The organism is Pontibacter pamirensis (assembly GCF_010015475.1).
Taxonomy (GTDB): domain Bacteria; phylum Bacteroidota; class Bacteroidia; order Cytophagales; family Hymenobacteraceae; genus Pontibacter; species Pontibacter pamirensis.
On sequence record NZ_SSNI01000013.1, the window covers coordinates 1 to 115,343 of the forward strand.

98 protein-coding genes and 1 tRNA gene (1 of these 99 running past the window's edge) are annotated in these 115,343 nt (G+C 48.3%); 35 read left to right on the top strand and 64 right to left on the bottom strand.

Annotated elements, in window-relative coordinates; all coding sequences use genetic code 11:
- Positions 1-318: 318 nt before the first annotated feature.
- Positions 319-1,686, top strand: a complete 1,368-nt coding sequence (locus E1919_RS12290; RefSeq protein ID WP_162053703.1) for a M28 family peptidase — start codon at positions 319-321, stop codon at positions 1,684-1,686.
- 37 nt (positions 1,687-1,723) lie between these two features.
- Here E1919_RS12290 and E1919_RS12295 read toward each other — a convergent pair whose 3' ends face one another.
- The 10 genes from E1919_RS12295 to E1919_RS12340 all read right to left on the bottom strand — a co-directional run bounded on the left by E1919_RS12295 (position 1,724) and on the right by E1919_RS12340 (position 11,406).
- Positions 1,724-3,094 carry an HTTM domain-containing protein gene (locus E1919_RS12295; protein WP_162053704.1) on the bottom strand — a complete coding sequence of 457 codons (1,371 nt, stop codon included), beginning with the start codon at positions 3,092-3,094 and terminating at the stop codon, positions 1,724-1,726.
- Positions 3,095-3,341: 247 nt separating this feature from the next.
- A complete protein-coding gene (locus tag E1919_RS12300; protein ID WP_162053705.1) occupies positions 3,342-4,154 on the bottom strand; it encodes an enoyl-ACP reductase FabI in 813 nt (270 codons plus the stop codon).
- Between the two features lie 62 nt (positions 4,155-4,216).
- Positions 4,217-5,914, bottom strand: a complete 1,698-nt coding sequence (gene recN, locus E1919_RS12305) for a DNA repair protein RecN (protein ID WP_162053706.1) — start codon at positions 5,912-5,914, stop codon at positions 4,217-4,219.
- Positions 5,915-6,112: 198 nt separating this feature from the next.
- Positions 6,113-6,343: a hypothetical protein gene (locus E1919_RS12310; RefSeq protein ID WP_162053707.1), complete on the bottom strand. Its 231-nt coding sequence runs from the start codon at positions 6,341-6,343 to the stop codon at positions 6,113-6,115.
- Positions 6,344-6,418: 75 nt separating this feature from the next.
- The gene (gene porD / locus E1919_RS12315; protein WP_162053708.1) at positions 6,419-7,324 is read right to left on the bottom strand and encodes a type IX secretion system protein PorD; all 906 of its coding nucleotides are present in this window, start codon (positions 7,322-7,324) and stop codon (positions 6,419-6,421) included.
- Positions 7,317-7,979 (bottom strand): bifunctional phosphopantothenoylcysteine decarboxylase/phosphopantothenate--cysteine ligase CoaBC, encoded by a 663-nt coding sequence (gene coaBC / locus E1919_RS28045; RefSeq protein ID WP_162053709.1) that lies wholly within the window; start codon positions 7,977-7,979, stop codon positions 7,317-7,319. Before coaBC ends, porD begins: the two co-directional genes overlap by 8 nt.
- On the bottom strand, positions 7,960-8,520 hold the full coding sequence (locus E1919_RS28050) for a flavoprotein (protein ID WP_162053710.1): 561 nt from the start codon (positions 8,518-8,520) through the stop codon (positions 7,960-7,962). Before E1919_RS28050 ends, coaBC begins: the two co-directional genes overlap by 20 nt.
- 9 nt (positions 8,521-8,529) lie before the next feature.
- Positions 8,530-8,862, bottom strand: coding sequence for a DNA-directed RNA polymerase subunit omega (locus E1919_RS12330; protein ID WP_162053711.1), 333 nt, complete (start codon positions 8,860-8,862; stop codon positions 8,530-8,532).
- Between the two features lie 11 nt (positions 8,863-8,873).
- The gene (locus E1919_RS12335; RefSeq protein WP_162053712.1) at positions 8,874-9,704 is read right to left on the bottom strand and encodes an outer membrane protein assembly factor BamD; all 831 of its coding nucleotides are present in this window, start codon (positions 9,702-9,704) and stop codon (positions 8,874-8,876) included.
- A 76-nt stretch (positions 9,705-9,780) separates the two neighbouring features.
- Positions 9,781-11,406, bottom strand: coding sequence for an OstA-like protein (locus E1919_RS12340; protein ID WP_162053713.1), 1,626 nt, complete (start codon positions 11,404-11,406; stop codon positions 9,781-9,783).
- A gap of 133 nt (positions 11,407-11,539) precedes the next feature.
- Here E1919_RS12340 and tilS point away from each other — a divergent pair, with 133 nt between their 5' ends.
- A complete protein-coding gene (gene tilS, locus E1919_RS12345; RefSeq protein ID WP_162053714.1) occupies positions 11,540-12,871 on the top strand; it encodes a tRNA lysidine(34) synthetase TilS in 1,332 nt (443 codons plus the stop codon).
- 259 nt (positions 12,872-13,130) lie between these two features.
- Positions 13,131-14,069 carry a malate dehydrogenase gene (mdh, locus tag E1919_RS12350; protein ID WP_162053715.1) on the top strand — a complete coding sequence of 313 codons (939 nt, stop codon included), beginning with the start codon at positions 13,131-13,133 and terminating at the stop codon, positions 14,067-14,069.
- A 96-nt stretch (positions 14,070-14,165) separates the two neighbouring features.
- Here the strand turns inward: mdh and E1919_RS12355 are convergent, their stop codons facing one another.
- The 4 genes from E1919_RS12355 to mutL all read right to left on the bottom strand — a co-directional run bounded on the left by E1919_RS12355 (position 14,166) and on the right by mutL (position 18,476).
- Positions 14,166-14,663 (bottom strand): barstar family protein, encoded by a 498-nt coding sequence (locus E1919_RS12355; protein ID WP_162053716.1) that lies wholly within the window; start codon positions 14,661-14,663, stop codon positions 14,166-14,168.
- Between the two features lie 36 nt (positions 14,664-14,699).
- Positions 14,700-15,623: a rhomboid family intramembrane serine protease gene (locus E1919_RS12360; RefSeq protein WP_162053717.1), complete on the bottom strand. Its 924-nt coding sequence runs from the start codon at positions 15,621-15,623 to the stop codon at positions 14,700-14,702.
- Between the two features lie 5 nt (positions 15,624-15,628).
- Entirely contained in the window at positions 15,629-16,411 is a 783-nt protein-coding gene (locus E1919_RS12365; RefSeq protein ID WP_162053718.1) for a rhomboid family intramembrane serine protease, read from the bottom strand.
- Between the two features lie 211 nt (positions 16,412-16,622).
- Positions 16,623-18,476: a DNA mismatch repair endonuclease MutL gene (gene mutL, locus E1919_RS12370; RefSeq protein WP_162053719.1), complete on the bottom strand. Its 1,854-nt coding sequence runs from the start codon at positions 18,474-18,476 to the stop codon at positions 16,623-16,625.
- A gap of 424 nt (positions 18,477-18,900) precedes the next feature.
- Between mutL and E1919_RS12375 the strand changes: the two genes are divergently transcribed.
- From E1919_RS12375 to E1919_RS12390, 4 genes are all read left to right on the top strand, one after another.
- Positions 18,901-21,852: a glycoside hydrolase family 3 N-terminal domain-containing protein gene (locus E1919_RS12375; RefSeq protein ID WP_237144315.1), complete on the top strand. Its 2,952-nt coding sequence runs from the start codon at positions 18,901-18,903 to the stop codon at positions 21,850-21,852.
- A 71-nt stretch (positions 21,853-21,923) separates the two neighbouring features.
- On the top strand, positions 21,924-23,060 hold the full coding sequence (gene bshA, locus E1919_RS12380; protein WP_162053720.1) for an N-acetyl-alpha-D-glucosaminyl L-malate synthase BshA: 1,137 nt from the start codon (positions 21,924-21,926) through the stop codon (positions 23,058-23,060).
- Between the two features lie 142 nt (positions 23,061-23,202).
- The gene (gene serA, locus E1919_RS12385; protein WP_162053721.1) at positions 23,203-25,095 is read left to right on the top strand and encodes a phosphoglycerate dehydrogenase; all 1,893 of its coding nucleotides are present in this window, start codon (positions 23,203-23,205) and stop codon (positions 25,093-25,095) included.
- 34 nt (positions 25,096-25,129) lie between these two features.
- A complete protein-coding gene (locus tag E1919_RS12390) occupies positions 25,130-26,218 on the top strand; it encodes an aminotransferase class V-fold PLP-dependent enzyme (protein WP_162053722.1) in 1,089 nt (362 codons plus the stop codon).
- A gap of 104 nt (positions 26,219-26,322) precedes the next feature.
- Here E1919_RS12390 and E1919_RS12395 read toward each other — a convergent pair whose 3' ends face one another.
- Entirely contained in the window at positions 26,323-26,856 is a 534-nt protein-coding gene (locus tag E1919_RS12395; RefSeq protein WP_162053723.1) for a DUF7935 family protein, read from the bottom strand.
- A 159-nt stretch (positions 26,857-27,015) separates the two neighbouring features.
- On the opposite strand from E1919_RS12395, the gene E1919_RS12400 reads away from it, so the two are divergent.
- Complete coding sequence (locus E1919_RS12400; protein WP_115563786.1) at positions 27,016-27,363, top strand: HesB/IscA family protein; 348 nt, start codon at positions 27,016-27,018, stop codon at positions 27,361-27,363.
- Positions 27,364-27,496: 133 nt separating this feature from the next.
- On the opposite strand, the gene E1919_RS12405 is transcribed toward E1919_RS12400, so the two are convergent.
- The 3 genes from E1919_RS12405 to E1919_RS12415 form a co-directional block, all read right to left on the bottom strand.
- Positions 27,497-28,381: a ChaN family lipoprotein gene (locus E1919_RS12405; RefSeq protein WP_162053724.1), complete on the bottom strand. Its 885-nt coding sequence runs from the start codon at positions 28,379-28,381 to the stop codon at positions 27,497-27,499.
- Positions 28,382-28,476: 95 nt separating this feature from the next.
- Entirely contained in the window at positions 28,477-29,832 is a 1,356-nt protein-coding gene (locus E1919_RS12410) for an ABC transporter permease (protein ID WP_162053725.1), read from the bottom strand.
- A complete protein-coding gene (locus tag E1919_RS12415) occupies positions 29,825-30,736 on the bottom strand; it encodes an ABC transporter ATP-binding protein (RefSeq protein ID WP_162053726.1) in 912 nt (303 codons plus the stop codon). Before E1919_RS12415 ends, E1919_RS12410 begins: the two co-directional genes overlap by 8 nt.
- A 332-nt stretch (positions 30,737-31,068) precedes the next feature.
- Here E1919_RS12415 and E1919_RS12420 point away from each other — a divergent pair, with 332 nt between their 5' ends.
- Positions 31,069-31,671, top strand: a complete 603-nt coding sequence (locus E1919_RS12420; protein WP_162053727.1) for a DUF5025 domain-containing protein — start codon at positions 31,069-31,071, stop codon at positions 31,669-31,671.
- Between the two features lie 257 nt (positions 31,672-31,928).
- Here E1919_RS12420 and dnaJ read toward each other — a convergent pair whose 3' ends face one another.
- The 8 genes from dnaJ to E1919_RS12460 all read right to left on the bottom strand — a co-directional run bounded on the left by dnaJ (position 31,929) and on the right by E1919_RS12460 (position 40,399).
- Entirely contained in the window at positions 31,929-33,080 is a 1,152-nt protein-coding gene (dnaJ, locus tag E1919_RS12425) for a molecular chaperone DnaJ (protein WP_162053728.1), read from the bottom strand.
- Positions 33,081-33,083: 3 nt separating this feature from the next.
- A complete protein-coding gene (locus E1919_RS12430) occupies positions 33,084-33,665 on the bottom strand; it encodes a nucleotide exchange factor GrpE (protein WP_162053729.1) in 582 nt (193 codons plus the stop codon).
- A 422-nt stretch (positions 33,666-34,087) separates the two neighbouring features.
- Positions 34,088-35,080 (bottom strand): GTPase ObgE, encoded by a 993-nt coding sequence (gene obgE / locus E1919_RS12435; protein ID WP_162053730.1) that lies wholly within the window; start codon positions 35,078-35,080, stop codon positions 34,088-34,090.
- 21 nt (positions 35,081-35,101) lie between these two features.
- Positions 35,102-35,692 (bottom strand): adenylate kinase, encoded by a 591-nt coding sequence (locus tag E1919_RS12440; RefSeq protein WP_162053731.1) that lies wholly within the window; start codon positions 35,690-35,692, stop codon positions 35,102-35,104.
- Between the two features lie 129 nt (positions 35,693-35,821).
- Positions 35,822-36,364 (bottom strand): hypoxanthine phosphoribosyltransferase, encoded by a 543-nt coding sequence (hpt, locus tag E1919_RS12445; RefSeq protein ID WP_162053732.1) that lies wholly within the window; start codon positions 36,362-36,364, stop codon positions 35,822-35,824.
- 93 nt (positions 36,365-36,457) lie between these two features.
- On the bottom strand, positions 36,458-38,722 hold the full coding sequence (locus E1919_RS12450; protein ID WP_162053733.1) for a sodium-translocating pyrophosphatase: 2,265 nt from the start codon (positions 38,720-38,722) through the stop codon (positions 36,458-36,460).
- 273 nt (positions 38,723-38,995) lie between these two features.
- Positions 38,996-39,427: a hypothetical protein gene (locus E1919_RS12455; protein ID WP_162053734.1), complete on the bottom strand. Its 432-nt coding sequence runs from the start codon at positions 39,425-39,427 to the stop codon at positions 38,996-38,998.
- Positions 39,428-39,484: 57 nt separating this feature from the next.
- The gene (locus tag E1919_RS12460) at positions 39,485-40,399 is read right to left on the bottom strand and encodes an aminopeptidase (protein WP_162053735.1); all 915 of its coding nucleotides are present in this window, start codon (positions 40,397-40,399) and stop codon (positions 39,485-39,487) included.
- Between the two features lie 112 nt (positions 40,400-40,511).
- Here E1919_RS12460 and E1919_RS12465 point away from each other — a divergent pair, with 112 nt between their 5' ends.
- A complete protein-coding gene (locus E1919_RS12465; protein WP_162053736.1) occupies positions 40,512-41,783 on the top strand; it encodes a tetratricopeptide repeat protein in 1,272 nt (423 codons plus the stop codon).
- Here E1919_RS12465 and E1919_RS12470 read toward each other — a convergent pair.
- From E1919_RS12470 to E1919_RS12480, 3 genes are read right to left on the bottom strand one after another with little or no spacing between them, the layout of a single operon-like run.
- Complete coding sequence (locus E1919_RS12470) at positions 41,764-42,831, bottom strand: glycosyltransferase family 4 protein (protein ID WP_162053737.1); 1,068 nt, start codon at positions 42,829-42,831, stop codon at positions 41,764-41,766. The genes E1919_RS12465 and E1919_RS12470 overlap by 20 nt on opposite strands.
- Positions 42,828-44,003, bottom strand: coding sequence for a glycosyltransferase (locus E1919_RS12475; RefSeq protein ID WP_162053738.1), 1,176 nt, complete (start codon positions 44,001-44,003; stop codon positions 42,828-42,830). Before E1919_RS12475 ends, E1919_RS12470 begins: the two co-directional genes overlap by 4 nt.
- Before the next feature lie 37 nt (positions 44,004-44,040).
- Positions 44,041-45,297: a glycosyltransferase family 4 protein gene (locus E1919_RS12480; RefSeq protein WP_162053739.1), complete on the bottom strand. Its 1,257-nt coding sequence runs from the start codon at positions 45,295-45,297 to the stop codon at positions 44,041-44,043.
- Between E1919_RS12480 and E1919_RS12485 the strand changes: the two genes are divergently transcribed.
- Complete coding sequence (locus tag E1919_RS12485) at positions 45,296-46,540, top strand: polysialyltransferase family glycosyltransferase (protein ID WP_162053740.1); 1,245 nt, start codon at positions 45,296-45,298, stop codon at positions 46,538-46,540. The genes E1919_RS12480 and E1919_RS12485 overlap by 2 nt on opposite strands.
- 47 nt (positions 46,541-46,587) lie before the next feature.
- On the opposite strand, the gene E1919_RS12490 is transcribed toward E1919_RS12485, so the two are convergent.
- From E1919_RS12490 to asnB, 3 genes are all read right to left on the bottom strand, one after another.
- A complete protein-coding gene (locus tag E1919_RS12490) occupies positions 46,588-47,550 on the bottom strand; it encodes a UDP-glucuronic acid decarboxylase family protein (protein ID WP_162053741.1) in 963 nt (320 codons plus the stop codon).
- Between the two features lie 6 nt (positions 47,551-47,556).
- Positions 47,557-48,906 (bottom strand): UDP-glucose dehydrogenase family protein, encoded by a 1,350-nt coding sequence (locus E1919_RS12495; protein ID WP_162053742.1) that lies wholly within the window; start codon positions 48,904-48,906, stop codon positions 47,557-47,559.
- A gap of 116 nt (positions 48,907-49,022) precedes the next feature.
- Positions 49,023-50,927 carry an asparagine synthase (glutamine-hydrolyzing) gene (asnB, locus tag E1919_RS12500; protein WP_162053743.1) on the bottom strand — a complete coding sequence of 635 codons (1,905 nt, stop codon included), beginning with the start codon at positions 50,925-50,927 and terminating at the stop codon, positions 49,023-49,025.
- Positions 50,928-51,080: 153 nt separating this feature from the next.
- Here asnB and E1919_RS12505 point away from each other — a divergent pair, with 153 nt between their 5' ends.
- From E1919_RS12505 to E1919_RS12535, 6 genes are all read left to right on the top strand, one after another.
- A complete protein-coding gene (locus tag E1919_RS12505) occupies positions 51,081-51,974 on the top strand; it encodes an alpha/beta fold hydrolase (RefSeq protein ID WP_162053744.1) in 894 nt (297 codons plus the stop codon).
- Between the two features lie 33 nt (positions 51,975-52,007).
- Complete coding sequence (locus E1919_RS12510; protein WP_162053745.1) at positions 52,008-52,259, top strand: hypothetical protein; 252 nt, start codon at positions 52,008-52,010, stop codon at positions 52,257-52,259.
- A 733-nt stretch (positions 52,260-52,992) separates the two neighbouring features.
- Positions 52,993-53,613, top strand: a complete 621-nt coding sequence (locus E1919_RS12520; protein WP_237144317.1) for a C40 family peptidase — start codon at positions 52,993-52,995, stop codon at positions 53,611-53,613.
- A gap of 141 nt (positions 53,614-53,754) precedes the next feature.
- Positions 53,755-56,895 carry a TonB-dependent receptor gene (locus tag E1919_RS12525; protein WP_162053747.1) on the top strand — a complete coding sequence of 1,047 codons (3,141 nt, stop codon included), beginning with the start codon at positions 53,755-53,757 and terminating at the stop codon, positions 56,893-56,895.
- Between the two features lie 211 nt (positions 56,896-57,106).
- On the top strand, positions 57,107-60,403 hold the full coding sequence (locus E1919_RS12530) for a TonB-dependent receptor (protein WP_162053748.1): 3,297 nt from the start codon (positions 57,107-57,109) through the stop codon (positions 60,401-60,403).
- A 115-nt stretch (positions 60,404-60,518) separates the two neighbouring features.
- Positions 60,519-60,592, top strand: a tRNA-Ala gene (locus E1919_RS12535).
- A gap of 285 nt (positions 60,593-60,877) precedes the next feature.
- On the opposite strand, the gene E1919_RS12540 is transcribed toward E1919_RS12535, so the two are convergent.
- Positions 60,878-62,422 carry a hypothetical protein gene (locus E1919_RS12540; RefSeq protein WP_162053749.1) on the bottom strand — a complete coding sequence of 515 codons (1,545 nt, stop codon included), beginning with the start codon at positions 62,420-62,422 and terminating at the stop codon, positions 60,878-60,880.
- 424 nt (positions 62,423-62,846) lie between these two features.
- On the opposite strand from E1919_RS12540, the gene E1919_RS12545 reads away from it, so the two are divergent.
- Both E1919_RS12545 and E1919_RS12550 read left to right on the top strand, forming a co-directional pair.
- A complete protein-coding gene (locus tag E1919_RS12545) occupies positions 62,847-63,104 on the top strand; it encodes a hypothetical protein (protein ID WP_162053750.1) in 258 nt (85 codons plus the stop codon).
- A gap of 163 nt (positions 63,105-63,267) precedes the next feature.
- Positions 63,268-63,537: a hypothetical protein gene (locus E1919_RS12550; RefSeq protein WP_162053751.1), complete on the top strand. Its 270-nt coding sequence runs from the start codon at positions 63,268-63,270 to the stop codon at positions 63,535-63,537.
- Positions 63,538-63,866: 329 nt separating this feature from the next.
- Here E1919_RS12550 and cysK read toward each other — a convergent pair whose 3' ends face one another.
- The 3 genes from cysK to E1919_RS12565 all read right to left on the bottom strand — a co-directional run bounded on the left by cysK (position 63,867) and on the right by E1919_RS12565 (position 67,105).
- Complete coding sequence (gene cysK / locus E1919_RS12555; protein ID WP_162053752.1) at positions 63,867-64,784, bottom strand: cysteine synthase A; 918 nt, start codon at positions 64,782-64,784, stop codon at positions 63,867-63,869.
- 138 nt (positions 64,785-64,922) lie between these two features.
- The gene (gene epsC, locus E1919_RS12560; protein ID WP_162053753.1) at positions 64,923-65,756 is read right to left on the bottom strand and encodes a serine O-acetyltransferase EpsC; all 834 of its coding nucleotides are present in this window, start codon (positions 65,754-65,756) and stop codon (positions 64,923-64,925) included.
- A 185-nt stretch (positions 65,757-65,941) separates the two neighbouring features.
- Positions 65,942-67,105 (bottom strand): MFS transporter, encoded by a 1,164-nt coding sequence (locus tag E1919_RS12565; RefSeq protein ID WP_162053754.1) that lies wholly within the window; start codon positions 67,103-67,105, stop codon positions 65,942-65,944.
- 112 nt (positions 67,106-67,217) lie between these two features.
- Between E1919_RS12565 and E1919_RS12570 the strand changes: the two genes are divergently transcribed.
- Positions 67,218-67,355 (top strand): hypothetical protein, encoded by a 138-nt coding sequence (locus tag E1919_RS12570; protein ID WP_162053755.1) that lies wholly within the window; start codon positions 67,218-67,220, stop codon positions 67,353-67,355.
- Positions 67,356-67,388: 33 nt separating this feature from the next.
- Here E1919_RS12570 and E1919_RS12575 read toward each other — a convergent pair whose 3' ends face one another.
- Entirely contained in the window at positions 67,389-67,907 is a 519-nt protein-coding gene (locus E1919_RS12575) for a hypothetical protein (RefSeq protein ID WP_162053756.1), read from the bottom strand.
- A gap of 85 nt (positions 67,908-67,992) precedes the next feature.
- Between E1919_RS12575 and E1919_RS12580 the strand changes: the two genes are divergently transcribed.
- Positions 67,993-69,969: a peptidylprolyl isomerase gene (locus E1919_RS12580; RefSeq protein WP_162053757.1), complete on the top strand. Its 1,977-nt coding sequence runs from the start codon at positions 67,993-67,995 to the stop codon at positions 69,967-69,969.
- 152 nt (positions 69,970-70,121) lie between these two features.
- Here the strand turns inward: E1919_RS12580 and E1919_RS12585 are convergent, their stop codons facing one another.
- Positions 70,122-70,784: a thioredoxin family protein gene (locus E1919_RS12585; RefSeq protein WP_237144319.1), complete on the bottom strand. Its 663-nt coding sequence runs from the start codon at positions 70,782-70,784 to the stop codon at positions 70,122-70,124.
- A gap of 229 nt (positions 70,785-71,013) precedes the next feature.
- On the opposite strand from E1919_RS12585, the gene E1919_RS12590 reads away from it, so the two are divergent.
- Entirely contained in the window at positions 71,014-71,982 is a 969-nt protein-coding gene (locus E1919_RS12590) for an NAD-dependent epimerase/dehydratase family protein (RefSeq protein WP_162053758.1), read from the top strand.
- Positions 71,983-72,096: 114 nt separating this feature from the next.
- Here the strand turns inward: E1919_RS12590 and E1919_RS12595 are convergent, their stop codons facing one another.
- Positions 72,097-73,119, bottom strand: a complete 1,023-nt coding sequence (locus E1919_RS12595) for an AraC family transcriptional regulator (RefSeq protein WP_162053759.1) — start codon at positions 73,117-73,119, stop codon at positions 72,097-72,099.
- A gap of 91 nt (positions 73,120-73,210) precedes the next feature.
- Here E1919_RS12595 and E1919_RS12600 point away from each other — a divergent pair, with 91 nt between their 5' ends.
- The gene (locus E1919_RS12600) at positions 73,211-73,594 is read left to right on the top strand and encodes a DUF6334 family protein (protein WP_162053760.1); all 384 of its coding nucleotides are present in this window, start codon (positions 73,211-73,213) and stop codon (positions 73,592-73,594) included.
- A 167-nt stretch (positions 73,595-73,761) separates the two neighbouring features.
- Here the strand turns inward: E1919_RS12600 and E1919_RS12605 are convergent, their stop codons facing one another.
- From E1919_RS12605 to yidD, 3 genes are all read right to left on the bottom strand, one after another.
- Positions 73,762-74,457, bottom strand: a complete 696-nt coding sequence (locus E1919_RS12605; RefSeq protein ID WP_162053761.1) for an ABC transporter ATP-binding protein — start codon at positions 74,455-74,457, stop codon at positions 73,762-73,764.
- Between the two features lie 65 nt (positions 74,458-74,522).
- The gene (locus tag E1919_RS12610) at positions 74,523-75,998 is read right to left on the bottom strand and encodes a DUF5687 family protein (protein ID WP_162053762.1); all 1,476 of its coding nucleotides are present in this window, start codon (positions 75,996-75,998) and stop codon (positions 74,523-74,525) included.
- Between the two features lie 210 nt (positions 75,999-76,208).
- Positions 76,209-76,406 carry a membrane protein insertion efficiency factor YidD gene (gene yidD, locus E1919_RS12615; RefSeq protein ID WP_394351773.1) on the bottom strand — a complete coding sequence of 66 codons (198 nt, stop codon included), beginning with the start codon at positions 76,404-76,406 and terminating at the stop codon, positions 76,209-76,211.
- A gap of 121 nt (positions 76,407-76,527) precedes the next feature.
- Here yidD and E1919_RS12620 point away from each other — a divergent pair, with 121 nt between their 5' ends.
- Complete coding sequence (locus E1919_RS12620; RefSeq protein WP_237144320.1) at positions 76,528-78,858, top strand: S46 family peptidase; 2,331 nt, start codon at positions 76,528-76,530, stop codon at positions 78,856-78,858.
- Between the two features lie 90 nt (positions 78,859-78,948).
- On the opposite strand, the gene E1919_RS12625 is transcribed toward E1919_RS12620, so the two are convergent.
- The 3 genes from E1919_RS12625 to E1919_RS12635 form a co-directional block, all read right to left on the bottom strand.
- Positions 78,949-79,752 (bottom strand): SDR family NAD(P)-dependent oxidoreductase, encoded by an 804-nt coding sequence (locus E1919_RS12625; protein WP_162053764.1) that lies wholly within the window; start codon positions 79,750-79,752, stop codon positions 78,949-78,951.
- Between the two features lie 143 nt (positions 79,753-79,895).
- Positions 79,896-81,356, bottom strand: a complete 1,461-nt coding sequence (locus tag E1919_RS12630) for a SusD/RagB family nutrient-binding outer membrane lipoprotein (RefSeq protein ID WP_162053765.1) — start codon at positions 81,354-81,356, stop codon at positions 79,896-79,898.
- 18 nt (positions 81,357-81,374) lie between these two features.
- Complete coding sequence (locus tag E1919_RS12635; protein WP_162053766.1) at positions 81,375-84,566, bottom strand: SusC/RagA family TonB-linked outer membrane protein; 3,192 nt, start codon at positions 84,564-84,566, stop codon at positions 81,375-81,377.
- Positions 84,567-84,877: 311 nt separating this feature from the next.
- Between E1919_RS12635 and E1919_RS12640 the strand changes: the two genes are divergently transcribed.
- From E1919_RS12640 to E1919_RS12650, 3 genes are all read left to right on the top strand, one after another.
- Positions 84,878-85,711, top strand: a complete 834-nt coding sequence (locus E1919_RS12640; RefSeq protein WP_162053767.1) for a PorV/PorQ family protein — start codon at positions 84,878-84,880, stop codon at positions 85,709-85,711.
- 178 nt (positions 85,712-85,889) lie between these two features.
- On the top strand, positions 85,890-87,980 hold the full coding sequence (locus E1919_RS12645) for a ComEA family DNA-binding protein (RefSeq protein WP_162053768.1): 2,091 nt from the start codon (positions 85,890-85,892) through the stop codon (positions 87,978-87,980).
- A gap of 215 nt (positions 87,981-88,195) precedes the next feature.
- Positions 88,196-89,467, top strand: coding sequence for an IPT/TIG domain-containing protein (locus E1919_RS12650; RefSeq protein WP_162053769.1), 1,272 nt, complete (start codon positions 88,196-88,198; stop codon positions 89,465-89,467).
- Between the two features lie 34 nt (positions 89,468-89,501).
- Here the strand turns inward: E1919_RS12650 and sigZ are convergent, their stop codons facing one another.
- The 9 genes from sigZ to E1919_RS12695 all read right to left on the bottom strand — a co-directional run bounded on the left by sigZ (position 89,502) and on the right by E1919_RS12695 (position 98,645).
- Complete coding sequence (gene sigZ, locus E1919_RS12655; RefSeq protein ID WP_162053770.1) at positions 89,502-90,119, bottom strand: RNA polymerase sigma factor SigZ; 618 nt, start codon at positions 90,117-90,119, stop codon at positions 89,502-89,504.
- Between the two features lie 8 nt (positions 90,120-90,127).
- The gene (locus E1919_RS12660) at positions 90,128-90,640 is read right to left on the bottom strand and encodes a GNAT family N-acetyltransferase (RefSeq protein WP_162053771.1); all 513 of its coding nucleotides are present in this window, start codon (positions 90,638-90,640) and stop codon (positions 90,128-90,130) included.
- A 107-nt stretch (positions 90,641-90,747) separates the two neighbouring features.
- Positions 90,748-91,164 (bottom strand): ArsI/CadI family heavy metal resistance metalloenzyme, encoded by a 417-nt coding sequence (locus E1919_RS12665; protein WP_162053772.1) that lies wholly within the window; start codon positions 91,162-91,164, stop codon positions 90,748-90,750.
- Positions 91,165-91,344: 180 nt separating this feature from the next.
- Positions 91,345-93,252, bottom strand: a complete 1,908-nt coding sequence (locus tag E1919_RS12670; RefSeq protein ID WP_162053773.1) for a DUF3857 domain-containing protein — start codon at positions 93,250-93,252, stop codon at positions 91,345-91,347.
- Positions 93,253-93,302: 50 nt separating this feature from the next.
- Positions 93,303-95,270, bottom strand: coding sequence for a DUF3857 domain-containing protein (locus E1919_RS12675; protein ID WP_162053774.1), 1,968 nt, complete (start codon positions 95,268-95,270; stop codon positions 93,303-93,305).
- A 468-nt stretch (positions 95,271-95,738) separates the two neighbouring features.
- On the bottom strand, positions 95,739-96,107 hold the full coding sequence (locus E1919_RS12680) for a hypothetical protein (RefSeq protein WP_237144322.1): 369 nt from the start codon (positions 96,105-96,107) through the stop codon (positions 95,739-95,741).
- Between the two features lie 187 nt (positions 96,108-96,294).
- Positions 96,295-97,068 carry a TIGR03915 family putative DNA repair protein gene (locus E1919_RS12685; protein ID WP_162053775.1) on the bottom strand — a complete coding sequence of 258 codons (774 nt, stop codon included), beginning with the start codon at positions 97,066-97,068 and terminating at the stop codon, positions 96,295-96,297.
- A 16-nt stretch (positions 97,069-97,084) separates the two neighbouring features.
- The gene (locus tag E1919_RS12690) at positions 97,085-97,225 is read right to left on the bottom strand and encodes a hypothetical protein (protein ID WP_162053776.1); all 141 of its coding nucleotides are present in this window, start codon (positions 97,223-97,225) and stop codon (positions 97,085-97,087) included.
- 154 nt (positions 97,226-97,379) lie between these two features.
- Positions 97,380-98,645, bottom strand: a complete 1,266-nt coding sequence (locus E1919_RS12695) for a putative DNA modification/repair radical SAM protein (RefSeq protein ID WP_162053777.1) — start codon at positions 98,643-98,645, stop codon at positions 97,380-97,382.
- 266 nt (positions 98,646-98,911) lie between these two features.
- On the opposite strand from E1919_RS12695, the gene E1919_RS12700 reads away from it, so the two are divergent.
- The 6 genes from E1919_RS12700 (at position 98,912) to E1919_RS12725 (ending at position 104,926) form a co-directional block, all read left to right on the top strand.
- Entirely contained in the window at positions 98,912-100,807 is a 1,896-nt protein-coding gene (locus E1919_RS12700) for a BamA/TamA family outer membrane protein (protein ID WP_162053778.1), read from the top strand.
- Between the two features lie 74 nt (positions 100,808-100,881).
- Entirely contained in the window at positions 100,882-101,508 is a 627-nt protein-coding gene (locus E1919_RS12705; protein ID WP_162053779.1) for a Dps family protein, read from the top strand.
- Positions 101,509-101,749: 241 nt separating this feature from the next.
- Positions 101,750-102,586 carry a CvfB family protein gene (locus tag E1919_RS12710; RefSeq protein WP_162053780.1) on the top strand — a complete coding sequence of 279 codons (837 nt, stop codon included), beginning with the start codon at positions 101,750-101,752 and terminating at the stop codon, positions 102,584-102,586.
- A 232-nt stretch (positions 102,587-102,818) separates the two neighbouring features.
- Positions 102,819-103,490, top strand: a complete 672-nt coding sequence (locus tag E1919_RS12715; protein ID WP_162053781.1) for an oxidoreductase — start codon at positions 102,819-102,821, stop codon at positions 103,488-103,490.
- Positions 103,491-103,535: 45 nt separating this feature from the next.
- A complete protein-coding gene (locus E1919_RS12720; protein WP_162053782.1) occupies positions 103,536-104,321 on the top strand; it encodes an SAM-dependent methyltransferase in 786 nt (261 codons plus the stop codon).
- A gap of 113 nt (positions 104,322-104,434) precedes the next feature.
- Positions 104,435-104,926: a hypothetical protein gene (locus tag E1919_RS12725; protein WP_162053783.1), complete on the top strand. Its 492-nt coding sequence runs from the start codon at positions 104,435-104,437 to the stop codon at positions 104,924-104,926.
- A gap of 115 nt (positions 104,927-105,041) precedes the next feature.
- Here E1919_RS12725 and E1919_RS12730 read toward each other — a convergent pair whose 3' ends face one another.
- The 9 genes from E1919_RS12730 to E1919_RS12770 form a co-directional block, all read right to left on the bottom strand.
- Positions 105,042-105,983, bottom strand: coding sequence for a succinylglutamate desuccinylase/aspartoacylase family protein (locus tag E1919_RS12730; RefSeq protein WP_162053784.1), 942 nt, complete (start codon positions 105,981-105,983; stop codon positions 105,042-105,044).
- A complete protein-coding gene (gene rimK / locus E1919_RS12735) occupies positions 105,984-106,886 on the bottom strand; it encodes a 30S ribosomal protein S6--L-glutamate ligase (RefSeq protein ID WP_115563564.1) in 903 nt (300 codons plus the stop codon).
- Between the two features lie 7 nt (positions 106,887-106,893).
- Entirely contained in the window at positions 106,894-107,376 is a 483-nt protein-coding gene (locus tag E1919_RS12740) for an ATP-dependent zinc protease family protein (RefSeq protein WP_162053785.1), read from the bottom strand.
- Between the two features lie 154 nt (positions 107,377-107,530).
- Positions 107,531-108,736: a PQQ-dependent sugar dehydrogenase gene (locus tag E1919_RS12745; RefSeq protein WP_162053786.1), complete on the bottom strand. Its 1,206-nt coding sequence runs from the start codon at positions 108,734-108,736 to the stop codon at positions 107,531-107,533.
- A gap of 188 nt (positions 108,737-108,924) precedes the next feature.
- A complete protein-coding gene (locus E1919_RS12750) occupies positions 108,925-109,737 on the bottom strand; it encodes an alpha/beta fold hydrolase (protein WP_162053787.1) in 813 nt (270 codons plus the stop codon).
- Positions 109,738-109,861: 124 nt separating this feature from the next.
- Positions 109,862-110,440 carry a DUF502 domain-containing protein gene (locus tag E1919_RS12755; protein WP_237144324.1) on the bottom strand — a complete coding sequence of 193 codons (579 nt, stop codon included), beginning with the start codon at positions 110,438-110,440 and terminating at the stop codon, positions 109,862-109,864.
- A gap of 75 nt (positions 110,441-110,515) precedes the next feature.
- A complete protein-coding gene (locus E1919_RS12760; protein WP_162053788.1) occupies positions 110,516-111,406 on the bottom strand; it encodes a 4-hydroxy-3-methylbut-2-enyl diphosphate reductase in 891 nt (296 codons plus the stop codon).
- A gap of 16 nt (positions 111,407-111,422) precedes the next feature.
- Positions 111,423-112,121 (bottom strand): (d)CMP kinase, encoded by a 699-nt coding sequence (cmk, locus tag E1919_RS12765; protein WP_162053789.1) that lies wholly within the window; start codon positions 112,119-112,121, stop codon positions 111,423-111,425.
- Positions 112,122-112,145: 24 nt separating this feature from the next.
- On the bottom strand, positions 112,146-112,406 hold the full coding sequence (locus E1919_RS12770; protein ID WP_162053790.1) for a hypothetical protein: 261 nt from the start codon (positions 112,404-112,406) through the stop codon (positions 112,146-112,148).
- Between E1919_RS12770 and ade the strand changes: the two genes are divergently transcribed.
- Positions 112,387-114,027 (top strand): adenine deaminase, encoded by a 1,641-nt coding sequence (gene ade / locus E1919_RS12775; RefSeq protein WP_162053791.1) that lies wholly within the window; start codon positions 112,387-112,389, stop codon positions 114,025-114,027. The genes E1919_RS12770 and ade overlap by 20 nt on opposite strands.
- 37 nt (positions 114,028-114,064) lie before the next feature.
- Positions 114,065-114,907 carry a sulfite exporter TauE/SafE family protein gene (locus E1919_RS12780; RefSeq protein WP_162053792.1) on the top strand — a complete coding sequence of 281 codons (843 nt, stop codon included), beginning with the start codon at positions 114,065-114,067 and terminating at the stop codon, positions 114,905-114,907.
- A gap of 173 nt (positions 114,908-115,080) precedes the next feature.
- Here the strand turns inward: E1919_RS12780 and E1919_RS12785 are convergent, their stop codons facing one another.
- Positions 115,081-115,343 carry the 3' portion of a response regulator gene (locus tag E1919_RS12785; RefSeq protein ID WP_162053793.1) on the bottom strand. 172 nt of this gene lie beyond the right edge of the window, so only the last 263 of its 435 coding nucleotides appear in the window; the start codon falls outside the window, past its right edge — the gene reads right to left on this strand; the stop codon is at positions 115,081-115,083.

The window sequence follows — 115,343 nt, forward strand, 5'->3', positions numbered from 1 at the left end:
CTGGCTCGGAAGGCTTTGTGCCTGTCAAGTGGCGATGGGTCAGCGAGAGGACCTTCGGCCTGTTCAACTTCTCTAGAAGGCTCGACAAAGACCATGAAAAGACCACTAAAAGCGCAGAAGCATGGGTACTATGGCAGAATTGTCAGCTCATTCTTAACCGGATTGACTAAAAATCAGAACGTTACAAATTTAAACATGCTCTAATACCTGTTTGCTGCTGCGGTAGCCGCCACAGCCTGTACCCAAACCCCATCAGGTTCTGCCACCAGCACTGTTGCGCCAGGTCAGCCAGCCCTTTCAGCTATCAGCACAGCAGAATTGCGCGAAGACCTTTTTACCTTAGCCAGCGATGACATGCGCGGGAAAAGAGCCGGAACAGTAGATGAACTCAGAGCAGCTGCCTGGGTAGCAGAGCAGGCACGCGCAGCCGGTTTAGAACCTGCTGGAGACGACGGCACCTATTTCCAGTTTTTCCCCATCAGCCGGACGCGCGTAGCGGATAACAGCACCATGGCTATCAGCGGGAAACCCGCTGCCCTGTGGCAGCAAGTGTGGCTTACATCACCCACAGAAGCACGCATTGAAGCACCTGTTGTATGGCTTAATGCCTTGGCAGATACTGCCCGGCAAAATTTGGAAGGAAAAGTAGTGGCCATGACGCTTCAGCCACCAACACGCATGCCTGCAGCGGGAATGAGCCTGTGGAACTACCGCTATGTTGCCTCGGCGCTACGCCAGCAAACAAACGCCCTGAAAAACCAAAAGGCTGCCGCCATACTGTTGGTGACGGACTCTACAGCGGAAGCGGACTTTGGTTTTATAGCCCATGTTTTTGAGGAGGGCACCTACCTGCTGGAAGGCGATGCCAACCGGCAAAATAATGCTGCGCCTGTCATGCTTGTGCATGCTGCTTTAGCGCCCGCACTTAAGAAGTCAGGCGCAAACCTGACAGCTAACATCAAAGTAGACAACTATACTTACCCGTCGATGAACGTGGTGGCCAAGGCTCCCGGTTCAGACCCTGAACTGCGGAAGGAGCATGTGCTATTCAGCGGCCATCACGACCACGATGGCATAGGGGCAACTGTAGACGGAGACTCTATTTATAACGGTGCCGACGACAATGCCTCTGTTACGGTGGCGCTCCTGGCCATTGGCAGAGCCTGGGTTCAAAACCCCGGGAAGCGCTCCGCCCTGTTTGTGTGGCATGGCGCAGAAGAACGTGGTTTGCTTGGCTCCCGTTATTATGTAGAGCACCCTACGGTGGAGAAAGAATCGATAGTGGCCGTGCTGAACGGAGACATGATTGGGCGAAATGCACCTGATTCTGCCGCCTTGCTGGGTGCCATACCACCACACCGCAACTCCACCGCTTTAGTAGAGATGGCCATGCAGGCGAATCAGCAGTTCACAAACTTCACCGTCGATACTTCCTGGGATGAGGCGAGCCATCCGGAGGGATGGTATTTCCGCAGCGATCACCTGCCTTATGCCCGCGCCGGCATTCCCGCTATCTTCTTCACAACGCTCCTCCACCCGGACTACCATACCCCACGGGATGAAGCAGAACGCATTGATCTGGAGAAACTAACGAAGATGACGCGCTGGATGTATGCCACCGGCTGGGCTGTTTCAGAAGCTCCGCAACGCCCAACCACAGACCCGGACGCGAAGTTGGAGCGGTAAGCTAGTTACAGCGAAAAGAGTACGATAGCACGTTGATTTACCTTTCCTCCGCCTCAGAAACAGCCTGTTTTGCCCAGGGCCAGCCATCGGCAACAGGTCGTGGCGTTACCCATTCTTTTGCGCCCCATGTATAAGGCACTGAAGCCAAATCAACATTAGGATCCACGATAGGGTGCAGCGGATAACCGTTGAGGCTGAGCCTGGAGATAGCGTATACCTCTGGGTTTTTCATTCCCTGCTTCTTATACTCTTCTTTTATAATCTGTGCAACCTGCCATATTATATCGGGGTGCTTCGGGAGCTCCTTTAGCTGCTCCTTTGCCAGGTATGTGGAAGGGCTTACAGTTTCTGTTCTTTGCGTGGCTGCATCACGCACGGTGTAGTACACGGCTCCACTTTTGGTGCGCAGCATCATCCGCCACGAGAAACGGTGCCCTTCTTCGGTCCAATTTACGTCGCCGGGAATGAAGAAGTGCCGCAGCGGGAACACCAACTGCCAGCTCAGGTAAACAATAAAGAACTGAATGCCCAGGCGCTGCTGCCATTCCGGCTGTTTCAGGGGCATTCGCTGCAAGGCTGCGGGAGAGACTTCTTTCCTGAAAAACCAACGGGCAATCTGCTCCGGGCTAAAGAAAAGCACATTGGCTGCAATCATGAAATACGGAAACACGCCTACATGAAATACTGCTGAGTTGAAGATATGGAATACAAAGGCCACCCAGAAAGCAGCCATGCGGGTGCGGGGCCACAGCAGGGCAAAGCCTATCAGAAAGTCAAAAATCACACCTCCCCAGGCAACAAGCCAAATCATGGCAGGCGTATTCAGGTAAGGGCCGATGATGTAAAAATGGGTTTTGTACGACATCCAGATGCTCACCGACTTAGCTGCCAGCCAGTCAGGCTGTATTTTAGCAACGCCAGCATAAAAGTAAACGAACAGCAACTGAATCCTGAAGAGCCACAGCGTCCACTGTGGTGCCACATCGGCTTCCAGTTCTGGCTGCCGCCGCACATCCAGCGATAATTTCCGGTGTGCAGGCAACAGCACCATCAGCCCGCTCATCAGAAAAATAAGGTAGTGGTGGTTCAGGTAGTGTGTCTTTTCGCTGAAGAAACTATAGCCAAACAGCAGAAAGAACAGAAAGGAGGTGACTTTGTAGCGCCAGCCTAACATTATTAGGAAGCCTAGCAGCGCCATCAGCAGGTAAACGTACACCATGCCATACCCTGGCAGTGGCTTTATCCACTCCAGGCCAATATAGCCAATATGGTAAGTAGGCTCCACATAATGCTCCTGCACCCAGTTGATCAGCACAGCGCCAATTCCTTCGCAGAACATCAATAACCCAAACAGGATCCTAAAATAAACAAGCGGATAAATGGATATCGGCTTGAGAAGCTGTTGCATGACTCCTAAATTGAAGTAATCAGACCTTCTACTTATAAAGGCTGCTCTTTTAGAAAGTAATATCACAAAAAAGCAGCGAAGAACCTTACTATTTGAAAATTACGAGACAAGAAAAAATCTGCAGCGGGCACATATACATCCGTCATCTCCAGGATTCTGAAAACAGAAAGGCCTCTGGTGCAGTTGCACCAAAGGCCTTTCTGTTTTATTAAAGGAGAATCATCTCAAAATCTTCAAATCTTCAGATTTACTTCTGAATCATGTTCACGATATCTTCCGAGATACCCATGTTGCTGAAGCCACCGTCGTGCATCAGGTTCTGCATGGTAACCATTTTCGTCAGGTCTGAGAACAGGGTGATGGTGTAGTCTGCGCAGGCTTCGGCAGAGGCGTTGCCAAGCGGCGACATTTTATCAGCATATTCGAAGAACGCATCGAAGCCGCCTACGCCTGTACCGGCAGTAGTTTTAGTTGGTGACTGCGAGATAGTGTTTACGCGCACATTTTTCTGCTTGCCTAAGCGGTAGCCGTAGTTGCGGGCAATGGACTCCAGCACCGCCTTCGCCTGCGACATATCGGTATAGTCAGGGAACACACGCTGCGCCGCAACATACGATAAAGCCACAATAGAAGCCCATTCGTTTAAAGCATCCTGCTTTTCTGCCACATGCATTACCTTGTGGAAAGACAAGCCAGAGATGTCCAGCGTTTTAAGAAACCAGTCGTAGTTCAGGTCTCCGTAGGTTTTGCCTTTGCGGATGTTCGGGCTCATGCCGATTGAGTGCAGCACGAAGTCCAGTTTGCCACCCAGAATTTCCTGTGATTTGGTGAACAGGTTCTCCAGGTCTTCTACAGAAGTAGCATCAGCCGGCACAATCTCGGCGTTGCACTCTTCAGCCAGTTTCTTTATTTCTCCCATGCGCATGGCAAGCGGCGCGTTCGTCAGCACGAACTCGGCACCTTCTTCATGGGCACGCTTTGCTACCTTCCAAGCAATAGACTTCTCGTCCAGGGCTCCGAAAATAATTCCTTTCTTTCCTTTTAGCAGATTATAGGACATGTCTTTTTTATGTTGTTGTTTGTTTATGACGGCATTTAAGGCAGCAATATAAGCATATCTCTCTAGAGTGAAAGCAACTCTTTCGCACTTTGATAGGCATTGGCGCTTGGGTTGGCCCCTGCAATCATGTGTGCGATTTCATTCACGCGCTCCTCCTCATCCAGTTTCCGCACGCGGCTGATGGTTCGCTCTTCAGTGTCTTCTTTATACACAAAGTAATGAGAGTTGCCCTGAGCCGCAATCTGAGGTAGGTGCGAAATAGCAATAATCTGGTGCTTCTGCGCCATCTGCTGCATCATCTTGCCCACTTTCACAGCCACCTCACCGGATATACCGGTGTCAATTTCGTCGAAAACTATCGTTGGCAATGCCGTTTTATCTGCGAGCATATACTTAATACTGAGCATCAGGCGCGAGAATTCACCACCAGAGGCAGCCTTAATTAGCGTCTGCGGCTGTGCCCCTTTGTTGGCGCTGAACAGGATGCTAATATCATCGGTACCTGTGGCTGTTGGCGCAACTTCGTTGTGCTGAATAACGATGCGAGCGTTTGGCATACCAAGGTCAGCAACGAGAGTATACAGTTCCTGCTCAAAAGTATCGAAAGACGCCCTGCGGCGCTCCGACAGGATAGCTGCTTTTTCGTGCACCTCCTTCTCTGCCTGCTTCATAGCCTTTTCGGTGCTGGCGATGGCATTGTCCAGGTTTAGAACGCTGCCCACTTTATCCTCCAACTCACGCTGTATTCCCAGCAGTTCAACTATGGTAAGCACCTGGTGCTTGCGCTGTAGGGTATAAATCAAGTTCAGGCGCTCCTGTACCTCCTCTGTCCGCTCCGGGTCGGCTTCGGTGTTACGCTCAGCGTCCTCCAGTTCCCCGGCGATGTCGTTCAGTTCTATCATGCAGCTTTCGGTGCGGGTACGCAGCTCCTCATACTTAGAAGAGAATTGCGCCAGTTGCCCGATAAGGTAGGCTGTGTCTTTGAGAGACGAGGTGATATTAAACTCCGACTCCGTGAGGCTCTGCACTGCCTGTGTCAGCTTCAGCTTGATGTCTTCGGCATTCTCCAACTGCTTCAACTCTTCCTCCAGCTCCTCCTGCTCTTTTTCCTGCAGGTTCGCCTCTGCCAGCTCGTTCAGCAGGAAAGCGTGGTAATCATGCTCCTTCTGGGCCTGCGCCAGCTGGTCGGTCAGCTTTTTGTAGTCGCTCTCCAGCTTTTTAAACTGGCGGTAGCGCTCGTTGTACTTGCGCAGGTACGACAGGTTGCCTGCATATATATCAAACGTAGTGTTGCCCATGGCTGCCGTGTTACCGGCATATATATCCAGAATGTTCAGCTGATAGCTGGTGTCGCCGAGCTGCAGCGTGTCGTGCTGCGAGTGGACGTCCATCAGGTTCTCACCTATCTTCCTGATTACGTCCAGCGTTACGGGCGTGTCGTTCACAAAAGCACGGCTCTTCCCACTCGGGCTAATCTCGCGGCGCAGAATGCACTGGTTGTCAAAATCCAGGTCCTCTTTTGTGAAAAGCTCCTGCAGGTTGTAGCTCGATATATCGAACACTCCCTCTATCACGCACTTTTCATCCTGCTTAAAGAGCAGTTTTGTATCGGCGCGGTTACCCAGCAGCAGTCCAATGGCCCCTAGCATAATGGATTTACCCGCACCGGTTTCACCCGTGATGATATTAAGCACCGGCGAAGGACGCATCTCCAGCTTCTCAATCAGGGCGTAATTTTTTATTTTAAGATCTATCAGCATAAAGAGTGAAGACAAAAGACTTGCAGACAAAAGATATAAGACTTTTTGCCTATGCTAAAGTTCGGAAATTCTGTTGAAATGTAAGATAATAAAAGCGACACAAGTATTATGACACACGAAAAACGACTTCTGATTTTAAAGCCTGGCATACTGCATCTTCCCAAAGCATCCTGTTACCAGAGAACCGGCTAAAATTCACTAATACGCCGCCACCACATCATATATAATTTCTTCGATGTCGCTCAAAGATATTTCGTGCAGGCCAAAACGGTGGTCTTTCAGGTGTAGCTCCTCTTCTGTAAGCTTTATGATGTAGCCGTTTATAACTACTTTACTGCGTAGCACCACCTGCACTGATTGCCGCACCAGCAGCTCCTGAATACGGTGCTTTATGTCATTCCTGAAAATGCGTTCCTGCCGCTTGCCCATAAGGGATATAGGTATAAACCCGACTTTGCTGCCGGGTGCGTGAAGATACGCTGTTTTAGCGGAATTCTAAAAATTTTAGTTTTTTAGCAAAATCTCGTATTTCGCGTTGTTGGTGGGGTCTACCTGCGATAAGACAGTGAAAGCCTGCTGCTTCTGGGCAGGGGCAGCCGTTTTGAACATGTTTACCAGTTCATCAGACTTCGCATCGAAGAAAGCACGCAGCACGGCAGCGTTTGGCTTTTGCTGCTGCAGGCGCTGCAGGTCTGCTAAGAAACCCAACATCGTTGTCCGTGCCTTTTCAGGGTCCTGCGCCATAATGTCCAGCCCTTGCCGGTGCATGTTGTACATGCCCTCGCGGTAAGGCAGGAACTGCGGGTCCTGCAGGTTATCGATCAGCCAATAGCGGTTACGGTTGCCGTCGAAGGCTTTCCAGCCTATATATCTTGCCCCTTGTGAGGCAGCAATGTTCAGTACGTTTCTTGCCCTGTCGAAGGCAGGTGCGCCACCCAAACGACCGAAGCTGTCGTTATCCATCCCCACTATCATATAGGCATAGAAAGCCAGCATGGAGGAAAGGTTGGAGGTATAGTTGTTTTCAGAGAAGTCAAGTGGTTGGGCGGTGTTGAACTGAAAAGTCCAGTCTTTGTCGATGAACGAGAAAAGAACCGTCTCGTAGCCGGTGCCATAGGTTGGCCGCAACGACACCACCTGCACGTTCGCCTGGAAAGTTCCTATCTCCGGCATGGCCGTCAGGTTAATCAGCACCCGGCACTTAATGCGCTCATCCGGCTGGTAAGGTTGATCTGTCCAGCGGCGGTTGTTCATAAACTCAAAAATGCTGGTCTGCATATCCGAGAAGAGCTGCCGGTCGGTGTACTGTACCTGCTCGCTGTTTACCACTACATCACACTGCAGTTCCTGCGCCCTGGCAGTCCAGGCCGTACAAAACAACAGCAGCAGTACAAATACTTTCTTAACCATGTAGCCTGTCCCAGATAAGGTTTACGATATCCTGTGCCACCTCGCTCTTCGGCTTCAGCTTAAAGGCGGTGGTGGCTTCCTGTTCAATAACAGTAATTTTGTTTGTATCGTGCCTGAAACCTGCCCCCGCATCATTCAGGGAGTTCAGCACAATCATATCCAGATTCTTCTTATGCAGCTTTTCACGGGCGTTTGTATTCTCGTTATGGGTTTCGAGGGCAAAGCCCACTGAAAACTGCCCCAGCTTTTTACGCTGTCCCAGCGCCGCTGCTATATCAACGTTCTTAACCAGCTCAATCGTCAGCTCGTTCCCTGATTTCTTGATTTTTTTTTCTGCGGTTACTTTTGGCTTGTAATCAGCCACGGCAGCGGCAAATATAAGAATATCAGCGGCATCAGCATGTTGCTGTACGGCGGCATACATTTCGTCGGCCGTTGTTACGTTTGTAACAGTAATGTTGATGTGGTGGGCATGGAGGTTGGTGGGGCCTGCTACCAGTTGCACGATAGCGCCGTGCTGTGCAAAACGTTCCGCCAGGGCGTAGCCCATTTTACCTGTAGAGTGGTTTCCGATAAAACGAACCGGATCTATAGGCTCCTGGGTAGGACCGGCCGTTAAGAGTACTGTTTTGCCTTTAAACGATTTTTGATTCACCTCCAAAGAAGTTCTGAAGTACTTGTACAATTTCTTCCGGCTCGGCCATACGCCCCTGCCCTACCAGGCCACTTGCCAACTCGCCGTAACCTGCCTCTATGATGCGGTTGCCATACCCCTGCAGCTTTACAAAATTAGCCTGCACCGCCGGGTGCCGGTACATATCCAAATCCATGGCGGGGGCAACAAACACGGGGCAGCGTGCCGAGAGATAAGTGGCAGACAGGAGATTATCACAGAAGCCGTTGGCAAATTTTGCCACAGTGTTGGCACTAGCCGGGGCTACCACCAGGGCATCGGCCCAGAGCCCGAGGTCCACGTGGTTGTTCCAGGTGCCTGTGTCGTCTTTCACAAACTGGCTGAGCACCGGTCTTTTGGAAAGCGTGGCCAGTGTGAGAGGGGTTAAAAACTCAGAAGCAGAAGCAGTCAGGATGACTTGTACTTCTGCTTCTGCTTTTATGAGTAGACGGGTAAGTAGCGCTGCTTTGTAGGCCGCGATACTTCCGCAAACTCCCAATATGATTTTTTTGCCCTGCAGCATCCGCCTGTATTACAGGTTGATGTCCTCCTGTGTTTCCTCTTCACTCGGGTTTCTTACGTAAACCTTCTTCTCCAGGAACTCCTCTACTGCCAGGTTTGTAGGCTTAGGAAGGCGCTCATAGTACTTAGAGATTTCGATCTGCTCGCGGTTCTCGAACACTTCCTCCAGGTTATCTACAGTTGTGGCAAATTCAGCCAGCTTAGAGTTCAACTCCTCTTTCAGCTTCACAGAAATCTGGTTTGCTCTTTTAGAAATTACTGCCACAGACATGTACACGTTGCCGGTTTGCGCTGCAAAGTCGGCCATGTTGCGGGTAACGATAGATGATGAAACTGATGCCATATGTATATTCTTTATAAATTCGCTTGATTGTTCGTATTCTTTCTGATTTTTTCGAGCTCGTCTCTTGCCTGATCGTAGACTTGCTCTGCATTACGCTTAAACCTGCTGTCAGGATACTGATCCACAAAACTCTGAAAATAGTCTACTGCCTCGTCGAAGCGCTCTTCCTGCTTGCTTGCCACACTTTCCATCGCATAGCGATACTGTGACTCAAGCTTTAGAAAAGCTGCCTCCTCGCTGTAAGGAGAAGAAGCATGCTCCCGCTGAAAATTATTGAAAGCCACCACAGCGGAGCGCCAGTAACGCAACTGGTAATATAAACGCGCCTGGTTAAACTCCTTCCTGTCAAGCTTTAAGTAGAGTTGTTCAATTCTACTGTTAGCCTCCGGCACGTTCTCGCTATTAGGAAAGCGCGTAACAAACTCCTCAAAAGCCGTGATAGCGGTGATGGTCGGTGTCTGGTCTTCCTGGTAACTTGGCGACTGCTGATACAGCGACTGCGCCTGCATATACATTGCCTCCTCTGCTAAGGGGCTTCGCGGATACGTTGTATAGAAATTACGGAAATACGCATCGCTCAGGATGTAGTTGCCCTGCTGATAATGCGATTGCGCCTGATAAAACAGGGCTTTCTCTGACTCCCCCGTACCAGCTAACAGCGGTGTTACCTGGTCTAACAACTGAGAGGCACGGTAATACTCCTCCTTCTCGTAATACTCGAGGGCTGCCTGGTATTTCTTTGTGACATCGTTACTCTTCAGAAGTTTCTGAAAATTGCTGCAGCCACTGGCCAGCAATAACAGGCAAAAAAGTGCGACGGTATTTAAAAAGCCTTTATTCATGAACAGGCAAAATTATGCAATATCAGTATGATTTACAAAAATGAATTTAAGATAGGCCGGATGAACGAGTAAACATTCATTTTTTCTTCTTAGCCGCTTTCTTTTTCCCGGTTGCCTGTGCTGTAGGAGCTTGCTGTTTCGGTGTTTCCGAGGGCTTTACCACAACAGCACGCTTTCCTGTTACCTCCTGCTTCGTAGGTCGCAACTCTGCCATCCAGGTAAAGCCCGCTAAGGCTTTGTCTTCTTCCTTCAGTTCATGCGGCGGCACAAAGTTGGCATCTGGCTGCACCAGGAACGAAATTGTCTTCAGTTTATTTTCAGCAAACTTTAACACCATGTCGCTGCAGATGGCTTTGTTCATCCCCGTCATCAAGGTGTCTCCCTGCAAGGCATAGTACAGGCTTTCCCCATTCCCGTTTACATTCACCCGCTTTATCTTGCCATCCTGGAAATAGGCCGTCATGTCGCGGCCTTTTACCTGGTTGTAGTTCTTCAGCGAGTCTTCTGAGGAAATGAAGGCATTGCTGTACATATACATCCTGTCGATGGTCTTGTTGCGCAGCTCCATGTGGATAGTATCTGAAACCATTTGACTGTTGTCACTCCAGAGCACAGGCGCTATATTCAGGTGCATCAAAGAGTCCGTGCGGTTATAACTCAGCGAGTCGGCCTTTCCCTGCAGGTCAGACTTGAAAATTTTCACGTTTGGGTAGGCATAAATCATACTGGCTGCCTTCGCATCCTTCGCTTCGCGGGAGTAAAGTGTATCCGCTGACAGATAGAGTGTATCCTGGTCCAGGAAAGTTTCCATCACCGGGTTGCCGTATACCTTGGCTTCTCCTTTCCCGCGCCAGTAGCGGCCCACCTGGCCGTATATCGTCACATCGTCCTTCAGCGACCGTAAGGTCACATTTTGCTCTGCGTATCCATACCCCGTGTTCTGGTCGTAGAACAACTTGTCTCCGCCCAATCGGTACTCAGGCGTGAGGATGTAGGCATTGCGCCCGAAATTAGAAATCTTGGTGAGTGTGTTGTAATTGCCCTCTTCGGCATATAGATCCCCCTGCTGCCCTTTGATGACAGTTGGCCCCTGAAAGTACACCACTTTGGTAAGCGTGTTATACTTCATGTTTTCAGAGGTGATGTTGTAGTCTTTGGTGGTCACCTTCACGTTCTGCTGGAAGGTATATAGTTTATTGTTCAGGTCGTAGGAGCCTCTGCGGCTTTCCAGTCGGTTTTCCGGGTCCACAATAACACCGCCCTCGGTATACACAGCGGTTTTAGTATTCAGGTCATAGTCCAGGCTCGGCGTGGTCAGAGTCATGCGCGGATCGCGCATGACTACGTTGCCGGTCATTTTAGCGGTTCGGTTTGTGCCATTATATATCATATGGTTACCTGTCAGGGTAACTGTGTCAGCCTGGTTGATGCGGACATTGCCAAAGGCCTCCAGCATATTGGTGTCGTCACGGTACTGGTACACAGAGTCGGCATACAGCAGAGCATCGTTTTGTTTAAACTTCACATTGCCGATAAGCTTTACGATTTCGCGGCCATTAAAAGTACCGCCTATCAGGTCCTCAGCTCCTTGTAACTGTACTTTCTCTGCCTGCCCTTGTGGTGGCTGTGGCCGCTGCTGCCCTAAAACCGTTAAGGTCATCAGGGTAAAGACAAGGGAAAACAGTAGTTTTGTGCTATTCATTTAGTTTTATACAAAAGACAAAAAGACGCAAGGCAAAGGACGGTGGAAAGAAAAAACCTTCCATCCTTTATCATATCATCTTTCTTCATCCTATTCATTTCAAAATTAGAAAAAATTTACCAGTCGCTGCTTTATGCTACAGAAAGTTTCAGGTTTCATACAATTCCATCAGCTCTGCCAGCCTGAGAGCAGAATATTAGCTGCCGTTAGCGGTGGTATCGACTCCATCGTGCTCTGCGAAGTGCTTCACCAGCTGAAGTATACCTTTGCTATTGCCCACTGCAACTTCGGGCTGCGTGCCGAGGATGCCGAGGCTGATCAGCTATTTGTCAAAAAGCTGGCCAAAAAGTACGATGTCCCCTTTTTCACAGAGAATTTTAACACCCGCGCCTTTGCCCAGCAGGAGAAACTATCCACGCAGATGGCAGCCCGCACCCTTCGCTATCAGTGGTTCGAAACCATTAGGCAGGAAAAGGCTTATGACTACATTGCGATAGCCCACCATAGCAACGATACAACCGAAACCATATTGCTGCACCTGACCAAGGGCACCGGTATTGCAGGGCTGCATGGCATTCCCGCAAAGAACGGTTACATCATCCGTCCACTGCTGCAGGTCACCAAAGACGACATCTATGAGTTTGTAACCACCAACAAACTTATTTGGCGCGAAGACAGCTCGAATGAAACCACCAAGTACCAGCGCAACAAAATCAGACATGATGTAATTCCGGTACTGAAGGAAATAAACCCGAGCCTAGAGGAAACCATGCAGCACACGGCTGAGCGGGTAAGCCATGCCGAGGCCATTGTGGCTCTTTATATAGATCAGCTGCGCCAGCAATGTACAAAAGAAGCAGAAGAAGCTATATATATCGCGCTGCCCCCCCTGCAGCAGGCAACAGGCCTGCCAGTGGTGCTGCACGAACTGCTGCGCCCCTACAACTTCAGCTATAGCGTGGTGCTGGAACTGGTAGCGGCACTGGAGGGCATCTCAGGCAAACAGTTCGACTCCCCCACCCACACCCTCGTAAAAGATCGCGACCAGTTGGTGATTACCCCGAAGAACATCAGCAGCTTTGGGAGTATAATGATAGCGGAGGGAGAAACGACTGTAGAAGCAGGCAACATGAGCTTCAGCTTTCGGTATGCAGATGCCGCCAGTTATAAACTGAACACCAAGCCGCACGTAGCAGCCCTGGATGCAGACCAGCTGAAATTCCCATTAAAGTTGCGTGCGTGGCAGGAAGGCGACTGGTTTGTACCCTTGGGCATGAACGGGAAAAAGAAAATCAGCGATTTACTGATAGATAAGAAAGTGCCGGCTAACCTTAAGCCACAAACACTGGTATTAGTATCTGAGCAATCCATTGCCTGGGTAGTGGGGCTGCGTCCCGATAATCGCTTTAAAGTAACTGATAAAACACAGAAGGTAGTGGAAATCACGATGCAGCGTAAGCCGTAGCTTTTTCACGAATCACGTAGCACGTATTAAGTAGCACGACTTCTAAGTTAAGCTTTAGGCAATATAATAGAAGGGCTGATACAGTTGCTCCTTCAGCACTTAATGCGCTTCAAGATTTTGTCGTGATACGTGCTTCGTGGTACTTAACACGAAAAGTGATACCTGATACGAAAAAGCAGATTGCCGCTTGTTAATACTTGGATTTTCTTAGATTTACAGAAGTTAACCGAATCTCAAACCAAAATAAAACATATCTGAAATGAAAGTAACTGTAGTTGGAGCAGGTAACGTTGGGGCAACATGCGCCGATGTGCTGGCTTACCGCGAAATCGCAAATGAAGTAGTTTTAGTGGATATCAAAGAAGGTTTTGCTGAGGGCAAAGCGCTTGATATCTGGCAAAAATCACCTATCAACTTATATGATACCCGCACCGTTGGCGTAACAAACGATTATTCCCGCACTGCTGACTCTGATGTAGTCGTGATTACGTCCGGCTTGCCAAGAAAGCCGGGCATGAGCCGCGATGACCTTATTTCGACCAACGCGGGCATCGTGAAGTCAGTAACGGAGAATGTTGTAAAGCACTCACCAAACGCTATTATCATTGTAGTGTCTAACCCACTGGACGTGATGACGTACCAGGCGCACCTTACGTCTAAACTGCCACGCACCAAAGTAATGGGTATGGCTGGCATTCTGGACACTGGCCGCTACCGCGCTTTCCTTGCTGAAGCGCTGAATGTGTCTCCAAAAGATATACAGGCAGTGCTGATGGGTGGCCATGGCGACACCATGGTTCCGCTTCCGCGTTACACTACCGTGGGCGGTATACCGGTAACAGAACTGATAGAAGAAGACAAATTGAACGCCATTATTGAGCGCACTAAAACAGGTGGCGGCGAACTGGTGAAACTGATGGGCACCTCTGCCTGGTATGCCCCGGGCGCAGCAGCTGCCCAAATGGTAGAAGCCATTGTGCGTGACCAGCGCCGTGTGTTCCCGGTTTGTGTGAAACTGGAAGGCGAGTACGGCATTGATGGCGTGTACCTCGGCGTACCGGTTATACTTGGCAAGAACGGTATCGAGAAAGTGATTGAGCTGCAACTGAACGATGAGGAGAAGCAACTGCTGGAGGAATCTCGCGGACACGTGAAAGAAGTGATGGACGCGCTGGATAAGATGTCTGCTAACGCTTAGGCGTTTCCAACTTTAAACTAAAACAGCAGCGGCGCTATCTGAAGAGAGCGCCGCTGCTGTTTTATGTTGTACAGGTATATGGTTCAATGGCTAGCCTTATAAAGGTATATCCAGCCACTCGTGCGGGTTCCAGGTAACAGGCCTTGCTCCTACTGGTTCATAGATTATCTGCGAGTCATCTACCTGCAACAGGGTCAGTAGCCGCTCCCCGAGCAGCAGGTGCCATTGCGAGGCTTTGGATAAAATATCGAGTAAAATCTGAGCCGTTTCGTTTTCCAGCGTGTCGAAGTGGTGCAGCACCAGCACCATGCCTTTGCCGGTGATATCTATTTCCTTCAGGCTATCTTTTAAAGAACTAAAGCTGCTTGCGTAAGTATCTTTAAACCTTAGCTTCTGCTTCAGCTCGTCGTGCATTTTCTGCTCTTCCTCCCACCTGGAGCAATCAAGTTCATGTACTCTGTAGCGCTCTTTCCGGAACCAGCTGATGTCTATGAGCAGGAACTCCGGGCGGGAGTAAAGGCAAACGTAGCCATTCTGCAGGATAGACCAATCCAGCCGCTGCCATTCTTCTGGTGTGTTTTGGAAAACAGGCATAGAGTAGGTCTTACATCTTCAGGATAACGTTTGGCTTTAATCTTTCTGACTTGCCTGAAAGAGCTTCTGCTTCTCATCTTTCGAAAGGCTTTCGTAGCCGGAACTTGATATTTTATCCAGGATACGGTCAATCTCGTTCTGGCTGGGCTTGCCTGCCTGGCCAAAAGTGGACTTGCTCCCGTTAGTGGGATTAGTGGGAGTAGAAGAGGCCGTTGTTGAACGGCGGTGTGTTACCTTCAGGTTTGGCCTGCGTTTAAACAAGCCAGAGAAGAAGTCAATAACAGCATGTATCGGCCGGCCCATGTCATTGCCTCGCTGCAGTTGCTTGATAAACGCCCAACCTAGAACGGCTCCTCCTATGTGGGCAATGTTACCACCGGCATTATCGCCAACGGCACCGGAGATAGACAATAGCACCAGGAAGGCAGCAATATACTTTATCTTGATAGGGCCAATCAGGATCAGGTTAAAGGCATAGTTAGGCAACAAGACTGCAGCTCCTACCACAACGGCCAGCACACTGGCAGAGGCTCCAATCATCATAGAATAAGCGGCACGGTCAGCAAAATAAGGTATAAAGTTGTAGCAGAGCAGGTACAGCACTCCTCCCGCTAAACCACCCAGCACGTACAGGCTGAGCAGCTTTTTCTCGCCCAGGTACTCGCGCACTATCTGCCCGAACCAGTATAGGTTCAGCATGTTAAAGATGATGTGCAGAAAGCCCTCATGTGTAAAGAAATAGGTAATCAGCGTCCAGGGACGGGTAATGAAGGTGAGAGGATAAGAATTAAGCGCCAGGTAGCGCATTATCAGGTCGTATATCCCTGACCCGCCTGTTAAAACCAGGATCGTACGCAACACAATCAGCACCACAAATACAATGACATTGATGATGATGAGTTGCTTCAATGTGTTGCTGGACTGACGGAAATTGTACTTTATATCTTCAAGGATGCTCATTGTTTTTAAAAATTATCCTGATAATCGTTTCGCTGCCACATCTTCACAAGTATATACGCGAAGAGCATACCTCCAAGGTGCGCAAAGTGTGCTACGTTGTCTCCAGGCATCCGGTTGAAGCCCGAGTATAACTCGTAGGCACCATAAAACAGCACAAAGTACTTCGCTTTTATAGGTATAGGCAGAAACAGCAGCATCAGTTCCAGGTTGGGGAACAGCAGGCCAAAGGCCATCAATATCCCGAAAACAGCGCCTGAGGCCCCCAGCATCGGGCTGTTATACATCCGGCTGAACACATAACGCACGGCTTCCTTGCTTTCTTCTATATAAGAAGGGTTATCGGGATTGCGTCGGTATTCTACGGCAAACCCCTGCTCATAACCACCAGAAAAATGATCCTCCATATAATTATAAAAGCGTGTGGGGTCAGGGTTAGCAATATAGCTCACTGTTTCCTCCTCCAACTGGTTTAGCTCGTAACCACGCACGCCCGAGTATAAAAGGCTGGCGCCTAAACCTGTGATTAGGTAAAAGGCCAGAAACCGCTGTGGCCCCCAGAAACGCTCCAGCATAGGCCCGAATATAAACAAGCTGAACATGTTGCTGAAAAGATGCCCCCAGCCGCCATGCATAAACATATGCGAAAACAACTGAATGGGCCGGAAATAATCAGAGCCAAAGTAATGCAACGCGAAAGTTTCGATACTGATTACGCCACTAAGTTGCAATAAGTACACAACCACATTAATGATCAGGAGATTCCTGACCATTGGGGTAATATTAAACATGCGAATTTTCTTTTAGAAATATAAATCCCGCCTCAGTGACAACTTAAAGCTGGTACCTGTTCAAAATATTGCTTTGGAGATTCTGAAGCAGGTTTGGCCTTTATTTTTGATGCTGCAAATGTATGCTTTCAAAACAAAATTTAAACCTGCTCTTAACCCGGTTAGGGTTTCCAAAACAACAATTTAACAATCAACAATGATGCAATCTAATTCAGCCTTTCATAAAAAGATCGTGCAGCTGGCCAAGCTGCATGATAACCAGCGTTTTCTGCCCACCCGGGGCATAATTTGGCACCTGGCAGGCAAAAAGTTTATCTACGAGAGAATTCATCTCAAGGTCCGACATACGTGATAGAGACCTTGATGCAAGACGCCGGGCCATAGACCGGGCCAGGTTCTCACGCTTATCAAGCTTTAAGGAGGTCAAGTTGTTTTTATACTGCTCAATTAATTCTTCCAGCAGCTCTTTTTCGTTTACAGCATGCACATCGGCTGGTATACCATTAAGAATGATAGTGTTACCACCAAAATCCTCGAACAGGAAGCCCATGTCTTTGAACTCTCCCGCCAATTCATGCATCAGGTTGGCATCCGCCGGAGAAAGCTGCACCGTCTGCGGAAACAGCAGCGCCTGCGAGGCGCCTGTTTTCTTTTGCAGCGAGACCATGTACTTCTCATACAAGATACGCTCCTGCGCCGCCTGCTGGTCGATGATCATCACCCCGGACTTTACCTGCACCAGTAAATACTTCTGGTGTATCTGTATGGCTTTGTTTGAAGAAGCGGCCGGTATGTCCGTTGCAGCGAAGGCATCATCCAGCAAGCCCATTCCGGAGGAGGCCGAAGTAGTACCTTCCTCCTCCAGCGGCTGCTCCCGCATAGGTTCATAAAGTTGCTCCCAGCCTTTAGAAGTAGCTCTCCTGAAAGAAGCAGGTGGCGTGAAATCGGGGAAAGCTGTGCTCCCGCCGCTTCTGGGTCTATTATCCGGGTCAAATTCATTAAAGCCACCCTGCACACGTATCGGTTGCAACGGGGCAAAGTTCACATCGCCTTCAAAATCCAGCGATGGGGCAATATTATAAGCACCCAAGGCTTTTTTCACAGCAGCATGCACAATGGCATACACTGTTTTCTCGTCCTCAAACTTTATTTCGGTTTTGGTTGGATGTACGTTGATATCAATTTTCTCCGGATCCAGCTCGATAAACAGCACATAGAAAGGGTGGTTCTCTTTCGGCACCAGGCCCTCGAAAGCCGTCATAACGGCGTGGTTCAGGTAGCCGCTCTTCACAAAGCGGTTGTTTACAAAGAAGAACTGCTCTCCCCGTGTTTTCTTCGCGTGCTCTGGCTTGCCGATATATCCCTTCACCGTCAGAAAGGTGGTATCTTCCTCACAGTAGGCCATCTGCTCTTTATAGTTGCTGCCAAATATGCTCACAATACGCTGGCTTAGCTTACCGGCAGGCAGGTTGAACACCTCTGTATCGTTATGGTGCAGCGTGAAAGTTACTTCAGGATAGGCCAACGACACCCGCTGAAACTCGTCCAGGATATGGCGCATCTCTACTGCATTGGTCTTCAAGAAATTGCGCCTGGCTGGCACATTATAAAACAGGTTCTTTACTGCAATGGAGGTTCCTCCGGGCACTGCGGCGGGCTCCTGCAACACTACCACTGAACCCTCGACCAAGAGCTTTGTTCCGGCTTCGGCGCCTTGTGGCTTTGTTTTAAGCTCTACCTGTGCCACCGCCCCGATAGAGGCCATGGCCTCGCCCCGGAAACCCATTGTCCGGATGCGGAAAAGGTCCTCGGTAGTGGCAATTTTAGAAGTGGCGTGGCGCTCAAAGCACATACGAGCGTCTGTCTCTGACATACCGATGCCGTTGTCCACCACCTGTACTAACTGCTTGCCTGCCTCCTTCACTATTACCTGAACACTGGTCGCTTTGGCATCCACGGCATTCTCCAGCAGTTCCTTCACCACCGAGGCAGGGCGTTGCACCACTTCACCGGCAGCAATCTGGTTGGCAAGGAAATCAGGCAGTAAATGTATGATGTCGGGCATCCGGTTCTCTAACTCCTTATTTATATATATTATTTTCTAGCTTTATTAGTTAATTCAGGCTTTTACGGCAGAATTATTGCTCTTACTAAATATGTAAAAACAGAACTTATTCGGAATCAAATTTATTATTAAATTAGAGACCGAATTAAAAAAAGGCAGGAACATCAGCTAACGATTTGCTTTCATTTTCGTCTATATATATAGCAAATGTGCATGTGTCGATGCTGGGGATCGTGGCGTTAGCTTATAAAGCTACTCTTTGAAGCCGCGTTCGCTTACAGGCAGGCAATAGGTTCTCTGCCTTTTATCAGACTAGTGAAAGAAATGTGTATCACCTCTGAAAATTAGTCTGTTTTTCCGAGCCGCCTTTTGCAAAATTAGGCTTAATTTTGACTTGTTCCAATTATAAATAAAGTAGCACAGGATGTTGAAGAGTTTTAGTTTAGGGTTGTTGATACTCGTTTTTCTCGCAGTGGGGCCACTGATGTCGTTAAAGCCGTCAGAGGAAGTGGTCGTCAATGAAGAAGAGAAAAACTGGGTTGACAGCGTCATGACGACACTCTCTCCTGAGCAGCGCATCGGCCAGCTGTTTATGGTGGCTGCCTATTCTAATAAAAACGAAAAGCATTTCCGTGGCATAGATACCCTTGTGAGCCGCTATGGCGTTGGGGGCATCATGTTCATGCAGGGCGGCCCTATGCGCCAGGCTATTCTTACAAACCGTTACCAGCGCCAGGCGAAGGTACCTATGCTCATTGCCATGGATGCGGAGTGGGGCCTGAACATGCGCTTAGACAGCAGCATGCACTTTGCCCGCCAGATGACCCTGGGCGCCATTACTGATGAAAAGTATGTTTACCTGATGGGCCGCGAAATTGCCCTGAAGATGAAGCGCCTGGGCGTGAACGTGAGCTTCTCACCGGTGCTGGACGTGAACGTGAATGCCACGAACCCGGTTATCGGAAGCCGTTCCTTCGGAGAATCCACAGAAGAGGTTACCCGCCACGGCATTGCTTACATCAAGGGCCTGCAGGACCACGGTGTAATGGCGGTAGCCAAGCACTTCCCCGGCCACGGCGACACTGACACCGACTCCCACCTCTCCCTGCCCGTTGTGCCGCACGATATAAAGCGCCTGACAGAGGTAGAACTTCATCCCTTCAAAAAATCCTTTGAAGCTGGCGTAATGGGCGTGATGGTGGCGCACCTGTATATGCCAAGCATTGACTCCACCCTCAACCTCCCCACTACGCTGTCCCGACCACTGGTAACAGGCCTTTTAAAGGAGAAGATGAAATACAAGGGCTTAGTGTTTACCGATGCCCTGAACATGAAAGCGGTGAGCCGCTACTATAAGCCGGGTGTGGTAGATTTAAAGGCGCTGATGGCTGGAAATGATGTCCTGCTCTTCCCGGAGGATGTACCAACCGCCATTACAAAGATAAAGGAAGCCATTGCCACTAAACAACTGACGCAGGACGAAGTAGACCAGCATGTAAGGAAAATTCTGCATGCTAAGTACTGGGCGGGGCTTAACAACTACAAGCCAGTTGCACTGGATAACCTTCAGGAAGACATAGACCGGCCACTTAGCACCGTTGTGCAGGAGCAGCTTTATGAGCATTCTGTAACAGTAGTAGAGAACAAAAGCAATTTGCTTCCTTTCCGCAACCTCGACACCTTAAGTATTGCCTCCGTAGCTATCGGTGCTCCTGCAAACAACATGTTCCAGGAAACACTGGGAAATTACGCACCACTGAATAAATTTACTATACCTGATCGCTTTGCACCTGACTCCGCTTTCACGAAGGTTATTCCGCAGTTGAAAGACAATGACCTGGTGGTGGTGAGTATTCATAACATGAACTTCACACCTGCCAAAAACTTTGGTATAGGTGTTGGCACCCGAGCCTTTATTAAGTACCTGCAGGAGCGCACCAACAAGAAGGTCGTGGTAGTGGTAATGGGCAATGCCTATAGCCTCAAGTTCTTTGAAGGTAGCAACTGGCTCGTGTGTGGGTATGAAGATAACCCTGTTGCGCAGATGCTGGTGCCACAGGCACTATTTGGTGCACGTGCAGCCAAAGGCAAACTTCCTGTAACTGCCTCAGCTGCTTATAAGTCAGGCACTGGCGTTGCAACACAAGCGATAGGCCGCCTGAAGTATGGCACCCCGGAAAGCGTGGGCATGGACTCAAAAGTATTACAGCAGATTGACAATATTGCCACAGAGGCGATAACCTATGCCGCCACTCCGGGCGCACAGGTGCTGGTGGTAAAAGACGGAACCGTAATCTTTGACAAATCCTACGGCCACTATACCTACGAAAAGCAAAAGCCTGTCACGAAGCATACTGTATATGATGTTGCCTCTATTACAAAAGTAGCGGCTACCTTACAGGCTATTATGTTCCTGAAAGACCAGGGCAAAATCAACATTGATGCAAAAGTATCTACTTACCTTCCAGAGTTGAAAGGAACAAATAAGGAAAGTATTGTGCTGCGCGACGTACTGACGCACCAGGCGGGTTTACTGGCTGGTTTGCCTAACTGGCAAAAGACATCAGCCTCTTTGGAAACCAAGAATATGTTTTATGCCAGCAACCGCTCAGATTCTTACCCGAACGAAGTGATTCCAGGTTTTTACTCTATCAAAACAATGGAAGACTCACTCTGGACCTGGACGGTGAAATCCAGGATGCTGCCAGCTAAAAAAGGCGGAAGGGGCCATGAGTACAAGTATAGCGACCTTGACTTCTACGTGCTGAAGCGTGTGGCAGAGAGAATGCTGAACCAGCCGCTGGATGAGTTCATGGATCAGAACTTTTATGCCCCTCTTGGCTTGAGTACTATGACGTATAAGCCACTGCTTAAGCACTCCCGCGATGTAATTGCCCCGACGGAAGATGACAAGTATTTCCGCCACAACCTGATTTGGGGTAGCGTGCACGACCAGAGTGCAGCTATGCTGGGCGGCGTGGCCGGGCATGCCGGGTTGTTCTCCAACGCCAACGACCTGGCCGTTCTCATGCAGATGAACCTGAACAACGGCAACTATGGCGGGCACAAGTATTTTAACTCTAACGTGGTCACAGAATTTTCACAGCGGAACTCAAAAGATAGCCGCCGTGGCGTTGGCTGGGATAAACCAGAACCGGAAGGCCACGGCCCTACCTCAGACCTGGCTCCTATGAGTACGTTTGGTCATACAGGCTTTACAGGAACAGGTGCCTGGGTAGACCCGGAGAACAAGCTCATCTACATCTTCCTCTCTAACAGAGTATTCCCGGATGGCGGCAATAACAGACTGCTGAAGTATAACATCCGGACCAGGATACACGATGTGGTTTATAAAGCGATGATTCCTAAAACATAAAAGATAATTGGTAGTTTAGCAGGTGCAGTCACGTTAGTTGGCTGCACTTTTGTTTTTTATATATTCAGAAAATGAGAATCGGCATAGTTTGTTACCCTACATTTGGCGGTAGCGGCGTGGTGGCCACAGAGCTTGGCAAGGCGCTAGCTCTGAAGGGCCACAAAGTGCACTTTATTACATACAGCCAGCCTGCACGCCTCGACCTTTTCAGCGAGAACCTTTTTTACCACGAAGTATTTATACCTACTTACCCGCTCTTCCAGTACCCACCCTACGAACTGGCACTGGCCAGTAAAATGGTGGATATCGCACGCTTTGAGAAGCTGGACCTGCTGCACGTGCATTACGCTATTCCGCATGCTTCAGCGGCCTTTATGGCGAAGCAGATCCTCAAGACAAAGGGCATCAGTATTCCGGTTATCACCACCCTGCATGGCACAGATATTACACTGGTGGGCAAGGATGCTTCGTTTGAGCCGGTGGTTACCTTCAGTATCAATCAATCGGATGGAGTAACAGCGGTTTCTGATAGCCTGCGCTCCGAAACTTACGACTACTTCGACATTGAGCAGGATATTGAAGTGATTCCTAACTTTATCAATCTTGAGAAGTTTAAGCGCCAGAAGAGAGAGCACTTCCGTATGGCTATTGCCCCGAGTGAAGAGAAGCTGTTGGTTCATACTTCCAACTTCCGGGCGGTGAAGCGCGTGGAGGATGTTATTCGGATTTTTGCGAAAGTGCGCCAGCAAATCCCAAGCAAATTACTTTTGGTGGGCGACGGGCCGGACCGACCCAAGATGGAGAAGCTTTGCCGGGAGCTGCAGATTTGCCAGGATGTGCGCTTTTTAGGGAAACTGGATGCCGTGGAAGAAGTACTCTCTATAGCAGATTTGTTCCTGATGCCTTCTGAAAAGGAAAGCTTTGGCCTGGCCGCACTGGAGGCAATGGCCTGTGAGGTGCCCGTAGTATCCACTAATGCAGGCGGTATACCAGAACTGAATGTTGATGGCGAAACAGGATTCACAAGCCCGGTTGGCGCTATAGACGAAATGGTGGAGAAGGCCTTATATGTACTGGATGATGAAAACCTCCCTCGCTTTAAAGCAAACGCTTTGCGGCGTGCTAAAGATTTTGATGTTGATAAAATTGTGCCGCTCTATGAGGATTTTTATCAAAAAATCATCAATACACAACTGGCATTACTATAAATTCAATCATCTGATAAAAAACTTAAATTCAAAAAGAACTGGCATCTTATAAGTTGCCAGTTCTTTTTTTTATATTTATGCCCTCTTACCCTTGTTGTTATACCTGCGCTTTTAGGTATAGCCTATATTCCTTATTACAGACATGAGCAAAGACAAATACTTCATCATTGATTTTGACAGTACTTTCACCAAAGTAGAAGCCTTGGACGAACTAGGCGAGTTATCACTTGAGGGAGACCCTCAGAAAGAAAGTATACTGCAGCAGGTAAAAGAACTGACAGACAGCGCCATGGCCGGGAAGAGTTCTTTTGCAGAGGGTTTGCGTAAGCGCCTGGACCTGCTAAAGGCACATCAGAAACACCTGCCACAGCTTATTAATGTATTGCAGGATAAAGTCTCTCAATCCGTGCGCAGAAACAAAGAGTTCCTGAAAGAGTACTCAGACCAGATTTTTATTGTATCAAGCGGGTTCAAGGAATTTATCACGCCTATTGTAACGCAATACGGCATCAAAGAAGAGAATATCTACGCCAACACCTTCAAGTTAGACGACAACGGAAATATCATCGGCTTTGATGAGAAAAACGTGCTTAGCCTTGATAAAGGAAAAATCAAGCTGCTGGAGCAATTGGCACTCACGGGCGATGTCTATGTTATCGGTGATGGCTATACAGACTATGAGATCAAAGAAGCCGGGCTAGCTAACAAGTTCTATGCTTTCACTGAAAACGTGTCCCGCGACAGCGTGCTGGCGAAGGCAGAACACATTGCCCCAAGCTTAGATGAATTTCTGTACCAGAACAAGTTGCCAATGGCTATCTCCTACCCCAAAAACAGGATAAGCGTACTGCTGCTGGAGAACATTCACCCAAGGGCAGTAGAGATGTTCCGGCACGAAGGGTACCAAGTAGAAACCATTGCAGGTGCCCTGAGCGAGGAGGAGCTTTGTGAGAAAATACAGAATGTTTCGATACTGGGCATCCGGAGCAAAACACACGTAACCCGCAAGGTGCTGGAGCATGCCAACCGCCTTATGAGCGTTGGGGCCTTCTGCATCGGCACGAACCAGATTGACCTGGATGCATGCCTCAAAGCCGGCGTAACGGTATTCAATGCACCCTATAGCAACACCCGCAGCGTAGTGGAAATGGCTATTGGAGAAATTATTATGCTGAGCCGTGGCATTGTAGACAAGAGCAGCAAAATGCACGAAAGTACCTGGGACAAGTCGGCCACAGGTAGTTATGAGGTCCGCGACAAGAAATTGGGCATTATAGGCTACGGCAACATCGGGGCACAGCTATCCGTGCTGGCGGAAGCGATGGGCATGGTGGTGTACTACTACGATGTAGTAGAGAAGTTGCAGTTGGGTAACGCGCGCAAATGCGACACCCTCCGTGAGCTACTGGAGAAGGCTGATTTTGTGACACTGCACGTGGACGGCCGCCCGGAAAACAAAAATATTTTCGGAGCGCAGGAGTTTGCCGCCATGAAGGACGGTGCCATTTTCCTGAACCTGAGCCGCGGCCACGTCGTGGACATTCAGGCACTGGTAGAGAGCCTAAAATCAGGCAAGTTGCGCGGCGCAGCCGTAGACGTATTCCCGCAAGAGCCCGCCACAAATAGCGAGCCTTTTGTGAGTGAACTGTGCGGCCTGCCCAACGTGATTCTTACCCCACACATCGGTGGCAGTACGTCTGAGGCACAGGTGAATATTGCCAACTTTGTGCCTAACCGCATTATGGACTATATTAACTCAGGCAATACCTACCAAAGCGTCAACTTCCCGAATATCCAGTTGCCGGAACTGAAAAACGCGCATCGCCTCATTCACATACATCAAAATGTGCCAGGCGTGCTGGCCGACATTAATAATGTGCTGGCAAAGAACCAAGTAAACATCCTGGGCCAGTACCTTAAAACAAATGAGCATGTAGGTTACGTGATTACTGACGTGAATAAGAAGTATGACAAACAACTGGTTAATGACATGCGGGGTGTAGCACACACCATCAAGTTCCGCATGTTGTATTAACAAATCAGGTAGCACGTATCACGACGCAGGAGAAATGAACAACAAAGTATACTTCACCCCCGGGCCATCGGAGCTGTACCCTACCGTGCCGCAGCACATGCACACGGCGTTAGAGGAGAAGATTGGCAGTATTTCGCACCGCAGCAAGCAGTTTCAGGAGATATTCGCGCATGCGGTGGAAGGGCTACGACAGCTGTTGCAGCTGCCAGATAACTATGAAGTGCTGTTCCTGGCATCAGCGACGGAAGTATGGGAACGCGCTATTCAGAACACGGTGCAGCAGGAGAGCTTTCACCTGGTGAACGGCTCATTCTCGGCACGCTTTTTTGAAACGGCGCAGGAACTGGGGCTGAAGGCGCAAAAGCACGAGGTGCCGTTCAGCGAGGGTTTTGACGTGGCAAGTATTACAGTGCCTGCATCCGCGGAATTGGTAGCGCTTATACAGAACGAAACAAGCTCCGGAGCCGCTATGCCTGTGGCTGAAATCAACCATTTCCGGGAAAAAGCTTCTTCGGACGCCTTAATTTATGTAGATGCTGTTTCTTCGCTGCCATACCCTGCTTTCGATTTTTCGAAAGTAGATGCTGTTTATTTTTCCGTGCAGAAGTGCTTCGGCCTTCCGGCTGGTTTGGGTGTATGGCTCCTGAACGACCGTTGCATTGCTAAGGCAGAAGCCTTGGCTGCTCAAGGCCAGACTATCGGCTCTTACCACAGTATACCAGCTGTGCTGAGCAAAGCCAAAGTTAACCAAACGGTGGAAACACCCAACGTGCTGGACATTTACCTACTGGGCAAAGTAGTAGAGGACATGAACAGCAAAGGCGTGGAGGCAATCAGAAAGGAAACAGAAGCCAAAGCCAGCCTAGTATATAATTACCTGGAGCAGAGCAAGACATTTACGCCCGCGGTAGAAAACCCGCAACACCGCTCTCCCACTACCATTGTGGCCAACACAACTGTACCGGCATCGGAGGTAAACAAGCGTTTAGCTGAGTTTAACATGGCAGTAGGCAGCGGCTACGGCAAGTACAAAGAAAGCCAGATCCGCATCGCCAACTTCCCCGCCCACAGCCCCGAACAGGTAAAGGCCCTGGTAGAAAAGTTAAAAGAGCTGTTTGAGTAATTAAACTGAAGGATATGACAAGAAAGGGAAGAGGTAGAACGTGAGCCGTTCTACCTCTTCCCTTTTTTTAACTCTCTAACTTTCTAACTCCCAAACTCTCTAACTCAAAATACCTGCCCTATCTCCTGCTTCACATAAGTGAGCGCGCGGGAGGTCGGGTCCTGTTCCGTTGCCAGCACAGTCTCTAGAATGCGCTTGGCCAGATCTGTGCCACGGGAGTTTTCAGGCAGTTCCTTATATGTTTTGTTAATCAGGTTTACCACATCTTCACGGGCATGCTTTACCTGTTGCCAGGCCTGCTCCGTCATGTACACCTGCTGCGACATATTGTGGTTAAACTCATTTCGGATTTCGTTGAGCAGCACCCGGTGGTATTCGGCAGCCGTCTGTCCGGCGCCACCTACCCGCAACAGCAGGTTACTTGGCGTGATACGCTCCAGCAACAGCACAATGCGCTCATAGGCCTGCAAACGAATCGGCAGCACTACCTCTGCATTTTTTTGCCTCAATTCGAGTAGCTTTATCTTATGATCCCGCTCGTAGTGCTTTTTCACGAGGTAGTACATGGCTAACGCCACGATAATAGCTGGCAGGGCGATTTTTAATAGGTCTATAATAAAAATGAGAAATTCGTTCATGTTAGTTGTCTGATGAAAGCTTAAATATCGTAAAAAATTAACGGAAGATACATGAATCATTCAGCTGGTTTGGCTGTTAAATGAGTAGACAAGATAGCCATGCAGCATAATTCAGGAGAATTGTGTAAGTTTGTGGCTACAAATAAAAGAGCATACACTATGGCAACAGAAACTAAAACTGCACCTATCACTTTGACTGAAAAGGCCTTAGCGGAGGCTAGAAATATAATGCAGGAAAAGAATGTACCAGCAGAATACGGCTTGCGCGTTGGTGTGCAAGGCGGCGGATGCTCCGGCATGTCTTACCTGCTTGGCTTTGATAAGCCAAAGGATTCTGATGAGACTTATGATTTAGATGGACTGACCCTTATCATGGACAAGAAGCATGGCATGTACGTGATAGGCATGGAAGTTGACTTCCAGGATGGCCTGAACGCACGAGGCTTTACGTTTAGCAACCCGCAGGCGAAGAGCACTTGCGGTTGCGGTAGCTCTTTCTCCGCATAAGCAGAAACCTTCTTTCTCTTCAATAAGCAAAGCCCGGCCATTTGGCGGGGCTTTGTTGTTTTAAGGTTATCAGACCTCACAGGAGCTGCGCACGTTGCGAGGTCTTGTTTTTGAGCAATAGCAATGAAGCTCACTAGAATGTCCGTGTCATGCTGGCGGGCACTACAATTATAAAGTCTGCTTTCGCTTTATTTTCCTTTGATAGTTTGTCTAGGTCCTCTTGCAGCACAGTGGTAATGGTGCCCGTTTTTAGCTGTGGCTGTCCCTGCTTCAGATACCAGCCAATGCCTTCAAAATTATCTGAGTGATAGGCGCCGTTGATGTGGAGCAACTTTTTACCTTGCTTTACCTGCTCTAGTATAAAATGCGCCATGGTGGCATCTTTCAGCGCCTGAGCCTGCACTATGTTCTCGCTTTTTGTATTGCCGTGCGTACTGCTCCCGAACATACCCATCATGCGCTTATATCCCGGCAGGTTTGTGTCCATCTGTATCGGCAGCGGCGCGATGTATTTTTTGGCTTCCTCCGAAATACCTCCCAGCGCACTTAAACTACCTGCTGATACCATGGCGGCATAACGACGCGGTACGTTGGTAGCTATAACTGGTATACCCTTCTCTTTGGCATAGCGCAACACAGGCCTGTAATCTGTCGTGTAGTTGGGCCACGGCCGCGACTCCTGTTCAAAGTTGCTTTCCGGCGTCAGGTTTGCCAGGTACTCGTTTAGCACCAGTTGCACATCTGTCTCGAACATCTCTACTCCTATGGCAAAGTTCTGCGGGTGTGCCTGGTGTAAATCCTTCGCCAGTTCCAACTGCAGCCAATGCGCAATCGGGTCATTGTGCTGCTCCCCGAAGAGTACTACCTCGGCCTCCTTCAACTTTTTCAGCATCTTGCCATAGTTTACACTTTTACCGCTCTTCGTGAAGAGCCGATAGGCAGGCTTGTCTTTATCTTGAGCAGAGGTAACAGCTGTAACCATGAGGAGTAACAGTATTAGGATTGACAGTCTTCTCATTCAGTTAATGATAATTATCCACACAATTTACAAAAAAATAGCCGGCACCTCAGGCACCGGCTATGCTTATACTTTATTTGGTTTCTATCAGCTATTTATACTCTATAGAACAACCACTTCGACAGTTCTTTGTAGTTGATTTTTTTGCCATACATCAGGATACCGACGCGGTAAATGCGGCTCGCAATCCAGGTGGTAAATATAAAGCCAGCTATCAGCAGCGCCATCGAGAGCAGCAGTTCCCAGGCGGGCACGCCAAAGGGCACCCGCACCATCATCACAATCGGGGAAGTGAGCGGGATAATCGACATCCAGAACGCCACCGGTCCATCCGGGTTTTTCAGCACGACAGAATACGACATGATGAACGCAATAATCAGCGGAATCGTGATGGGCATCATGAACTGCTGCGTGTCTGTTTCGTTGTCTACGGCTGCTCCAATGGCTCCGAAGAGGGATCCGTAGAGTAGATAGCCTCCCAGAAAGTAAAAAAGGAAGCAGCCAAAAATCAAGGCAATGTTCAGGTTAGCAAAACTGCGTTTTACATCGCTGATGGTGTTAGCCACCTCGTTCTCTCCTGCCGGGTTGTCTACCGTAGCTGTTGCTGTTGACTCTTCCTCCCCTTGCGCGGCGGCCTGCCCTGCTGCAAACTGTGCTGCCGGCGACGGCGCGGCATCTATTCCGAAAGCAGCAGAAACAGCTGTTACGGCTATAAAGGAAAGTACAATCCAGAGCAGAAACTGTGTCAGGCCTACCGCAGCAATACCCATAATTTTACCCATCATCAGCTGAAAAGGCTTCACAGACGATATCATCACCTCCACAATACGGCTTGTTTTTTCCTCTATTACTCCCCGCATAATCTGGACGCCATACATAAAAATGAAGAAGTAGATGATAACGGCCCCGGCTACTCCGGCAATGGAGGTAATAATGGCGTTGTTGTCTCTCTCGCCTTCATCGCTTAAGTTTATAGTGTTCAACTTTACATTGGCCTCAATTTTATCCAGCGTCTCCCGGTCTAGGCCGGATGCCAGGAAGCGCTGGTTCTCTATTTCTTTCTCCAGCGTGTTCTCCAGTCGAACCTGTGTTTGCAGGCTGGTGTTTTTCTTCCCGTACAAGGTAATGCCCTGCGGATTGTCAATCGACATCTCAGGGATGTAAAGCAGGGCTGTATAATCCGTTTCCTGATAAGCCATTTTCGCCTGCTCCAGCGACCCTGCCAGCGGAATAAACTTCAGGTCCTCTTTGTCCTGCAACTTATCTTCAAACAGGCCGCTTTCGTCCAGCACCATCACCGTCTCCGTGTCACCGGACATGGTGATAAGCAGACCCGGCAAAATCATGAAAGCAGCCAGCAGGATGGGTGTCAGCAGCGTCATGATGATGAAGCTTTTTTTACGGACACGCGTCAGGTATTCCCGCTGTATAATCAACCAAACTTTAGACATGATGTGTCTCCTTTACTTTTTGAATGAAAATATCGTTTATACTCGGCACCAGCTCTATAAAAGAATGTATCTCCACGCGCTGAATCAGGTAACGCAGCAGGTCATTGGGTGTCGTGTTATTCAGCAGCCGGATATTAGCCCTGAAAACGCCATGGTTATCGTGCTGCTCCATCACCTGGAAGTCCGGAGACGTAATCAATAGCCTGCCGTTCCCTATTACCTGAAACGTATCGGTTTTATAGGTGTCTTTTATTTCCTTTACAGGCCCGTCCAGCACTTTTTGCGCCCTGTTGATGAGCGCAATATTATCACAAAGCTCCTCTACCGACTCCATGCGGTGCGTGGAGAAAATAATGGTGGCTCCGTTATCGCGCAGGCGCAGGATCTCGTCTTTTATGAGGTTGGCATTTATAGGATCGAAGCCGGAGAAGGGTTCATCAAGGATGATAAGCGCAGGCTCGTGCAAGACAGTAGCAATGAATTGCACCTTCTGCTGCATGCCTTTCGATAAGTCTTCGATGTTCTTGCCGAGCCATTCGCGTATTTCAAATCGGTCTACCCAGGCTTTAATACGCGCTGTCGCATCAGATTTACTCAGGCCTTTGAGCTGCGTGAGGTAGAGCAGTTGCTCCCCCACCTTCATCTTCTTGTAGAGGCCACGCTCCTCCGGCAGGTATCCTATGTCTTTAATGTGGTCTGGCTTGAGCCGCTCTCCCTTAAAGAATATTTTGCCACTGTCAGCCCCTGTAATTTGGGTGATGATGCGGATGAGCGAGGTTTTCCCGGCACCGTTTGGGCCGAGCAAACCAAAAATACAGCCTTTCGGAATTTCAAAGCTGACATTATCGAGTGCCACGTGGTTAGCGTAGGTTTTAGTTACGCCTTCAATTTTAAGAATGCTCAAAGCTGATATTCTTTTAGATGTGTCCAAAATTACCTTTCTATATTGAAAGCAGCAACAATATAGACATTCCCTTGTATTTATATCGACAAAGGCCGTTTATAACCAGATGAAATTAATTAAATTACCTTATACAGGTTCAACTATGGGAAAAACGCCTATACATCTTATCAGATAATACCCTACTGGTCGAGTATCCTTCAGCGTAGAGCCAGCCAGAGTGAAATAATAAATATACCCCATTGTATAGAGTTTTTCACTAAATAATTTATATTATATAGTGAAAAAATTGAACAGTGACAGAAATTCCTTTTATATTTAGATTTAATACTACAATGGCATATTCAAGAGTGAAGGGTACAGCCCCCTACAGCATAGTTTTATTACTTCTATTGCTGATGAGTTGCAAAGATGAGGAGCCTGAAGCCAGAGTGCCAGTTGACTCATTTTCGATGGAGGTAAATGATCGGTTATGGACTCCTTTCCAATCAAAAGAGGATACGTGTGTTAGTACCTATTCTTATAGTTTTTCTCATTACGGGAGTGCTCCTGTTTACACTATTTATGCCTACCGCGACCCAACAGGAAGAGCTGATGCCTATAGCGAAAACCTGCTTCGCATGCGGGTGATGAACGTAACGAAACCGGGCACCTATCCTTTATATGGCTCTTATAAAGAGGGTATAGATGCGTCATACATTATCTTCCAGATACAACAGTCAATGGGAAATCCCAAGCGATATGTGAACGACCCTTCCAGAAGGCCATTCATAATTCAAGTCAATGAAATTCCTCTAAAAGAACGGAGAACCATCCCAGGCATCAAAGGCTCTTTTTCAGGAACTCTTTATAATGAAGATAATCTTTTAGATTCATTAGTCATCAAAAAAGGAAAATTTACTTTTAAGTACCCGGGGAAAGACCACTGTGACTTCTAACTCGCCTTTGTCTGGAGTTACTGTCATAAAAGTAAGTGAAGAGGTATGATTTATTTAACTTTGCAGCCGTGAAAATAGTGCTTCAGACGACACGTCAGACGAAAGTCCATCCTGAGTAACCCCGGCTAGCCCGAAGTTACTATTTTACTTGCTGATCAAAAGACACAGCAAGAGCGTGCACTGTGTTAAGCCAGTAAAACAAACAGGCCATGCTCCTCACCGAAAGAAACAGGGCCTGTTTTATATATGACTGCTACTTACTGGAAGTAGTCTTTCACCTTCTCAAAAAAGCCTTTCTCGTTTTTGCCCGGGTGTGGTGCAAAGTTGTTGGAATCGCGCAGGCCTTCCAGCGTAGCTCTTTCCTCGCTACTCAACGACTTCGGCGTCCATACGTTTACGTGAATCAGCTGGTCGCCTTTTCCGTAGCCGTTTATATCCTGCACACCTTTGCCACGCAGCCTGAAAATTTCTCCGCTTTGCGTACCTGGTTTGATAGTGATTTTCACTTTGCCCGTAATCGTCGGTACTTCTATTTCTGCACCTAAGGCCGCATCTACAAAGCTGATATACTGGTCGAAGATAACGTTGTTGCCCTCACGCTTCAGCGTTGGATGTGCTTCTTCCTCAATCTGAATAAGCAGGTCGCCTGGTACGCCGCCACGCTCCGGCACATTACCTTTGCCGCTCATAGACAGCTGCATGCCATCCATTACACCGGCCGGTACATTAATGGAGATAACTTCTTCCTGAAGCTCTCGTCCGCTACCGTTGCAGGTTTCGCAGTTATGCGTTACAATGCGTCCTTCTCCGTTACAGGTTGGGCAGGTAGCGGTAGACACCATCTGGCCCAGCATGGTATTCACTACTTTGCGCACCTGGCCAGAACCCTGGCAGGAGTTACAGGTTTGCATGTCGGTGCCGTTCTTCGCGCCGTTACCACCACAGGTGCCGCAGGCTACGTAACGCTTCACCTTTATCTTCTTCTCTACGCCGTTGGCTATCTCCTCCAGGTTCAGCTTCAGCTTAATGCGTAAGTTGCTGCCTTTGCGGGTACGGCGCCCACCACCAGAGCGGCCGCCTCCAAAGAAGCTCTCAAACGGGCTGCCACCACCGCCGCCAAAAATATCGCCGAACTGCGAGAAGATATCCTCCATGTTCATGCCACCGCCGCCGCCGAAGCCGCCGTTCATACCCTGATGGCCGAACTGGTCGTAACGCTGGCGCTTTTGCTGATCGCTCAGCACCTCGTAGGCCTCTGCCGCCTCTTTAAACTTGTCCTCGGCAGTAGGGTCGTCCGGGTTCTTGTCGGGGTGGAATTTAATGGCGATTTTGCGGTAAGCTTTCTTTATCTCATCCTGGCCTGCGCCTTTGCTTACTCCCAAAACCTCATAATAATCTCTCTTAGCCATAGCTTACGCTCCTATTATTACTTTCGCGAAACGGATTACCTTATCATTCAGGGTATATCCTTTCTCAATTACATCTACTATTTTGCCTTTCATCTCTTCTGATGGGGCGGGAATCTGGGTTACAGCTTCGTGCATGTCGCTGTCGAAGCTGTCGCCTGGTTTAATTTCCATCGGCTTAAGGCCCTTCTGCTGCGTTACGTGCTTCAGCTTATGAAACACCAACTCGAGCCCCTGCAACATCGCGTCCACGTCTTTAGTTGCTTCTATAGACTGGCGTGCGCGCTCCATGTCATCAATCACCGGCAGCAGTTCGCTCATCAGATCTTGGTTGGCTGTTTTGGAAAGGTCGATGCGCTCTTTGGCCGTTCTGCGTCTGAAGTTTTCAAACTCAGCCATCAAGCGAATATATTTATCTTTCATTTCTGCCAATTCTGCAGTTGGTCCGCCATTCTGTGCGCCTTCTGTAGTCTCAGCTTCTTCTGTGTCAATCTCATTTTCTTCCTGAGCATCTACTTCAGTAGTACTGGCAGTAGTATCTTTTACTTCTTCGTTCTCCTGCTCTTTCTTAATATCTTTATCTGACATAATGCCTTAAAAAGTTAGGTTAATAAGTCTTCTTTGCTTTGTCAATTAACTTGCCAAACCCTCATTTGTGCCATTCTGACATCTGAGAATTTTGATTATCTGAATTTTGAATGACTGAATGTGCTTACAAGGCTTTATACTTAAGTTAGCAGAACTATAGCCTCCGCCGTTGTTGTGTGTTCTCACCAACAACTATGACTGCCTTTGCTTTAACTCCAACCGTTTTGGCTTTAGCTGCCTTAGCCCCCTCCTCTGCTGTTATAACTTAAAACAGTTACCACACCTTCTGCCGATTAAGTTGTTGTTGAGGACATACAACAACGGCAAGGTTTTACTGCCATTTAACCATTCACTATAAAAAAATCGGTAGACAACTTTGCAGCTCTCTACCGATCTTGCTTTTTATAATTAGAAGCTTCAGCTTAGCTGTTTAGCGCCTCCCAAATCATGTCTTTCAGTTTAGGAATGTTTTTCCCGCTGATGCTGGAGATAAATACGGCAGGCAGATCGGCAGGCAAAGTTGCCCGCATTTCAGCCTCCAGCTCATCATCCAGCATATCAGACTTGGTTACAGCCAAGATCCGCTTTTTATCAAGGAGCTCCGGGTTAAACGTTTGCAGTTCGTTCAGAAGCACTTTATACTCTTCTGCAATGTCGGCACTCTCGCAAGAAATCATAAACAGCAGCATAGAGTTCCGCTCAATGTGGCGCAGGAAGCGCAAGCCTAAGCCTTTGCCTTCTGAAGCACCCTCTATTATACCTGGTATGTCGGCTATTACAAATGATTTATAGTCGCGGTAGGCTACCACACCCAGGTTGGGCGCCAACGTGGTGAAGGCGTAATTCGCTATTTTAGGTTTAGCAGCAGAAACAACAGATAACAGCGTCGATTTGCCTGCATTCGGGAAACCTACCAAGCCAACATCAGCCAGCAGTTTCAATTCCAGCACCACCCACTCCTCTATTCCTGGCTCCCCAGGTTGGGCATAGCGCGGAGTCTGGTTAGTAGCAGATTTGAAATGGGCGTTTCCCAGGCCTCCACGTCCGCCTGGCGTCAGGACTATCTCCTGCCCGTCTTCGGTTATTTCGCATTTGAACTCACCTGTTTCGGCATCACGGGCGATGGTGCCTAAAGGTACCTCCAGCACGTCGTCTTTACCCTGCGCTCCAAAAGAGTGGTTCGGACCACCGTTATGGCCGTTTTCTGCAATCACATGCTTGCGGTACTGCAGGTGCAGCAGCGTCCAGAGCTGGGCATTGCCTCTCAGAATAATGTGCCCGCCACGGCCTCCGTCTCCCCCGTCAGGGCCACCCTTCGACGTCATTTTATCGCGGTGAAAGTGCGCGGAGCCGCCGCCGCCGTGTCCGGAGCGTGAACAAATCTTAACGTAATCTATAAAGTTGCTTGATGCCAAATCGGGTAAGCGTAAGTGTGCTTATTTCTTATTTTGTTCTTTCAATGTATCTATCTGCTGAGACAGCTCATTGAAAATATCCTCTATCTCGCCGATGCCATCTACTGCACGGTACTTTCCTTGCCCGGCATAATAATCTGCCACCGGGGCGGTTTTGGTATTATACTCGAGCACACGCTTGCGAATGAGTTCCTCGTTCTGGTCATCAGGCCGACCTGATGTCTGTCCACGCAGCAACAGTCGCTTTGTCAGTTCCTCATCGTCCACGCGCAAGGCTATCATGCAGGTAATTTCTGTTTCGTTTTCCCGCAGCAGCTTATCCAGGCTCTGGGCCTGAGGTACTGTGCGCGGAAAGCCATCGAAAATAAACCCAGCCGCACTGCGATGCTCTTTCACTTTATTATCTATCATGCCACTCACCACTTCATCCGGAACCAGCAGGCCGTTATCCATCAGTTTTTTTGCTTCCATACCCAGCTTAGTGCCAGCGGCAATCTCTGAGCGGAGCAAATCACCGGTGGAAAGGTGAATAAGGTTGTATTTTTCTATCAGCTTTTGACTTTGGGTACCTTTACCAGCACCTGGAGGTCCAAACAAAACGATGTTGAGCATATCTTGGCTTAATAATAAAAGACAAATGTATGTATTAAATGATGTACTTTCTAATCTTCGCCGTAAGGGGCTAAGCATCAGCGCCCATTACCTTTAAAGTTTTGCTAACGCGGTAAACAGTCTTTAGGGTTACGGAATTATCTTGTAAATGTCGCGCAGGTTACGCCCCAGCCCATTATAGTCTAAGCCATAGCCCACTACAAAATCGTTCGGGATTGACTTGGCCACATATTTAATATCCAGTTGGTGCTGCAGGCAATCCGGCTTCAGTAGCAGGCTGGCGACCTCTACAGAGGCGGGCTCAAGCGCCTTCAGTTGCTGCAGTAATCCCTGCACGGTATGCCCTGTATCCACAATATCCTCCAGCACTACTACGTGGCGGTGCTGCACCACTTCAGTCAGCCCCAGTATCTCTTTCACCTTTCCTGTGCTTTTAGTGTCCTGGTAACTGGAGAGGCGAACAAAGGAGATTTCACACGGAATAGTGATGCGCTTCAGCAAGTCAGACACGAACATGAAGGAGCCGTTGAGCACACCCAGGAACAGCGGCTTTTTGTTTGCGTAATCGCGGTCAATTTGCTCCGCCAGCATCACAATACGGGCGATAATTTCATCCTCAAAAATATAAGTATCGAACTTGCAATCGTGTATTTCAATAGTGCGCGGATTCATTTGAATATTTTTGGTGCGTGTACAAAGGTACGTATAATTAAAAAATAAGCCCAACTCTACGGTCGGGCTTATCAAAACTATAACTGACAGTATCTACATTCTGAGCAGGTCCTGGCCAAACACTACCGTGTTTCCCAGCTCGCTATTGACTTTGGCTGTTTGCGGGTAAAGCTCTTTTACATCTAGGTTAATCGGCTCCAGGTCAACAGGCGGCACCGGAATGGGAGGCTCCTGATCCAGGGCAATATGCGGTGCTATTACCAGCGACACGATTGACATGAGTTTGATAAGGATGTTCATGGATGGCCCGGAAGTATCTTTGAACGGGTCACCTACTGTATCACCGGTTACGGAGGCTTTGTGTGGCTCTGAGCCTTTGTACTCCATCACACCATTGATCTTCACCCCTTTCTCAAATGATTTTTTGGCGTTATCCCAAGCACCACCGGCGTTGGACTGGAACATAGCCATCAACACACCCGATACTGTTACGCCAGCCAGCGTACCGCCCAGCACTTCCGCAGAGGATGTATCCGGAAACACATCCCTGAAACCGAACCCGATGATAATAGGCACGAGCAGGGCAATGGCGCCTGGCAGCATCATCTCGCGGATGGCGGCCTCTGTGGAAATGGCCACGCATTTTTCATACTCCGGTTTACCCGTTCCCTCCATGATGCCCGGTATTTCGCGGAACTGCCGCCGCACCTCCTGCACCATCGACATGGCCGCTCTGCCTACTGCCGAAATACACAGGGCCGAGAAGATAAAAGGTATCATGGCCCCAATAAACAAACCTGCCAACACAGGGGCTTTGTATAAATCTATCGTACGGATACCGGCTATTCCCACGAAGGCGGCGAAAAGCGCCAGGGAGGTAAGCGCCGCGGAGGCAATAGCAAAACCTTTACCGGTGGCAGCAGTGGTGTTTCCTACGGCATCCAGAATATCGGTGCGCTCACGCACCTCTTTCGGCAACTCGCTCATCTCGGCTATACCGCCTGCATTGTCGGCAATAGGCCCAAAAGCATCAATGGCTAACTGCATAGCAGTGGTTGCCATCATGCCTGCCGCCGCTATAGCCACCCCATAAAGACCCGCCGCAGAGTATGACAGCACAATGCCCGCTGCCAGCACAATGATGGGCAATACTGTGGAGTGCATACCTACCGCCAATCCGGCAATGATGTTGGTGGCATGCCCGGTTGAAGACTGCTGTACGATGGAATTAACAGGCTTTTTGCCCATGGCAGTATAGTATTCTGTGATGATACTCATAAGCGCGCCAACCACCAGGCCAACCATAACCGCCATAAACACACCATTCGCAGTAAAATCGAAGTTCCGTAGGTTTAGCGTTTCAGGGAGCAACCATTGAATGGAGAAGTAAGCCCCTATTGCTGTGAGTATGACTGATATCCAGTTTCCGCGGTTGAGGGCTGCCTGCACATCCCCCCCCTCTTTTACGCGCACAAATAGCATCCCAATCAGCGAGAAAACGATACCCAGACCTGCAATGAGCATGGGAAGGATAACCGGAGAGAGCCCCCCAAAGTTGTCTACTACCTCCACTTCACGCCCCAGCACCATAGTAGCCAGAATAGTAGCCACATAAGAGCCAAAGAGGTCGGCGCCCATACCGGCCACGTCGCCTACGTTGTCGCCTACGTTATCGGCAATGGTGGCGGGGTTGCGGGGGTCATCCTCCGGGATTCCGGCTTCTACTTTACCTACCAGGTCGGCGCCTACGTCGGCCGCCTTCGTATAAATACCGCCACCCACACGGGCAAATAAGGCGATACTTTCAGCACCCAGCGAGAAACCTGTCAGTACCTCCAGGGCGCGCTCCATCTCTATACCGTTAACATCGGCACCTGTGCTGTGCACAAACATGTAATAGAAAACGATGAACAGAGACCCCAGGCCCAGCACAGCCAGGCCGGCCACTCCCATTCCCATGACAGAACCTCCCGCAAAAGAAACAGTAAGTGCTTTGGAAAGACTGGTACGCGCTGCTTCGGCTGTGCGCACATTTGATTTGGTGGCAATCCGCATCCCTATGAATCCTGCCAGTGCCGACAGGAAAGCTCCTATAATAAAGGCTACTACAATAAGCGGATGTGATTTCTCGCCTGTATAACCTAAGTAAAAAAGGAAAATGGAGGCGATGATTACAAAATAGCCCATCACTTTATACTCGGCTTTAAGAAAGGCCATTGCCCCTTCGGCAATGTAGCGGGCAATGGTACTCATGCGCTCGTTACCAGTCGGCTGTTTTGTTACCCAAGCCGACCTTATCCAGGTATACAGAAGCGCTGCCAGACCAAAGGCAGGAATAGCGTAGAGAACAGTTTCCATTCAGTATGATTAAGGGTTAGGCAATATTTATATATCCCTATTAAAGAAAGAATATTTTATACACTTTTCCAAATGTTCCACAATCATCCCCTGCACCCAATCCTGCAGGATATACTTCTATTTTTTAATAAGTTGCAACATCAACTTCGCGTTCAGGAAAGCTTTTTATCTCATAAATGTTGCTCCATGTTCCACATAATCAAAGAGGCTGCTCCTTCTGCAGAGCAACCTCTTTGATTATGAATGAGTTAGCACTCACACACTCATGTTGGCTCAATAATCGTCCTCGGTAATGGTTAATGTGTACATACCATTTTTTGCGTTCTGTTTTTGGTATACCCACCGCTGGATATCATTAAAATTTATTTTGTAGGTGCGCCCATTTTTAAAGGCCTCAACCGTAAACCAGTGAAGTTCAGCATTTCCTTTCTCTTCGTCGAACACCCACTCATCCGCAAAGCCAGAGGTGTTATAGATTGTTTCTGTGCCACCAGGCGCTATACTATAATAGAACTTCCCATCTCCTACGATAACCATGCTCGGATTTGGCTTCACCTGCATCGTTACCTGAACAGTTGAGGCTGTATTGTTCTGAATCCGGTAGCTGTAGTTAACTTCTTCTTCAAAAGCCTCCTCACAGGAAGAAAGCAGAAAGAGGAGGAAAGAACAAAGGAGCCAGAGGCATGGTGATTTTCCTGTTTTCATGTAGAGAGGGTGTTTTGTTCAATGGCACCTGAAGGTAATAAAGATTGAACACACTTGTTATAGTTTCTCCATTAGTACCTTGTAAAGCGCCACCATGCTGTCAACGTCCTTCTTATGCACGATTTCATTTGGGGTATGCACATTATCCTCCGGGGCACCAACAAAGCACCAGTCCCAGGGGTAGTCGCTGCGCTGCAGTTCCTTGGCATCGCTCCCTCCCGCGCCTTCCACCTCTAACTGAAAAGGTATGCCTGATTTTTTTGCTATCTGGATAATCTTCTGCACGTAGGCGCGGCGCGGAATCAGGCTGTCGCGCATAGAGATAGCGACCCCTTCCCCAGCATACACCCCTTCGGTTACCCATGTTATGTCGGAAATCAGGCCCTGCCTTACGCCATACTGCTCATAAATATACCTAGAAAGATAAGACACAGACCCACCGCCGTGCTCTTCCCAGCAACTAAAGGCGATGATGCCGTTCTCCAGCGTCTCTGCCACTTGTAATGCACTCCATACCCCCAGGCGATTGTCCAGATAGCAGCTTTGCACTGTGTCTTCTGTCTCCCTGAAATCGCACTTAAAAACCAACTCCGTTCCCCGCTCTATTTCACGGTCAAAATCGTAGGCTAGCTGAGCTTCTTCCTCATCATACTTTAAGGTGCATTCTATTTTACCCTGCGCATCTTCGCCCACCAGTTTGTAGCCGTTTTCAATGTCCGGACCTCCTATTTTAACGAGTTGGTTGCCGTAACGCACTGTAAACCCAATAGAGTCCATGTGCGCAAAAATTGCACTCCTTGGCTTGCCAAACACCAGCAGGATACAATCCTGAAAGGCTTCGCCATGCAGTACCTGCGGCTGTGTTTTCCAGTGGCTCTTATGCTCGTGGATATAGTTCAGCAGAAATTTTGAGAGGTTTTGCTCGTTGCCGGACGGGGCATGGATTTTGCAGAGCTGCTCCAGAAGTTTCATAATTATTTTCATTTTATGGAATTCAAATTTAGGAGATATGTTGTACTTTTAGAATCTACAGAGGCTATTGTTAATCAAGGCTCCGTTATACACTGAATATTCTGATTTATTCATGAAGAAGTTAATATTTATCATCTTCACTTTTGCTTTTGTTTTACCAGCTATAGTTGTAGCACAGCAGCAGAACCCTACTGACACCACCGCGATGCGGCATATCACTTTCGACCAAATTGAGGTGATACCGGCAGCGGGTAGCGTGAAAGGAATGTTGCTGCTTGACAAGGATATTCAGTATGAGTTAGAGGGCGCTGTAGACAATATGTACAATTTCAAGTACGCGGTTGCCGAGAAGCAGTTTAAATCTATCCGCCGACGTTACCCACAGCACCCGCTTCCCTACTTCCTGATGGGCCTGAGTCAGTGGTGGAAAATTGTGCCTACCAACATACAGACACTGCAGTACGATGACCTCTTCTTCGCCTATATGGACACTACTATTCAGAAGGCAGAAAAGATGTATAATAATGACGAGAACAACTTTGAGGCATCTTTCTTTCTGGCAGCAGCCTACGGTTTTACTGCCCGCCTGCACTCTGAGCGCAGCAACTGGCGCAAAGCTACAGTGGCGAGTAAGCACGCACTTGAGTTCATGGAAAAGGCCAAGGCAGGTAACGGCTTGAGTCCGGAGTTTCTGTTTGGCGAAGCGCTGTTTAATTACTACTCCATCTGGATTCATGAAAACTACCCGATGCTGCGTCCTGTACTGATCTTTTTCCCGGACGGAGACAAGCGGCTTGGACTAAAACAGCTAGCTTATGTAGCGAACACGGGCTTCTATACCGGCACAGAGTCTAAGTTCTTCCTGATGAAGATTTATGCGAATGAGGAGAAGAAAATGGACGAGGCACTGCAACTTTCTGAGCAGTTGGCAATGAAGTATCCTGACAATGCCTACTTTCAGCGTTTTTATGCCCGTTTGCTGTTTGTGCAGGGTCATTTCACAAAAGCAGAAAGGGTGTCGCTTGACATTCTGAACAAGTTGGAGCAGCAGATGCCGGGCTATGAAGCCGTGAGCGGGCGCTATGCCTCTTACATTCTGGCCTATGTTAACCAGCACAAGTACCGCAATTTTGATAAAGCAGAGCAGTATTATAAAAGCTCTATCATGTTTGCTGAGATGTCGGACGAGCGTGATTCCGGATACTTTATCAATTCTTATCTTAACCTGGCTCGTATTGCGAGTCAAAAAGGTAATTTGCCTGCCGCTAAGCAATATTATGAGATAGTGCTGCAAATCAGCGAGAAGAAGTCAGAAACTTATAAAGAGGCAAAGAAATACCTGAAAGAAATTAATAGGAAAAAGCCTAAGAAGAAAAGAGGCTAAGGAAGGTATATCTGTGTGCCTGCAGGGAATAACGCTCCTTTACCCAAACCTGTCCTTCTGCTCCCATACGGGTTCGCAACTCCGGCTTCAGCAGCAAATCCTCCAGGCGCTCATACCACTCCTGCTCCGTATTACAGGTATAGCCTGTGGTGCCGCTTGCCACTGCCTCTACATTGGCCCCTACACCTGAAACTACAGCTGGTATACCCAAGGCCATATACTGCAATGCTTTAAAAGCACATTTTCCTTTTGCCCACTCTGTGTCTGGTAAGGGCATTAGGCCGATGTTAAGCTGTAGCAGTCCTTGTATCTCCGTCTCCCTTAGCCATTCTTTAAACTCGAGTGACTGCAGCTGTAAATCAGGCGCCTTATCCGCTATAACTACAAAACGAAAAGTATGCTTCGTTTCCAGCTGCTGCAGTACCGGCTCAATTAGCTGCAGGTAAGGCAGTGTTGAATGTGACCCAATCCAGCCCATCACCACCTCCTGCGTGTGCTGCTCTCTTTTTTTTCTATAGCGATGTTCCGTATCCAGCACGCTGGGTAGCAGCACCGCGGCTGCATTATACTTTAAGGCATAGTTTCTGAGATAACCATTTCCGCAACTCACTTTGTGGCTCCACCGGCATATTTGAGCAGTCTTATGGTGCCACTTGAGTTTTGCGGCCCATCTGTTTTCTGCTGTTATATTTGGCAGCCAGATGGCATCATCAAAATCGAAGATAATTCTTTTCCGGAAAACCTTTGCCGCCACCCATTCAAACCAAGGAGGTCCAAGCGGCGTGGCTTCTCTGTGCACAAAGACAAAGTCGTATGCTGGCAGGTGCCACAATAGTAGCAGGCGATTCATAAAACCCGTTAGCAACCTCGTAATTTTCCGCCATGTATGCTGCTGCTTATAAAGTATATCCCAGGCGCTCTGGCTCCAGAATGGCGCTATTCTATAGTTTATACCCTGTTCCTGCAAAAGCGGCAGCCACTGCTCCACCCTGTACCGTTGCGAAGCGGCCTGCCCTTCCGGGTAAGGCACCACAAACAGTACCTTCACGGCTGCTCCTCCTGCTTTTGCCCAAAGAAGTATTCATAGGCCTCCCGTATCCGCTCCGGCGATCTGTACTTTTGTGCCAGCTTAGGTATTTCCTGCCGGTGGACCGGGTCATTCAGTATCTGTTGTATCTGCTGCAGTGCCTTCTCCACGCTTCCCTCTTGCTGCAGGTTAAACGTTGCGCCTCCCCCTTCGTTTTTGATGATGTCACTGTCGTCGCCGACTCCTTCCGTCAGGAGTACCGGGAGGCCATTGGCCCAGTACTCGCCTATTTTAACGGGGGAAAGGTATTTTTTTGATGGTCCGGGTTTATAAGTGGCAAACGCAAAGTCAGCTGCAGAGAGGTAAGCTGGCACCTCCTGGTGTGGCACAGAGGCAATGTATACTTTATTCACATCAAGCTGATATTGTTGTAGCAGTCTCTGGATTTCTTCCTGTGGTTGAGGCGAAAGAATGATGAGCCTGAAATCAGGAACACTTTCAAAGCATTGTTTGTAGATGGTAAACGCATCTTCTTGATAGTACAGGCCGCCATACTTGCCTGCATATACACCGATCACGGTATGCTGCCAGCCCAACTGCAGGCGCAAATCACTTCTCTTCTGTTCATCAAAACTAAAGGTGCTTGCATCAACAGAACAGGGAACTACAAAAATTTTTTCTGCAACTACTCCTTCTCCTATCAAAGCATTTTTGTACTTATAAGCCACAGGCATAATGCCAGCCGCATTTTTCTTTTGAAGATGCTCCCAGTACTTCTGGAATTTATACTTCAGGCTATACCTTGTCCAGACTTTTGATTCCAGCATGTAGTCGGCATGAGGCTCAAAGGAACTGACGTAAAAGGGTAACTTGCTTCTTTTCCACACTTTATATGCTAAAGCACCCGCTGGTGCGCCATGTGCCAGCAGGACATGTGTATTGTACCTCTGCGCAAACCTTGTTAGCTGCCTTGGGAAAAGAAGAAAATCACTTATTTTGGTAGCAATATTGATAGCTAATTTTTTAGGAGTGAGAGGCAGATACAATACTTTGTTTAAGTGTTGTATTAATGAGTCCTCATTAACATCCGCGTTTCGTTCTATGGTTACCAGTATGATCTTTTCAATAGATGGAAAACCCTGCAGCACCTCAAGCCGTGGTAAAACAGTAGAGGTTGTAAGATCATCTCTCAAGCCCCAGTAGCAGATGAATAATATAGAACTGCCCATTTTAGTTTACGTCACTCAGATTCATTGCCTGAATTAGCTGTGCCATGTGCCGTTCAAAGGAAAACTTATACTCCACTTGCTGCGCGACCTCATCTAAATTTACTAAGCCAGCATCACGGTTGTCATAGATAAACTGCAGCTTTTCCAGGCAGTCAGTTACAACACCTGCTCTAAACATAAACCCATTCCTGCCGTGCTCGATTACTTCTTTTAAACCACCTGCATCTGATGACAGAACTAACCTCTTGTTTTGCAACGCCTCAAGCACCACTAAGCCAAATCCTTCATAATGTGATGGAACAGCAACAAGGTCCACTAAGGTCATAATCTTCATCAACGCAGCATTCTGTAACGCCGGCGAAAAATAGCAGTAGCCTTCCATGCCTTTTTCATGAATCAACTCTTTGATTATTTCTTTATCTGGACCATCTCCTACTACTAAAACAGCTAAATCTTGTGGCTCACATAAATTATTTTTAATAAAGATGCTTAGCACATGTAAGAAAAACAGCTGCCCTTTCATGTAACTTAATCTACCAGGAATAAGAATTTTAAAGCTACCGCTTCTACTCTTCAGCCAACCTTCAATACATTTCACCTCTTCCATACTACACCCGTTCTGTACACTTGCTTGTCTTGGTAAGGCATTGAGTATCACTAAATGTCGATTATGCTTAAATAAATTTAATTCTATATCGCTCCTAACTGCCTTGGTAACCGATACATGACTATCATCAAAATATTTGCCCAACACTTTATTTAAATTATTAACAGCGCGTCTCCTAGCTGTGTTAAGTGGAAACTGTGCGTATTGCGTTATATGGAAATACTGTACAAGTTTTATGTTGAAACTTTCAAACTGCAACCTTAGCTTTACTAATCGCATTATAAAGTGAGCGTAAGGCGCATGAGCTATCACCACCTTTGCATTATGATACCTTAAGAATTTTGTAATTGGAGTCAAAAGCAGAGTTGAGTTAAACAGGTTTCTTACAGAAAGATAAGCATCTTGCTGCTTTAGCACCAGTAACTCGTCAGCAGAGAACTGGACATTGGCTTCCTCGATCACTTCTTTAGCAACATTCGCAAGTACTATCATTACTATACGATACCGTTTATTCTGTAAGCTCTTAATTTGACTCAACACAAGCTTGGTAATACCTTCACGGGCAATAGCAGGCACCACAATTGCGATAACGGTGGTGTTAGCTACTGCCATTTTGCTATATTCATGTTCAATTTCTTCCGACTCTTTCATGCTTGCCAATCCGAAAGTACTATTTGTTGGTGATTATTGCAGAACTGATTATGTTTCTCTGTTAAAATCATGCAGAGGATACATGTTGTTCAGGTTCCTTCACTTTTCTACCGAAGCGGAAGAAAAGAATAAGGATTACAGATGGTATGGAGAAGCTATCTATTGGAAGGACTACAGCAATGCTTATGAGATGCTGCAAAAAATTAAACCGACTAAGGTTGTTTTCCTTTTTATTGACACGTTTTATCAGGCAGCTGTTAATGTAGCATGCAAAGAACTTTCCATACCCACCTATCACTTAGAGCATGGCTTGTTGGCGGATTATGCTATAGCTTTTGATTCTAATCTTTGCCCTCCACCTGCCACACCATTCATGCAAAGAGCTAAGGAGGAGCTATTAAAAGTCGGAGAACTTTATGCCAGAGTAAAAAGTAGATTATTCCTTAACAACACTATAAAATGTTCCTCGCATGAAAATGCTGAATTTCTTAGGCAATTCATCAGAACAAGGAGAAAAAACAATTCTCTAACTACCTTTAGAAAACTCAAGTCACCTAAAAGATTTGCAGAGAATTACATTTCCTTCAGCCCAAAGATTTTCAAAGTGCATCAGGATCATGAGGCACTTCCTTCAAACAAAAGAGTATATTTCATAGGGGTTCCTTACTTTGATCAACTTGCCGGTACAAAGTCTACAAAAATAGAAAGGGCTATACTTCTGATTGATCAGCCACTAGCCGAACAAGGCTTACTTCAATGGGTCAGTGACGGTAAAGTTAGTTTTGTGGAAACATTTCTAAAGGTTTGCTCCCACCACAACTATAGAATATACGTCAAACCACACCCCAAGCAGGATATAAAACCTTGGCAGAATGCAGAACGAGAGGGGCTTTGTGTAATAATAGATGCCCTAGAGTTAAAAAGACTAGCCCCAACAATACCTATTGTATTAGGCTTCTACTCTACACTTTTAATGCCTTTCGCCTCATTTGAGCACACAACACTTGTTACTTATGAAAATCATCCTGCAGGTAAATACTTAGTATCAAAGCCATTTGTGGAAGCCGGTGTAGCGCACCCCATATACAACTTAGAGGAACTGCATGAAGTTTTACAGGACGTGGAAACATTACATCAGAAACAGCTACCAAACAAAGCAAAGTTTACTGAAGAATGGATGTACAAGTTTGACGGTAAAGCTGGTGAACGCCTTCGGAATATCCTGCTGAGTGACGACCTATAAAAGCAGAGAGGCAGTCCGTACGGATTGCCTCTCTGCTTTTCATAAGATTAAGCCTCCTGCTCAGTTGGAGCCTTAATCTTATCTTTAAAATATTCCAAGGTTCTCTTCAGGCCTTCCGCACGATCTATTTTCGGTTCCCAGCCCAAGACCTCTTTTGCCTTAGTGATGTCGGGCTGGCGCATCTGCGGGTCGTCTTTTGGCAACGGCTGATAGTCTACCTTTAGCTCTACACCAGTGAGTTTACAGATTTCTTCAGCAAACTCCCTGATAGTGATTTCGGATGGATTGCCCACGTTGACAGGCAGGTGATAATCGCTTAACAGCAAGCGGTAAATGCCTTCCACCAGATCGTCGACATAGCAGAAAGAGCGTGTCTGGCTTCCGTCACCGAAAATGCTGAGGGGCTCTCCCCGCAAGGCCTGGCTCAGGAAGGCAGGCAGCACACGACCATCATCCAGGCGCATGCGCGGGCCATAGGTGTTAAAGATGCGCACAATGCGTGTCTCCAGCCCGTGGTGCATGTGATAAGCCATGGTCATGGCTTCCTGGAAGCGCTTTGCCTCATCGTAGCAGCCACGCGGACCTACCGGGTTCACGTTACCCCAGTAATCTTCCTGCTGTGGGTGCACCTGTGGGTCGCCGTACACTTCTGAGGTAGAGGCGATGAGCATGCGCGCGCCCTTTGCCTTGGCCAGGCCGAGCAGATTGTGCGTACCCAGTGAGCCTACCTTCAGCGTCTGAATCGGAATCTTCAGGTAATCGATTGGGCTGGCCGGCGATGCAAAGTGCAGGATATAGTCCAGCTCACCTGACACGTGCACGAACTTTGATACATCATGATGGTAGAACTCGAAGTTTGGCAGCTTAAACAGGTGCTCTATGTTGTCCATGTTACCTGTAATCAGGTTATCCATGGCTACAACACGATAGCCCTCCTTGATAAACCTATCGCAAAGGTGTGAGCCCAAAAAGCCGGCGCCACCTGTAATAAGTACTCTTTTTCCTGACATACTTTCTTATATAGAGGCGTCCAACTGCTGCGGCACCTGCTGCTTTATACCTATACCGTAGTAAGTAAAGCCTTTCTCGTTAAGGTCATTGGCATCGTAGATGTTTCTTCCATCAAACACCACTTTGTCCTTCATGAGCTTGCTTACCACGTTAAAGTTCGGGGAGCGGAACTCAGGCCATTCTGTCACCAGCAGCAGCGCATCCGCATCGATTAGTGTTTCATACTCATCCTTGCCGTACTCTATGGTGTCTCCCAGAGAGTGCTCTGCCTCCTTCATGGCCACCGGATCATAGGCACGCACTTTGGCGCCCTGCTCCAGCAACTTCTGTATAATCACCAGCGACGGGGCCTCCCGCATATCGTCTGTCTTTGGTTTAAAGGACAAGCCCCAGATTGCAAACGTCTTGCCCGCCAGGTCGCCGTTAAAGTGGTTGCTTATCTTATTGTAAAGCACTGACTTCTGGTTCTCGTTCACGGCTTCCACAGACTGGAGCACCTTCATTTCATAACCGTTTTCAGAAGCGGTCCTGATAAGCGCCTTTACATCTTTAGGAAAGCACGAGCCGCCGTAGCCGATACCCGGATAGATGAACTTATTACCGATGCGCACATCGCTGCCGATGCCTTTACGCACCATGTTCACGTCGGCGCCCATGATTTCACACAAGTTGGCGATGTCGTTCATGAAGCTGATTTTAGTAGCCAGCATCGCGTTAGCAGCATATTTGGTCATCTCGGCAGACGGGACATCCATGAATATAAGCGGGTGCCCATTCATCAGGAACGGCTTATAAAGCTTCTTCATCACCTCCTGCGCTCTTTCAGAGCATACACCCACCACAATGCGGTCTGGCTTCAGGAAGTCTTCTATGGCAGCACCCTCTTTAAGGAACTCCGGGTTAGAGGCCACATCAAACGGAATATCCACGCCACGCACGGCTAATTCCTCCTCTATGACCTTGCGTACTTTGTTGGCTGTGCCCACCGGCACTGTGCTCTTGGTCACCACCACGATGTAGGAATTCATGTTCTGGCCGATACTGCGGGCAACCGCCAGCACATATTTCAGGTCGGCGCTGCCGTCCTCGCCCGGAGGCGTTCCCACTGCGATAAAAGCCACATCACAGCCCTGTATGCTTGATGCCACATCGATGGAGAAAGAAAGGCGCTCTTTCTGGGCGTTGCGCGCCACCATTTCCTCCAAGCCCGGCTCATAAATAGGCAGGATGTTCTTTTTCAGGTTTTCAATCTTTTTCTGATCAATATCAATGCAGGTAACATCAATACCAACCTCTGCAAAACATGTTCCTGTAACCAGGCCAACATATCCAGTACCAACAACGGCTATTCTCATAAGACATTCAAATTAATCAAAGCAACAATATACAGTTATTCATTTATATAGATATCAATGAATACTTCAAAATTGATTTTAGGTTGCGTAATATAAAAAATTATATAATAATTTATCTAATAAATATATTTTCTCCACCAATACTGAAACACCAGCAGCATCCATGCCTGGGTTTGCACAAGGGCTGCTTTGTCAGAATCCAGGAGTTGCCGGACACGCTGCACTTGCTGTACATCGAAAATACCTTGCGATGCGATGAAAGCCTCCGAGAGGTAGTCGTTTGCCAGGCCCCTCCCCTCCGTTTGCAGAAAGGCCGACAGCGGAATTTCAAAACCCTGCTTTGGGCGCCTGTAAAGCTCAGGAGGCAATAACTCCCGGAAAGTGTCCCGCAGAATTTTTTTCTGTAAGCTTTCACCTATCTTGGCAGAAGCCGGCAGTGAAAAAGCGAACTTCACCAACCTGTGGTCCAGGTAAGGGCTGCGTATTTCCAGGCTGTTAGCCATTCCCATCAAGTCAATCTTGGCCAGCATGTCGTTTGGCAGCACTAAACGCCAATCGGCACACAATACGTGGTTCAGATCATAATGTTTTCTGCTAACACACTCCAACAACCTGCCTTTGCGCGCACGATACAACCTGTTCTGCACCGCCGCCTGGCTTTCCGGTGCCAGCAGTGCCAGCGCCTCCTCTTCCTGCTGCCATGTCGCCCACAGCCAATAGCGGTCCTGGGGGAGCAGGCCGGCCCCTGTAGCAAAGCGTTGCAGTTGCCTTACTTTGTTTGCAGCGAAAGAGTTTCTGGACTTAGGCAATACATCCCATAAAAACTTCATTTTTTTTACGGCCTCTGCTTTGGCTCCACCAGACAGCACCCTATACTCTGCCAGATGTTTATTGTAGCCCCCAAAAAGCTCATCGGCACCATCGCCGCTCAGCACCGCCTTCATTTCCTGCCCTACATGCTTACTTAGCGTGTATACTGCCAGCGCAGATGAATCAGCAAAAGGCTCACTCAGGCTGTCTAACGTTTTAAAAAGGTTTTCAAAGAGATCAGCGTTGGAAAGGAGAAGTTCAGTGTGCTCTGTTTTATACTTGTCTGCCACAAGGCGGGCGTAACGGGTTTCGTCAAAGAAGGGCTGTTCAGGGAAACCGACGGAAAACGTCTTCAGCTTATCCACCTGCCGAGCCGCCAGGGCTACCACCACCGAAGAATCGATGCCGCCACTCAGGAAAGCGCCAACAGGCACGTCGGCGACAAGCCGGTCTGTGACAGCTTGCTGCAGAAGATGCTTTAATTTAGTTTGCTGCTGTGTATAGGTTAAGGAGTTGTGTATTGCCTTTTCTCCGTCAAAGGGCAGCCTGTACCACACATTCTCCTGCACTCTGTTGCCCCGCACGTACAACGACTGCCCCGGCAAAAGCTTTTTCACGCCTTTCAGCATGGTGGCCGGCGCAGGTACATAGGTCAGTTGCAGGTACTGGTAAAGCGAGGTATAGTCTAATTCACGTGGAACCCCCAGGGCTATGAGGGCAGACATCTCTGAGCCGAACAGGAACTTGTCCGCGTCTTTGTAGAAGAGCAGGGGCTTTTCACCGTAGCGGTCGCGTGCCAGGAACAGGCTGTCTTCCTCGGCATCGTAAATAGCCAGCGAGAAAAAGCCTGTTAACTTCTTCAGGCACTCCTGCCGCTCCCGGGCATATAAGTGCAGCAACACTTCTGTGTCGGAGTCGGTGCGGAACGAAGCGCCTTTAGCCTCCAGCTCCTTCCGCAGTTTTTTATAGTTGAATATCTCCCCGTTAAAGACAAGGGTATAGCGGCCGCCCTCACTACTGAAAGGCTGGTTAGCGGCGGCAGTGGGTGCAATAAGGGAAAGCCTGCGGTGGCCAAGCCCGATGCGGCCCTTTAAAAACACCCCATCGGCATCCGGACCACGGTGCTGCAGCGCAGCCACGGCTGCCGGCAGCCGCTCTAATGCCTTCTGGCCTTGCTCTGAAAATATAAATACTCCTGTTATACCACACATACCTGCCCGTAAAGTTAAACTTTATTTTCAGCCCCATCGCCTGCCCAAAGGCTTGCCTAAATAATTATTCCGAAGGGGGTAGCTTTTTTAGTATATGGAGCAACTTGCTTTCGCTTTAAAAGTATATCTATAAGACAAAGCACCCTTAAAATTATGACACCAGATTGGCTGGACAAGAAAGAGTACCCTTTCGAATCCAAATACATACAATTAGAGGCGGGCAGGATGCATTATATAGACGAGGGGGAAGGACCGCCGATTGTAATGATCCATGGCACTCCCGTCTGGTCTTTTCTGTACCGCAACCTGATAAAGATACTGCGCAAGAAGTACCGTTGCATTGCTATGGACATGATTGGCTTTGGCCTCTCTGACAAACCGGAGGGCTGGAGTTACAAACCACGGGCCCACGCCGCTAATTTTGAGCAGCTGATGGAGCAACTTCAGCTAACGGACGTGACACTGCTGGTGCATGATTTCGGGGCGCCTATCGGTTTTGCTTATGCCATAAACCATCCGGAAAAAGTAAAGAACATTGTGATGCTCAACTCCTGGACCTGGTCTTTGTCCAAGCATCAGACTTTTACAGGCATCAGCAAATACCTGGTGGGGCCATTGGGAAAGTTTCTTCATTCAAAGCTGAACGTATCAGCCCTTACGCTTATAAACGAGTTGTTTGAAGGCGAGGATAAAATGCCGGAGCCCATCCGCCAGCATTACGTGAAAGCACTGGGTAACCCTGACGACCAAGTAGGAAAGCTTGCCTGCGCACGGGAGTTGATTGGCATAACACGCTGGTACGATGAACTCTGGAAGGAACGAAACAAAATACAAAATATCCCGACGCTCATACTTTGGGGGGAGCGGGATAAACTCATTAAGATTGAGGCGCTGCAGTGCTGGAAGAAATTCTTCCACGAGAGCTACGTCATTCCTTTTGAAGACAGTGGCCACTTTTTGCAGGAAGAGAATGCAGAAGAGATTGCCAGCTATGTGAGCAATTTTGTGAAAGAAGAAAAGAAAAAACGAGAACTAATCCATCAATAATAAATTACACCAATAACTAAACAAACAAATATCATGAAACCTAAAAGATCAATGGAGGAGGCTATATTACGAGCACACCAAGCTACAGAAGAAGATAACCAGACCCAGAACAAGCTGTTTTCTATGGAAACCCCGGAGCAGTCGACTTATACGAACAATACGCACCAGGCACCGCTAAATGAATCACACATTAACCTGATGCAGTCCTGGATGAACCTACGCGGCATGGACAATAAGCTGGCTGAGACCGGATACGGCGACCTGAACCAAAGAAACGCATCATGAGAAAGGAAGCTTATTTCCACAGTCGATGGCGTGGCACCACCTTAACAACTGACTGTAAGACAAAACAGGCGCAGAATCTGAGTTCTGCGCCTGTTTTGTCTTAAAAATGTATTGCACGGGCTCAGGTCACCTAAGGGGCAAGTAAATTTGCATATTCCGCCCCGGTCGCTACTTCAGTTCTTTTAGCGCAAGACCGACTAAGGGTTTCTGCACCGGCCGATAACATGCTCACCTGACATAATGTCTCCCGACTGCACACAAATAAAATCTTCTTTTATTTCTTTCGGCAACTGATTGTGCCTGTCATCATCTTGCATGTTTCTTTTCACGATAGGCATGTGCAGATAAGGTTTCTTTACTTAGCCACCCAGTAGGGAGTACGGTGCCTTTCCTTTTATACGGCATACTGCAAAGGCCCCGCCAACATAGCCCGCATCAGCACCACGAAAAAGTATAAGAAACAAATTTCCGCGGCGAAACGCCATAATAAGACCCGTCTCTAAGGCGTTAGCAGGTTTAAGAACCCTCTATGCCTTATAGCGCAGTCATGCGTGGCAGGGATGTTGCCAGCAGCGGCTTGTAACAACACGCGCGTTGCGCCTACTGTGGCTGAGAGGCCGTCTACTAATTTTGGAGTAGCAGCGTTAAATTTCATTTTTAAAAAGCGAGGTTAATCAGTACTTTAGCCACTAGTTAAAATCACCTTGTTGCACTTAAATTGCTTGGTTACGCTTTGAAAACACATTATACCACTTCCGCCCTTTTCATCTGCTTTCTGTTGCTGATAGCTTCCTGCCAATCCACACAGCCTACTTTCAGCAAGCGTGGCGAGGCATACAAATCTGCCCGCGAAATAGCCGCTGAAAAGCGACTGGCAAAAAAAGGTGGCCGAACAGGCGGCAACACCACCATAGCCTCCTCTAAAGACCGCACCAGCCGCACCCGAACCCGCAATTTAGACAAAGATGTAGCCACGGTTATCCAGGCAGCACGCTCTTATACCGGCACTCCTTATAAATGGGGTGGCACCACCCGTGTCGGAATGGATTGCTCTGGATTGCTCTGTACCTCCTTTCAAACAATTGATGTGGCCTTACCACGCACCTCCGACGAGCAGAGCCGCTATGGCAAAAAAGTAAAACCAAAAAACATAAAAGAAGGTGATTTGGTGTTCTTCGGCGCCAACCGCTTTAGCCGTGACGTAACTCATGTGGGTATGGTAACGGAAGTAATCAGCAAAAAGGAGGTCAGGTTTATACATGCCTCCAGTTCCGTTGGCGTAATAGAGACCAACCTTTATGCCGACCATTTCCAGAAAATTTTCATTAAAGCCGTAAGACCGCCGGTATTCTAACTAAAGTTTACTGACCAATTGCTTGTACCGAAAAATTGTAACGTTTTTCAAATTTAATTTAAAGTTAATATAACAAAATTTTTAACTCACGTACTTAATAGCTTAGACAAATATTTGTTGTTCAACCTGTTATTACGTGCTATGAGATTTTTTTACAAACGATTACTCTTTTGCTTTGCACTTTTCCTAACGGCGCAAATGGTCTGGGCGCAGGGAGCTACTACAGCAGCTTTGATTGGTACAGTAGCAGAACAAGGTGGTACACCTTTACCGGGAGCCACAGTTATAGCTGTACACACACCGACCGGAGCACAGTATGTAGCTAGCACAAATGCCGAAGGCTTTTATAACATCCAAAACATGCGGGTGGGCGGTCCTTATACCGTTACCTCTACTTATATCGGCTATCAGCAGCAGCGTGTAGAGGGGATAAACCTGCCATTAGGCCAGACCACACGGGTAGACATCCAGTTAGCAGATAACAACCTACAGCTTAGCGAGGTGCAGATTATAGGCGAACGGAACGATGTTTTTAACCAGGACCGTACAGGTGCTGCCACCAACGTTTCACGTGCACAATTAGAGAACCTGCCAACGCTTAGCAGGAGCCTGCAGGACTTTACGCGTCTGACGCCCCAGGCATCCGGCAATTCCATAGCCGGCACAAATAACCGCTTCAATAACATCACCATAGACGGTGCCGTGAACAATGATGTGTTCGGGCTTTCAGGCAGCGGTACTCCTGGTGGTCAGGCAGGCACACAACCAATTTCGCTGGATGCTATACAGGAAATTCAGGTGGTTGTAGCCCCTTATGACGTGAAACTGGGCAACTTTACGGGAGGTGGTATAAACGCCATAACCCGCTCAGGTTCAAACGACTTTACGGGGTCCGTTTACGGATTCGGACGTAACGAAAACACCATCGGCAGATCTGTGGAGGGAGACAGGGAAAGAGCCGATGAGTTCCAGAACTACCAGTATGGCGTTCGTCTTGGGGGGCCTATTGTGCGCGACAAGCTTTTCTTCTTCGTGAACTACGATGCAAACAGAATTTCAGAACCCGTTCGCTTTGCCCCCGGCTCTCCGGAGTCTCAGATTCCATTAAGTGAAGCACAGCAGCTTGCTGACTTTGTACAGAACACGTATGGGTATAATGTAGGCTCTATTGGTGCATATGACAGGGCTACTCAAAGTGATAAATTTTTCGCCCGTCTTGACTGGAACATTTCAGACATACACCAACTGACACTACGCCACAACCTAGTGGATGCTTTTGACGATAACTTTTCAAGAAGCCGCAACTATTTGCGTTTCGGCAACAATGCCTACCGGTTCAACAGTAGTACCAACACATCTGTTCTGGAGTTGAACAGCCGTTTTTCAAACAACATATCGAACAACCTGATCATCGGCTATAACCGCATCAGAGAAAGCCGTGACACTTATGGAGAATTGTTCCCTCAAGTTACGATCAGAGACCCGTTGGGCACCTTTGAGTTTGGCGCACAGCGTTCTTCCACAGCAAACGAACTTGACCAGGATATTTTCGAGTTTACAGACAACTTCACTTACCTTTTAGGCCGGCACAACTTCACGTTCGGCACGCACAATGAGTTTTTCAAATTCCGCAACCTGTTCATCAACAACTACAACGGTCGCTGGGACTTTAATACCCTGGACGATTTTTATGGAATAGGCAACGATGGTGAGCCAAACCCTTCGCGTGTTCAGGCAACGTATTCCTTAACTGAAAACCCTTTACCAGCAGCCGAATTCAACGCCATGCAGCTTGGTTTTTATGCACAGGATGAATACACCGCCTCTGAAAGGTTGAGATTAACCCTTGGACTGCGTGTCGATATACCGATTTTCCCTGATCAACCTCCACGTAATGTTCAGTTTGAAAATGATTTCGCAGACATCGCGCCTGGTTTGAGAACCGACCGCACCCCTGGCGGGAACCTGCTGTGGGCCCCCAGGTTTGGGTTTAACTATACGCCAACAGATGACCGTGACTTCCAGATTCGTGGTGGTACCGGAATTTTCACGGGCCGCGTTCCTTTCGTGTGGTTGTCTAACCAGTTTACAAACACAGGTACTATTTTCGGAACTGTGTTTCAGAACAACCCTGATGAATTTATCACTGACATTGATGAGCAGCGCAATGCGGGTGCCATCAGCAACACAGTAGAGGTGAACGTTGTTACCGAAGACTTTAACTTACCTCAGGTGTGGAGAAGCAACCTGGCCTTCGACTATACACTGCCAGGCGAAATTACTGCCACTTTAGAAGGTATCTATTCTAAAACACTGAACGACGTAGTGTACAGGAACCTGAACCTGGAAGACCCAATTGGAACTTTACCAGGCCCTGATAATCGCAACGTGTACCCGGCCAGCACAGCTGAACGTCGTAAAGTGGACAATTATACCAACGTTATTCTTTTAGACAACACGGATAGGGGGTATCGTTACAACCTTACAGCTCAACTCCGGAAAGATTTCACCAATGGGCTGCAAACTTCAGTAGCCTATACCTATGGTAAGTCGACGGATGTTAACAGTGGCACAAGTTCCACTGCGCTTTCCAACTGGGAGTTTAACCAAATTGTGAACGACCCTAATAACCCGGAATTAAGCTACTCCCGTTTTGATATCCGTCATAGAATAATTGGCACCAGTGGTTATACTTTCCGCTATGCTGACAACTTTGCTACCGGTATTTCGCTCTTTTACCAGGGCCAGTCAGGTCTGCCGTTTACATACCTGTATGCGCAGGACCTGAATAACGATGGGAACTTTGCCAATGACCTGATTTATGTTCCAGGTGGCAGAGATGAGATCAATCTTGTTTCCTTCACAGCAGGCGGCACAACTTATACTTCGGATGAGCAGTGGGAAGCATTGGATGCTTTTATAGCAAGCGATGATTACCTGAGCGACCGTCGCGGCCAGTATGCAGAACGCAATGCCGCCCGCATGCCCTGGACCCATCAGTTTGACATCCGACTGTTTCAGGACTTTTACATTAACACCGGTGAGAAGCGTCATACCCTTCAGATTACATTCGATATCTTTAACGTAGGCAACCTGCTTAACAGAGACTGGGGCCGCCAGTACTTTGTAAATAACAGCGCCAACGAGATTATCCGCTATGCTGGCCGTAGCGATACAGGCGAGCCTACTTTTAATTTCAACCCGAACAATGCAGCTTATAACGTTTCTCAATTTGACTCGAGATGGCAAGGCCAGTTGGGTATAAGGTATCTATTTGAGTAAAAAATATTCTTCGAATTTCTCAGCAAAAAGGCAGGGCTCAGGTCCTGCCTTTTTCGTTTATATGCCTTCCTGCTCTTGGTTGGGCATATCAACATTCGCTTACCCGTTTACCCAACTTTAAAAGTCAGAAATAACAATTAAATAATATAACATAGGGTTGATAGTGAAGGTTGAGCGGCTTACTTTTGCGCCAAAATCAACCAACCCATTTATGAAAAAGTTTTACAGTTTATTTAGTCTCATCCTGGTGATGGTACTGATGACACAGTACAGTTGGGCGCAAGGTGTCACCACCTCCTCTATGACAGGTGTTGTGACAGATCAACAAGGTGAAGGCCTCCCCGGAGCAACGGTAGTTGCTGTACACACACCGTCTGGAACCAACTATGGTACCGCAACATTAGCAGACGGGAGGTTTACAATTCCTAATATGCGTGTTGGCGGGCCTTACACTGTAACGGTAAGGTATGTAGGCTTCCAGGACAAAATCTACAACAACATTAGCCTGAACCTTGGTACTGCTTATAGCCTGAACGTAAAATTAGCGGAGCAGTCTAATGAGTTAAGCGAGGTACAGATTGTATCTGACCGTAACGCAATCATAAGCTCAGAGCGTGCAGGTACTGCCACAAACATCTCCCGTGAGGCAATCACCGCTTTACCTACCATCAGCCGCTCTATTAACGACTTTACGCGTTTAACGCCTCAGGCAAGTGGTACTTCTTTTGGTGGCCAAGACAACCGCCTTAACAATATTACGGTAGACGGTTCTATTCTGAACAGCAGCTTTGGTTTGAGCGGCCAGCCAGGAGGCCGTACTGGTACTGCCCCAATCAGCTTGGACGCTATTGAGCAGGTACAGGTAAACCTGGCCCCTTATGACGTTAGACAAGGTGGCTTTACTGGTGCAGGTATTAATGCTGTGACACGCTCAGGTACAAATGAGTTCTCTGGCTCTGTGTTCTATAACATCCAAAATGAGAAATTTCTTGGTACTGAAGCAAAAGGAAGAGAAGTAGCATCAGACAACTTCAACAACACGCAGGCAGGCTTCCGTTTAGGAGGTCCTATAATTAAGAACAAGCTGTTTTTCTTCGTGAACGGCGAAATTGAGCGCCGTACTGAGCCAGCTACTACATTTAGAGCCAATAGAGGTGGTGAGGCAGTAGAAGGTAACGTAACACGCGTACTGGAGTCTGACCTGGACAACCTAAGCACCTTCCTGAGAGATAGATTTGGTTATGAAACAGGTCCTTACCAGGGGTATGACAACCAAACAAGGAGCAATAAATTCCTTGCAAAGCTGGACTACAACATCAACAACAATCACAGAGCGAGCATCCGTTACAACATGCTCGACTCAGAAAGAGATGCCTTGACAAGTAACAGTTCCTCCCTTGGTTTCGGTAGCCGCAGAACCAACCTGAACGCACTTAACTATCAAAACTCAAACTATATTCAGTTTGAAAAAATCCACTCCGTTATTGGTGAATTGAACTCAACTTTTGGTTCGAAGTTCTCTAATAACATGATTGTAGGTTATACCTCTCAGAATGAAGACAGAGGCTCGCGTGGTGATTTCTTCCCGCTTATTGAGATCCAGAATGCTGGTGCAAATTATATCACGGCTGGTTTTGAGCCATTCACGCCAAATAACAGGCTTAGCTACTCAACGCTTCAGTTTCAAAACAACTTCACCTATTATGCAGGAGCCCATACATTAACTGCTGGTGTTAACGTAGAGCGTCTTTCATTTGAGAACGTTTTCTTCCCAGGCTCACAGAGTGTGTACGTGTTTAACTCATTAGATGACTTTTATACTGCCGCAGACCAATACCTGACAGATCCAAACGCTGAAACATCAGCTGTTGAGCTAAGAAGATTCCAGTTGCGTTATTCTGCACTGCCAGGAGGAGCTGAGCCAATTCAGCCTACAAGGGTAACCTATAGCGGTTTATATATCCAGGACTCATGGGCTGCTATGCGTAATTTAACAGTAACAGCCGGTTTACGAGCAGATGTATCTGCATTTGACAAAACAGGATTCGAAAACCCAGCTGTAGCCGAGATGACTTTCAGAGATGCGGATGGCAGTCCTCTACAGGTAAATACGTCTAAACTTCCGGACACTAAAATCCTTTGGTCTCCACGTGTAGGTTTTAACTGGGATGTGCTGGATGACAAGACGCTGCAAATCCGTGGTGGTTCAGGTATCTTCTCTGGTCGCCCTCCATTTGTATGGATTTCTAACCAGATTGGTAACAATGGTGTGCTGACAGGATTTACCTCGGACGACAGAACAACACAGTATCCGTTTAACCCAAATCCAACAGCTCATATTCCAACTCAACCAACACTGCCAAGTTCTTACGATATCAACGTATCCGACAGAAACTTTACATTCCCACAGGTTTGGAGAAGCAACCTTGCTGTTGACAAGTCTCTTTTCGCTGGTATAGTAGGTACATTAGAGTTTATTTACAGCAAAAACATCAACAGTGCCAACTACATCAATATTAACCAAGCCCCTGCTACTGCTACGTTCAGTGGTCCGGATAACCGTTTGATGTACCCAGGTTTTGGCCTGCGAAATGATGCCTTTAACAACGCAAGCCGCATCAACCCAACTATTACATCAGCTCCTTACCTGACGAATACAGACAAAGGTTACTCTTATTCCTTTACTGCTCAGTTAGAAAAGCCTTTCAATAACGGACTGTTTGCCCGTTTGGCTTACAATTTCAGTGAGGCAAAAGACTTGCTATCAGCCGGTAGCACAGCTGGTGGTTCTTACAATGGTATCCGTAGTGTTAATGGAAACAACTTCCCTGAACTTGCTTTTTCTGACAATGATCAACGTCACCGCGTAATCGGCTCCATCTCTTACCGCAAGGAGTATGCAGGTTTCGGTGCTACTCAGATATCCCTGTTCAGCGAAGCCCGTAACCAGAACCGCTTTAACTACACTTACAATGGTGACATGAACGGTGACGGTATTTTTGGCAATGACCTGCTTTATGTTCCGAGTAATGGTAGCGAGTTGAGCTTCTTACCTATCACATCCAAAGATGCAGCTGGTAATACCATCGTCGTTTTCACGCCACAGCAGCAACAGGACGCTTTTGAGGCATACATTGCGCAGGACGAGTATCTGAACTCCCGCCGTGGCCAATATGCTGAGCGTAATGGCGCCTTAATGCCTTGGGTATACCAGACTGACCTGAGCCTTGTGCAGGAGTTCTTTGTAAATGTAGGAGGCAAGCGTAACACGCTGCAACTAAGAGGTGATGTCTTCAACGTTGGCAACCTGATTAACAGCGACTGGGGTGTATATAACAGAGTACTGCAAACCTCACCACTTATAGCTGCTGGTGTAAATGCAGACAATGTTCCTGTATACAGAATGCAAACAATCGGAAATCAACTTCTGACAAGAACGTTTGATACTTCAGCCGGAATAGATGATGTTTGGAGAGCACAAATTGGTTTGCGCTACATCTTCAACTAAGTAATTTTTAGTCTATACATTAAAGGGGCAGCTTTGGCTGCCCCTTTTCTTTTGAACAAATATTTTGCAGGATGTTTTTCTTCTTAAATATTTATCCTATTTTTGTGCCACACAAGGGGGATTAGCTCAGCTGGCTAGAGCGCTTGCATGGCATGCAAGAGGTCATCGGTTCGACTCCGATATTCTCCACACAGATAATTAAGCACTTACGAGGTAAAACTGGTAAGTGCTTTTTTTATGTACACACAATTTACACACAACTCTTAATATTTTTGAAGAGGCAAAGCAAAGAGTAGCCTAACTTACCTAGATATCCGCTTTCAAAGATTAGTTAAAAGACCAGTTTTTGAATTCCTGTCAGAAGTTGTTAGTGGCTCAAGGCACACAACAAGTGAAGGTTTACACTCCCGCTAAGCCTGACCTTTCCCTGATGCGGCTGTTTCTCATGGCCAGAGAGAAAACAGAACTCATCAACTACATGTCAGGCTTCTGCTTACTGTTATAGACCGCCAGCTTCTTTCTCCAGCCACCTACACGGGAAATATCCCGAATGTTGTCTTCGCGCTCTTCATCTACAATAGTTATTTTTATTCCCTTCCGGACCTGCCCCTCCACATTAAACTCATCGCTTCCACCCAGCCCATGTAATTCTACCCTTTTTGTCTCAGCGCGATGAAAGACCCGATGATAGGTTACGGTGCCATCCGACTTCCGGCGCACAGTTACCTCCGTCTCCTCATCATTTAGGCGTACCACTTCAAATTGTTCCGCCTCATCTGTGCCTATCACCAACACCTCCTTTGCCAGCACCTGGTAGAATTCTCGTGCAGCTTTGTCTAGCTTGTCTCTTCTGTTTTTGAGCTTTACTGCAAGGCTCTCCCCTTCCAGCCTGTAAACAGCTTCTGGAAGCCTTCGTACGGCTTGCTCAATCACTTCGTCTGTAAGAGAACGCTGTAACTCACGGGCCAGAGAGTCAAACTGCTGTGCCGTTACCTGCGGCATAGCCCGCGCATCAATGTCCTTTGATTTTATCGTCAGCGCTTTTACATCCTTGTACTTTCCGCTGAAGGAGGCGTACTTGCGGAAGGCCCATTTGCGGCTCATGAGCCAGGTAAGTAGGCCATTGTCAATGCGATAGAAAGCATTGTCCCGATCTTTAGGGATGGTGCGGTAAATGTGCTTCGGCCCCTCCTTATACACAGCCCACTCCCACTGGTCCTCATGCCTGTCCCGGTCACCAATCAACAGGTCCAGGAGCCGTGCTTTGGCGAAGGCCAGTTCATCAATTGTGTGGTTGCTGTCGCTGTAGCGCTGCTTGAGCATTTTCCCGGTTCCTACAATGTTCTGCGCCTCGTCCAGTTCCCCGATCAGAGCACGCTTGTCATTGTATTTCTCCTCCAGCATGTACAGCCTGTCACTGAGCAACTCATTATGCTCCCCCAGTTTCTCCTCTTTCGGCCTTACGTACACCAGCACCGGAGTAGCCTGAACCACTCCCGCAGCGCTTGCCAGCGGGGCCACCACCAGCGCCGCGTAGGGGTGCAAGGCGGAAGTCTGATCAAGCACAAGGTCTGCGATAAATGTTTTGGAAAGGGGAAACGGCAGGTTAATTTCCGGTCTTTTATCAACGGTGCGGAGGGAATATGTCATACCATCTCCACCCACCATGGTTACATTGATACTTTGCTTACCGCCACCTATTTTCTCAATCTTGAATCCACCCTTCACTGTGTCTACCTGCAGAACAGGTACAGTGACCGGCATGGACCAGGCTTTACGGTGTCGTTCTCCCCAAAGCGCTTTATAAAGAAAGCTGCGCTTATAGTGGCGGCCAGCCTGCACCGTCACACTATCGACAGTGGCAGGTTCCTGTTGCAGTTGCCGGTATACAGTAGGGTCAGCAACAGGAGTACTGGCATAGAAATTCTTCCTGGCGCATCCAAAGGAAAGCAATAGAAGCAGGAGCAGCAGTGAGTTCAGGAAAGGGTTTATTCTGTATCGTTCAGGTTTTGGGTGCATTCTGTGAATACTTCTTTTCCTGAATAAATGTTTAGGACCTGCCTCAGACCAGGAAAATGCATAAAGAATCGGCAGTGTAGGAAGGTTTTACATGAACCAAAGCAGTTGAGGCAGCACACAAACATACCTGCAGGAGCAGAAAAAAAGTAAATAGGACACATTTTATCGGCAAAAGAGAAAAAAGGATCAGGCTGATTATGTTACTTTCTGCAATTTTAATCTGAAAAACACAATCTATATATTGAATATAATATATTTATCATATTAAAAATGAAGTATATTACCACTATACCCTCTTTGCATTGCAATACCCCTTGCTGCTGCTCCCTTCCCATTCATGTTACTTTACCCTTTCAATATTACTGTTCACTAATATATTATGTTCGTATCGTTGTAATGTATTAGAACCTAAACCCTCTGACTTATGAACACTTTAGCACAACTTACTTACGCTTCAGAAAGCCTTGGAAGCAACGTCTCAGTGTTTTCCTTCCCGGTTAAGGCAGGGTCTTCCCTTAACGAAGACATCATTGGTTTCTCAACCACAGACGGTCACGTGGTTACTTTTAATGCCGGAACAAATGCTATCAGCAATGGTGCGGGTATCTTCATCGGGGACTATTTTGTTGGTTTCGCAGATGGTCCTTTCAGCGATACAGCCATGCCATTTATAAAGTATTAACCTAATCTTATTACTGCAACACACGATAGTAACATAGCCTGTACAAAGCTATACACCTGATCATAGCTTTACCCTTTTATACTCTACAAAGGAAAAACACAGCGCCTGGCCAGGCTAAGAGTAGTGAAAAAGCTTATCTTTAGTATATAAAATATATACGAAGATGGACCATAACTCTTTTAATCCCCGAAACCCCAAGATAACCTTAGACAGGTTTATTGCCGATTACTATGTAAAGCAGTCGGCCATGGACGCCAGAATAGGCTCTATTTTATCAAACCAGGCAAGAATTATCGCTCACCTCGAAGGCAGGGACCTGGAAGAGGTAAGAAAAGAAGTCTATGACAGGGTAGCGCTCAACGTGAAAGATAATGCCAAGCTAACACTGGAAGACTTGGGGTTTGGCTCCGAAGAGCCTGGAGAAGATACGTAAAGCGCTTCTGCTAGTACCGGCTTCAATCAATTGTTACTTTTAAGCAATTACGATTCATCTTTTTTCCTTTCCCCTGAAAAGGAAAAGGCATTTCTTTACCTGATATCTCAGTAAGGGCTGGTGTGCTATCTGCAGGTGTTTACAAGAGTCCTTCAGGATTGTTGAACAAAAATCCTTTCTTCATCTTTAAGTGCATCTTTCTGAGACGCAAGTGAGCTAAAAGCTCAGCTACACTTCATTTATAGCATTTTAAGCAGGCAGGCCCATACACAAAAGCGCCTCCTGCTACAAAACAGGAGGCGCTTGAAATTCAGGATGAAATGTTCGTACTATACAAACAGGCCTTCTACTGATAAATAACGCTCACCGGTATCGTAGCAGAAGGTCAGCACTTTGGAGCCTTCCGGAATTCCTTCTTCTATTTTTTTAGCAACCGCTGCAAGAGATGCTCCCGAGGATATTCCTATAAACAGGCCTTCTTCGCGGGCAGCCCGGCGGGCGTAGTCAAAAGCCTCGTCGGCATCCACCTGCACCACGCCATCCAGTAGCGTCGTGTCCATGATGCTCGGTATAAAACCTGCGCCTACTCCCTGTATCGGGTGCGGGCCGGGCTGGCCGCCGCTTAGCACAGGCGAGGCAGAAGGCTCCACCGCGTAAACCTTCAGGTTGGGAAAGCGGCCCTTCAGCACTTTTGCCACGGCCGTGATATGCCCACCGGTACCAACCCCGGTAATGATATAGTCTAGCCCATCCGGAAAGTCCTCCAGTATCTCCTGGGCTGTGGTATCGATGTGAATCTGTGTATTGGCCTCGTTGTCGAACTGCATCGGCATCCAGGCGTTGTCATTTTCCTCCACCATCTCGCGGGCGCGTTCTATGGCACCCTTCATGCCCTTTTCGCGCGGCGTCAGCTCTAGTTTGGCACCATAAGCAGCCATCAGGCGGCGGCGCTCAATAGACATTGATTCCGGCATTACAAGAAAGATCTGGTATCCTTTTACGGCCGCCACCATCGCCAGACCTACGCCAGTGTTGCCAGAGGTAGGCTCCACTATAATACTGTCCTTGTTCAGTAAGCCTTTACGCTCGGCATCTTCAATCATGGCCAGGGCAATGCGGTCTTTAATGCTGCCGCCGGGGTTGCTGCGCTCCTGCTTCATCCACACCTCTACATTTTTACTGTACAGCTTGTTGATGCGTACATGCGGTGTGTTGCCAATTACTTCGAGTATTGATTTCGCTTTCATGTTTTATCCTGATTTGTGTTTTTAAGTACTTCGATAAATTAAATAAGGCAAGCCACCTTCTAATATACAACTTAAGCTACTTAAGACCACTATCACATTTTAAAGAAAATATTGTGATGCTTATACTTCTTACTGGGTCTAGATGGAAAAGTTTACCACATCTGTTGGGTCAGCGGAGCGTCGCACATTTATCTGCGGCCTGTGGTATACCCTGGAGTAAGCTGGCACACTCTCCGTCAGCCACACATTCCCCCCAATGGTACTGTATGCGCCCACCACCGTGTTGCCGCCGAGTATGGTAGCCCCGGCATATATCACTACGTGGTGCTCGATAGTAGGATGGCGTTTGATGTTTGCCATGGTCTTATCCACACTTAAGGCTCCCAGCGTTACACCCTGATACAGTTTCACATGGTTGCCGATATGAGAGGTCTCCCCGATGACAATTCCGGTGCCATGGTCGATGCAGAAGTGCGTGCCAATCTGCGCACCGGGGTGGATGTCGATGCCGGTCTGGCCGTGGGCGTATTCTGACAGAACCCGAGGAAGCAGCGGCACCTGCAAGCGGTACAGCTCGTGGGCCAGCCGGTGAATAGCCACAGCCTTAAAGCCGGGGTACGTTCTGATTACTTCCTGCACACTCTGCGCGGCAGGGTCACCGGCGGCAATGGCCTCGGCGTCGAGCAGCAGGAGTTGGTGAATCTGGGGCAGGTGCTGCATCATCTGCTGTGCTACCTCCTCCGCTGGCATGGGCAACTGCTGCTCCATACCGGATAGCACCCGCATCAGGTTCTGCTGCAGGCTGCTGGCGTATTCCTCCAGTTCCCTCACTGTCTCGAAACGTTCATCGGCCAGGGCCGGGAAGAGCAAATGGAGCACCCCCTCTACCAGGTGGCAGATGGCTGAAGCCGGCACCTGGTGCTTTGCCTGTTGGTGATGTCTGAAAAGTGTATTTATAAACTGGCTGTTCATTATGATTTTATCAACGTATCCCGCGGAATATTGTGTTGCAATTAACAAAAAAAGAGGATACTTGTTTAGACGCGTTTTATAAGCTAAACCTAACCTGCAAGTTCTGAGCTATTCCTGCCGCTGTTTTTGCATCAGCAATAACACTAAAATTCATTTGTCATTTGTCCTTCTTCTCACTTCCTCCCCTACTCCTTCTTTACAAACAGTATGAGATACAGGAAGGATACCAAAGAAAAAGCGGCCGAGAGCCAGAAAACCAGAGTAAAGTTACTGGCGTCGTTGTTGTAGAGCCAGCCCGAGCAAAAAGCGCCTATACCAATACCCGCTTCGAGGGCAATATACATGGTTGCCATCGCTCGCCCCCGGCGTGCCTCATGGCTCAGGTCAATCGTCCAGGCGTAGATGGTGGGTGAGTTCATGCCCTGCGCCACGCCGAATAAAACACCTGCCAGCAGCAACTCCGTAGGCGACGACACCACGCCAATAAAGACCATGGCCACTGTGAGCAGGCTTGTGCTGATACGAAGTACGTTTATCCGCCCATACTTGTCAGAGGCGCGGCCGGCCAGAAACCGGATAGCAAGGGAGGCTAGCGTGAAGCTGGTGAAGAAGAGCCCTTTGTTCTGGATGCCCAGTTGTTCACTGAAATCCGGGATGATGGTAAGAATGGTACCGTAGGCGAAAGTAGAAAACAACATGACAACAGACGGTGCCAGTACACGTGGTTCAAAAATCTCGCTCCGGGATATTTTGAGCAGCCCTATCCGAAAACGATGTGGGGTGTCCAGGGTTTCGTGCATCCGCACCAGCACCCCAACAGACAGAAAGGCCGCCAGCGAAGAAGCATAAAACATGGTATCCACGGAAAACTGGTTCGCGATAGCGCCGCCCGCTGCTGGCCCCGCTGCCATACCCAGACTTCCTGAAAGCCCGATAAGCCCCATTGCCTCCCCGCGCCGCCCTACCGGCACTACGTCGGCTACATATGCCGCTGTGCCCGTAGGCGTAAAACCGGTAGAAAAGCCGTGCATAAAGCGCAAAAACAGGAAAGCCGCCACGGTGCCTGTAAGCGGATACATGAAACCAGCCACCACGCAAACGGCCCCACCCACTATCATCACAGGTATGCGCCCAATTTTGTCGGCCAGTTTGCCGCTAAATGGCCTTGAAAGGCCTGCTGTCAGCGTGAAGAGGGAAATTACAAGGCCTTTGTACTCGGCACCACCCAGACTGCTCAGGTAGTCGGGCAGTTCCGGGATAATCATGTTAAAACTTGCGAAGAAGAGAAAGGAGCTCAGGCAAAGCAAGCCAAACTGCACCCCATACACCCGCTTAAGCTTTTCTGCCATACATCATGTTTCAGGCTGCAAAGTTGGCAAACCTTCTGCTGCCACACCACCCCGTGCCGCAAAAAAACATCTGTGGAGTTTCCGGACACCGCTAACAAAGCACTGGTTGTATGTGGTGATAGGAAACCTGAACTATGAACTGGCGGGGGAGGGAAACTGGCCTCTAATAACTAAGGGGAAAGAACATACTATCTTCGAGAACATTCTGGAGGCGCGAGACGAAAAGAGCCAGCGAAGTGGCGAGAAATGACAAAAAGACTTGCTTATAATATGTGAGATACAGCTACTGCAGCATAATCTCCTTCTGCTGCACCATCTCTTTTATCTGCTCTTTTACCTGCTGCAGTACCGCGTCATTCTGGATGCGTTCCAGGTTTATATCATGCTCTTCCTCATTCTTAAGCATAAAATTCACCCGGTACATGTCAACTTGCACAGTGTCTACCTCTTCCCAGTCAAACTCCTGCTCCTTCTGCAGAAATTTAGACCTGTAGCACACGCCCTCATCTGTCAGGGTAAGGTGGCGGCGGTACTTTGGCTTGCGGTCGAGCCAGATATTGAAGAAGAAATAGGCGGGAACCAACAGGTTGAAAAGGAAAATGAATATTAACGCAATCGTAAACTGCTTGGAAACAGCGAGGTACACAAGCAAACCCAACTGTAAAGATACGGCCACAAAAGCAAGCACCATCAGGCGTCGTTCTGCTTTCGGCTTCAAGGTGTAGGCACCTTCAAATAGTTTGACACTTATTTCCTGCATGAGCAACAGCGGGTTGTTTTGTCTAAAATAGATAATTCCCATCAAATATCAAAATTGTACTCTGCGCATAAGCTTCAGGCCCTCTTCTATATTTTCTTTATCTTGAGGGCGTATTATGAACAGAAAAATGAAACTACGCTATACCTGTGTACTTGCACTTGGTGCACTCTCAGCTTGCCAGTACCTACCTTCAAAACAAACAGACTCCCCGGTGGCTATTAATAAGTTTGAGGATAAAACCCTGCAGCAAATCTATACGCTACAGGACGAGCGCAACACAGCTGAACTGCTGCCTTACCTGAGCCATACCTCACCACAATACCGCACCGAAGCAGCCCTGGCTTTTGCCTCTGTGCAGGACACGCTGGCAGTGCCTCCCCTTTTGCAGTTGTTGGCAGACACTGCCGTGGCTGCCCGGAAAGCCGCAGCTTATGCCCTGGGGCAAATTGGGTACGCTAAAGCAGAAAACGCTATCATACAACACCTGCAGCAAGAGCCAAACCCTGGGGTGCAGGCCGAGTTGTTAGAAGCCTTAGGCAAAGTAGCCACTCCTGCCGGTGCGGTATTCCTGAACCGTTATACACCTGATAATGAAACTGCCATGGCGGGCCAGTCATGGGGCCTGTACCGTGCTGGCCAGCGCCAGCAGGTAACACAGCAGGGCACAGCAGAGGCAGTACAATTCATAGCGGCAGATAACCCTTACGAGGCTCGGCTGGCAGCGGCACATTACCTGGCCCGCACCCCCAAAATAGACCTGACACCTTACCGCCGGCAACTGCTTACCTCCGCCACATCCGACACAGCACCTGAGGTGCGTATGGCTGTTGTGCAATCGCTGGCAAAAGTCAGAGCAAACGACAAAGCACAGTTTTTATCTACCGTTGCACAAAGTGACCCGGATTACCGCGTGCGCCTGAGTGCTGTAAGAGCCATGAGTGGTTTGGAATTCAGAGAAATAAAACCTGCCGTGCTGGCTGCCTTGCAGGATGAAAACATCAACACGGCGGTAGCCACTTCTGAGTTCTTGGTGGCGAACCCCGCCGGAGTAGAAGTAGATGCCCTGCTGCAAGTCATGCCGCAGCTACAGGATGCACGGGTGCGCGGTAATGTTATCTGGGTGATTCTCCGCAACAGCCAGCCGCAGAGCAAAGCGTACCTCAACAACCGCTACAAACAACAGTACCAGCACGCACGTAGTCCTTATGACAAAGCGCAGCTGCTGAAGGCACTCTCTGGCTACTACGACAACTACAGCTTTATTGCAGATGAAATGTTCTCCGCACATGAGCCTGTTATAGCCACCACTGCCATGGATGCGCTCATCCTGATGCGCCAGCAACCTGATTTTCCCACAAGCCTGGAAAGCGAGTTTGCAGAGATATTCCGAAAAGCTGTCGGAACCGGGGACGTGGCTTTGGTGGGAATGGCCGCTACCGCAATACGCGACCCGAAGCTGAACCTGAGAGACCACTACCGCAGCTTTGGCTTTCTGGTGGAGGCCAAGCAAAAACTGCAGCTGCCCCGCGACATGGAAACGAACATTGAGCTGCAGAAGACCTTGGACTACCTGAATAACCGGGAGGAGAGCATCACACCCCAAAATCCTTTCACGCACCCCATCGATTGGAATTTGGTGAAGAGTATACCTGCAGATCAGCAGGTAGTACTGCATACAGAGAAAGGAGCCATCACCCTGCAATTATTTGTAGAAGATGCTCCTGGCTCTGTCGCTAATTTTGTAGCGCTAGCCAGACAAGACTTCTTTGACAGCCTCTACTTCCACCGGGTAGTACCCAACTTTGTGGCCCAGGGCGGCGACAAGCGCGGCGATGGCTGGGGAAGCTCGGATTACTCTATTCGCTCAGAATTTGCGCCGCTGCATTATGGCGAGGGCTACGTAGGCATGGCCTCGGCAGGGAAAGACACCGAGAGCAACCAATGGTTCATCACCCACTCCCCCACACCACACCTCGACGGCCGCTATACCATTTTCGCGAAAGTAGTAGAGGGCATGCAGGTAGTGCACCAGTTGGAAGTCGGAGATAAGATTATGGATGTGGAGATAAAGAAAGCAATATCAAATCAGGTAAGCGCAAGATGAAGACTAATTGGCCGGACAGCCTGCACGCGGGTACAAGTCTTCAGACTCGCTTGAGCAAAATATGTATATGGTAGTTCCGGCGACTAAGTATTTTCAGGAACAAGAAAGGCGACACTGCAGTGTCGCCTTTCTTGTTCCTGAAAATTTGAAGCTTATGAGCAACGCTCTAAGAGCCGGTCCTGCGGGAACGTAAGCTGAGCCCAGTTACGGAGCAGGCATTTAAACTCCTGCTGCAGCGTACGGCTACGGTCTTTGTCATACCAACCGTACAGCTTTTCTGCCATTTCTTTAAAGGGAAGGTTGTTATCTTTTGCTTCCTGCACCAGCTTTTGCGCCGGCTCGGGGCGTGGTCCCCATGTTCCCAGTACTTCCAGCGTATCTGTGTCAAGCACGATCAATTTTGGAATAGAGCGGGTATCGTTTGTCAGGAAAGCATCCATCACTTCCGGGTGCTCATCGCGCAGCAACAGCTTTACCTCAATAAGTGGGGAAGCATCCGCTATTTTTGCAATGGCCGGGATGTTCTGAGCTGCATCTCCGCACCAGGCTTCCGTTAGAACCACCCAAGTCATCTTATTATCCACACTCAGAAGCAGCTGCACTATCTCATCATCCAGTGCAACACTCTTTTCCATGCGGTACATACGGTGCATGTTCATGCGCGTGTATTCTACCATTTCCTCTGAATGATTCTCACCGGTGGTTTTGCCTTCTGCCAGTAATGTATCAATCATCTCGAGGTACTGCATGTAAGAGATAGCTTTTGAAAGGTGTTCGTGTGTGATAGGTGTTTTCGCTATAAGTGTCTCAGTCATATTTTATGTTTATTGGTTTCTCTTATTTTACAATATTTTACTAACTATATATTAAAATCGTTCCTATCAAAATAGTTCCTGCAGCCTCAGCTTCTTCTGTAACCACTTTGTGGCTAAAGCTAATTTGTTTGTTGTTTTGCGCAATTGGTCAAGTAGTTTGCGGCATCTGTCAAGCATAAAACATACTGATGCACATACCTTTGGCCTATAACCTTATAACCACAGAGATATGGCAACGAACACCTTCAGATTTTTAAAACTCGGCGGAACAGGCAGTATAGGATATGCCTTTACACATGAGCTTTTGCGGCACCAGGAGCAGGTAACCCTGCTGGTACGTAACAAGCAGAAGGCTGCGAATTTATTTGGCCAGTGGCCTACGTTACAGCTGATTGAAGGAGATGCGCAAGACGGTGAACTGCTGAAGAAACTGGGAGCAGAGGCGACGCACATCTTCCACGGTGTAAATTACCCTTACGAGAAGTGGCAAAACAACATGGAGCGTGTAACGCAAAACGTGATTGAGGCCGCAGCCATAAACAAAGCTACGATTTTTTTCCCGGGAAACATATATAACTTTGGATTGGTTGATACCATCACCGAGGGAACTGCTCCTAAACCCACTACTAAAAAAGGGACAATCCGGATTAAGCTGGAGCAGATGCTGCAGCAGGCGGCACAGCAGGGCAAGTGCCGTGTCATCAACCTCCGCATGCCCGATTTCTGGGGCCCAAACGTGATGAATGAAGGTATAGCGCCTATTTTCAAGGGCGCGCTGAACGGCGAACCCATGCCCTGGCTCTACCGCAACGACATTCCGCACCAGTTGGTGTACACTCCAGACGCCGCCTATGCCTACTACGAACTGGCGAAGCTACAGCCGAAGGAACCATATACCGAATATAACTATGTCGGTGAGGTCGTACCTAGCATTAAACAGTGGCAGGCCCAGATTGCTGCTGAGGCCGGCACCAAGCCGAAGCACAAAGTATACCCGGGCTGGTTGTTTAAGCTGATGGGGCTGTTCTCTCCGGGCATGCGCGAGATAAGCGAAGTGGGCTACCTCTGGCAGAACACTATCCTGCTCAATGACGACAAACTGCGCCAAACCCTCCCAAACCTGCGCCACACGCCTATGCAGCAGGCGATAGCCGAGACGCTGGAATGGCACAGGGGAGTTAGAGAGTTGAAGAGTTAGAGAGTTAGAAGGTGAGTTAGGGAGAATTGAGTTTTCTGGAGTAAAACTTCAACATTGCCACAGCACCTTCAGAAGTCCTTCATCTTTTGTCCACTCTCCTTTGGCTGAAACAACCTACGCTGCCGCCATACTTTGGCGGTAGGCGGCGGGAGGCATGCCGGTCCACTTTTTGAAGGAGCGGGAGAAAACGCTGGGTTCGGCAAAGCCCAGCAGGTAGGCAATATCGGAGATGGTGCTCTGGTTGTCCTGGAGGTGCTTTACGGCAATCTCTTTACGCACCTCGTCCAGCAACGTTTGATAAGTGACGCCTTCTTCCTTCAGCTTCGTCTGCAGGCTGCGCACGCTCATGGCCAGGTTCCGCGACACCGTGTTGATGCCTGGCTCCTCGCCTTTGAGCAGCCGGGCAATTTCGCGCTGCACCCGCTCCTGCATGGTTTTCGGCTCATGCAGCTTTTGCAGGTACTCATCTGCATATTTCTCGAACAGCTGGTTCAGTTCCGGGTTAGCCGACACCACCGGCAGCTTCAGGTAAGCCGCATCAAAAACAAGGCCGCTACAGGCAGCGCCAAATACCAGTTCTGCTCCGGCAAAAATCCGCTCATACTCTTTTATACTGTCCGGCCGGGAATAGGCAAACAACACCTGCTGGAAGTGTACCGGCTGTCCCACCAACGCAGCAAACGCGTTTTTATAGATAACCAACTCAGAATCCACAGCATTGCGCGGGTTTTGGAGCGCCGGGCTTACCACCTGCAGCTTCACAAAAGCCTGCTGCCCTTGTACCTCCAGGCTCGTCTGTATGGCTCCGCACACAATATCCTGGTACTTGCACAGCTTCTGCAGCGACTCCTGCAAGGTAGCTGCATTCATCATCACATAAGCGATGGTGCCCATGGCAGTAGGGTTGATAGTCTCGGCTACATGCAGCGCCAGGTCAGGGTCCTGGGTGGCGGCAATGGAGGCATTCCATAGCTCCTGCACCAGTTCCACTGAGATGCGGGCATTCACGTCCTGCACCAGCCGTTGGTTTAACCCTATCTGCTGGCAAGTTGCGTCCACGTCCTGCCCTTGCTGGCGCAGCACATGCAGCAGCAGCCCCACTGACGGCGCACTTAAAGAATGAGCTTCCTGAGTCATAGAATGAGAAAGATGATGTATGTAAAATAAGCATTTCTTAAATAGATGACGCTATAGTGCGGTAAAGTAAAATGCCATACCTTAGAATCAAATGGAAAGTACTGTAGATTTAGACGACCTGACCGGAAAAGAAGTAACGCACGCTTATGCCCTGCACGACCTGGAGAAGGGTTGGCTGCAGCAGGTAGTGTTTCAGGTGGAGGATAAGTATTTAACTATTACTGTAGATGCGGATGATGATGAAATCATACTTTCTCTACTGCCGGAGCTTAATTTTACCGCACTGGAACAGCAGTTCAGCAGAACTCAGATCTCCAACCAGCGCAAGAAAATCAGCTGGATGTGGCGCATGACCAACCAACGCGGCTACGAGGATGGCTTTCAGCTCGAGTTTGATGACATGGAAGGAACAACTATACAGTTGATAGCGGAGGCGTTGCAGTTAAAGCTTTACATTTTCCGAAGGTATCGCTAACAACGAAGAGCCTGCTGACATGAGTTCGAACCCTTATCTTGTACTATAACTTTTCAGCTTGCCCTATTTTGGAAATTGGCCAGCACTAGTAAAAGCTTTCCCCTTAAGAGGTGGGTTCTCGCAGTTTATACCAGCACAAACAAACCTCACGCACATAACGGCAGCACCTATACCGTAAAGTAAGTCTCCAACTCGCTGAGCGTGTTCTCGTTTGTCTGCATGTCCTGCACCATCTGCCCTTTTTCCATCACCACAATGCGCTCGCATACCTCGATGACATGGCTCAGGTCGTGGCTGGAGATAAGCAGGGTGATGTGTTTCTGCTCTCGCAAGCTTCTTAGTAAATTCTTCAAGCGAATTTGAGAACTGGGGTCGAGGTTAGCAAAAGGCTCATCCAAGATGAGCAGTTCAGGGTCAGACAGTGCAGCAGCGGCAACGCCTATTTTCTTCTGATTGCCCTTCGAGAAGTCGCGGATATATTTGCGCTGATGCAGGATCTCGCCGTTAAAGAAATCCATGAATGGCAGCAAGCGCTCTGTAATGTCTCCGTCTGACAAGCCGTGCAGGTCGCCTATAAACTTAAAGTACTCCTCGGCTGTAAGGTAATCAATCAGAAAACCTTCGTCCAGGTGCGAACCAGTATACTCTTTCCAGTCTTCGGACTTCGCCACGTTTGTGCCTTTGCTATATACCTCGCCTTTGCTTGGCCTAATCAGGTCCAGCACCATCCGGAAAAGAGTGGTTTTGCCTGCTCCGTTATTCCCCACCACTCCTACTGCCTCACCGGTTGCAATGGCCAGTTCGGGTATATTCACGACTACAGTGCCATTATAGCTTTTCTCGATATTCTTTACCTCTATCATGGTCTGTGGTGCTGTGTTTTCTTTAATAAGTTCTCAAGTGGTTTTATACTTCGTCTGGGGAGCCTTTAAGCCTGCCGGAAGCCAGCTGCCAGTTTATACTTATGCTTCACAAACCGGTTGGCTGTCCATTGCAGCAAGGGCTTCTGAAAGCAAAAACCGATCAAGCCAATTAGTCCTATGGCAGCTATGCCCATGTAGGGTACTCCCATAAAACCAAAGGGAGCATAAATTAACAAAGGCAACACTAATAGTGGCAGTGTCATCAGAAACTTGGAAGCACCTACTCCCTGCCAGTTAAAAGCGGAACCCTTGCTCAAATCCAACCGGCTTTTGTTATAGACAGAGAAATAGAATACTACAAATACATTCACGCCAATATTAAAGAACAGTGCAGCTGTGTTAACGAGTATGATTTTGTACCCGAAGACACCGTAGGGCAGCGTCAGTATATAGACAAGAGTAACAGCAGGCACAAAAATCCAGAACTTGGCAGCATAAAACTGGTAGGGAGAAATTCGCCTGGTCAGGAGCGCATCGAAGTGGGCGCTCTGCCAGCCCGGCACAAACTGCCCATAGTTAAACACGGGCATGCCCGTCATGGCGACTCCCACAAAAATCAGCATCGCAAAGCCGTTCATGTACGTTTCTTTGCCATAGAAGATAAATCCATAGAACAGGAAAATAACGGACATGGTCACGACAGACTTAGAGCGCTTATGCCGCCAGATAAGCTTTAGCTCCAGTTCTATCAGCTTCCCTAATTCGCCGAAGCGGTTCAGGAAAGCAATGCCTTTCCCCTCTACCTGTTTATTTTCGCGCACCCTTAGCTCCTCCGGGTAAGTATGGGCTTTCAGGAAATTATAGTTGAGTACGTATACCCCCGCCAGCAGGAGCACCGGCACCGTTACCAACCAGGGCTGTAGTAACAGGGCTCCAAAAACAACTCTTGAAACAGCATACAGCGAAAATGCCCCGGCATAGTCCAGCAGCATTAAACCAGCCACTCCTACACCGAACAGCAGCGTGAGCATCGGTCTATTGCTGAGTTGCCGCTTAAAGTAAATCAGCAGAAAGTTATTGAAAAGTGTGAGGGCAATAGCGGCAAAGAGCCAGGCCAGCGCTGCGCCTGTTCCATATTCCGGTATTACTGCCGAAAGCATAAAGGGCAAAAAAATCAGCAGGAACATCAGGTTGAATATGCTCGGAACCGACTTCAGCAACACAAAGTGAATGAGCTTCCGCTTCGGAATGGGCAGGTGCAGGTAAGGCTGCACAGCCAGCACCGGCAACTCCTGTAATACAAATCGAAAAAAAAGGTCGACAAGGAAGTAAAACAGCAACGCTCCGTTGAAAATGTCAATCGGCAGCTGATCCGGGTATGCTTTGGCTAGAATTGCATCCAGGTTAAACCCCAGAAACAAAAAAATCGCACCGAAATATAGGATTAACAGCGCCAGAATGATGTTTAGCACCAGACTTTTTTGAAATACGGGCGAACGGCTGTTTGCTTTCCACTGGTGCGCGAGTAGTGTTAGGAGCATACTAATTTGGGAGAAGTATATTATCTTCTAAATATGCTTAGAAATACCTGGAAACCCAAGCCCGTTGGTAGTCTTTAGACAAATCAAAGGAAAATTAATACTTGCAGGGCAGGCATAAACATCTGACAAAATCTTAGTGACGCTTACAAGTGGTGCGCAGGAAACAGGCTTAAGAAATAGTATACAAACAGGTCAGCCTGTTCACCACGCCTATTCCACCGGGTCATACCCGCTGCCGCCCCAGGGGTGGCAACGGCCAATGCGTTTCAGCGCCAGCCAGCCGCCCTTGAACGGGCCATACTTAGTAACAGCCTCCACGGCATACTGCGAGCAGGTGGGGGTATAGCGGCAAGCCGAAGGCGTGAGCGGTGAGATCATGCGCTGGTATACCCATATAAACGCCAGCATAATTTTCTTAAGTATCCAGGACATGGTTTGGTTTTTGCACCGGCCAATTACCCTAACAGTTGTTAGGAGCCGTAATAATTTGTTAAATTTGCAATAGTTTAATTCACCTAAACAAATCTCAATGCTAAAAAGAATCCTTTCACTCTTACTTTTAGTCTCGCTTAATGTGCCCTTTACGGCCAAAGCAGACGAAGGTATGTGGCTGCCTATGCTCATCAAGCGTCTGAACTATACAGATATGCAGAAGCAGGGGCTGCAGCTAACTGCCGAAGAAATTTATTCTGTGAACAACTCCAGCCTTAAAGACGCCATTGTGCAGTTTGGCGGTTTCTGTACCGGGGAGTTCATCTCACCAGAAGGCTTGCTCCTTACTAATCACCACTGTGGTTTTGGCGCCATTCAGTCGCACTCTACTACAGAGCATGACTACCTGACAGATGGCTTTTGGGCTACCTCTAAAGACCAGGAATTACCAAACGAAGGTCTGTACGTAGACATTCTCCACCACATGGATGATGTGACAGCCAAAGTGCTGGAAGGCATCGACAACAACACGCCGGAAGAGCAGCGTGCTAGGTTGGTTGCAGAACGTACGCAGGCTTTAGCCAAAGAAGCTTCTGAGAACGGGAAGTATGTAACCTACGTGCGCGACTTCTTTAACGGCAATGAGTTCTACCTGTTCGTATACAACCGCTATAACGATGTGCGCCTGGTTGGTGCTCCACCGTCATCTATCGGTAAATTTGGTGGCGACACAGACAACTGGATGTGGCCGCGCCACACAGGTGACTTCTCCATGTTCCGTGTATACATGGCGCCGGATGGCTCACCTGCCGCTTATGCCCAAAACAACGTGCCTTACCAGCCAAAGCACCACTTGCCTATCAACATTGGCGACAAAGAGCCCGGAGATTTCTCTATGGTGTTCGGTTTCCCTGGCCGCACAAAGCGTTTCATGACATCGCATGGCCTGAAACTGGAAGTGAACCAACTGAACAAGTCGCGCATTAAGCTGCGTGAGCAAAAGCTTGGCCTTTGGAAAGAGGACATGGACAAAGACCCGGCTACGCGTATTAAGTATGCCTCTAAGTATGCTTCTACAGCCAACTACTACAAGTACTCCATCGGCCAGAACGAAGGCATCAAACGCATGCGCACCATCGAAGGCAAAATTGTGGATGAGGACAAGTTCCAGAACTGGGCCAATGCCGATGCTACTCGCAAGGCTACTTTTGGTAATGTGCTAAGCGAGATAAACGATGCTTATACCAACATCGAGAAGTATAACCTGGGCACCGTTTACCTGAATGAGGCAGTGCTGGGCGTAGAGTCGCTGCTGATGGCTTACCGTTTGTCACCGCTCTACAACACATTAAAATCTGGCAATCCTGCTGCTGTACAGAAAGCAGTGGAGGATGTAATGCCTCGTGTGGAGTCTCATTTCAAAGACTACAATGCTCCTTCTGACAAGAAAGTATTTGCTGCTCTGATGAAGAATTACTACGAGGACATCCCGAAGGAACAGCAACCAGAGGAGTTTAAGAAGCTTGTAAGCAAGTATGAAGGTGATTTCCAGAAGCTGGCTGATTATGTGTACAACAATTCTATTGTAGTATCGGAGCAGAAAACGAGGGAGTTCCTGGACAACCCAACGCAGAAGAAACTGGAGAACGACCCGGCTTTCCAGATTGTGAACGCCATCATCAACAACTACAGAAGCAATATCTCTCCTAAGCTGGCTGAAAGCAACGCCAAGCTGGACAAAGCAAACCGTCTGTATGTAGCTGGCTTGCGCCAGATGAACCCTGACAAGGTGTTTTACCCGGATGCTAACTCTACGCTGCGCCTGAGCTATGGTGCCGTGAAAGATTACAGCCCGCAGGATGGTGTGGTTTATAACTACTACACTACATTGGATGGTGTAATGGCAAAGGAAGACCCAAACAACGAAGAGTTTGTGGTACCGGCTAAGCTGAAGCAGTTGTACCAGGCAAAAGACTACGGCCGCTATGCCAACTCTAAAGGTGAACTGGTGACTGACTTCATCACAGATAACGATATTACCGGTGGCAACTCCGGTTCTCCGGTCATAAACGGGCGCGGTGAACTTATTGGCCTGGCCTTCGACGGAAACTGGGAAGCCATGACCGGCGACCTAGTGTATGACCCGGCCTACAAGCGCACCATCAACATGGACTCACGTTACCTGCTGTTCCTGATCGATAAATTTGCAGGTGCTCAGAACCTGATAAATGAAATGACAATTGTAGACAGCAACAGCCCAGGTGCAGGCGATGCGGCGCAAGCTAAAGCTGATGCTACTACACCACAAGGCGAACTGTTGCAGGCAACGATGGAAGAGGCAAACGAAAAGCTTCGTGCCGGCGACACCGACTTCAAGATTCAAAAGAAGAACGGCAAAGCAAAGGTTAAACTACAGGTGACAGACTAAGCATTCGTCTTACAAAAATCGAAAGGCGCTGGGGGTATCCTCAGCGCCTTTTTTTATACCAGAGACACATTTTAGGGCGTTCAACCATTCCTATATAGACGCCACAGATCCGCCGTCTACCCGCAGGTTGGTACCTGTAATAAAAGATGCCTGCTCAGATGCCAGGAACACGACGACTGCCCCAACTTCGGCTATGGTACCGGGCCGCTTCAGAACGATATCGGGGCGATTGTTCTTAAGGAAATTTGCAACGGCCTCTTCCTTGGTGATGCCAATGTTATCTGCCTGCGCCTGCATCATGCCTTCTACCAGAGGCGTGCTAATGAAAGCCGGCGACACTGTATTCACAAGTATGTTATACTCCCCTAATGATTTAGAAACCGCTTTGCTTAAGTTGATAATGGCAGCTTTGGTCAGGTCGTAAGGGATCATGTCCGGGTAAGGCTGCAGACCGTTCTCTGATGAGATGTTGATGATGCGCCCCCACTTTTTCTCTTTCATGTGCGGCAGTACTGCCTTCATCAGCCGCACCATCGACACTACGTTCAGGTCGTACAGTTGGAGGTATACTTCTTCTGCTATGTCCTCAAAGGCACCGGTTTCGCCAACGGCACCGGCATTATTCACCAGTATATCAATATCTCCTGCTTCCTGTTTTGCCCTTTCCAGAAGTTGCTTTACCTCCTGCTCATCCGTAACATCAGCAGGTACAGGAATAACTTTATTACCTGTTTTTTCGGAAATTTCACGAGCAGTAGCTTCAAGCTCAGCCTTATTCCGGGCGCAGATAATAACGGTTGCGCCTGCCGCTGAAATAGCCTCGGCGGCACCTCTTCCAATTCCTTTGCTGCCGCCTGTTACCAGCGCCACTTTTCCTTTTAAATTGATATTCATGTTGTGTTTATTAGGTGGTAGTACTATTCCCATAAGAAAGGATTCCGGCGAAAAAGGTTTTGCTATTGTGTATGCAGCAAGAGCACCCGGCACAAAAAGAGCCCGGCAAGTTTGCCGGGCTCTTCTCTTTATGCTTAAACAACTCAGACTTCCTCTTCGCCATCCATCCACCAGATAGGATTGGTAAAGATTTGATTCCCTCTTATGTCTGGTACCTGCGCTTCGTTTGCATCAATCTCATCCTGTGGATAAGGAAAGCGTACAGGTGGTGGAGAGATGAGGTGATCGTCAATGAAGGCAGGAAAACCGGTTCTTCTCCAATCGTTATAGGCTTCAAACGGCTGGAAGTAGAAGAAAGCAATCCACTTCTGGCGAATGATGTTCTCCAACGTTAAGGCACCAGCCGACTGTGGCAAAGCCGGGTTTGACAGGTATTCAGAAATGACCTCTTCAGAAGGATTTGGATCGAGCTGCCGAAGCATGGCTGCCCGTATACCCTCTTGATAAGCATCATAGGCCTCATCTGTATTGCCTAACCGCAGGTATGCTTCCGCCATGATGAACTGTAACTCATCGTAGGTCATCATCGGCATAGGAGAGGTGGGGTTTAGCACCATAGTCGTTACATCTGAAAACAGAACGCTCCGCTGGTCATTGTCTTGCGTCGCGTTTGGTGCTCCGATAATTCTCCCTGAATCAGGAACTATCGCGACCATTGCTTCTAAGCGTGGATCATTCAGTTCTAGCAGTGTTTCTACAAATGATTCACTGACTGCATGGTGGCTACGGTCATTTAGCTCCTGAAACCACGGGTGCTCACCAATGGCAGACGCTACATACTGGTTAAAGGTAAAGTTATCTGCCGCACTCTCAAAGCCCTGTTCAGCTGCATCAAGTGCATTTTGAGCTGCAGCACTATTCACATTGGATAATCTCATCCAATACCTTGCTTTGAGCGAGTAAGCTGCTTTCATCCAAAGAGATGCATCCCCTCCGTATATGAAGTCTTGCGCCCCTGGGTTAGTCGCCGCCTCTTTATCTAAGTCAGCAATAGCTTCGTCTAACAGCGTCTGGATTTGGTTATACACTTCCTGTTGTGCATCAAAAGTTGGCTGTCGGTTCTCTATGCCCTGGCCAGCCTCACTTGCTGGCACCGGTCCCCAGGCATCAGTGGCTGTTGATAATGTATAGGCTTTTAGTACCTTTGCAATTCCCACATGTGTCCAGTTGCCGGCTTCATCCCCACCTTCAGATCCTTTTCGGATAATAGCATCCAAGTCAGGAAGTACAGTGGCGTAAATGGTGCTCCACACGTTGTTTAGCAGCGTGGCGTCTTCAAGCCCTGAACGACGGTCGGCGTCCTGTATCTGCCCGTGCACGCCTGCCGTATGCTGCACAAAAGCAGAAGAATACCAAGCTAAGTCTACCCCTGTTACAGCAGTAGGAACGGCCATGGTTACCTGCGGCATCAGGAGGCTTACCGATACATCTTCCGGGCTGTTCGGGTTTGTGTCTATTTCGTCTAATGTATCTTCGTCGCAGGCAGCACTACCTAATACAAGGCCCACTGCTAGCAGGAAGTGTAAGAATCTGTATTTTTTCATATCTGTAGTCTCTTTCAATTAAAATGTTACTCTTATACCGGCACCAAAGCTTCTTGTCTGTGGCAGGGTCATGTACTCCAGGCCCTGAAAGTTACCGCCACCGCCCACACTGGTCTCCGGGTCAAAGTTTGGATAGTCTGTGATTAGGAACAGGTTCCGGCCTGTTAAGACAATAGAAGCACTTTTAATAAAGGAGTCTCCCAGCAGCGTTGTTGGCAGTGTATAGTTTAAAGCCACTTCCCGCAGTCGAACGAAACTTGTGGAGTACACATTAGATTCGGTAATGGCATCCATTCTGTTAGACCAGAAGGTCTGGCCTTGTACAACGGGTATATCGTTAGGGCCCTCTACAACAAGGTTGCCATCATTATCGAAGAAGCCTTGAGAACCTCCAAACACCGTTGGCGTCTCACGGTCTTCCGTAAGCTCAGCCATACCATACAGTTTCAGCAGTCTGGTATTACCTGCATACATATTTCCGCCTTTTCTCCAGTCCAACTGTGCTGCCAAGCTAAAGCCCCCATAGGTAATGGTGTTGGTAAAGGTCATCTCAAAATCCGGCTGCACATTGCCAATATTCTGCGCCGGCCCTACTAAGGGCATGCCATAATAAGGGTTCGGGTTATCGTTAACCGTCTCACGACTGTCTACCACAATGTTTCCAGCATCGTCTCTCACATAAGAGGTACCAAAGATAATCGGGTAACGGGCACCGGCCTCTGCTCTAATGTTCGGCGTCACGAAACCACCCAGGAAGATGTTTTCCACGCCTTCAGCCAATTCTATCACCTCATTTCTGTAAGAGGTAAAGTTTGTGGTGATAGCCCATTCAAAGTCTTCGGTCCGGAGAGGTACAACTGTTGCGACTAACTCATGCCCTGTCGTTTCCAGTTCACCTGCGTTTCTAAATTCGTCTGTAAAGCCTGTGGCAGGCGACACCGGCACATTGAAAATCTGGTCCTCTGTTGTCTGCACATAGTAGGTATAATCTAAAGAAAAGCGGTTATCAAAGAACCTGAAATCACCCCCAAACTCAATGGTTCTGGTATTTTGCGGCCGTAGGTTTGCTGTGCGGTAGATATCACTTAAGGAATAGCCGATGGTGCTGTTGAAAGGGAACTGTATATCATCGTTCAGGAAGCCGGAACCAGCGCCACCCTGCACAAATATATTTCTGGTAATATAGGCCAGATCTGGCGCCTGACCAGCCTCTGCGTAGGAAGCTCTTAGCTTACCGAAGTTCAGAATCTCGTTATCCATTTCAAGCGCATCCGTAAAAGCCAGACTTACCCCAACAGATGGATAGAAGAAACTGCGATTTCCCCGGGCAAGGTTAGATACCCAGTCCTGCCGGGCCGAAGCGTTCACGAACAGATAATTTCTGAAGCCAACTTCTGCGTTTGCATAAATACCAGCTACTCTTCTTTCAGTTATTGTCTCAGAGGTTGTCTGCACAGTTGTGTTGCTTATATTGCCGAAGCCTCCCTGTGCGATGCCATAACCGGTGTTGTTGATGAGCCGGTTATAGATATTGTATATTTCGTTACCAACAAGCAGGTTCACGTTCAGGTCTTCTGAGACCTCGCGGTTAAAGATAACAGAGAGGTTAGAGTTGATCTGGTTTTGTATATAGCTATAATCATTGATCTGGCCTCCTGATGGTGGGCTTGTAAAACCGCCTGTAAAACCAGAACCTAACTCATACACCTCTTTTCCATCCGTCACGAAGAAGTCATTTCCTAATCTGTAATTCACCGTAATCCAGTCGAGTGGCTTATAGTTGATGTTGGCAGAGCTAATTACACGGCGGGTATCTTCATAAAACCGGTTGTTTGCCAGCGACCATCTTGGGTTATCAATGTTACCCCGGTAGTTAACCTGACTGAAAGGATCGTCTGGGTCTGCGAAAGGCAGGCCCCACAGGTCGAACGTTCTGGGTGCTGCATAAAGCGTAAAGAGCGGATTTGACAGGTTGGAACCTCCCGGCACTTTGTCGATATGGGTGTCTGAATAATTGATGGATGCTCCGATGTTTACTTTCGCACCCGCCTTGAAATCACCGGCTACTTTACCATTGAATCGATTCATACCAGTTGTTGGGATGACACCTTCCTGGTCAGTATAGCCTAATGATACGGCATAGTTACCTATTTCGCCATTGTTGGCCACTGTAATATTATTCGTAAACGTATGCCCTGTCTGGAAGAATGGTTCTACGTTCTCATACACCCGGGCTTCCTCCTGCCCCTCAATGGCATTTGTGATAGTTCCCAGCCCCTCTATCCGAGGACCCCAGGAAAGTGATGTGGTACGGTTGTAGTTACCACCAGAACCCTGGGCGTAAGTGCTCTGAAGGTCCGGCAATACTGAGACACGGTCTAAAGAATAATCAGATGTATATGTGATACGGGCTTTCTCATTGGGCCCGACTCCCCTTCCTTTCTTTGTTGTAATAAGTACTACACCATTCGCGGCCCGAACACCATACAGCGCAGCGGCGGCCCCTCCTTTGAGCACAGAAATGGACTCAATATCATTTGGGTTGATGTCGAGGGCACGGGCAGAGGCATCTGTACCACTCACACCTCCAATACCAATTCCTCCGCCTGGTGCCTGTTGAATGGCGTTGCTTTCAATAGGCATACCATCTATCACGTACAGCGGCTGGTTGTTCCCTGTAAAGGAGCGGTTTCCACGTATCGTTATAGAGGAAGATGAGCCAGGCAAGCCGCTGGACTGACGCACAATGACACCGGCTACTTTACCCTGCAGCGCGTTTGTTACGTTCGGCTGATTGGCCCTGTTAACCTCTTCGCCTGTTACCTGTTGCACAGAATAGCTTAAGGCCTTTTCTTCCCGCTCTATACCAAATGCAGTTACAACAACCTCGCTTAGTTGCTCTGAATCAAAACCTAGTTGTGCATCTACAACAGTAGAATTGCCGATGGCACGTTCCACATCCCCATAACCAACATACCTAAACTGAAGAACCTTTGTATTTACGGGTATAGGAACGTCTATAGCATATTCACCATTCGCTCCTGTGGTAACGCCTATTGTAGTACCCTCAACCAACACCGCGACTCCCGGTAATGGCTGTCCTGTTTCTGCCTCGGTCACCCGACCTTTGACAGAAACAGTAGTTTGTGCATAGCCTAACAGTGGCAAGAGCAAAGCCAGCATCAGACTCAGAAGTAAAACCTTTTTCATAAGCTTGTATTTAACTGTCAAACATTGTATTTCAGTTGATCTACGTTCTCAGCATACTTCTATGGTATTCCAATAATACAATTATCAAAAAACATACTCCCAATTATCTTAAAAACCATGTGGATATACTATAATCTTTAGTTAATAACTTTATAAAAATTATACATCATACCTTATGTAATCATATCCTTTAAAAGCTATCTCCGTACAGCCGAAATACAGCTAAAAAGCTATACATAAATACTTTAAACCACCTATACAACAACTTCACAGGATACACGCACAGAAATACTCTAAAAACCCGGAGCCCCATGAAGTACTATCACGCATTTTTACTTTGCCTTATATCAACCCTCACGCAGCAGGTACAGGCGCAGGAGCAGTGCAATTTTGGATCCCGGGCAGCAGGCATGGGGCAGGCCACCGTCACGCTCTCTGATGTATGGGCACTGAGCAACAATACAGCAGGAATGGCCGGCCTGAAGGCACCTGCTGTGGGTGTTTATGCAGAAAACCGTTTCAACGAACTTGCTTTCACCACAATTGCCCTGCAGGCGGTTTACCCCACACAAAAGTACGGCACCTACGGCCTGAGCATGAGCAGATTTGGAGATGCCCTGTTCAGCCAGCAGCACATAGGAGTAGGAATGGCGCATCAGCTAGGGCAATTTAGCTTGGGAGCGAAAGCGGACCTATGGCAGGTGGCAGTGAAAGAGTATGGCAGCCAAAAAGCAGTAGCCCTATCGGTGGGCGTTCAGGGTGAGGTGGTACCCCAGCTGTATTTTGGCGCATTTGCCTATAATTTGAACCAAGCCAGGCTGGCTTCTTTTGAGGATGAGCGCTTACCAACCGTTATGAAAGCGGGGCTATCTTACCGCCCTACGCGCAGGTTGCTTCTAGCGGCAGAAACAGAGAAAAACGTAGATCATGACGCTGACTTAAAGGCAGGTGCCGAGTATGCTTTACTACGGGAGCAGTTCATACTCCGAACAGGCTTCAGCACGCTTACCCGCAAGGCTACCTTTGGCGCTGGTTTCAAAGCCCGGCAGTTACAGGTAGATTATGCCCTCGGCTCCACCACCCTGCTCGGCCTCAGCCACTACCTTTCCGTTTCTTATCAGTTTGATGTAGCGCGTAGCGATTAAGCCTGTGTCATACACTTTTTTGAGTGAAAGCAGTCTCCTGAACGGCTTCATGTAACATTTAACAGTTGAAATATAGTAATGTCATTACCGGTTGCAAACGAGGGCTTAGGGTGGAGTGAATGGTAAACTATCGTGATGGAAGCCATACAGCTGGTATAAACCGACCCCTGGATTGCCTATGGTACGAAGGTTACTGCTGTGCTGGTTTACTTTATGCTTGATGTTGCCGCTGCAGGCGCAGGATTACGCGCGCCAGAACATAGACCTTGACCTGCTGGTGCAGGAGCTTTTCGCCAGGCAGGACGATGAGAATATCAACTACGAAGACTTCTATGAGACCCTTTTCCAATACTACCAGCGCCCTATCGACCTGAACCATACCACGCCGGAGGAACTGGCTTCGCTCTACCTTCTTTCGCGCCCGCAGATAGCTTCCTTTTTTGATTACCAGGAACAGAATGGAAAACTGCTCAGCATTTATGAACTACAGGCCATACCAGACTTCGACCTGCTCACTATTTACCAGTTGCTTCCGTTTGTGCGGGTGCAGGATGCGGGGCTGCAGGCCGACCAAAGGCCGCTGTGGCAACGGGTAATCGGCGAAGACAATAACGCACTGACACTCCGCTATGAGCGCACATTGCAACAGCGCCGTGGCTATTCACCAGTGGATACGAGCAGCCGCTCCACTACCCGCTACCTTGGCTCCCCAAATAAATTGCTTTTACGCTACCGTGTAGGCCACGCCCGCGACTACAGCTTTGGCATTACGGCAGAGAAAGACGCCGGAGAAGAATTCACCTGGTCGCCTGGCACCCGCCGCTATGGGTTCGATTATTACACGGCACACCTGCAGCTTTACAACAGAGGCCGGTTTAAAACAATAGCCCTTGGCGATTACCAGTTGCAGTTTGGGCAGGGTCTGTTGCTCTCGTCAGGCTACAGTGTGGGCAAGGGCAGCGAAACCATTACCACGGTGAGCAGACCAAACCTGGGCATCAGGCCCTATAATTCTGTGCTGGAATATGCTTTTTTGAGAGGAGCAGCCGTTACCTATACCGCAGGCAAAATAGATGTCACCGGCTTTTACTCCAATAAGCGAATAGATGCCAACCTGCAGGCGCAACCCGACACGCTAAGCACCTTTAACAACTTTTTTACAGGCATCCAAACCACTGGCTTCCACCGCACCCCTACCGAGTTGGCAAACAAGCACCAGGCACGGGAGCAGGTATACGGCGCTAACGCTTATTATAAGTCCGATAACAGAGCCTTCTCAGCGGGCATCACCGCCATGGGTATCCACTATAGCTCTCCCATTCAAAAAGCCGGAGCACCTTACCAGCGATTTGAGTTTAACGGCACCAGCAACTACAACATTGGTGCTAACTACAGCTATACCTGGCAGAACGTATACCTGTTCGGGGAAACAGCCATGAGCAAGAGCGGAGGCACCGGCAGTGTAAACGGCCTTATCGCTAATTTGTCCAATAACATAGAGCTGTCGATGCTATACCGCTATTATGCCCGTAACTTCCACACCTTCTATGGCAGTGCCTTTGGCGAAGGCACCCGCAACATCAATGAGCAGGGCTTTTATACCGGCATTAAAATTCGGCCTATGCCCAAATGGGAAATCACGGCGTATTACGACCGCTTTCGGTTTCCGTGGCTCCGCTACCTCGTGGACGCTCCTTCCTATGGTCATGAGTACCTGGTGCGGCTATATTTCAGGCCCAACCGCCAGAGCAGCCTTTACGCACAGATGCGCTATGAGAGCAAGGGGCGCAACATCGTGAACAACACCACCAATATAGACTATGTGGCACAGACGGATCGTCGGAATTTCCTGGTTTATTTTGAAACCACTCCCACCCGCACCCTTAACCTGAAATCGCGTGTGCAGTTTAGCACCTACAGCCACGAATCACCCCGGAGCACCGGTTACCTGATTGCACAGGATGTAAACTTTACTTTTGACAAAATTCGCCTCAGCACCCGCTACGCCCTCTTCGACACCGACAGTTATGATACCCGCCAATATGCGTATGAGCGCGATGTATTGGGAGCCTTTTCTATCCCGGCATTCAGCGGCAAAGGCACCCGCGTCTACGCATTACTGCAGTTCCGCCCGCTCCAAGACCTGGACGTGTGGATTAAGTACGGAATAACGCATTACCGCAACCAAGACACTATCGGTTCCGGCTTAGACACCATCGAAGGCCCCAGAAGGTCAGATGTAAAGGCACAGGTGCGGTATAAGTTTTAACAGCTTCTAGAGCATTGACTATATACACCCCTCTGCAAGAAAGCTTACTCTTCATAAATGGAAAATAAATCTATTTTATCCTACCTAATCCAGGTAGGTGCAACGAGAAGAATAGCTGATATGAGAATCAAATTTATTTTTGAAGCGATCTCTAATTGTCTTCCTAATCCAAGAATTTGCTTGTACCATTGCTATACATATATATATATAATAATATGATTAAAGCATACCTGCTACTCCTGTTAATGCTGCTTCTTACATCATGCGACAAAGAAGATGATTCACCTGTATCTTTAGCCGTCTCTTCTATATCTCCTGAAACCGGGCCTATTGGGACCACTGTAACAATAACTGGTACTGGGTTTAGTACTGCTCTTAATGAGAATGAGGTTACAATAAACGATAAACCTGCAAAGATTACTGCCGCTACCGCTACTAGTTTAACTGTTACTATTCCTGTAAGGGCGGGAAGCGGTAAATTCACAGTTAAAACAAAAGGAAAGACTACAGAAAGTCCAGCATTTAATTACGAGACAACAGCAATCGTATCAACTCTTGCAGGAGGTACACGCGGCTTTGCTGATGGAACGGGGACAAATGCACACTTTAGAGAAATCAGACAACTAGCGGTAGCTCCTGATGGCTCTCTGTATGGCGCAGACAAGGAAAACAATAGAATAAGAAAGATTACCCCAGACGGGGTAGTTACCACTTTTGTTGGAGGTACACGGGGACACGCCGATGGGATAGGTACTGCTGCACAACTTAATCTTCCCAGCGGAATAGTGTTAGGCCCTAATGGTATATTTTATGTGTGTGATGATCATAAAATACGGATAATTAATGCTGATGGTGAAGTTGGGACCCTTGCAGGGAGGTCTTGGGGATATGCTGATGGATTAGGACCAACAGCCGACTTTAGAGGCCTGTATAACATAGCTAGAGCACCTAATGGCAACTTATTCGTTACTGATTATCATAACAACAGGATTAGAAAGATTGCTCCTGATGGCACTGTATCTACTTTTGCGGGGAACGAGAGTGGATATGAAGACGGAACTGGAACTCAGGCTAAATTCTCAGCTCCAATGGGTATTACTGCAGGAGCAGATGGCAATTTATATGTAACCGATGGTAGTAACAGAATAAGAAAGATAACACCAGAAGGCGTGGTTACTACATTTTCCAGCATAGAGGTAGGATATGTTGATGGAGATTTGGAGGCAGCAAGGTTCTTCAGGCCACAGAATGTAATCGTAGCATCAGACGGGACAATATATGTCTCTGATATGATGAATCATAAAATACGGCAGATATCTCCGGACGGCAAAGTAACAACCTTGGCTGGCGGCAGACAAGGTGATCTTGACGGAACAGGTACACAGGCAAAGTTTTACATGCCCGCAGCTTTAGCTTTAGCCTCCGATAGTATACTGTATGTTTCTGAGTACGGAAACTTCAAAATAAGAAAAATAATACTTCGATAGATTTCTTGCTAATGAGGAGCAAGTAAAGGTTCATTTACTTGCTCCTCATATCTTGTAGAGAAGCACAATCATTTCGGACTTCTGCACTAATTAATTTACCACTCCTATCAACTTCTAAATGGCAGCACTCCAGGAACAGCTGCTTCAGCTTCTCGCGGCCGCGCTGGATGCGGGACTTTGCCCCGGAATAGGAAATACCTAGCCGTTCCGCTATCTCTTTCTGGCTGATGCCTTCTAGTTCGCTCAGCCGGAGCGGCTCAGCGTATTCTGGTGGCAACAGGTTGATGAGCGGCTCCACCAGGGCCTCCACCTCGTGGCGCTCCTGCCCAGGCAGTTCCACCTCTGGCAGCTCTGTTTCGGCACCTAAAGGTTGGCGACGGCTGCTCTCCCGGAAGAAATCATGTACCGTGTTGCGCGTAATCTGGTAGAGCCAGGCTTTTAGGTTATGCACCTCCTGCAACTGCTCACAGTTCTTGTACAGCTTCAGGTAAAGCTGCTGTAGAATATCGTTTGCCTCCTCTTTGTCCTGCACCCGCTTCAGCACAAAGCCTCTCAGTTGTGCTTCGTAAGCCAGAAATACAGGCGCGACGGCCGCACAGGAATCTGTGGCAGCAGCTTTATTTTGCTCAGGGTTGATGCAGCAGTTTTCCATGTTCCTGTTTATATACCTACAATTTTACTTCTTCTTTCCAGCAGGTAAACATCACGCCACTCGCCGTGCATCTGGCCCAGCTTTTCGCGGTAGCCCACTACTCTGAACCCGCATTGCTCGTGCAGTTTTATACTTGCCTCGTTTTCCTTGAATATACCTGCCTGCAGCGTCCAGAAACCCTGCTCCTCCGATAGCTCCACAAGTTCGCTCAACAGCAGTTTGCCGATCCCTCTTCCCCTGAAATCCGGATGAACATACACACTTTCTTCAGCCACTCCGCTGTACACGCACCTGCCTGACACAGGCGTAAGCGCAGTCCAGCCCGCTACACCGTCCTCAGTAAGGGCCACCAGGCGGCAGTTTGGCAGGTGTTTGGCATCCCACGCCTCCCACTCCGGCGCCTTTGTCTCGAAAGTAGCGTGGCGGGTAGCGATGCCCCACTCATATATTTCTTTTACCTGTGGATAGTGCTTAGGCTGCATCTCCGTTAACAGCACTGAATTCAGAAGCTTGGTCTGCATAAGCTTGATTTACATAACTATTGCCAGAAAGAGTAAATGAGCAACAGGTATAAATATACAAGACCTGTTGCTCATTTACTCTTTTACTATGTACTATTTGTTTACTATCAGGCGCTTACTGTTTCTGCTACAGCTCTGGCGTTGGCACCTTCTCCGTATACAGTTGCCTCACCAAACGTATAAAATGCTTCCCAGTCAACGCCCTGCGGGTCAGTTATCCACGACTTCTCTGACTTTGCATAGCAGCAGGTGCATTTGCCCTCTTCCCGGATAGCGCCTTTTGCATTTTTCAGGTTTCCGTATACCTCGGCCAGTTCTTCCTCACTTTCTACCTGGATGCCCAAGTGCTCGATTCCAGCGTTCTCGGGGTGCAGCGAAATGGCGAAGTTGATGCGTGGGTCTTCCAGCATCCATTTGGCATAGTCTTCTTTTAATACAGTAGGCGCTGTGGCAAATAAGGCGGTGTAAAACGCTGTTGACTCTTGTAGGTTCTCTACGCGCACGTTTACATGGAATCTTTTCATGGCTTTTGCTCTTTTAGGTGTTTTTCTATTTATACCCTGATGACGGAGCCACCTCTGAAAAGACGCAGGCCTTTGAAAAAATTATTAATAATTTTTTCAAAGGCCTGCATTCCACTTATTTCTTACAACTTAAGCTTTAATTAAAGCTTGGTTAAGACGTTCAGATTAGTATTGCTGCCTCTACGGGATGTTCTTTACGAACACCACCTGCTGGCTATCAGACTTAATAACGCTGTTGAGGAAAGAAACCAACTGCACATAAGACTCTGGTTTGAAGCGGCCTTTCCCCATCTGCATGCTGCGCATGTAAACAACCCGCTGGCCATCTACTTTCACAGAGGCTTTATACTCCCCGAAAATAGACTGATGCACTACTTCCTGGGGCAGATACTCTACCGTATAGCCAATCGGCAACTCAAACTCCACTGTATCCACATCCAGGAAAGCCATACCACGCACGACCTCCGTTAGCCGCGTTTCCTTCTGGTTAGGCACATAAGTCCATTTGCTCATCAGGTTAGGCGAAACAAACATGCGCTTGCCGCTGATAGTGGCGCATTGGCGAAGGCTAAGCTCCAGTTGCTCCGTTACAACCGGCAGTTTGTCCTTCTGTTGCGCAAAACCATATTTCTCTATTTCGAAGGCTGGAATCTTCACCTGCTGGTACAGCCACTTGCGCTGCTCTTCAGGCTCCAGGTTCTGAATGGCCTTGTCGCGGGCCTCCTGCTGCATGCCCGTGTAGCGGGTTACCACGCTCGCGCTGCCGCTGCCTTTCTCATTCAGCTTTACTTTAATATGACGTAGCTGAGCATTGTCAGCGGCTTCATAGTCAGGTGTTTTTACCAACTTGCCTCCTTCAGGCGTTATCAGCAGCGCATGACGACCGCCGGTAAAGCTGCCGGAGTACCCGGCTGCCTCTGTCTGACTGGTGCATTCCAGCCAGAGCGTATCGTTGGGCATTGGCACACACAGCACCACGTGGTTAAACTGGCTACTCGGAAAATCAGTCTTTATATCCGGCACATCGTTTCCAGCGCGTATCAAGGCATGGTACGAGTTTATACCAACTGTTTTCAGCATGGCTTGTGTATAGTTGGTGAGGGCTTTGCAGTCGCCGTAGCCTTTGCTATCCACAAAGTTGGCCTCAAAGGGCTGCCAGCCACCAATGCCTAACTGTATAGATACATAGCGTGTTTTGCCCTGCAGGTAGTCATACACAATCCGCACCTTTTCTTCCTGCGTTTTGGCGCTGGCCGTCAATTGAGTCAATTTTTGCTTTGTCGCCTCCGGCAGCACATCACGCCCTTTGTTCAGTTGCTCCACCCATAAGCCATAGCTTTTCCAACTCTCCATGTTGCCTTTGTAGCCTTCTACCTCAAAATCAGTTGGCGCTGTACGCACTACGGGCACGAGTTCTTCCAGTTCAGGGCCGTAAGGCTCCGTTTCTATAGGCTCCAGATTTTGCACCTGCCAACTGTATACCTCGTGGGTGGCCGTAGTGCTTTTCTTAACCGGCTGCGGCATGTTACTTTCGAGGTAACGCAGTTTCATACCTACTGGCATCTGCACCTCGTAGGTTGCCTTCTCCACTTTCAGGTGCTCTTCGTCCTGTGGATAAAAAATGGGGTAAAACAGCAGATTTTCCGATGACAGCGCATATTCGAATTCTACGGTATACGGGTATACGGTATGTGTCAGGTCCGCAATCTTCACCCGGTTATCTTCATACAATGAAAAATTACTTATGGCGCTTACATCCGTGATGTCCTTGTTCTTAAGAGCTTTTATTTTCTTGCCTGACTTGTCATAAGAAGTACCTTTAATATACTGCACCTTCCGCAACTTATCGTAATGCACATACTGCTTTGCCCTGTGGTTACCGTTACTGTTCAGGATGGTGATAGACACCTTGTATTTTGTTGTACCACTTTTAAGTGATTCAACAGTAAACACGGTTTCCTCTGAGTGAATGATGATGTTGGTATCCTCTGAAGGTTCGTTAACACTGCTTTGGCTACCCGCCTTTGTTTGTGACTGCAGGAGCAGCAGGCTAACCAAGACCCAGAGAAAGATATAGTTCTTGCGCATAAAAATCTGTTATAAGTTTAATATCAAAAAAATCGCTATTGCGGCCGGGCTTAATTTGCCGCGATTCTTTTCAGCACAATCTGCTCCGCCTGCTTCGCAATTATCTGGTTGTAGAACTCTTTTAGATAGGCATATTCTGGTGCAAAGAAAACGGGCTTGTTGATATTCACCTTGCTCATCACCTGCAGGCTGCTTCCCTCCTGCTGCACCACGTACATGAAGCGGCCGCCTTTCTCAGGCAGGTTCACGACAAGGCTCTTGGGAACTTCATCTAATTCATAGCCCTCTGGTATAGTAAAGCGGCAGATATAAGTTTCATCTATTGGCGTACCGAAGTCAACCGGATACAGGCGCTCATTTAGTTTAAAAGGATTCTCCGTCTCTGCCTGCCCCAGCATCGGATTCAGGTAAATGATATGGTTGGCCTGGCCACTGCCACTGGCGCTGATATTATAAGTAATATCAAGGGCACTGTTAATGTCCCGCAGGTTTTTAATTTCGGGCTTACTCATCTTAAAATCACCAACTTCTTTGGCGATACGCTCTGCATATTTGCTCTCCCCTTCGTCTAGAATAGTTTTGCGCAGGTAGAGTGCACGGTACCCGCCAGCAGACTCGTGACCAGTACCTGTTAACTCCCCCTGTTCGTTGATGGTTATCGTGGCGTTGAATAATTTAGTAAGAGAGGCAGTCGCTGTCAGTTCTACCCAACGCTGGTCCGCTTTCTTTATGAGGCGGCCACTTCCATTCAGGCAGCGATACGGAAGCACACCCGCAGGCAGCAACGGTTCTGTGGCATCCAGCAGGTACTCCTTTCCTCCCACCTGCACATGCGCAATCACATAGTTGAATTTGTTTATCATCGGGGAGTAAGATGTCATGACACGGCCGTGCTCGCGGGTACTCACCAGCACCGGCCCCGCATCAAAGCCTGCCTCCAGCAGCATAGAGGTCAGCAGCAGGTTAATTTCTGCAGCGCTTCCCTGGCGCAGGTCATAGGCTTTCCGGATTGGGTTGCTTGTATAGATGCCGTACTTCTCGTTCCATTTCATCCGCGACTTCACCAGTTCAAAAATAGCCTGCATCTGCTGCTCCGGTTCCTTATACTTTGCACTGATAGCGGCAAGGTCCTCTTTAAAGAAACCGCTGCGGTTTAGCTGAATGCCAAAAGAGTAATCCCCGAGCAGGTCATCTGTTACCTTGCTCCAGCTTCCGGTCATCACCTCAGTGCCTCTTCCGGGTATGTTAACCTGCTGCAGCTCAAACTCAATTTTAGACTGGTAGTCGCCCAGCGATGTGATGTACTTCTCTTCCTTCAGAGCTGGCACATCTTTCATCGCCCACACATAGGAGTTGTTAATCATTTCATTGCCATTCTGCCTCTGGTTATCGCTTTGGTGCAATGGATGGTATCCCTGCATCTGGAACTTATAATCGAAGTATTGTGGAATTCGCGCACGGTACTCGCTCCATACTGTTGGGATAGTTGCCTGAAACTCCCACTCACGCATATTGTACACCCTGTCAGACGTAATAACGTAGCTCACATCAATCACAGACCCTTCTTTTACATTGGGCATGGTGAATTTCTTCATATGCCAGTACTCACTCCGTTGCTCGTCGAAAACGGTTTTAGAATTCAGTTTCTCCTTCTGCACTTTCCCGTTCTCCAGGTTATAAGTAAATCCTTTTATGCCGCCCACTCTGTCACGGGTAGATCCGTTCTCATAGTAAGGCACTGAAAAATTTGCCCAGTCATAACCGGATTTCTTTAAAATCTTAATGCGGATGTGGCGCTCTGTTACCACCTGCAGTTCGTTTACCAGGTTAAAATGAGTATAACCGTAGTCTGACAAAATAACTGCGGCTGCGCTGGTGTCTTTCTCATAAGTACGCATGGTTAATTCTGCCTCATCAATATTGCCGAATTTAGCAGCCTGTGCCCGCACCTGCGACCAGGAGCAGCATACCAGGAAGGAAAATAAAAGAATAAGTTTAGTAGAAATTTTTGCTTTCATAGATAAGCATTTAGTGATTTGAAATAGGTATAGATAATAAGCGTCTCTGTAGCACAAAAAGATAGCTTTGCGCACAAGCTATAGTGTTCATCCGCAGGCTCTCCTTTTAAACTTGTCTCAATAAAGTAATATTCCCTTATATATTAAAATTAAATATTAAATATTTATTTTATTTGATAAATAAACGCTAAATCAAGCTTTTATCAGCTTTTCTCTCTTGTTCAGATTAGATAGTGGTAAGCAGACATGAACTAGTCTAAACTAAAAAATGCCTCAGAGCACGTGTGCTCCGAGGCATTTTGTTCTGTATGTAAAATTTTTCACTGACTGATGTTACGTACAAAATGCTTTCTTGATGAAAGACAAAAAGGCACAAAAAAAGGTAGAGCGGCAGCCTAAGTGTTACTTTGCTACCGCTCTACCTTTTTGGAGTTACTTTATTTTTCAGAGGCTTAACCTCATGTTATGCTACAGATAAGACTTGTAATTCTTACCGTCCTGCCAGAATTCGCGGCAAGCCTCCCGCTGCTCCTGGATAAATTTATGATTTCGTTTCAAATCTTTCCAACTGCCATAGCCGAGGCGTTCACAAAGCCTGAAAAAGTTGTCGCCTTGGTTTTTCTGTCCTTTCACCCGCACCAATGCGCTGAGCAAAGGTCTGCCAGCAGCATGCTCTTTTTCTGAAATCTCGTCGATTACCTCTGTCAGCATCGACTTCTCGTAGGTGTTTTCTAAATTCAGGCCGAGTTCAGCCTCGTAGATTAGATTTTGGAAGGACATCAGGTGCGCCCGACCTCGGGCTACTTGAATTAGTTTCTTTCGTACCCTTGTGTTCATAGTGCATGATATGTTTTACGCAACGTAAAGAACGGAGCGATATTCTCCCCCCGGATCCTCTACCTGCAAATACAACTTAAAAGTAATATATATCACATTGAACGTATTTTAGGGGAAATGGTTGCAACTCTAGTGCAGTTATTTTCTTTTTTTAGTGCAAAATGCTAGGTTGATGCACAAGAAGCTGCTAACGAAGCGCTTGGGGCTGCTTCTCAGACAGATATTTCCAATAGCGCCTGGGGATGTGGCGCAGGTGTAGTTTTGGGTTCTTTCGCTCCGGAATGTTCACATGGTCGAAATACACCTGCCATAGCTGTCGATACTTGTCTTCTTCCGCATCCATAACCCCATCAGGCATATTTGTACCCTGCCGAAGCGGTTGCTCTAACTTTATGAAGGAGGTGTTGTGCAGGTCATAATAAATACCATAGCGGCGTCGGGTGTCATAAATGGCCCAGCGCTGATCCGCATACCGTTTCCGGAAGTGATTCAGGATAAGTGGTAATACGTTAAAATCAGGGGAAATAGTGGCGTAAAACAGCTCATCCGCCGTTTTCTGGAAACGCACGAAAGCTTCCATGCGATGCTTCTCACGGTGCACCTGCTTTGCCGCCTGTTGTATCTGCAGCACACAGGGCGCGGCAAAATTGCCTTCGATGTTTTCTTTTGTTTCGAAAACCAAGCGGATGTAGTCGAAAATGATGCGATCAAACCCCGCTTGCTCCCAAAGGTAGGTGTAATAAAGCTCCTGCAAGGCTCCCGCTGACAGCTTTTTCTGCAGCCCCTGCCATACCCGCTGCGCCTTCTGCTCGTCTGCTATTACCGCAATGGTTTCGCCGAACATAATGGGCTGCGCCACTTGCTCCTGCTCGATGCTGGCAGGCCAGGCTTTTCGCTCATAGGCCTCAAACACCACTGTTAGCAGCCCTTCAAAAGTACCATCGTAGGTATACAGGTGCATAACTATACAGGCTGTGTTATTTATTACCGTTATAGCTGTTGCGGTTTTTGTCTCCGGGCTCAGACTGCATTCTGGCAGACAGGCTTTGCAGCTGCGGCACCAGCATATTCAGTTTACAGCAAAGTGACACACGGGCAACCTTCTGATTTTTTCTCATGACAGTAACTTCTTTAGTTTGAACAGAATTAGATGTATGACTTGACTTGACTAATTTCTTTTTTGCTGCGGCCATCGCTCTTAAAGTCATATGATGCTGAACACAAGGCTTCCCCTTCTTTTTTCCTCTCACATGCATGAACATAAGCCCGGTATTAGCCAACCTGACGGAACAAATCCAGTTGCTGCGTTAGCAGCGCGCTGCGCACAGAACCATCGCCGAACAGAATCTTATTGCGAATCTGCTGCGAGTCAAGTTCCTGCCTTTGCAGGCTTTTGGTCTGGCAGGTGATAAAGTACTTTGCCCGTTTCAGCACCACGCCCATTTGGCGCAGATGCTCGAAGTTTAAATGTGTAAACCTCCTGGCCGACACAATTTTTTTAGCTGACTTTACCCCGATGCCCGGCACACGCAATATCATTTCATAGTCGGCTATGTTTATCTCCACCGGAAAAGCAAAACGGTTACGCAGTGCCCAAGCTAGCTTAGGGTCAATATCCAATTCCAGGTTCGGGTGCAGTTCGTCCACAATCTCTTTAGCATCAAACCCATAGAAGCGCATCAGCCAGTCGGCCTGGTAAATGCGGTTTTCCCGGATAATGGGTGGCTCCGTGATGATGGGCAAACGGTTATCGCTGCTCACGGGCACGTAACCGGAATAGTACACGCGCTTCAGGCTATATGACTTGTACAACTGGTTAGAGAGCTGCAGAATCTGGTGGTCGTTCTCAGCAGAGGCACCCACAATCAGTTGAGTGCTCTGGCCGGCAGGCGCAAAGGCAGGTGCTGACTTGAACAGCTTCTTCTCTTCTTTTGCCTGTAGCAGTTGCTGACTGATGGAACCCATCGGCAGCAGGATTTCGGAATAGTTTTTCTCCGGTGCCAGTTGCTGCAGGCTTGCCTCCGAAGGCAGCTCAATGTTCACGCTCAGCCTGTCGGCATACAACCCCGCCTCTTTTATCAGCTCCTCACTGGCACCTGGTATTGTTTTCAGGTGAATGTACCCATTGAACTTATGGTCGTTCCGCAGCTTTTTAGCCACCCGTACAAGGCGCTCCATGGTATAATCCGCATTCTTGAAAATGCCGGAACTCAGGAACAGCCCCTCGATGTAATTGCGGCGATAGAAGTTAATAGTGAGATCCACTACCTCCTGCACTGTAAAGGCTGCCCGCTCTACATCATTGCTTTTGCGGGTAACACAGTAGGCACAGTCGAAAATACAATGATTTGTGAGCAGAATCTTAAGCAACGAGACACAGCGGCCATCCTCTGTATAGCTGTGGCAGATGCCCATTCCCTCGGCATTTCCTAAACCTTTGTTCTCGTTTTTGCGCTTCCCGCCGCTGGAAGAGCAGGAAACATCGTACTTTGCAGCATCTGCTAATATCTTTAGTTTATCAGTTATTCTACTGTCCATACACTTGACTTTCTGTGCTTTTTATGTTTTAAAGATACAGCGGAGCAGGCATATAAACCAATATTTTTAGCAATTTTTTATTCACAATGTTATCAACACCTGTTGATAAACTAAAATTATTAGTAAATATTGATTCAACGCAATCATCCATCCGGTTGCAATAGTTCAGAGGCTATTTTATAAACAGGAGGAAACACTATTGGCGTAATAAATCGTTATATTAGTAGCCACAAAAACCTATGCACAAGCAAGGTTAACTTCTGTTCATGTTTTGTTCACACCCTTTCTTCCGCTGTTTACTAACAGTATGCCTTACCGGCTTGCTGTTGCTGCTGGTGGAGGTGTGCCAGGCACAGCAGGCAACTCCCCCACTCCAGCAAGACTCCACCGCTACCGACACTACCAAGCAGAAATTCGATGACCGTGTGATGGAGAACCTGCGGCAGATGTCGGAGCGAAAGACCATCATGGGCAAACTACTGAAGGCCGTATTGGTGTTTGACCGGGGGGGTGAGGAAGTATATGGTTTGGATGCGGAGTTAATTGAGAAGGAGTATGAGAAGCACACGTACAAGATTGTGCGCCGCATCGATTTTATGGGGATGAAACCCTTTGGGTATTCCGTCCACGACACCACCAAAGTACCCAAGAATTTCTTTGAAAAGGCAGGTAACTCCCTGCACATGAGAACAGGCCGCGGCCTTATTCGCAACAAACTGCTCTTCGAGAAGGATGCACCCCTGGAGCCGCTGGCACTTGTAGAGTCTGAGCGTTTGCTGCGCCAGACAAGGTACATCCTGGATGCCCGCATTATTGTGAATGAGGAAACCACTACCGAAGACAGCGTGGATGTATTCGTCATTACAAGAGACATCTTTAGCCTGGGTGGCTCCGGCTCTTTTGACCCCTCCTCCGGCCGGGGACGCATTACGCTGCGTGAGCTGAATTTCCTGGGCCAGGGCCACCAGGTGGAGGGCTCCTACCGCTTTAACCTTAACAACAGGCCCCGCCCCTGGGAAGCAGCCGGCTACTATACCATTGAAAACATCGGCCGCACCTACATTTCCGCCGACTTGGCCTACGTAGATAAAAATTACCATAAAGAGAAAAGCGTGCTGCTGCGTCGCGACTTCTTCTCTACCAACACCAAGTATGCTGGTGCGCTAGGAGTGAACTGGATGGAACAACGCATTATGTTAGCCCCTACCTCAGATGACACCATCGCCCACTTTGCCACACTAGGCTACAACCGGCAGGATGCCTGGCTGGGCCGCTCTTTCAGGTTCAAGTCCTACAACCTGGGGTACGAACCCCGCAGCCGACTCATTCTTGGCCTCCGCTTTACCCGTACAGACTTTACTATAAAACCTTCTGAAAGCTTTCAGGACAACACGCTGGTTATGGGAAGCCTGGGTTACAGCATCCGGAAGTACTACAAGGACCGTTACCTTTTTGGCTTTGGTAGAACAGAGGATATTCCGACAGGCACCCTCCTCTCCCTGACCACAGGCTATGAAAAAGGCGACCTCCGGGACCGGAAGTACTTTGGCGCTTCGGTGTCCATGGCAAAATACCAAACCGACTTCGGCTACTTGTACGGCAAAGCCTCTTACGGCTCTTTTGTGCGGGATAGCCAATGGGAGCAGGGCGTACTGCAACTGGAAACCTTATACTTCACAAAGCTGTCGGAGTGGGGCAACTGGAAGCTGCGCCAGTTTTTCTGGGGCCGGGGCACGTGGGGCATCAACCGCAACCCGGAGGAGTTGCTCTCAATCAACGACGAGAGCGGACTGCGGGGCTTTCGCTCCACCCTTTTACGGGGTTCCCGCCGTGTTGCGCTAAACTACGAGGCTAACCTGTATACTCCGTTTTCCCTGTTCGGATTTAAACTGGCCACGGTAGTTTTTGCAGATTTCGCATGGCTATCCTCCCGGCACGAAAGCTCACCGTTTAAAGGAGTACCATATCGCGGCTATGGCGTCGGGCTCCGCTTCCGGAACGAGTACTTGTCTTTCAGCACTATACAGTTCTCCGTGAGCTATTATCCGCAGCTTCCGGTCAACGAAGAAATCAAAGCCTTCCGGATTTTTAACACCTCGCGGCCCTACTACGACTTCCAGGACTTCCAGTTCACGCGCCCGGGCGTAGCTGACTTTTATTAAATTCCTACGTATCTTTTTGGGAGCTTTACCTGTTTAAGAGGTATAGAAAGCATTAAGAATACAAAAACAACACTATGGAAAAAGTAAGAGAAAAATCAGAATATGAAGGAAACCCGGTTGGCTTAACAAAAGACACAGCCACCAAAATGGCAAAAGAACTGGACCGCCACCTTTCCTCCTTCATTATATTATATAACCAATACCACAAGCACCACTGGCTCGTTGAAGGCCCGCAGTTCCGCGACCTGCACCTGTTTTTTGAAGATCATTATACCCAGATACACGAGCAGTACGATGCTATTGCCGAGCGTCTGACCGTGATGGGTGTTGTGCCTACCTGCCACCCGGCAAAGCAGATAGAACTTTCTTATATCGAGCATGAGGAAGAAGGAGAGTTCCGTATCCGGGAGATGCTGCAGAAGGACATGGAAGATGAGAAAACCATTGCCATAGAACTGCGCAAGTCTATTAAACTGGCTATGGAACACAGTGACTTTGGCACAAAGACGCTGCTGGAAGGCATTCTGTTCAAGACAGAGGACCGTTGCCACCACATCGAGCACTTCTTAGGTGAAGACGGCCTTACAATTGGTTTACTTCACAAGCCAGAAGATATTATGGAGGAAGATGACAAAGCCTCAACCGGCACAAAAGGACTGAGAACAACTGCTAAAAAGTCTACTTCTAAAGAAAAGGCTTAAGCTAAAACACAATTGAAACAAAGAAGGCAGCTCGGCAACGGGCTGCCTTCTTTGTTTCCAGAGCAACCGAAGTGAAAGCCTATCCACTTAAACCGTAATTAACCTGTACATTTCAGTACGCCAACTGGAATATACAGCACGCCCCTTCTATATACTTTGCCATATCTTTTAACCGGGGCAGGATTTCGCTAATTTTGTAAAAGCTTTCCCGTATAACAGCAAACACACAGAAGATAAAACGATGGTAGAACTTGGCAATTACAATGAACTGGAGATAGCACGAGAAGTGGATTTTGGGGTATACCTTACCTCTGATGACGGAGACATCCTGCTGCCGGCCAAATACATTCCCAAAGGGGCACAGGTGGGCGACATGGTGCGTGTGTTTATATACCGCGATTCCGAGGACCGTATTATTGCCACCGACCTGGAGCCTTACGCCACAGTAGGTGAGTTTGCCTGCCTCACCTGTACCGATACCGCCCCGTTCGGCGCTTTTCTGGAATGGGGACTGGAGAAAGACCTGTTGGTGCCCCTCGCCAACCAGAAAGATAAAATGCAGGTAGGCCGCAAGTACTGTGTGTACCTCTATTTAGATGAAACCTCAGACCGAGTAGTGGCTACGACTAAACTGGGCAAGTACCTGCAGAACGAAGACATGCAACTGACAGAAGGCGAAGAAGTAAAACTATTGGTGGCAGGCTTTACAGACATCGGCATAAAGGTAATTATCAACAACGCCTACATGGGCATGCTTTACCAGAACGAGGTGTTCCAGGACCTGCAACTGGGAGATAAAACCACCGGCTATATCAAAGCCATCCGCCCGGACAATAAAGTAGACGTGACACTGCGCAAGCCAGATGCCACCATATTAAGTGAGGCCGAGGATGCCTCTGAAAAGATAATGCGCCTGTTACAGCAGGGCAACGGCTGGCTTCCCCTCTCCGACAGCAGCACACCGGAAGATATCTATAAGACCTTGGGCATGAGCAAGAAGAATTTTAAGCGCGCCATCGGAGGGCTTTACAAGGCAGGCAAAATACAACTGGAGGAAGGCAGCATCCGCCTGAAGTAGTTCACAGCATCCCACTTTAGGTTTAGTGTATAGCTAATAGATTGCACCGGGTAAAAAATGAGCCTGGTGCAACACGTACTCTAGTATAGGTCCGGCGAAACGACGAATGAACATCTAGATAGTATAGCCATAGAACTCCAGACACCTCAAAACAACAATTTTAGGTGAATCTACTAAACTTTCAGACTATATAGCCATGAAGAACGTACTGTCTGCGTAAGAGATATACCCTATGCAAAAAGTGAGGACTGCCCTTATTGCAGGAGGCAGCGGACTTGTTGGCGGCCACCTTCTGAACCTGCTCCTGAGGAGCCAGCGTTACAGCGAAGTAATTTCGATTGGCCGCCGCGAACTGCCCCTGATACACCCTAACCTGGAACAGCGTGTGGTGGACTTTGACAATCTGAAGAACTTCGCCTCTACATTGGTGGCTGATGATGTATTCTGCTGCCTCGGCACTACCATTAAAAAAGCGGGCTCCAAAGATGCTTTCTACAAAATAGACCACACTTATGTAGTACAGTTAGCGGAAATAACGGCTAACAAAGGCGCTGCTCAATTCATCGTCGTTTCTGCTATGGGTGCCGATGCCGGCTCTATGATATTCTATAACAAAGTGAAGGGCGAGATGGAGCAGCATGTGCAACAACAGCCTTTTACAGCTAAGCACTTTTTCCGGCCAGCGCTGCTGCTGGGTGAGCGGGAAGAACAACGCACTGGCGAGGAACTGGCGTCTAAAATTATGAAACCCCTGAGCGGACTGATGATTGGGCCGCTGGAGAAATACAAACCCATAGAGGCCGAAACAGTGGCCAAAGGTATGCTCTACGCCGCTTCTCAGGACAAGCCGGGCGTGCACATCCACCCATCAGACGAGATTGCCGAACTGGGCGCTAAACTTTAGCGCCTGCCACACCGTAAATTTCAGGCAGACACAGTCTCATTTTTTATGTCCTTACAACCACTAGAGCACGTTTTCCCAAAAGTATCCCACTATGACCCGGATTGGGTGCGCAAGCATTCCATGGGCGAAAACGTACTCTTCAACCTCGAGAGCCTTACCAAGTCGCTGGAACTGAAGCCGGGCATGCGGGTATTGGATCTAGGTTGCGGCAAAGCCATCAGTTCCATTTTTCTGGCAAAAGAGTTCGGCGTAGACGTCTGGGCCGTAGACAATGCCATATCAGCCAGCGATAATTACCAGCGCATACTGGATGCAGGCTGCGAGGGAAAAGTTACCCCGCTGGAGGCTGATGCCCGTTCCCTGCCCTTTGCCGAAGAGTATTTTGATGTAGTGATCGTAGTAGACTCCTACACCTACTTCGGCACCGACGAAAAATACCTGCCTTACATTGCCCGTTTCCTTAAGCCGGAAGGCTGCCTGGCGATAGTAGATGTCTGTTTTACACAGGAAATAGACACGCTGGAGCAGGTGCCCGATTTCCTGCGCGAGGACTACCAGAAGTACTGGTATTTTATCCATACCATCGACTGGTGGCGCAAACTGTGGGAGAAAACGGGGCTGGTGCACATAGAGGCGGCGCAGGAACTCGAGGAAGCACAGCTAGTGCGGGAACATTATGTAAAAGACTTCGAGAAAGAAGCCCAGCCTGACCCTTTCGCAAAGGCACTACAGCTTGACAAGCAGTATTTTATATCCTTCTTTAAACTGATTGGGCGGCGCACCCAAAAAACAGCTTACCTGCAGAACTACAAAAAGGAGACTAAAAAGTAGCGCCTCCTCACACAATAGTCACTTTCTGCTTCGTTAGAATTTCTATATTTGCAGCCGCTGCGAAATACTGTGCAGCGCCGTCTATTGCTCATTTATCATTTCTTAACGATTCCATGAAGACTATTATTTACCGCTTTTCATTTGCTCTTGCTCTCATGCTGTGCATGGGCTTTGGCGCCCAGGCTCAGGAATACCAGACAGGTATCGGTTTCCGGGGCGGCGCCGCATCCGGCCTCACAGTAAAGCACTTTATCAAGAGTGATGCCGCAATAGAAGGCATCCTGAGCACCAGCTTTAAGTACAGAGGCACTGTGATAACCGTGCTATACGAGAAGCATGCGCAGGCATTTAACGCAAGTGGCCTGCAGTGGTACTATGGCTTAGGTGGCCATGTGGGCTTCTACAACGGCCACGACTACTATGACCGTAGCCACAGAAACTATGATGACAATGTTGTTGGTTTAGGCGTAGACGGTATACTTGGCCTTGAGTATTATATCCGTGATATTCCCTTCACCATCGGTGCCGACGTAAAACCATACTTCAACATCCCGCGCGGTGGCGGCTTCTGGGACACTGCGCTTCACGTGCGCTACGTGTTTTAGGTGCTGAACCAACAGTTTAAATAGAAGAGGCCCCGCTAAAAGTTTAGCGGGGCCTCTTCTATTTAAAAGCACTTCTTGTTTAGTATTCTTAAGCTGAGTCGCTATTTCTCCTCACTCAAAAAGAGATATGCATCAGCGCATCGCCCTGGTTTACAACGGGCATGTTGTTGAGGCCGACGATGTAGCCTGCAGCGGGAGCATTCAGCCGCACTTCCATCTCCCCGTAAGGATCCGTAATACTGCCGATGTTCTGGTTCTTCTTTATGTATTCACCCAACCTGACATAGCTGCGCCATAATCCTGCATTCTTTGCCCGTAGCCAAATGTCTTTCATACATACTACGCTTTCTTCGTGTGGCGGCGTAAAACTAGCCATCATACCCAGGTGGTGCAGCACGCGACAGGTACCTTCTATACCCAAGCTTATTCCTTTCTCATCAAACCGCAGCGACTCGCCTGTTTCGTATACCATGATAGATTTACCCAGTTTTGCAGCCTCTTTGCGCAGCGAGCCTTGACGGTAAGGGGAGTTCAGAATAAATGGTGCGCCAAAAGCTTTTGCCAACTCGTCATTCCGGTAGTCGGCCAGCACGCAGCGTATCTGAGGGTAATTGGCGCGGCTGGAGCCACCCGTGTGAAAATCCAGTCCATAGTCCACATACGGAATAATTTCTTTCATGAAACGGTACGCCACGCGGCTGGCCAGTGAGCCGTCGCGGTTACCCGGGAAACTGCGGTTCACATCTTTGCCATCGGGCACTTCCCTCGAAAAATTCAGGAAACCATAGATATTCAGTACTGGCACTGCAATGATAGTTCCTTTCAGCGGGTACAGCATTTTCTTGCTGAGCATGCGCCGGACAATCTCTGTTCCGTTTACTTCATCGCCGTGCATCCCGGCCATCAACAGCACCACCGGGCCATCATGCACGGAGCGGAACACATAAATGGGTATTTCAATAACGGTACCGCTGGGCAGTTTGCTGATGGCCAGTTTAGTCAGCACCTTTTCTCCACGGTCTATGCTTTTACCGTTTATAACAATGGTTTCAGGCATTTATTCTTTTACTTTTTTCTTCTGCTGCCTGTCCGGAAGCCCTTCTATGTACTCGATTATTCTTCCTGCAATATCTTTTTGCGTGGCGCGCTCTATACCCTCTAACCCTGGCGATGAGTTTACCTCCAGGATCAACGGTCCGCGCTTGGACTGCAGCATATCTACACCGGCAATGCCCAAGCCAAGTGATTTAGCAGCCAGCAACGCCGCTGCTTTTTCCTGGCGCGATAACTTAATCAGCATGGCCTTGCCGCCGCGGTGCAGGTTTGAGCGGAACTCCCCCTCCTTACCCTGCCGCTTCATAGCGCCTACCACCTCACCGTTCACTATAAACGCCCGGATATCGGCACCACCGGCCTCAGATATAAACTCCTGCACAATAATACGAGCTTTCAGGTTGTGGAATGCCTCAATCACCGATTCAGCAGCTTTTCTTGTCTCGGCCAGTACCACGCCCAGACCTTGTGTGCCTTCCAGCAATTTGATCACGAGCGGGGCGCCTCCAACCTCTTTTACCAATTCGGATGTTTGTTTTGAGTAGTTGGTAAAAGCTGTTTTAGGCATGCCCAAGCCGGCACGCGAGAGAATTTGAAGGCTGCGCAGTTTGTCCCGGGAGCGTACAATGGCCTGAGAGTCTACGGCACTTCGCACTTTCATCATCTCGAACTGGCGCACCACTGCGGTGCCATAGAAGGTAACGGAAGCACCGATGCGCGGAATAACGGCATCTATATCGGTTAAGCGCTCGCCCTTGTAGAGGATGTGGGGGTCGCCCTGCTCAATTACAAGGTCACAGCGCAGGTGGTCTAGTACAACAGCCTGGTGCCCCCGCTGCTCGGCTGCTTCTACTAAGCGGCGGGTAGAATACAGCTTCTGGTCACGGGAGAGTATAGCAATTTTCATAAATGCTTTATTTCTTGATTTGTTTGATCTTTAGTTTGTGAGCGAGGTTTTTACGGGATACATCCACTATAAACCTGCCCTTCAGCAATTTTCGCCCAATAAGAACGGGGTACTTCATATCGCTACGGTCCGACAACGAAAACTCGGCTTCAATTGTCTCATCGAAGAATTTTATTTTTGTACGGATGACATATCTTTCCTGCACCTCTCCGAAAGAGCTTTTAATCTCTCGCAGGTCATACTCTGAAAATATGAGCTTTTTGTGGTTATACTGCGGGTGTGAAGGGTCCAGCAGGTCCAGGGCGATTACCGTCGTTCCATCTGGCTTTGTTTCTTCGTGTATATTTGAACAATGGATGGCAGACGTATAGGCTCCTGTATCTATCTTCGCTTCTATCTCGTCTATGTCCAGTTCCGGAAACGAGACTAACTCACGCCTCCCGATGATTCTCTTCTCAGAAGTTGGCTTGATTTGTTTCCCTTCTTTCATAGGCTTTTCTGAATTATGAATTAGGAATGCTGAATCATGAATGAGATTGAGAGGGTACCGATTGTATACAGCTTTTACCACTTCAAATTGCAGCAACCTTAAACCCGCGCTACCACCTTACTCATTCATAACACATAGTTCAACATTCATTCTTCTACTTACTGTACGTGATGCGGTAAATGGCATCGTTCTTATCATCCGACACCAGCATAGAACCATCCGACATTGAAACCACATCCACCGGGCGCCCCCAGTCCTCCTGCCCTTGCAGCCAGCCTTCTGCAAATGGTTTGTGCGTGGTCTGGCCATTAGCGTCTGTCGTAACAGTAGCCAGGCTGTAACCTATTTTCTCAGAGCGGTTCCAGGAGCCGTGCTCTGCTATGAATATCTGGTTCCGATACTCCTCCGGAAACATATTGCCAGTGTAGAACTTCATTCCCAGTGAGCCACCGTGCGGGTGCAGTTTTTGTACAGGTGCCACAAACTCGCTGCAATTACGGTTTTTGCCGAACTCTGGATCCAACACATCACCGGCATGGCAATACGGGTAGCCAAAGTGCTGTCCTTTCTCAGTAACACGGTTTAACTCATCTGCCGGAACATTATCACCCATTAGGTCGCGGCCATTGTCTGTAAAGTATAAGTCGTTGGTTTCCGGGTGCCAGTCAAAACCCACGCTGTTGCGAACGCCCTCGGCATATATCTCCAGGTTAGAGCCATCCGGGTCCATGCGGGTGATAGTGGCATAAATAGGATTCTCAGACTTACAGATGTTACAAGGTGCGCCCACCGGCACATACAGCTTGTCATCCGGGCCAAAAGCAACGAATTTCCAACCATGGTGGGCATCGCTCGGGAACTGATCGTTCACCACCTCATATGTCGGGTTGTTACGGAAAGTCTGTTCTATGCTATCAAACCGGATAACACGGTTCACCTCAGCCACGTACAGGGCTCCGTTTCGGATGGCAACGCCATTCGGCATGGTTAAACCGGAGGCAACCACCACTACTTCGTCTGCCTTGCCATCCTTGTCTTCATCTACCACAGCATATACTCTGTCTTGTTCCCGGGTACCCACAAAAATAATTCCAGACTCACTTAGAGCCATTGAACGGGCATTGTCCACACCCTTGGCGTAATAATCAATGCGGAAGCCCTCCGGCAGCGTAATTCTTTCCAGATCTGGATCAATGGGGCCTGTTGGCATACCAATCTCTGATTTACCGAGCGCCTGCTGGGTTTCAGTTGGTCCTGTTTTGGTGATTTCCTCGTTCTCAGCATTCTCATTAGACGAGCAGCCGACACTGATAGTGGCAACGGCAAATACTGAAAGAATAAAGCTTAGTGGTTTTTTCATTATGAATGGCTTCGTACAGGTTTTAGAATTCAAAATTGCGCATACTCCCTTTAAGTAGCAACAGGTATGGCTGCATTGCTTTCAAATCAACCTAAGTATACTCGTACAGAGGTACAATGTTTAAAAGGAAGCATGGATGGTTACAGGCAGAAACACAAAAGGACGGGCTATGTTTTGCACGGTTCCTTTTAGCGACCGCCCTGCATGCGCTTTCGGTGAAGTAGTGCCGCCACATCCTGCAACAGGTAGGAATGCCCGGTTTTCAGGACAACCAACTCTCCCTTATCCAGCGCATCTACAAACACCCCCACCCGCTTAGGGGCTATAATCTGGTCATACTCACCCAGGAACATGGTAACGGCCACGTGGTGCTCGTTCAGCAGGCGTACAATCTTCCGGATATCGAAGTTAAGCTCTCTGAACCCAACCCAACTGCGGTAAACGCGCAGGCGCTTAGGAGTACTGTCCATCTGGTAGTGGGCGAAGCGCAGCAGGCTTTTATGCACCATGTTGTATTTTTCCAACATCCGCAGCAGGCCAAAGAACATATCCGGCTTTACGACAGTGCGCTTAAAGAGCTGCTGCAGCCATCCGGGGTAAGTGGCAATGTTGTACCAGAAGCTCGTTCTGATACCGTCCGGGGCAATCAGGAACAGCTCCTCGATTTTCTCCGGCATGCATTCTACCAGCGTGAGGGCAAACTTGCCACCCATGCTGAAGCCCATCAATGAAAAGCGCTGAATCTGCTCTTTTTCCAGAAAGTGCTCTACAAGTTGCTGAAGAAATGCTTTAGACAGCGGCATACTGCGCTTATACAGATGGCTGCGCCCATGAAAAAAAAGGTCGAAGGCGTAAATGGTATAGTCGTTGCCAAGCGCCTGCTCCATAGGGTGGTAATAGGCACTGCTCTGCCCGTAGCCATGAAAAGCCAGCATAGCCCGGCTGCCGTGCCCAATGACCCGGTAGTGCAGTTTAGAGCTGTTTATGATGACGTAAGGCAAGTAGATTGTTATTCGTTAATTGCTCAATTGTTATTACTCGATTATGAAACAGCTTGTACAGCATTATCAATATTGGTTATGGAGGTTCTCCTGGAACAGACAATCATTAACTAACAACCAACAATTATAATTTAGACACGCCACCTGATACAATAAACTTCATCACCTCACTGCTCGGAACCTCCAAGAAAGTGACATTGCGTTTCGGCACGAGGAAGAGCTCTCCGGAAAAGTTATAGGAGTGCGGAAAGTATACGGCTACTTTATCTTCGATATTGATGGTGTCCAGGGTGTCCTGCGTTAAAAAGCCCAGTTTGTAGTTATCAGAGTCTTCCGCCATTTTCACCATCACTGGCTGGTTAAACTTCTGGTTGTCACCCACAAAGGCATCGAAAAGATCTTTAATGCTGGAGTAGATAATACTCACAAGCGGCACTTTGTGCAGGAAACGTTCTGTTACAACAAAAAAAGGCTTAACAAAGAAGGAAGAGCCAATAAAACCAACTACAGTCAACAGCACCACCATCAGCAGAATACCCAGCCCAGGCACCCCTAAATCGAACATGCTGTCTAACCAGTCGATTATTGCCACCACAATAAATATCGTAAGCGCAATAGGTGCTATAATTAGGAGCCCGTTCACGAAGTAACGGAAAAGGTTTCTCATAAAGACTACGTTCAGGAAACGGAATAATCGGTTCATATTTATCAATAAAAAGGCCTTGCCGAAGCAAAGCCTAAATGTAGCAAAAAGCCAACATAGTATATCGGTAATACTTTATACCGGTTCTGCCTCAATGGCTGCTATACTGTTAGCCACCTGCTCCATCAGCCACATAGGGGTAGACGTTGCGCCACAAATCCCGACACTGGCAGCATGGGCGAACCAAGCTTCCTCCAGTTCCTCTTCGTTTTCTACAAAATAGCTGTTTGGGTTGTGCTGCTTACATACGCTGTAAAGCGCTTTCCCGTTCGAGCTTTTCTTGCCGCTTACAAAAACAATCACATCATGCTCTGTGGAAAACCTGGCCAGTTGCGGTTCGCGGTTAGACACCTGGCGGCAAATGCTGTCGTTGGCGTCGAAAACAGGCTGGGTGCTGTCCTGGTTTGCCTGCTTTAAGCGTTCCTCAATCAGGGCCTTAATATGGTAGAAGCCCTTGGTGCTTTTGGTTGTCTGGCTGAAAAGGGTGACCGGGCGGGTAAAATCTATTTTATGTAAATCCTCCTCCGTTGTTACAATAATGGCATCGTCGCCTGTCTGGCCCGCCAGTCCGATAACCTCTGCGTGGCCCACCTGGCCATAGATAACAATCTGCCCGTTCTCGGATTTACCGGAGTCATAGGCATGTTTTACGCGGTTCTGCAGCTTCAGCACTACGGGGCAGGACGCATCAATCAGTTCTATGTTGTTTTCAAGCGCCAGTTTATAGGTTTCAGGTGGCTCGCCGTGCGCTCTGATGAGCACTTTACAATCACGTAACTCCTGCAGCTGCTCACGGTCTATGATGCGGAGACCTTTGTTGTAGAGGCGCTTCACTTCCATGCCGTTATGTACTATATCTCCGAGGCAGTAGAGTTCTTCGCAGTGCTCCATCTCATCCTCAGCCATCTGTATCGCAAATTCCACCCCGAAACAATAGCCGGAGTTTTTATCTATGGTTACGTTCATCTTTTCTGCTTCAGTTCTACTGCAAAGAAATCTCGTTTGTTAATATTTGTGAAGTTACCTTATTCATTACAAATTCCACCTGCTCATCAATCGTCATATGCGAGGTATCCAGCAGGTGCGCATCATCGGCGCGGCGCAGGGGGCTTTCTTTTCTTGTAGAGTCTATATGGTCGCGCTTCTGCAGGTTCTCACGTATTTCGTCCAGGTTCACCAGTTGCTTTTTCTCCAGCAGTTCCTCCTGGCGGCGTCTGGCGCGGGTGTCTACATCGGCGGTCATAAAAACCTTTACCTCCGCATCCGGGAAAACGGCTGTTCCTATGTCACGGCCATCCATCACTACGCCGCGTTTTTTCCCCATCTTCTGCTGCTGTGCCACCATGGCATGGCGCACCTCCGGCACTACGCTTACTTCGCTTACCTGGTTTGAAATATACATTTTACGTATCTCATCCTCCACATTAAGGCCATTCAGATAGACTTCGTTGCGCGCAGTTTTTGGGTTATAATGAAACTCAACCTCTATCTTATCCAGTGCGTCATTCACTTCCTTCGGGTTGGTAAGCGTTACGTGGTGCTGCAGAAAATATAATGTAACCGCTCTGTACATGGCTCCGGTATCTATGTAGGCGTATCCAAGTTCTGCGGCTACTAATTTTGCCGTGGTGCTTTTGCCGCATGAGGAGTACCCATCGAGTGCGATTACAATTTTTTTCATTTAGAAGAGAAACTAAAAGCGTGTTTAATTAGAGTCGCATGGGCAGGGCAGATTGCCCAGCTTGCTCTTTCTTTTGAGAGATGCCGTCTTTTTTTGCTGAGGGGTTTTGGCGGTGCAGCCGGCCAGAGGGCCTGTAGCCAGAAAACCCGCAAGAATCAGGTATGAAATTATCTTTCTCAAATCAACTGAATTTAATGCAAATATAAAGTAATTTACCGTTTTCTGCCCACTAAAAGGGCGATTTTCAAAACAAACACCTGTTACCATGCCTACCAGTTTTTCCATTAGCGGACGCATCATTAACATACATGACCAAGAGATTTACGAAGGCACTGTTCATGTCTCAAACGGCCGCATTTCTAAAATAGTTCGTGAAGCCACAGCTGCTACCGATTATATATTACCCGGATTTGTAGATGCCCATGTGCACATCGAAAGCTCCATGCTGGTGCCCAGCGAATTTGCCCGGCTGGCCGTGCCGCACGGCACCGTGGCCACTGTGTCGGACCCGCACGAGATTGGGAACGTGCTCGGCCTGAAAGGCGTGGAGTATATGATAGAAAACGGGAACAAGGTGCCGTTCAAGTTTTACTTTGGCGCCCCGTCCTGTGTTCCGGCCACACCTTTCGAAACGGCCGGCGCAGAGATAACGGCCGCTGATATTGAAAAGCTCTTTCAGCGCGATGACATAAAGTACCTGGCAGAAATGATGAACTGGCCCGGCACGCTGCAACGCGCCCCGGACGTGATGGAGAAAATAGCACTAGCCCAAAAGTACGGCAAAGCCGTGGACGGCCATGCACCCGGCCTGCGGGGGGAGCAGGCCCGGCAGTATGCCTCCGTCGGCATCAGCACCGACCATGAGTGTTTTACCGCAGAGGAAGCCCTGGACAAGCTTGATGCAGGCATGAAGATACTGATAAGAGAAGGCAGCGCAGCCAAGAACTTTGAAGCCCTGATACCGCTGCTGCCGGAGCACTACCAACACATCATGTTCTGCTCTGATGATAAGCACCCGGACAATCTTGTGGAGGGGCACATCAACCTGCTGGTAAAGCGTGCGCTGGCAGCTGGCAACGACTTGTTTCATGTGTTACAGGCTGCCTGCGTGAACCCGGTGGAGCATTATAAACTGGAGGTTGGCCTGCTGCGGGAAGGTGATGCCGCAGACTTTATAACGGTGGACAACCTGGACAATTTTAACGTGCAGGCTACTTACCTGGACGGGCAAATTGTAGCCGAGCACGGCAAAACGAACATTGCCTTCTCGGAGAGCGAAGACATCAACAACTTTAACACAGACCTTAAATCGCCGGAGGAGTTTGCTGTACTGGCCGGGGGTGCCACTAAAATCCGCGTGATGGAGGCTTTTGACGGACAGCTCATCACAAAACAACAGTGGGCAGCGCCTAAGGTAGAAAGCGGCTTCATTGTGCCGGACCTGGCACAGGACGTGCTGAAGTTGACAGTGGTGAACCGGTATGAGAATGCGGCACCATCTGTAGCGTTCATTAAAAACATAGGCCTGAAGGAAGGTGCCATTGCCTCTTCCGTGGGACACGATTCCCATAACATTGTGGCCGTGGGTGTGGATGATGAAAGTATAGCAAAGGCTGTGAATCTTATTATACAATCCAAGGGAGGCGTGGCGGCCGTGGGCAAGGGCGTACAGCAACTGTTGCCGCTGCCAGTGGCGGGCATTATGTCGGCGGAGGATGGCTACAGTGTAGCAGCACACTACTCGGCCATAGACCGCATGAGCAAAGACATGGGCAGCAAACTGGAGTCACCGTTCATGACGCTTTCTTTTATGGCACTGCTTGTTATCCCTTCTTTAAAGCTCAGCGACAAAGGCCTTTTCAACGGAGATGAGTTTAAATTTGTATCTGTAGCGGAAATAAATTAACTACAAATTCATCCCTTCGTAAAGGGAGCCGCAGCAGATGCAGGAACTTTTGCTTTTTATTGTAGGTGTTATAGTAAGTGCGTTTGGGACAACCGTGGGTTTTGGAGGAGGTGTATTTCTAGTCCCCATCCTGATTATCTTCTTCGGCTATAACATTGAGATTGCCATCGGGTCCACCATGTCGGCGATGATGCCGGCCGCTATCATTGCCTCGCTCTTCAACCTCCGGGACCGAAGTATAGATTACCTGGTGGGCATACTGATTCAGTTTCCGGCTATGGCTGGTACTGTGTTAGGGGCTTTCATGGTTGCTTTTCTTCCTGTGCGGGAGCTTCAGCTGATTTTTGTAGTGTTTGTGCTGGGCATTGGAATGCTGATGCTGTTGCCTAAAAAGAAAGAAGCACCCCGGCACGCAGGTATCATGTATAGCATCCGGCGCGTACCAACCACCTTTATCCGAAAAAACAGAGCCAAAAAGCTGGCTTACCGGCTAAATGGAGGCTTAGTGTCTCTCTTCGGTTTTGTATCAGGTACTGTTGCGGGTTTGTTCGGCATCGGGGGCGGGTTTCTACAGACGCCCATGATGATAAAACTGTTCCGGATGCCCGCCCAGATTGCCACCTCCACTTCGCTGTTCATATTGGTGGTAACCAGCTTCACGGGCTTTATCAGCCATTTCCTGCTGGGCAACGTTCTTTGGAGCCGCAGCCTGCCCCTGATGATTGCCTTTTCCGTGGGTTCCCTGATCGGCAATCTGCTCAAGAAAAGAACTCCACGGGGCAAGAAATTGGAGCGGCTCATTGCCATTGGGTTACTGTTGGCTGGAATTGGCGTACTCCTCAACCTGCTGATGAAGACTGGCGGAGGTTTCTCATTTTAAAAGACTTAAAACACAGCGCGGGCCTTGCAAATAATGCAAGGACTGCACTGCTTAAATGCGAAGCATAAAAAGTAATCCCATAAAGGCTTTGCTTATGTGTACTAACTTAGTGATACTTACTAAATCAGTTTTTGAAAGCAAAGGTTTCGTGACTTGTACCTGTGTCGGGAAATTTAAACTTCTTTCTGTTCGGCGAGTTTCTGCAGCAGCACATTTACCTTTTCGGCCGTCAGTGGCTTGGTCAGGTATTCGGCATTATACCTTTTGAAGTTAGCCGTATCCTGTGGGTGTGTGGAGGTGGTTAGCACTGCTAACACAATGCTGCTCCTAAAATCATTATCGAGGCGCTCATAAAGTTCCAGCATCTCAAACCCGTCCATTACCGGCATGTTGATATCAAGAAAAATCAGCTCCGGCTTAAAATAGTTACTGCTCT

Coding starts and splice junctions, on each gene's coding strand:
- E1919_RS12295 (WP_162053704.1), bottom strand. CDS start 3,094: ATGCAACAGCTTCTCAAGCCGATATCCATTTATCCGCTTGTTTATTTT.
- E1919_RS12300 (WP_162053705.1), bottom strand. CDS start 4,154: ATGTCCTATAATCTGCTAAAAGGAAAGAAAGGAATTATTTTCGGAGCC.
- recN (WP_162053706.1), bottom strand. CDS start 5,914: ATGCTGATAGATCTTAAAATAAAAAATTACGCCCTGATTGAGAAGCTG.
- E1919_RS12310 (WP_162053707.1), bottom strand. CDS start 6,343: ATGGGCAAGCGGCAGGAACGCATTTTCAGGAATGACATAAAGCACCGT.
- porD (WP_162053708.1), bottom strand. CDS start 7,324: ATGGTTAAGAAAGTATTTGTACTGCTGCTGTTGTTTTGTACGGCCTGG.
- E1919_RS28050 (WP_162053710.1), bottom strand. CDS start 8,520: ATGCTGCAGGGCAAAAAAATCATATTGGGAGTTTGCGGAAGTATCGCG.
- E1919_RS12330 (WP_162053711.1), bottom strand. CDS start 8,862: ATGGCATCAGTTTCATCATCTATCGTTACCCGCAACATGGCCGACTTT.
- E1919_RS12335 (WP_162053712.1), bottom strand. CDS start 9,704: ATGAATAAAGGCTTTTTAAATACCGTCGCACTTTTTTGCCTGTTATTG.
- E1919_RS12340 (WP_162053713.1), bottom strand. CDS start 11,406: ATGAATAGCACAAAACTACTGTTTTCCCTTGTCTTTACCCTGATGACC.
- tilS (WP_162053714.1), top strand. CDS start 11,540: ATGCTACAGAAAGTTTCAGGTTTCATACAATTCCATCAGCTCTGCCAG.
- mdh (WP_162053715.1), top strand. CDS start 13,131: ATGAAAGTAACTGTAGTTGGAGCAGGTAACGTTGGGGCAACATGCGCC.
- E1919_RS12355 (WP_162053716.1), bottom strand. CDS start 14,663: ATGCCTGTTTTCCAAAACACACCAGAAGAATGGCAGCGGCTGGATTGG.
- E1919_RS12360 (WP_162053717.1), bottom strand. CDS start 15,623: ATGAGCATCCTTGAAGATATAAAGTACAATTTCCGTCAGTCCAGCAAC.
- E1919_RS12365 (WP_162053718.1), bottom strand. CDS start 16,411: ATGTTTAATATTACCCCAATGGTCAGGAATCTCCTGATCATTAATGTG.
- mutL (WP_162053719.1), bottom strand. CDS start 18,476: ATGCCCGACATCATACATTTACTGCCTGATTTCCTTGCCAACCAGATT.
- E1919_RS12375 (WP_237144315.1), top strand. CDS start 18,901: ATGTTGAAGAGTTTTAGTTTAGGGTTGTTGATACTCGTTTTTCTCGCA.
- bshA (WP_162053720.1), top strand. CDS start 21,924: ATGAGAATCGGCATAGTTTGTTACCCTACATTTGGCGGTAGCGGCGTG.
- serA (WP_162053721.1), top strand. CDS start 23,203: ATGAGCAAAGACAAATACTTCATCATTGATTTTGACAGTACTTTCACC.
- E1919_RS12390 (WP_162053722.1), top strand. CDS start 25,130: ATGAACAACAAAGTATACTTCACCCCCGGGCCATCGGAGCTGTACCCT.
- E1919_RS12395 (WP_162053723.1), bottom strand. CDS start 26,856: ATGAACGAATTTCTCATTTTTATTATAGACCTATTAAAAATCGCCCTG.
- E1919_RS12400 (WP_115563786.1), top strand. CDS start 27,016: ATGGCAACAGAAACTAAAACTGCACCTATCACTTTGACTGAAAAGGCC.
- E1919_RS12405 (WP_162053724.1), bottom strand. CDS start 28,381: ATGAGAAGACTGTCAATCCTAATACTGTTACTCCTCATGGTTACAGCT.
- E1919_RS12410 (WP_162053725.1), bottom strand. CDS start 29,832: ATGTCTAAAGTTTGGTTGATTATACAGCGGGAATACCTGACGCGTGTC.
- E1919_RS12420 (WP_162053727.1), top strand. CDS start 31,069: ATGGCATATTCAAGAGTGAAGGGTACAGCCCCCTACAGCATAGTTTTA.
- dnaJ (WP_162053728.1), bottom strand. CDS start 33,080: ATGGCTAAGAGAGATTATTATGAGGTTTTGGGAGTAAGCAAAGGCGCA.
- E1919_RS12430 (WP_162053729.1), bottom strand. CDS start 33,665: ATGTCAGATAAAGATATTAAGAAAGAGCAGGAGAACGAAGAAGTAAAA.
- E1919_RS12440 (WP_162053731.1), bottom strand. CDS start 35,692: ATGCTCAACATCGTTTTGTTTGGACCTCCAGGTGCTGGTAAAGGTACC.
- hpt (WP_162053732.1), bottom strand. CDS start 36,364: ATGAATCCGCGCACTATTGAAATACACGATTGCAAGTTCGATACTTAT.
- E1919_RS12450 (WP_162053733.1), bottom strand. CDS start 38,722: ATGGAAACTGTTCTCTACGCTATTCCTGCCTTTGGTCTGGCAGCGCTT.
- E1919_RS12455 (WP_162053734.1), bottom strand. CDS start 39,427: ATGAAAACAGGAAAATCACCATGCCTCTGGCTCCTTTGTTCTTTCCTC.
- E1919_RS12460 (WP_162053735.1), bottom strand. CDS start 40,399: ATGAAACTTCTGGAGCAGCTCTGCAAAATCCATGCCCCGTCCGGCAAC.
- E1919_RS12465 (WP_162053736.1), top strand. CDS start 40,512: ATGAAGAAGTTAATATTTATCATCTTCACTTTTGCTTTTGTTTTACCA.
- E1919_RS12485 (WP_162053740.1), top strand. CDS start 45,296: ATGCTTGCCAATCCGAAAGTACTATTTGTTGGTGATTATTGCAGAACT.
- E1919_RS12480 (WP_162053739.1), bottom strand. CDS start 45,297: ATGAAAGAGTCGGAAGAAATTGAACATGAATATAGCAAAATGGCAGTA.
- E1919_RS12490 (WP_162053741.1), bottom strand. CDS start 47,550: ATGTCAGGAAAAAGAGTACTTATTACAGGTGGCGCCGGCTTTTTGGGC.
- E1919_RS12495 (WP_162053742.1), bottom strand. CDS start 48,906: ATGAGAATAGCCGTTGTTGGTACTGGATATGTTGGCCTGGTTACAGGA.
- asnB (WP_162053743.1), bottom strand. CDS start 50,927: ATGTGTGGTATAACAGGAGTATTTATATTTTCAGAGCAAGGCCAGAAG.
- E1919_RS12505 (WP_162053744.1), top strand. CDS start 51,081: ATGACACCAGATTGGCTGGACAAGAAAGAGTACCCTTTCGAATCCAAA.
- E1919_RS12510 (WP_162053745.1), top strand. CDS start 52,008: ATGAAACCTAAAAGATCAATGGAGGAGGCTATATTACGAGCACACCAA.
- E1919_RS12525 (WP_162053747.1), top strand. CDS start 53,755: ATGAGATTTTTTTACAAACGATTACTCTTTTGCTTTGCACTTTTCCTA.
- E1919_RS12530 (WP_162053748.1), top strand. CDS start 57,107: ATGAAAAAGTTTTACAGTTTATTTAGTCTCATCCTGGTGATGGTACTG.
- E1919_RS12540 (WP_162053749.1), bottom strand. CDS start 62,422: ATGCACCCAAAACCTGAACGATACAGAATAAACCCTTTCCTGAACTCA.
- E1919_RS12545 (WP_162053750.1), top strand. CDS start 62,847: ATGAACACTTTAGCACAACTTACTTACGCTTCAGAAAGCCTTGGAAGC.
- E1919_RS12550 (WP_162053751.1), top strand. CDS start 63,268: ATGGACCATAACTCTTTTAATCCCCGAAACCCCAAGATAACCTTAGAC.
- cysK (WP_162053752.1), bottom strand. CDS start 64,784: ATGAAAGCGAAATCAATACTCGAAGTAATTGGCAACACACCGCATGTA.
- epsC (WP_162053753.1), bottom strand. CDS start 65,756: ATGAACAGCCAGTTTATAAATACACTTTTCAGACATCACCAACAGGCA.
- E1919_RS12565 (WP_162053754.1), bottom strand. CDS start 67,105: ATGGCAGAAAAGCTTAAGCGGGTGTATGGGGTGCAGTTTGGCTTGCTT.
- E1919_RS12575 (WP_162053756.1), bottom strand. CDS start 67,907: ATGGGAATTATCTATTTTAGACAAAACAACCCGCTGTTGCTCATGCAG.
- E1919_RS12580 (WP_162053757.1), top strand. CDS start 67,993: ATGAAACTACGCTATACCTGTGTACTTGCACTTGGTGCACTCTCAGCT.
- E1919_RS12585 (WP_237144319.1), bottom strand. CDS start 70,784: ATGACTGAGACACTTATAGCGAAAACACCTATCACACACGAACACCTT.
- E1919_RS12590 (WP_162053758.1), top strand. CDS start 71,014: ATGGCAACGAACACCTTCAGATTTTTAAAACTCGGCGGAACAGGCAGT.
- E1919_RS12595 (WP_162053759.1), bottom strand. CDS start 73,119: ATGACTCAGGAAGCTCATTCTTTAAGTGCGCCGTCAGTGGGGCTGCTG.
- E1919_RS12600 (WP_162053760.1), top strand. CDS start 73,211: ATGGAAAGTACTGTAGATTTAGACGACCTGACCGGAAAAGAAGTAACG.
- E1919_RS12605 (WP_162053761.1), bottom strand. CDS start 74,457: ATGATAGAGGTAAAGAATATCGAGAAAAGCTATAATGGCACTGTAGTC.
- E1919_RS12610 (WP_162053762.1), bottom strand. CDS start 75,998: ATGCTCCTAACACTACTCGCGCACCAGTGGAAAGCAAACAGCCGTTCG.
- yidD (WP_394351773.1), bottom strand. CDS start 76,406: ATGCTGGCGTTTATATGGGTATACCAGCGCATGATCTCACCGCTCACG.
- E1919_RS12620 (WP_237144320.1), top strand. CDS start 76,528: ATGCTAAAAAGAATCCTTTCACTCTTACTTTTAGTCTCGCTTAATGTG.
- E1919_RS12625 (WP_162053764.1), bottom strand. CDS start 79,752: ATGAATATCAATTTAAAAGGAAAAGTGGCGCTGGTAACAGGCGGCAGC.
- E1919_RS12630 (WP_162053765.1), bottom strand. CDS start 81,356: ATGAAAAAATACAGATTCTTACACTTCCTGCTAGCAGTGGGCCTTGTA.
- E1919_RS12635 (WP_162053766.1), bottom strand. CDS start 84,566: ATGAAAAAGGTTTTACTTCTGAGTCTGATGCTGGCTTTGCTCTTGCCA.
- E1919_RS12640 (WP_162053767.1), top strand. CDS start 84,878: ATGAAGTACTATCACGCATTTTTACTTTGCCTTATATCAACCCTCACG.
- E1919_RS12645 (WP_162053768.1), top strand. CDS start 85,890: ATGGTACGAAGGTTACTGCTGTGCTGGTTTACTTTATGCTTGATGTTG.
- E1919_RS12650 (WP_162053769.1), top strand. CDS start 88,196: ATGATTAAAGCATACCTGCTACTCCTGTTAATGCTGCTTCTTACATCA.
- sigZ (WP_162053770.1), bottom strand. CDS start 90,119: ATGGAAAACTGCTGCATCAACCCTGAGCAAAATAAAGCTGCTGCCACA.
- E1919_RS12660 (WP_162053771.1), bottom strand. CDS start 90,640: ATGCAGACCAAGCTTCTGAATTCAGTGCTGTTAACGGAGATGCAGCCT.
- E1919_RS12665 (WP_162053772.1), bottom strand. CDS start 91,164: ATGAAAAGATTCCATGTAAACGTGCGCGTAGAGAACCTACAAGAGTCA.
- E1919_RS12670 (WP_162053773.1), bottom strand. CDS start 93,252: ATGCGCAAGAACTATATCTTTCTCTGGGTCTTGGTTAGCCTGCTGCTC.
- E1919_RS12675 (WP_162053774.1), bottom strand. CDS start 95,270: ATGAAAGCAAAAATTTCTACTAAACTTATTCTTTTATTTTCCTTCCTG.
- E1919_RS12680 (WP_237144322.1), bottom strand. CDS start 96,107: ATGAACACAAGGGTACGAAAGAAACTAATTCAAGTAGCCCGAGGTCGG.
- E1919_RS12685 (WP_162053775.1), bottom strand. CDS start 97,068: ATGCACCTGTATACCTACGATGGTACTTTTGAAGGGCTGCTAACAGTG.
- E1919_RS12690 (WP_162053776.1), bottom strand. CDS start 97,225: ATGAGAAAAAATCAGAAGGTTGCCCGTGTGTCACTTTGCTGTAAACTG.
- E1919_RS12695 (WP_162053777.1), bottom strand. CDS start 98,645: ATGGACAGTAGAATAACTGATAAACTAAAGATATTAGCAGATGCTGCA.
- E1919_RS12700 (WP_162053778.1), top strand. CDS start 98,912: ATGTTTTGTTCACACCCTTTCTTCCGCTGTTTACTAACAGTATGCCTT.
- E1919_RS12705 (WP_162053779.1), top strand. CDS start 100,882: ATGGAAAAAGTAAGAGAAAAATCAGAATATGAAGGAAACCCGGTTGGC.
- E1919_RS12710 (WP_162053780.1), top strand. CDS start 101,750: ATGGTAGAACTTGGCAATTACAATGAACTGGAGATAGCACGAGAAGTG.
- E1919_RS12715 (WP_162053781.1), top strand. CDS start 102,819: ATGCAAAAAGTGAGGACTGCCCTTATTGCAGGAGGCAGCGGACTTGTT.
- E1919_RS12720 (WP_162053782.1), top strand. CDS start 103,536: ATGTCCTTACAACCACTAGAGCACGTTTTCCCAAAAGTATCCCACTAT.
- E1919_RS12725 (WP_162053783.1), top strand. CDS start 104,435: ATGAAGACTATTATTTACCGCTTTTCATTTGCTCTTGCTCTCATGCTG.
- E1919_RS12730 (WP_162053784.1), bottom strand. CDS start 105,983: ATGCCTGAAACCATTGTTATAAACGGTAAAAGCATAGACCGTGGAGAA.
- rimK (WP_115563564.1), bottom strand. CDS start 106,886: ATGAAAATTGCTATACTCTCCCGTGACCAGAAGCTGTATTCTACCCGC.
- E1919_RS12740 (WP_162053785.1), bottom strand. CDS start 107,376: ATGAAAGAAGGGAAACAAATCAAGCCAACTTCTGAGAAGAGAATCATC.
- E1919_RS12745 (WP_162053786.1), bottom strand. CDS start 108,736: ATGAAAAAACCACTAAGCTTTATTCTTTCAGTATTTGCCGTTGCCACT.
- E1919_RS12755 (WP_237144324.1), bottom strand. CDS start 110,440: ATGAACCGATTATTCCGTTTCCTGAACGTAGTCTTTATGAGAAACCTT.
- E1919_RS12760 (WP_162053788.1), bottom strand. CDS start 111,406: ATGAACGTAACCATAGATAAAAACTCCGGCTATTGTTTCGGGGTGGAA.
- cmk (WP_162053789.1), bottom strand. CDS start 112,121: ATGAAAAAAATTGTAATCGCACTCGATGGGTACTCCTCATGCGGCAAA.
- ade (WP_162053791.1), top strand. CDS start 112,387: ATGCCTACCAGTTTTTCCATTAGCGGACGCATCATTAACATACATGAC.
- E1919_RS12770 (WP_162053790.1), bottom strand. CDS start 112,406: ATGGAAAAACTGGTAGGCATGGTAACAGGTGTTTGTTTTGAAAATCGC.
- E1919_RS12780 (WP_162053792.1), top strand. CDS start 114,065: ATGCAGGAACTTTTGCTTTTTATTGTAGGTGTTATAGTAAGTGCGTTT.